The 88368-nt window shown below is 38.2% G+C and carries 79 protein-coding genes, 1 rRNA gene and 2 pseudogenes (1 of these 82 cut by a window edge); 48 read left to right on the top strand and 34 right to left on the bottom strand.

All coding sequences use genetic code 11. The annotated features are described in order from the left end of the window. Positions 1-105: 105 nt before the first annotated feature. Positions 106-220 (top strand): 5S ribosomal RNA (rrf, locus tag ND2E_RS04800). A gap of 1205 nt (positions 221-1425) precedes the next feature. Here rrf and dusA read toward each other — a convergent pair. Next, positions 1426-2433, bottom strand: a complete 1008-nt coding sequence (gene dusA / locus ND2E_RS04805) for a tRNA dihydrouridine(20/20a) synthase DusA (RefSeq protein WP_052056848.1) — start codon at positions 2431-2433, stop codon at positions 1426-1428. Between the two features lie 584 nt (positions 2434-3017). Between dusA and ND2E_RS04810 the strand changes: the two genes are divergently transcribed. Together ND2E_RS04810 and ND2E_RS22740 are read left to right on the top strand one after the other, a co-directional pair. Then, positions 3018-3236: a hypothetical protein gene (locus tag ND2E_RS04810; RefSeq protein WP_033095084.1), complete on the top strand. Its 219-nt coding sequence runs from the start codon at positions 3018-3020 to the stop codon at positions 3234-3236. A 48-nt stretch (positions 3237-3284) separates the two neighbouring features. Then, positions 3285-3443: pseudogene (locus tag ND2E_RS22740) on the top strand (S24 family peptidase); the annotation flags it as partial. Between the two features lie 148 nt (positions 3444-3591). Here the strand turns inward: ND2E_RS22740 and ND2E_RS04815 are convergent. From ND2E_RS04815 to ND2E_RS04830, 4 genes are all read right to left on the bottom strand, one after another. After that, positions 3592-4416, bottom strand: coding sequence for a toll/interleukin-1 receptor domain-containing protein (locus ND2E_RS04815; protein WP_150113785.1), 825 nt, complete (start codon positions 4414-4416; stop codon positions 3592-3594). Positions 4417-4495: 79 nt separating this feature from the next. Further along, positions 4496-4975 carry a hypothetical protein gene (locus ND2E_RS04820; RefSeq protein ID WP_033095082.1) on the bottom strand — a complete coding sequence of 160 codons (480 nt, stop codon included), beginning with the start codon at positions 4973-4975 and terminating at the stop codon, positions 4496-4498. Positions 4976-4977: 2 nt separating this feature from the next. Then, positions 4978-5520: a TIR domain-containing protein gene (locus tag ND2E_RS04825; protein ID WP_033095081.1), complete on the bottom strand. Its 543-nt coding sequence runs from the start codon at positions 5518-5520 to the stop codon at positions 4978-4980. 124 nt (positions 5521-5644) lie between these two features. Beyond that, entirely contained in the window at positions 5645-6448 is an 804-nt protein-coding gene (locus tag ND2E_RS04830; RefSeq protein WP_033095080.1) for a toll/interleukin-1 receptor domain-containing protein, read from the bottom strand. A gap of 649 nt (positions 6449-7097) precedes the next feature. Here ND2E_RS04830 and speB point away from each other — a divergent pair. Beyond that, entirely contained in the window at positions 7098-8054 is a 957-nt protein-coding gene (gene speB, locus ND2E_RS04835; protein ID WP_033095079.1) for an agmatinase, read from the top strand. A gap of 224 nt (positions 8055-8278) precedes the next feature. On the opposite strand, the gene ND2E_RS04840 is transcribed toward speB, so the two are convergent. Further along, complete coding sequence (locus ND2E_RS04840) at positions 8279-8467, bottom strand: hypothetical protein (protein WP_033095078.1); 189 nt, start codon at positions 8465-8467, stop codon at positions 8279-8281. 512 nt (positions 8468-8979) lie between these two features. Between ND2E_RS04840 and ND2E_RS04845 the strand changes: the two genes are divergently transcribed. The 6 genes from ND2E_RS04845 (at position 8980) to ND2E_RS04870 (ending at position 17315) form a co-directional block, all read left to right on the top strand. Then, on the top strand, positions 8980-10353 hold the full coding sequence (locus ND2E_RS04845; RefSeq protein ID WP_052056846.1) for a DUF3422 family protein: 1374 nt from the start codon (positions 8980-8982) through the stop codon (positions 10351-10353). 425 nt (positions 10354-10778) lie between these two features. Then, a complete protein-coding gene (locus ND2E_RS04850; RefSeq protein ID WP_033095077.1) occupies positions 10779-12200 on the top strand; it encodes an aldehyde dehydrogenase family protein in 1422 nt (473 codons plus the stop codon). An 8-nt stretch (positions 12201-12208) separates the two neighbouring features. Beyond that, positions 12209-13612, top strand: a complete 1404-nt coding sequence (locus tag ND2E_RS04855; RefSeq protein ID WP_033095076.1) for an APC family permease — start codon at positions 12209-12211, stop codon at positions 13610-13612. 146 nt (positions 13613-13758) lie between these two features. Then, positions 13759-14583 carry a helix-turn-helix transcriptional regulator gene (locus ND2E_RS04860; RefSeq protein ID WP_033095075.1) on the top strand — a complete coding sequence of 275 codons (825 nt, stop codon included), beginning with the start codon at positions 13759-13761 and terminating at the stop codon, positions 14581-14583. A gap of 210 nt (positions 14584-14793) precedes the next feature. Beyond that, on the top strand, positions 14794-16191 hold the full coding sequence (locus ND2E_RS04865) for an NAD(P)/FAD-dependent oxidoreductase (protein ID WP_033095074.1): 1398 nt from the start codon (positions 14794-14796) through the stop codon (positions 16189-16191). A 200-nt stretch (positions 16192-16391) separates the two neighbouring features. Further along, the gene (locus ND2E_RS04870) at positions 16392-17315 is read left to right on the top strand and encodes a manganese-dependent inorganic pyrophosphatase (protein WP_033095073.1); all 924 of its coding nucleotides are present in this window, start codon (positions 16392-16394) and stop codon (positions 17313-17315) included. A gap of 92 nt (positions 17316-17407) precedes the next feature. Here ND2E_RS04870 and fadA read toward each other — a convergent pair whose 3' ends face one another. From fadA to ND2E_RS04885, 3 genes are all read right to left on the bottom strand, one after another. After that, positions 17408-18568, bottom strand: a complete 1161-nt coding sequence (gene fadA / locus ND2E_RS04875) for an acetyl-CoA C-acyltransferase FadA (protein ID WP_033095072.1) — start codon at positions 18566-18568, stop codon at positions 17408-17410. A gap of 15 nt (positions 18569-18583) precedes the next feature. Next, entirely contained in the window at positions 18584-20752 is a 2169-nt protein-coding gene (fadB, locus tag ND2E_RS04880) for a fatty acid oxidation complex subunit alpha FadB (protein ID WP_033095071.1), read from the bottom strand. Between the two features lie 323 nt (positions 20753-21075). After that, the gene (locus tag ND2E_RS04885; RefSeq protein WP_033095070.1) at positions 21076-23298 is read right to left on the bottom strand and encodes a bifunctional diguanylate cyclase/phosphodiesterase; all 2223 of its coding nucleotides are present in this window, start codon (positions 23296-23298) and stop codon (positions 21076-21078) included. A 281-nt stretch (positions 23299-23579) separates the two neighbouring features. On the opposite strand from ND2E_RS04885, the gene ND2E_RS04890 reads away from it, so the two are divergent. Next, a complete protein-coding gene (locus ND2E_RS04890; RefSeq protein WP_052056844.1) occupies positions 23580-24479 on the top strand; it encodes a TIGR03899 family protein in 900 nt (299 codons plus the stop codon). A 168-nt stretch (positions 24480-24647) separates the two neighbouring features. Beyond that, the gene (locus ND2E_RS04895) at positions 24648-25028 is read left to right on the top strand and encodes a MerC domain-containing protein (RefSeq protein ID WP_033095069.1); all 381 of its coding nucleotides are present in this window, start codon (positions 24648-24650) and stop codon (positions 25026-25028) included. Positions 25029-25103: 75 nt separating this feature from the next. On the opposite strand, the gene glnG is transcribed toward ND2E_RS04895, so the two are convergent. From glnG to glnA, 4 genes are all read right to left on the bottom strand, one after another. Beyond that, positions 25104-26504 (bottom strand): nitrogen regulation protein NR(I), encoded by a 1401-nt coding sequence (glnG, locus tag ND2E_RS04900; protein WP_033095068.1) that lies wholly within the window; start codon positions 26502-26504, stop codon positions 25104-25106. Further along, positions 26501-27616 carry a nitrogen regulation protein NR(II) gene (glnL, locus tag ND2E_RS04905; RefSeq protein ID WP_033095067.1) on the bottom strand — a complete coding sequence of 372 codons (1116 nt, stop codon included), beginning with the start codon at positions 27614-27616 and terminating at the stop codon, positions 26501-26503. Before glnL ends, glnG begins: the two co-directional genes overlap by 4 nt. 158 nt (positions 27617-27774) lie before the next feature. Beyond that, the gene (locus ND2E_RS04910) at positions 27775-28293 is read right to left on the bottom strand and encodes a DUF4124 domain-containing protein (protein WP_033095066.1); all 519 of its coding nucleotides are present in this window, start codon (positions 28291-28293) and stop codon (positions 27775-27777) included. Positions 28294-28539: 246 nt separating this feature from the next. After that, positions 28540-29946, bottom strand: coding sequence for a glutamate--ammonia ligase (gene glnA / locus ND2E_RS04915; RefSeq protein WP_033095065.1), 1407 nt, complete (start codon positions 29944-29946; stop codon positions 28540-28542). 420 nt (positions 29947-30366) lie between these two features. Between glnA and ND2E_RS04920 the strand changes: the two genes are divergently transcribed. Together ND2E_RS04920 and ND2E_RS04925 are read left to right on the top strand one after the other, a co-directional pair. Further along, positions 30367-31491 carry a DUF481 domain-containing protein gene (locus ND2E_RS04920; protein WP_033095064.1) on the top strand — a complete coding sequence of 375 codons (1125 nt, stop codon included), beginning with the start codon at positions 30367-30369 and terminating at the stop codon, positions 31489-31491. A gap of 94 nt (positions 31492-31585) precedes the next feature. Beyond that, a complete protein-coding gene (locus ND2E_RS04925; protein WP_223303667.1) occupies positions 31586-32680 on the top strand; it encodes a DUF481 domain-containing protein in 1095 nt (364 codons plus the stop codon). Positions 32681-32708: 28 nt separating this feature from the next. Here ND2E_RS04925 and ND2E_RS04930 read toward each other — a convergent pair whose 3' ends face one another. Continuing rightward, positions 32709-33833 (bottom strand): 2Fe-2S iron-sulfur cluster-binding protein, encoded by a 1125-nt coding sequence (locus ND2E_RS04930; protein WP_033095062.1) that lies wholly within the window; start codon positions 33831-33833, stop codon positions 32709-32711. 110 nt (positions 33834-33943) lie between these two features. Here ND2E_RS04930 and mpl point away from each other — a divergent pair, with 110 nt between their 5' ends. The 3 genes from mpl to ND2E_RS04945 all read left to right on the top strand — a co-directional run bounded on the left by mpl (position 33944) and on the right by ND2E_RS04945 (position 36605). After that, on the top strand, positions 33944-35356 hold the full coding sequence (mpl, locus tag ND2E_RS04935; RefSeq protein ID WP_081962087.1) for a UDP-N-acetylmuramate:L-alanyl-gamma-D-glutamyl-meso-diaminopimelate ligase: 1413 nt from the start codon (positions 33944-33946) through the stop codon (positions 35354-35356). 71 nt (positions 35357-35427) lie between these two features. Continuing rightward, positions 35428-35928, top strand: a complete 501-nt coding sequence (gene def, locus ND2E_RS04940) for a peptide deformylase (RefSeq protein ID WP_033095060.1) — start codon at positions 35428-35430, stop codon at positions 35926-35928. Between the two features lie 53 nt (positions 35929-35981). Then, positions 35982-36605, top strand: a complete 624-nt coding sequence (locus ND2E_RS04945; protein ID WP_033095059.1) for a flavin prenyltransferase UbiX — start codon at positions 35982-35984, stop codon at positions 36603-36605. A 98-nt stretch (positions 36606-36703) separates the two neighbouring features. Here ND2E_RS04945 and ND2E_RS04950 read toward each other — a convergent pair whose 3' ends face one another. The 4 genes and pseudogenes from ND2E_RS04950 to ND2E_RS04960 all read right to left on the bottom strand — a co-directional run bounded on the left by ND2E_RS04950 (position 36704) and on the right by ND2E_RS04960 (position 40831). Beyond that, complete coding sequence (locus ND2E_RS04950; protein WP_033095058.1) at positions 36704-37168, bottom strand: chemotaxis protein CheX; 465 nt, start codon at positions 37166-37168, stop codon at positions 36704-36706. A gap of 124 nt (positions 37169-37292) precedes the next feature. Beyond that, on the bottom strand, positions 37293-37817 hold the full coding sequence (locus ND2E_RS04955; protein WP_033095057.1) for a DUF6702 family protein: 525 nt from the start codon (positions 37815-37817) through the stop codon (positions 37293-37295). Next, positions 37810-40163: pseudogene (locus ND2E_RS22215) on the bottom strand (M1 family metallopeptidase). Before ND2E_RS22215 ends, ND2E_RS04955 begins: the two are co-directional and overlap by 8 nt. Before the next feature lie 227 nt (positions 40164-40390). Next, positions 40391-40831 carry a transcriptional repressor gene (locus ND2E_RS04960; RefSeq protein ID WP_033095056.1) on the bottom strand — a complete coding sequence of 147 codons (441 nt, stop codon included), beginning with the start codon at positions 40829-40831 and terminating at the stop codon, positions 40391-40393. Between the two features lie 315 nt (positions 40832-41146). On the opposite strand from ND2E_RS04960, the gene ND2E_RS04965 reads away from it, so the two are divergent. The 6 genes from ND2E_RS04965 (at position 41147) to rplI (ending at position 45417) form a co-directional block, all read left to right on the top strand. Beyond that, positions 41147-42223, top strand: coding sequence for an acyltransferase family protein (locus ND2E_RS04965; RefSeq protein ID WP_033095055.1), 1077 nt, complete (start codon positions 41147-41149; stop codon positions 42221-42223). Positions 42224-42364: 141 nt separating this feature from the next. Next, positions 42365-43720, top strand: a complete 1356-nt coding sequence (locus ND2E_RS04970; RefSeq protein ID WP_033095054.1) for a hypothetical protein — start codon at positions 42365-42367, stop codon at positions 43718-43720. 192 nt (positions 43721-43912) lie between these two features. Then, positions 43913-44344, top strand: a complete 432-nt coding sequence (rpsF, locus tag ND2E_RS04975) for a 30S ribosomal protein S6 (RefSeq protein WP_033095053.1) — start codon at positions 43913-43915, stop codon at positions 44342-44344. A 34-nt stretch (positions 44345-44378) separates the two neighbouring features. Beyond that, a complete protein-coding gene (gene priB, locus ND2E_RS04980) occupies positions 44379-44666 on the top strand; it encodes a primosomal replication protein N (protein ID WP_263281887.1) in 288 nt (95 codons plus the stop codon). Between the two features lie 53 nt (positions 44667-44719). Then, entirely contained in the window at positions 44720-44947 is a 228-nt protein-coding gene (gene rpsR / locus ND2E_RS04985; RefSeq protein ID WP_011041278.1) for a 30S ribosomal protein S18, read from the top strand. A 17-nt stretch (positions 44948-44964) separates the two neighbouring features. Continuing rightward, the gene (gene rplI, locus ND2E_RS04990; RefSeq protein WP_033095051.1) at positions 44965-45417 is read left to right on the top strand and encodes a 50S ribosomal protein L9; all 453 of its coding nucleotides are present in this window, start codon (positions 44965-44967) and stop codon (positions 45415-45417) included. A 309-nt stretch (positions 45418-45726) separates the two neighbouring features. Here the strand turns inward: rplI and ND2E_RS04995 are convergent, their stop codons facing one another. From ND2E_RS04995 to yrfG, 4 genes are all read right to left on the bottom strand, one after another. After that, positions 45727-46914, bottom strand: a complete 1188-nt coding sequence (locus ND2E_RS04995) for a BamA/TamA family outer membrane protein (RefSeq protein ID WP_033095050.1) — start codon at positions 46912-46914, stop codon at positions 45727-45729. A gap of 92 nt (positions 46915-47006) precedes the next feature. After that, on the bottom strand, positions 47007-47951 hold the full coding sequence (locus ND2E_RS05000) for a LysR family transcriptional regulator (RefSeq protein WP_033095049.1): 945 nt from the start codon (positions 47949-47951) through the stop codon (positions 47007-47009). A gap of 148 nt (positions 47952-48099) precedes the next feature. Beyond that, entirely contained in the window at positions 48100-48618 is a 519-nt protein-coding gene (locus ND2E_RS05005; RefSeq protein ID WP_033095048.1) for a hypothetical protein, read from the bottom strand. 472 nt (positions 48619-49090) lie between these two features. Beyond that, positions 49091-49762: a GMP/IMP nucleotidase gene (gene yrfG / locus ND2E_RS05010; RefSeq protein WP_033095047.1), complete on the bottom strand. Its 672-nt coding sequence runs from the start codon at positions 49760-49762 to the stop codon at positions 49091-49093. Between the two features lie 126 nt (positions 49763-49888). Here yrfG and nudE point away from each other — a divergent pair, with 126 nt between their 5' ends. The 3 genes from nudE to ND2E_RS05025 all read left to right on the top strand — a co-directional run bounded on the left by nudE (position 49889) and on the right by ND2E_RS05025 (position 52591). Then, positions 49889-50440 (top strand): ADP compounds hydrolase NudE, encoded by a 552-nt coding sequence (gene nudE, locus ND2E_RS05015; RefSeq protein WP_033095046.1) that lies wholly within the window; start codon positions 49889-49891, stop codon positions 50438-50440. Positions 50441-50496: 56 nt separating this feature from the next. Beyond that, the gene (gene cysQ / locus ND2E_RS05020; RefSeq protein WP_033095045.1) at positions 50497-51318 is read left to right on the top strand and encodes a 3'(2'),5'-bisphosphate nucleotidase CysQ; all 822 of its coding nucleotides are present in this window, start codon (positions 50497-50499) and stop codon (positions 51316-51318) included. 475 nt (positions 51319-51793) lie between these two features. Continuing rightward, on the top strand, positions 51794-52591 hold the full coding sequence (locus ND2E_RS05025) for a DUF1338 domain-containing protein (RefSeq protein ID WP_033095044.1): 798 nt from the start codon (positions 51794-51796) through the stop codon (positions 52589-52591). A 166-nt stretch (positions 52592-52757) separates the two neighbouring features. On the opposite strand, the gene ND2E_RS05030 is transcribed toward ND2E_RS05025, so the two are convergent. The 4 genes from ND2E_RS05030 to ND2E_RS05040 form a co-directional block, all read right to left on the bottom strand. Beyond that, the gene (locus tag ND2E_RS05030; RefSeq protein WP_033095043.1) at positions 52758-52994 is read right to left on the bottom strand and encodes a YheU family protein; all 237 of its coding nucleotides are present in this window, start codon (positions 52992-52994) and stop codon (positions 52758-52760) included. Positions 52995-53337: 343 nt separating this feature from the next. Further along, positions 53338-53475 (bottom strand): DUF3149 domain-containing protein, encoded by a 138-nt coding sequence (locus ND2E_RS22975; protein ID WP_150113784.1) that lies wholly within the window; start codon positions 53473-53475, stop codon positions 53338-53340. Positions 53476-53553: 78 nt separating this feature from the next. Continuing rightward, positions 53554-54294, bottom strand: coding sequence for a tetratricopeptide repeat protein (locus ND2E_RS05035; protein WP_033095042.1), 741 nt, complete (start codon positions 54292-54294; stop codon positions 53554-53556). A gap of 58 nt (positions 54295-54352) precedes the next feature. Continuing rightward, the gene (locus ND2E_RS05040) at positions 54353-56278 is read right to left on the bottom strand and encodes an ATP-binding cassette domain-containing protein (RefSeq protein WP_033095041.1); all 1926 of its coding nucleotides are present in this window, start codon (positions 56276-56278) and stop codon (positions 54353-54355) included. 525 nt (positions 56279-56803) lie between these two features. On the opposite strand from ND2E_RS05040, the gene ND2E_RS05045 reads away from it, so the two are divergent. Continuing rightward, positions 56804-57007: a YheV family putative zinc ribbon protein gene (locus ND2E_RS05045; protein WP_033095040.1), complete on the top strand. Its 204-nt coding sequence runs from the start codon at positions 56804-56806 to the stop codon at positions 57005-57007. Between the two features lie 275 nt (positions 57008-57282). On the opposite strand, the gene ND2E_RS05050 is transcribed toward ND2E_RS05045, so the two are convergent. After that, positions 57283-57546: a SlyX family protein gene (locus tag ND2E_RS05050; RefSeq protein WP_033095039.1), complete on the bottom strand. Its 264-nt coding sequence runs from the start codon at positions 57544-57546 to the stop codon at positions 57283-57285. Then, positions 57528-58448, bottom strand: a complete 921-nt coding sequence (locus ND2E_RS05055) for a WD40 repeat domain-containing protein (RefSeq protein ID WP_317628135.1) — start codon at positions 58446-58448, stop codon at positions 57528-57530. The genes ND2E_RS05050 and ND2E_RS05055 overlap by 19 nt, the downstream gene beginning before the upstream one ends. Positions 58449-58694: 246 nt before the next feature. On the opposite strand from ND2E_RS05055, the gene ND2E_RS05060 reads away from it, so the two are divergent. Both ND2E_RS05060 and ND2E_RS05065 read left to right on the top strand, forming a co-directional pair. Continuing rightward, positions 58695-59462 (top strand): FKBP-type peptidyl-prolyl cis-trans isomerase, encoded by a 768-nt coding sequence (locus ND2E_RS05060; protein WP_033095038.1) that lies wholly within the window; start codon positions 58695-58697, stop codon positions 59460-59462. Positions 59463-59768: 306 nt separating this feature from the next. After that, positions 59769-61028, top strand: a complete 1260-nt coding sequence (locus tag ND2E_RS05065) for a glycosyltransferase (RefSeq protein ID WP_033095037.1) — start codon at positions 59769-59771, stop codon at positions 61026-61028. 257 nt (positions 61029-61285) lie between these two features. On the opposite strand, the gene ND2E_RS05070 is transcribed toward ND2E_RS05065, so the two are convergent. Continuing rightward, positions 61286-61762, bottom strand: coding sequence for an acyl-CoA thioesterase (locus ND2E_RS05070; protein ID WP_033095036.1), 477 nt, complete (start codon positions 61760-61762; stop codon positions 61286-61288). Positions 61763-62144: 382 nt separating this feature from the next. On the opposite strand from ND2E_RS05070, the gene ND2E_RS05075 reads away from it, so the two are divergent. Genes ND2E_RS05075 through sodX form a run of 4 tightly spaced genes read left to right on the top strand, consistent with a single transcriptional unit; the run spans position 62145 to position 63626 of the window. After that, positions 62145-62573 carry a hypothetical protein gene (locus tag ND2E_RS05075; protein ID WP_052056840.1) on the top strand — a complete coding sequence of 143 codons (429 nt, stop codon included), beginning with the start codon at positions 62145-62147 and terminating at the stop codon, positions 62571-62573. Between the two features lie 23 nt (positions 62574-62596). Next, entirely contained in the window at positions 62597-62779 is a 183-nt protein-coding gene (locus tag ND2E_RS05080) for a hypothetical protein (RefSeq protein WP_033095035.1), read from the top strand. 26 nt (positions 62780-62805) lie between these two features. Further along, the gene (gene sodN, locus ND2E_RS05085; protein ID WP_033095034.1) at positions 62806-63309 is read left to right on the top strand and encodes a superoxide dismutase, Ni; all 504 of its coding nucleotides are present in this window, start codon (positions 62806-62808) and stop codon (positions 63307-63309) included. 20 nt (positions 63310-63329) lie between these two features. Further along, positions 63330-63626: a nickel-type superoxide dismutase maturation protease gene (gene sodX, locus ND2E_RS05090; protein ID WP_033095033.1), complete on the top strand. Its 297-nt coding sequence runs from the start codon at positions 63330-63332 to the stop codon at positions 63624-63626. 67 nt (positions 63627-63693) lie between these two features. Here sodX and ND2E_RS05095 read toward each other — a convergent pair whose 3' ends face one another. Continuing rightward, positions 63694-64239 (bottom strand): DUF2780 domain-containing protein, encoded by a 546-nt coding sequence (locus tag ND2E_RS05095; RefSeq protein ID WP_081962083.1) that lies wholly within the window; start codon positions 64237-64239, stop codon positions 63694-63696. Between the two features lie 682 nt (positions 64240-64921). Between ND2E_RS05095 and hemE the strand changes: the two genes are divergently transcribed. The 4 genes from hemE to ND2E_RS05115 all read left to right on the top strand — a co-directional run bounded on the left by hemE (position 64922) and on the right by ND2E_RS05115 (position 68578). Next, positions 64922-65989, top strand: a complete 1068-nt coding sequence (gene hemE, locus ND2E_RS05100) for a uroporphyrinogen decarboxylase (RefSeq protein WP_033095031.1) — start codon at positions 64922-64924, stop codon at positions 65987-65989. A gap of 452 nt (positions 65990-66441) precedes the next feature. Next, the gene (locus ND2E_RS05105; RefSeq protein ID WP_033095030.1) at positions 66442-66819 is read left to right on the top strand and encodes a GntR family transcriptional regulator; all 378 of its coding nucleotides are present in this window, start codon (positions 66442-66444) and stop codon (positions 66817-66819) included. Then, on the top strand, positions 66816-67673 hold the full coding sequence (locus ND2E_RS05110; RefSeq protein WP_033095029.1) for an ABC transporter ATP-binding protein: 858 nt from the start codon (positions 66816-66818) through the stop codon (positions 67671-67673). The genes ND2E_RS05105 and ND2E_RS05110 overlap by 4 nt, the downstream gene beginning before the upstream one ends. Then, a complete protein-coding gene (locus ND2E_RS05115) occupies positions 67673-68578 on the top strand; it encodes a hypothetical protein (protein ID WP_033095028.1) in 906 nt (301 codons plus the stop codon). Before ND2E_RS05110 ends, ND2E_RS05115 begins: the two co-directional genes overlap by 1 nt. Before the next feature lie 43 nt (positions 68579-68621). Here ND2E_RS05115 and ND2E_RS23160 read toward each other — a convergent pair whose 3' ends face one another. Then, the gene (locus tag ND2E_RS23160) at positions 68622-68795 is read right to left on the bottom strand and encodes a hypothetical protein (RefSeq protein ID WP_190277855.1); all 174 of its coding nucleotides are present in this window, start codon (positions 68793-68795) and stop codon (positions 68622-68624) included. A gap of 118 nt (positions 68796-68913) precedes the next feature. Continuing rightward, on the bottom strand, positions 68914-69243 hold the full coding sequence (gene metJ, locus ND2E_RS05120) for a met regulon transcriptional regulator MetJ (protein ID WP_011041315.1): 330 nt from the start codon (positions 69241-69243) through the stop codon (positions 68914-68916). Positions 69244-69629: 386 nt separating this feature from the next. Here metJ and metB point away from each other — a divergent pair, with 386 nt between their 5' ends. The 4 genes from metB to ND2E_RS05140 all read left to right on the top strand — a co-directional run bounded on the left by metB (position 69630) and on the right by ND2E_RS05140 (position 76129). After that, entirely contained in the window at positions 69630-70796 is a 1167-nt protein-coding gene (metB, locus tag ND2E_RS05125; protein ID WP_033095027.1) for a cystathionine gamma-synthase, read from the top strand. Between the two features lie 35 nt (positions 70797-70831). Next, positions 70832-73378 (top strand): bifunctional aspartate kinase/homoserine dehydrogenase II, encoded by a 2547-nt coding sequence (locus ND2E_RS05130; protein ID WP_033095026.1) that lies wholly within the window; start codon positions 70832-70834, stop codon positions 73376-73378. A 204-nt stretch (positions 73379-73582) separates the two neighbouring features. Next, positions 73583-74962, top strand: coding sequence for a hypothetical protein (locus ND2E_RS05135; protein ID WP_033095025.1), 1380 nt, complete (start codon positions 73583-73585; stop codon positions 74960-74962). 39 nt (positions 74963-75001) lie between these two features. Next, on the top strand, positions 75002-76129 hold the full coding sequence (locus ND2E_RS05140) for a DUF1624 domain-containing protein (RefSeq protein ID WP_033095024.1): 1128 nt from the start codon (positions 75002-75004) through the stop codon (positions 76127-76129). 4 nt (positions 76130-76133) lie between these two features. Here ND2E_RS05140 and argE read toward each other — a convergent pair whose 3' ends face one another. Continuing rightward, positions 76134-77282: an acetylornithine deacetylase gene (gene argE / locus ND2E_RS05145; protein ID WP_033095099.1), complete on the bottom strand. Its 1149-nt coding sequence runs from the start codon at positions 77280-77282 to the stop codon at positions 76134-76136. A 121-nt stretch (positions 77283-77403) separates the two neighbouring features. Between argE and argC the strand changes: the two genes are divergently transcribed. The 6 genes from argC (at position 77404) to argA (ending at position 85012) form a co-directional block, all read left to right on the top strand. Beyond that, positions 77404-78459, top strand: a complete 1056-nt coding sequence (gene argC, locus ND2E_RS05150; RefSeq protein WP_052056838.1) for an N-acetyl-gamma-glutamyl-phosphate reductase — start codon at positions 77404-77406, stop codon at positions 78457-78459. A 45-nt stretch (positions 78460-78504) separates the two neighbouring features. Continuing rightward, entirely contained in the window at positions 78505-79287 is a 783-nt protein-coding gene (gene argB / locus ND2E_RS05155) for an acetylglutamate kinase (protein ID WP_033095023.1), read from the top strand. A gap of 77 nt (positions 79288-79364) precedes the next feature. Beyond that, positions 79365-80279: an ornithine carbamoyltransferase gene (locus ND2E_RS05160; RefSeq protein WP_033095097.1), complete on the top strand. Its 915-nt coding sequence runs from the start codon at positions 79365-79367 to the stop codon at positions 80277-80279. Between the two features lie 195 nt (positions 80280-80474). Next, complete coding sequence (locus ND2E_RS05165) at positions 80475-81719, top strand: argininosuccinate synthase (RefSeq protein WP_033095022.1); 1245 nt, start codon at positions 80475-80477, stop codon at positions 81717-81719. Between the two features lie 2 nt (positions 81720-81721). Further along, positions 81722-83659 (top strand): argininosuccinate lyase, encoded by a 1938-nt coding sequence (gene argH, locus ND2E_RS05170; RefSeq protein ID WP_033095021.1) that lies wholly within the window; start codon positions 81722-81724, stop codon positions 83657-83659. Between the two features lie 42 nt (positions 83660-83701). Continuing rightward, positions 83702-85012, top strand: coding sequence for an amino-acid N-acetyltransferase (gene argA, locus ND2E_RS05175; protein WP_033095020.1), 1311 nt, complete (start codon positions 83702-83704; stop codon positions 85010-85012). 107 nt (positions 85013-85119) lie between these two features. Here the strand turns inward: argA and ND2E_RS05180 are convergent, their stop codons facing one another. After that, the gene (locus ND2E_RS05180; protein ID WP_033095019.1) at positions 85120-87708 is read right to left on the bottom strand and encodes a penicillin-binding protein 1A; all 2589 of its coding nucleotides are present in this window, start codon (positions 87706-87708) and stop codon (positions 85120-85122) included. A gap of 127 nt (positions 87709-87835) precedes the next feature. Here ND2E_RS05180 and ND2E_RS05185 point away from each other — a divergent pair, with 127 nt between their 5' ends. Next, on the top strand, positions 87836-88368 hold the start of the coding sequence (locus ND2E_RS05185) for a pilus assembly protein PilM (protein WP_033095018.1). It continues 547 nt past the right edge of the window; 533 of the gene's 1080 nt are visible here — the first part of the coding sequence; it begins with the start codon at positions 87836-87838; the stop codon falls past the right edge of the window.

Below are 88368 nucleotides of genomic sequence, written 5' to 3'. Positions count from 1 at the left end.
TGACAAATTACAACAATGTAAAATCACGTACTTAACGTGTTACTTGAAATACTTTACGTAGATTGAATACTATTTATATCGATTTTCTAGATTGTACCCTTTTTGTTTAGCGACAATAGCGCTGTGGCCCCACCTGATCCCTTTCCGAACTCAGAAGTGAAACGCAGTTGCGCCGATGGTAGTGTGGGAGTTCCCATGTGAGAGTAGGACATTGCTAAACTTCTATTTAAAGAAACCCGTAGCTAACGCTACGGGTTTTTTGCTTTCTGACTTTCTAAAACCTTGTGAGTGAATCGCAGATGCGCGAAGGGTCATGTTAGTTAAGCCCATGTGAGCGTATGACATTGTTAAACTTCACTCTCTACTAAATAATGAGAAGCCCGATTCGAAAGAGTCGGGCTTTTTGCTTTCTGGCATTTGAAACAATGACGAATAAGCGCGAATAAATTCCCGCCTACTGTGGGCGGGATTTCAATCGTAAGCGTGGTTGTAATTGTAGACGGGATTTCAATCGCGCAAGATAATAAGCGTGTGGGTGTTTTTCTCTTTCTGTGAGTGTAAGACACTGCCATAAAGCTATAAGAGAAGCCCAGTTCGAAAGTGATCGGCTTTTTGCTGTCTGGGATTTACAACCATGCGGGTGGGAAGTGTTACTCGTATAGGATATGGCCATAACGGAGCATAGAGCGATCTGTAAATGAATTGGATAGATTGATTGCTTTATCTTTCTATAATGCTAATTGTCACGTTAGAGTCCTTCTAAGATAAAGGGTCTAAGCGAAGAGATTAATGCTACTTTGAATCATATGATATCTGTTTGTTTGGGCTAGTGATCAGTATTACCGTTACAATATCTGTTGCTAAACCCTAGCTATGATCGCTTTACACTTAACAGTGATATGGGATTACTGCGTTATTTAGTCAGTTGTAAATAGCTATATAAGTAACAGATGTTCTTTACTGAAATGTGAGTTTGCTATTTAACGCTAAAAAGCTAGACAGTTATCTAGCTTAGTTTTCTAAAACACCCACTACCATTGAAATAAGAAATAATGCTGAAGCTGGGATCATAGTTAATATGAATAAAGTATTTAAATCTAACATGGTCTTTCCTTGTCTCTTTCGTATTTAAAATAAAGCTAATAACTAATGCGAAATGTGTGTATTTATTACTAAGTTGCAATAAGTATTACAAAGGTTGTGCCAATGTTAGGATTAATTGTTAACATACTGATAAATAAGTGTATTTAATTTTAGTCATTCTTTGATTATATGAAGGGTGTTGAATTCTGATTCGGTTGGTGGTTATAAAGACCATTTTATGGTTAAAAATACCTATAAATCATTGCACAAAGTAAATTGCTAATATTTTAAGATCTCAATATCGGGACAGTCATTCCCAATATTGAGATAAGAACCGAGTTATTAAGGCAAAGTAACCTTATTGAATGCATCAAGTAATACTTGTCCACTGGCGCCATTTTTACCAGCACACTCACTCAAGTGTTGTCTGAACTTACGTGCTCCAGATAAACCATTACAAAGTCCTAACATATGACGTAGTACATGCCACGCTCGGCCGCCATTTGCTATTGTCTCGTCGATATAGGGAACCATCAAATCAATCACTTCAGATCGTGATAATTTTGTAGTGTTTGCTTGGTATATTTCATTATCTGCATCAGCGAGCATATATGGGCTGTTATAGACTTCACGGCCAATCATTACGCCATCAATATGCTGGAGGTGTTCATTCGCTTCTGAGAAGGTTTTAATACCACCATTGATAGATATTTCTAACGCTTTAAAATCATTTTTTATTTGATAGACACGATCATAATCTAATGGCGGAACATCACGATTCTGTTTAGGGCTTAATCCAGTCAACCAAGCTTTTCTCGCATGGATAATGAAATGGTTACAATCAGCCTTTGATACTTCTTCAATAAAAGTATGTAAAAACTCGTAAGAATCTAAATCATCGATTCCGATCCGAGATTTTACGGTAACCGGAATATTCGTCGCTGCTTGCATTTGATTAACACACTCAGCAACCAAAGCAGGCTCAGCCATTAAACATGCGCCAAATCGACCGTTTTGAACTCTATCTGACGGACAACCAACATTAATGTTTACTTCATCATAACCATATTGCTCGGCAATTTTGGCACATTCCGTCATGGCTTTCACATCACTACCGCCAAGCTGTAATACTAATGGGTGTTCTGCATCGTTATAAGATAAGTAATCTCCCTTGCCACGTAAAATTGCACCGGTAGTGACCATCTCAGTGTAAAGCACCGTGTGTTGAGTCATCAATCGATAGAAATAACGAGAATGTTTATCGGTCCAATCGAGCATGGGCGCAACACTAAGCTTGTGATTGACTGTTGGCCTTGCAATATTTGGCTTGGTGCCGGTAATTATGGTCATGTAGTTAAGCTCCAAATCAGCTTAGATCGCCTGTACTTTTATTGATTGTCCGTTTGAGTGCTCCGTAAGTGTCCCATTGCGAGTAGGACGACTAAGGAGAGTATTTATGGCATCAGTAATAATTGATAGACGCCAAATGGCAAACGGAAATCCCAGTTTTCGGTGTACAGTTTGAGTAAAAAAGAATGGTGCAATTATACCTAGGGAATTTAGAAGATTCAGTAAAAAATAATCAGGGAAAAAGTAAGAAAGTCATGAGATACGGTTGATGAGGGAGCTAAAGTGATAGCGTAGGGCGTAACTACATCAAGTAGCTCTAAAATATGTATTTTTATGTTAGCAAAAAGGAATAAATTAAAGACGGCTGACTTTTTAGATTTACTAACTGAAAAAGGCTATCTATCATTTATAAATGAAGCACATGCATTAATTTGCACTGGTATTGAAAGAGGTAGATAAGCTTAAAAAGAAACGCTTTGATGAGTACTTTAAGTGGTCAAATAGTTTGATGTTCAGAAGGGGATAAATTTTGGTCATTCACAAGGCTTTGGACTAAAGCAGTAATACAATAGAGGTAATAATTTATGAGTCAATCAATGGAAAATTTTGCGGCTACTTTGGAATTGCTTGAAGCAGAAATTGGACTTGAAGATTTAAGCCAGTTATTAGCGGATATGCTGCTTGTTTGTTCTACAAGAATTGTAGGTGATGTTCCTAATAATTGGACTGTCAAAACCGAGATTGTTAATGGTGAGGTGACAGCTATTACTGATGCTGCCTTGTCTAAAGTTAATGTTTTATAACATTGCCCTTATTATCAATAACCAAGCTGGTAAAAGCGTCACGAACAAAACTTACTAGTGAAAAGATTACAAATGTTGCCCAACGGAATTATCAAAGTGAAATCAGATAATAGCCTCTATGAGCCTTGGGAAATAAATAAAGAAAACCTAGATGGTACAGACATAGAAATTATTGGACGAGTAGTTTGGTCAGGGCAACGAATGTAACAAATTTTAAATGACTTTAAAGGATAAATAACTCTAAAATATTAAAGCTTTTAAAGTTAGAAAAGGGAAATTAATGGCACAAATATGCCATTAATTTAACGCTTACGGAATAGGCGCGGTCTTGCGAGCGTTATAATTGACGTGCTTTCTAAATTCTTCTCTGGTGATGATTAATGGCCTTTTTTATATCTACCATAAACCCATCATCAGAAGCATCTATGTACCGGTAATCTTGCATAAGCGGAGGGATCTCATTATGGGGTAAATCAATATTAACTATCACGAATTTTTTTGATGCATCCCTCATTCTTTGCTGCATGAAAAAGTTTGCTTCCGCAATTGTCCATCCAGACTGTCCATTTAAGAAACTCTTTGAAAGAAAGATAAGTCCAAAATTACTCTTTTGCAATCCATTGTTTATATTATCAGTAACGCTCTCGCCAGCTATTATCTCTTCTTTATCATACCACGCTTTTATTTCAGACTTTTGCAGCTCATTAAAGACTTCATCCACAAACTCTTTATCTTTACTAGAGTGTGACAAAAACACAGTAAAATTATCCAAAGTTACTGGTTTTCCCCACATTTCGAAGAAAAGTTCTCTATCAGAAAATGTAAAATAATCATTTGTTTTCGATGTCATATATACATCAACATCTTCTGGTGTGCTAACAGAAATTAAGTTGTATGACTTATTATCCATTGAGGCCATTAAATCGGTTACAAACCTGTTATAGGCTCTTTTTGTGGTTGGATATTTACTGGCAAGATATCTATCAACGTCTTCAAAGTCTTTTTCAAAATTAAGAAACCAAAGAAGTTCAAAGTGGTATGGATTGTTATTAACGAACAATATCGAACCAACTAATGTGTTTTTGTCATAGCGAGATAGAATATCCTTTACAAAATCACGCTCTCCTTTTCTATTTCCATAATCTAATTCAATTAAATATGATCTTTGGTCTTCTTTCAATGGTATATCCTTATTTATATTTAATGCTATAACACAAGAAACTTGGCCGTTGAGAGTAAAATTTTGAATATTAGTCTCATTAAACTTCGTCACTCTCAAAATCGGTCAAGTCTTCAACTCCTGCCATGTCAGCCAGCATTCTTGTATATATTTTCAATACTCTTTGAAGTTCAGCTAACTCAACTCTAAATTCGTTACATTTAGCTGAATCATCAAAAGCGTCACTTACAGATAATCTATGCCACTTAGCAGTAAAGGGTCTGACTACTTGATTAAGCACGACAATAGCAATTTTTGTGAACTCAATACAATGACGGCCATTATTTTTCATTACATCACGAGTAATTGAGAAAAGTGAAAAAACACTATTCAATGCTGTTTTCTCATCGCCATGATTATCATCCAGTTTCTGGGTGGTAACTCTAGTTAAAAGTTCAACGTAAAGCTCCCAAGCCGCTGCTTTATCTTCGTCCTTTGGACACCAGTCCATCTCAAGAAAAGGAGTTTTAATTTTAAGGGATGTCATATCCCAGTTTTCTAACCATTTTCCCCATTTCATAATCAGCTCCAAGTTGATGTTGAACGATTTTTACCAAACATTTCACGAGAGTTGTCAGGATTAATTTTCTTCCTACGGTTAAATGCCTCATGAATCCATTGTTGTACTTTTAATGGGTCATCTGACCAATTATAGATCTTAGCGAACTTACAATCTATGTTGTCTTTTAACCTTGGGGGGATGGTATTACCACTGTACTTACTCGTATCGGAACGAGGGTAAGTTGGTAGAATTATGCCAATTAATCCAGTTCTTGAGTTTTGCTGAGTGTCACGAATACTCGATGATATTTCCCAATCTACATGTTTTCTCTTCCATGTTTCGGAGCCTATCAAAACAACAGTGACACTTGCGGAACGAATAAAATGATCTCTAATTTTCTGTCGGATAGTTTCTGTTTGAATATAAGGATCAATATCTCCATCACTAACTGCTCTAGTTTCTAATATGTCATACACGTCTGAAAATAGTCTTTCAAACTCGACTTTATATGCTTCATCATTTTTATGATGATAGCTAATGAAAACATTATGGTGATTATTCATGAAATATCCTTTTAATTATCAATAATACCGAAATATATGGATTCATATGTCGGCTAAGCAGTACGAAAAATTAGGTAAAAAGTAAGGTCAGCTTTTTTGTACATATAAGCAATTTGTATGTGCTCTAGTTACTGTTATTTAAAATGTACCACTTAAAAAAATCACGACCTTTTTGTGTTAAGTTTACGGTTTCATATGAACCTATTGTGACTAAGCCAAATGCCACTGCCTCAGAGATATTGGCGACAGAATTCGAACTATTCCCAGATCCAGCTAACAATTCTTTTTGAGCATTAATAAAACCATCAACTTTACCTGAACGAAAGAACAGCAAAAACTCATCTTCAATTTTATTAACTGAATTATTGCTTTTTAGCTCTGAAATGGTTTTTTTGAGTGCTTCTATATCTTTAGTTTGTTGAAAAATTTCTTTTTCTTTAGTTAATAACTGTCTCTGAGTTTCAACATCACCGCCTTGCAAACTTAAGTATTTAGACCAAATAGCTGAGATTAACTGCCCTATTTGAATTCTATTATAATTTTCAGGCATCAAATGAAGTAAATCATCAGTAAGTTCAGGGTAGCGAACGGCTATTTGGTTATATGTTTCTTCACAATCAAAAATAGAAATAATTTTATTTAGATCAAAATCATTACCTTTTTTACTTTCTTCACGTAAAACATGCTTAATTTCACGATCAACCCAAGACGATTTTAATGATTTTTCTGTAAAAAAGATAAGAGCCACATCGGCCTTATCTAAACCATCCCTAAAAATAGATTTTCTTAAATTATCGCCAGGTAAAATTTTTCTTTTATCTAACCAAACGTTTATATAGCAATCTTCAAGATCTTGAACCAAAGGCTCAATAAGTCCTTCCTTATCGTCTGATGAGTGACTTACAAAAACTAATACCGATTGTCCCATTTATACCTCCATGCTAAGTGTTATTTGTCCGTCTGAACGCCTAGGTAATAGGCAGAATTATGTAGCAAATCAAAAGCGGCATAAGCCATGTTGAGGTTGAATTCAATTAAGTATCGCTTTGAAATAGAAAGAGATAATATCTAAATAAAGAATATAAGCCATTACACGTTATTACACAAAAAAGATAAGAGGTCTTTAACGTCCGTTTAATGGGCAATATAAAGAGAGGGACTCAACAAATAACAATCAAAATTAGCGATGAAATGGGAGTTTACTTTGGTGCCCTTTTTATATTTATTTTTATTCAGGGCTCCTATTAGTGCTCCATAAATGCCTTTAGAGAAGTAAAAATAACTGTTTATGTCCGATCCAACATCAACGAAATACTGTCCTGATTATTTGTTAGTAGATACATTTCTGTTGAAACCCTTTAAATAATTCAATAAAAACACTTTTTCACCCTCTTTTGGGTATAACCAACAGACAGTTAAGTTGCTACATTCATTGTAGGTATTAGAGCGTGCTCAAAAATAAATTAAATCGAGCAAAGCTAAATTTACGATATTAGGTGTATACCCGTTCCACTTGAAGATGCAGGATTCAAGTGGAACGGGTATATCAGCAAAAGTTACACTTATGAGGGTTAGGTATGACAGATAATAATTTCAATCAGCCATTAGGCGGTAATCAAATGCCACGGTTTGGTGGTCCAGGTACTATGTTTCGTTTACCAAGCAGTGACATAAGCAACGACTTAGATATAGGTATTTTAGGTGTGCCACTGGATATTGGTGCGAGTAACCGAAGTGGCACACGTTTTGGTCCTCGTTCAGTGCGCAATGAATCAGTCTTGGTACGCCCTTATGGTATGTATACCAAAGCTGCGCCATTTGATAGCTTTCAAATTGCAGACATTGGTGATGCGCCAATCAATACCTTCAACCTTGCTGATTCTATTCGCATTATTGAAGAACATTACGATACGGTGATGGCGAGCAACATTAAGCCAGTGACTGTTGGTGGCGATCACACTATTAGTTTGCCAATCTTGCGAGCTTTGCATAAAAAGCACGGCATGATGGCATTAGTTCATGTTGATGCTCATGCCGATATTAATGATTCTATGTTTGGTGAAAAAGAGTGTCACGGTACTATTTTCAGACGTGCTATTGAAGAAGGCTTAGTTGACCCGAAAAAAATGATCCAAATTGGTCAACGCGCAACGGGTTACAGTGCAGGTGATTTTCAATGGGCGGTAGATCGCGGCGTAAGAGTTGTTCAGGCTGAAGAGTGTTGGTTGAAATCGTTAGCACCACTGATGGAAGAAGTTCGAGAAATTATTGGTGGCGATACACCAACCTATTTAACCTTTGATATAGATGGTATTGATCCTGCCTTTGCGCCAGGCACTGGTACACCAGAGCCAGCAGGATTAACTTCACCACAAGCTTTAGAGATTATTCGTGGTATGTGGGGTACTAACCTTATAGGTGCTGACTTAGTGGAAGTATCACCACCGTACGATACTTCAGGGAATACGTCTTTATTAGCAGCCAATCTCATTTTTGAAATGCTGTGTAGCTTTCCTGGTTGTATTCGCAGATAAAAAACCGATAGTGACATAACGACAGAAAAGGGCGTATACCTCAGGGTATACGCCCTTTTTTTATTGTTTCTTATCCCTTATTTGTAAAGCTTAGACGAAAGCACTGTTTAATCTGTATGTAGAGTCTGCTGGCTGGGATCTAATGAATAACATACTGTTCAGTGCCGTGTATAGCACTGACCCAGTAATGTGAATAAATGGACAGGGGTTGTCTTTAATGGTGATTAATTGTAGCCGAGCACGTAACAGTTATTCGCTTCTTGCTCTACAACTAAGCTTTTTTTATGTAAGTTAGCAGCAAAGTTATGGCTAAATTCAACATCAGCGTTATCAATATATTGATTAGATAAGCGCTCTTCATTACTTGTTGTGTTTGACACCTGAGAGGTTTTTGCTTTGATATGGTCATTCATAATCACTCACCTATTGTTGTCATGTGTTGCATTAGCTTATTACTATTTCAGAAGTGACTCGATTAAGAAATACCCAAACGGGGGGAATACTCCGATTAGTCATGAAGTGCCACTTTAATAAAGCCATCGCGGTTAGCTATTGAAATAATAGTACTCTTTAAAGGTAATTCCCAATTATGAAGAGTTTTTGCTTTGACTGATGGCGCGTGAATAAATCTATTAAGTTTGGTGGCTGTAAAACTTAACGTTCATTGTTTTGTATTTAACATGGGCTGAAATTGTTATTCAATAGATAAAACAGGTTACAGCACAGATTGTAATCATTCATCCTGCCAATGGAGTAATGCAGGCATTGCGAACGCTAGACTTACTGATAAAACGGTAATAAAAGCAATAACAATGTGGTCAACTAAAACGGTTAATGAGCGCGTCCGCTTATTAAGTAATTGGTTTAACTTAATGATAGATACTCAAACTAGTTAAGCTAAGTGACGAAAATAAGAGGAAGTAGATTGAAACTTTTTACTGCGGATGTGAGTCCGGAAAAACAGGCAATAGACAAGGCTAATGCTTTGATTCAACCGAATCATAAAGCGTATGGTCAGCTAAATAAACACGCCTATTTTAGTCAAAGTTATGCCGATTTACATGCTAGACCTTTTCCCGTGTCGAATATACCGCTGCGCGTTTCACAAGTGTGTTTTCTTCATCAAGAGGGAGATAGCCAAGCGATTGAATTAGCACACCTTCATGAATTATGTCATCGATATAGCGTCAATCCCCCTTTAGCCAATGCGTCGTGTTTTTACCAAAAAATGGGTGAATATGAAATTAGGTGGGAACGTCATACTGAATTTAGTAGTTATACCTTTTTAGTACATGACAGCGGATTAAAACCCTTTGACTGCCCACCGGTAGCGCTAGTACCGATTGATTGGCTTGAAGGGATATCGGGCGAGTTAATTGCTGCCGTGCATATTGATGCGTTAAGTGAAGATAGCGTGACCTTAGAAAGAGATCATTTACGTCAATATTTTGAGGGACAACGGTTAATGGGCTCTGAGTTACATAATGGTGAGGCCATTATACTCAGCGCATTACGCTTGCATGAAGATAACTTTAACCGAATATTGTTGGTGAATTCGAGTTTAAATGAATGTCAAAGTGGTCGCGTGCTTAGGGCATTGCTAGAGATTGAGGCATATCGAAATATGACCTTGTTGGCCTTTCCGTTAGCGCAACAAGTGAGCGTTAAAGTCAGCAAAATGGAATCGCAATTGGCGATGTTGCTCAAGAAGCAAAAAGATATTAGGTCGTCGAATGATGAGCAGCAGCAATTGGCTGAGTTGTCATCAATGTCAGCCAATATTGCAGAAATTATTGCTAGTTCGCGTTATCGCTTTGATGCGGGCAGTGCTTATTATGAAATGGTGCGAAGTCGACTGGCTGAATTAGAAGAGAAAGACATTAATGAGTTACAAACCTTTAGTGCCTTTATCGACCGACGGTTATCTCCGGCTTATCGAACCGTACTTGCCGCAAAACGCAGGCTTGATGATTTATCTAGTCGAGTCGATCGCGCGAGTGACTTTTTACGCACAAGAATTGATATGGCAATTGAAGCACAAAATCAGGCTTTGCTGACTTCAATGGATAAAAGAGCACAGATGCAATTCAACTTGCAGCAAACGGTTGAAGGGCTTTCGGTCATTGTTATGAGCTATTACGTACTGGCACTGTGTAAGTATTTATTGGATGCCAGCAGTAGCCTTGGTTTTACCTTTAATAGGGAAGTGGCGTTGACCTTGTTGATGCCAGTTGTACTGATTAGCGTCTGGATGTTCAGTCGTCGTATAAAAAAATCAATAAAGAAAATTGTGCCCTGATTGTAAGAAGTTACTAGGGTCTGTTGATCTTTCAGTTTGTAATTCTGTTGCACTTGAAAAAGATGATAGTCGAAGCGCTTCATTCAATATTTGGTTGTTCCAAATGCGAATGAAGCAACAAAGAGTGACGCTTTTTCAAGGCAACCCGAAGGGCTATGGCTAATTTTCAACCTAACATCGTTGAAAATTATTAAAGTAGAATGACTACATAGCACTCTCTTCGCCTTGTTAACTTAAAAATTAGCCTATAGCAGAGACTAAAATGAAAGGTCAATAGACCCTTGTTAACAATGAAGTAAGTTTTTTATTTGTACAATTATGAACAGAGTTTTAAAGGGATTGGTTGGTGTACTCCCCTAAAGGGGGTACTTAACTTGATAGGGCTAGCATAGTCTAAGTTATTATTTTTATAGCGGGATCAAAAAATGTATACATATAACAAGCTCTATATTAATGGTGACTGGCAATCGTCGAACACTGAAGAAACCATTGATGTGATCAATCCGGCTAACTCAGAACTGTGTGCTAAAACACCCAGTGCCGCAATTGCAGATGTTGATAAGGCAATAGCAGCAGCGAAACAGGCGTTTTCGCAATGGTCTGCAACAACACCAGCTGAGCGAAGTCAGTTGATTATTGCTATTGCTGATGAAATGCAAAATAGACTTGATGATTTAGTGACTGCTATTTCGACTTCTATGGGTTGTCCTAAACATCTTTCAGTTGATATTCAAGTGCAAGGCGCTATTGATGCCTTTAGAGGTTATGCAGACATGACCTCTTATGTTGATGAATCATCAACAGAGCACGGTGTAATGCAATGCCATTCTGCTGTCGGGGTTTGTGTTTTAATCAATCCGTGGAATTACCCATTATCTCAACTCGTTGGCAAGCTAGGTCCAGCAATGGCTACCGGTTGTACTGTTGTGGCTAAACCTGCAGAGCAAACACCTTTGCAAGACCTTATTTTGGCTGAAATCTTTGACAAGGTTGGCGTACCTGCTGGCGTATTTAATGTTATTACCGGTTATGGATACAAAATTGGTGAGCATTTATGTTCACATCCTGACGTTGATATGGTGTCGTTTACTGGATCTACAGGAGCAGGTATTAAAGTTGCTCAAGCGGCGTCAACAACCGTTAAACGTGTTTGTCAGGAGCTGGGTGGTAAATCTCCGTTTATTATTACTGAAGATGCCGATTTAGCTGCGGCAGTTCGTTATGGCGTTGAAGATGTCATGATTAACTCGGGTCAAACATGCTGTGCTTTGACTCGTATGTTAGTTCCTGAATCGCTTTATCAGCAAGCGATTGTGATTGCCAAAGCGGTAGCAGAAGAAAATGTGGTTGGTGACCCACAAGACGATAACGTTACCATGGGGCCTTTGAGCTCGTCCTTACAACAAAAAAGAGTTTTAGACTATATCAATATCGGTATTAAAGAAGGTGCTGAGCTTGTAACTGGTGGACCAGAAATTCCCACTCGATTACAACAAGGCGCTTATGTAATGCCAACTATTTTTACCAATGTCACCAATGACATGACCATAGCACAAGAAGAAATCTTCGGACCTGTGTTATGTATGATCCCTTATTCAGACGAACAAGAAGCAATTAAAATTGCCAATGATACTGTCTTTGGGTTGTCATCTGGTGTTTTTGCAAAAGATGCAAATGCTGCAACACAAATAGCTCGAAAAATCCGTGCTGGACAAAGTTATATTCAAGGCACTTATTTCAACTCTCATGCGCCCTTTGGTGGCTTTAAGCAGTCAGGAAATGGCCGTGAATGGGGTGTTGAAGGATTACGCGAGTTTATTGAAGTGCAGTCTTTAATTATAACTTAGGGGAAAGTATGAGTGAACAACATTTACATGAGAAAACGCTTGGAAAAAGGGATATCTTTTTATTCTGTATTTCCGCGGTATTATTACTAGATACCTTAGCTGCCGGGGCCGTAATGGGTCCAACAGTTATCTTTTGGTGGGTATTACTGACTATTTTTTTCTTGGTGCCTTTCGGTGCAATCAGTACCGAGCTTGGTTCAGCTTATCCTGAGCAAGGTGGTATTTATGCTTGGGTAAAAAGGGCATACGGCCAAAAGATGGCATCACGCATTAGCTGGTATTACTGGTCTAATGTTGCGGTTTGGGTACCAGCCATCTTCATACTTTTTGCCGGTGTATTTTCGCAAATCTTTATGCCTGATATGTCGTTAACGGCACAAATCACTATGGGTGTGATACTTATCTGGGTAGTAGTGTTTGTTAACATTGTTGCTTTAAATGTCGGAAAGTGGATCCCAAATATTGGCGCAGCGATCAAGTTAGTTATTTTTGCCTTATTAATCATCGGTGGCATCTTGTATGGCATGGAACATGGTATTGCTAATGAATTTACCTTAGCAACCATGATCCCAAGTACAGAAAATGGCGGTTTGAGTTTGCAATACTTACCTGCTGTTGTTTACGGTATGCTGGGCTTTGAATTAGCCAGTGCAAGTAGCGCTGAAATGAAGGACCCTCGTAAAGATTTACCTAAAGCTGTGTTCTCATCAATTGCTGTCGTTGTAGGGGCATACATTTTAGCGACTACTGCGATATTAATTGCACAACCTGCTGATAAAGTAGATGTAGTTGATGGTTTGATGGATACATTAGGTCAATTCTTCGGCGGTACCCCTTTAGGTGATGCTTTCGTTGTCATTCTTGGCGTTGGTGCGCTTTATACCTTCTTTTCAAATGGTGCAACGTGGGCAATGGGTGCTAACCGTGCAGCAGCAGAGGCGGCTATTGATAATGAATTACCCGCATTGTTTGCGGTTGAGTCTAAACATGGTACACCAGTAGGTGCGTCAATATTGCTGGGTATTTCAGCTTCTGTATTATTGATTTTATATGGTGTAATGGCGGGTAATAATGAAGATTTATTCTGGTCTTTATTTGCCTTTAGTGGTGTTATTTTCATGTTGCCTTACGTGGCTGTATGTACCGCCTTTGTCAAAATTCGTCAGCAGCATATTGGTGTTAATGGTAAAATAGCAGAAGATGGCACGTTTAGATTTCCAGGTAACCCTAATTTTGTTAAAGCTTGTGCTTACCTTTGTGCCACCATATTAGCGGTAACAATAACGTTATTTATCTATATACCAGGCGAGGGCATTGCTTGGGAGGTATTATGGGGTGCGTTAAGTGTTATCTTCCTCGGCGAAGTCGTTACTTATCGCGGTATGAAAAAAATGAAAGCGTCTACAGTGTAACCAATGCATTAACACGATTGGTTTAAGTGTTGTAATCATTTGAAACAGCGACTCTTTTGAGTCGCTGTTTTGTTTGTATTTCAAAGTTTACTATTATTAAATAGAACTCTTGTTAGATAGGAACTTTTGATAAGTGCGGTCATTTTATGAAATTAGATAAATACAGTTTAGCGCTAATTGAGCTAACTCAGCATGTTGGAACAGAGCACTTTTATTCTAGATTAAAAGACTTTTTTAAAGTCACTTTTGATTTTGATGAAATACTAGTTTTGCAATTTCATAAGTCTGCTGATACACAATTACATTATCGTTATGGCAATGTTGGCAAAAAAAATAGGTTGTATGGTGAGGAGTCTTGGCGCTATTTAACCCGTTTATATGTATTAGATCCTTTTTACCGACTATTTGCTGATAAAGGCAAGGAGGGCTTTTATTCTCTCGATGAAATTGCTCCAGATGAGTTTTCAAGCAGTTACAGCTCTTACTTTAATTTTTTATCACTGACCGATGAAGTTGGTTATCTATTCCCGATAGATGATGATAATTGTTTACACCTTGATATCTCTCGCTTTGGCAATACTGATAAATTCTCATCAACAGATAAAACAAAATTTAAACAGCTAGTTACCCCCATTCAAAACCTATGTAATAGTCATTTAGCTTTAATGGGTGAAAACAGCGAGATTAGTCATTCAAATGTTGAAAATGCCTTGCTTAATTTCGGCAAAGATATCCTAACAAAAAAAGAGTATCAGGTTTGTCAATTGTTACTCCAAGGTCACTCAACTAAAGCAATAGGCACTATTATGTCTATAGGCTACGAAACGGTAAAAATGCATAAAAAAAATATCTATGGCAAAACATTTTTATCCAGCCAGTCTGAACTATTAGCACTGTTTATCGATATATTGCAGTCGGACTCACTCGAAAAAGATGTCGATCATTTATCTATTCATGTTGAAGAGCAATAACTCCCACCAAATAAATTCAGTAGCTACCTTTTAGGGGGTATCTAAAAACTCTCATCAGGTTAACTTAGTACTATATACCCAAGCATTTTCAAGTGCCTTGGGTATAGAACTAGAGGTGGTGTGTACGAGGAATATTTATAAAAGTAAGACTTTTATAAATAGCTTACTTTGTAGCAGGCACCTATACACTATTAGAGAGGAGTTAGTACTGTGCAAGACCAAGCGAAACTAGCATTAGCAAACACGAAATTCAGCCCATTTTGGTTAGACAATCCAGCTCGTCCAGCTGCAGAAGCTAAGCTCACAACTACAATTACTACTGATTTATTGATTGTTGGTAGTGGATTTACCGGCTTGTGGGCGGCTGTTCAAGCCAAAGAACAAAACCCTGACCGAAACATTGTGGTTATAGAAGCTAATACTGCTGCCATTGGTGCTTCAGGTCGTCCAGGCGCCATTTTATCTACTTCATTAATGCATGGTATGGAAAACTCTAACCGCTTATTTGAAAAAGATATGGAAGAGTTAGAGCGTCTCGGTAAAGAGAACATGGATCAATTCCGTGACACCATTGAAAAATACAATATTGATTGTGATATAGAATGGACAGGTGAATTAACGGTTGCGGTAGGGAAGCATGGTATAGACGATATTGAAGGCGAGCATGAGCTATATGTTAAATTTGGTCACGATGCTCACTTGTTAGATAAAAAGCAAATTCAAGCAGAGATTAATTCTCCACTGTTTGATGGTGGTCTTTGGTCAAAGAAACGCTCAGGTACGATTAACCCAGCTAAAATGGCGTGGGGTCTAAAGCGCGTAGCAAAAGAACTCGGCGTTGTGTTTTATGAAAACACACCTATGCTAACAAGTAAAACCCAAGGGCAACAGGTTGTTGTTAATACACCTGAAGGCAGTGTTACAGCGAATAAAGTTATTTTAGCGACTAACGCATTCACTAAACATAAAAAGAAAATCAGTACCCGTGTCGCCGCTATTCGTGATCGTATTGTCATGACTGAACCACTTACTGAAGCGCAGATTGCTGAGCTAGGTTGGAAGAATAGACAGGGCATTTACGATACGCGAACTCAGCTAAACTACATGCGGTTAACCAAAGATAACCGTGTTTTATTTGGTGGTCGTTTAGGTTATTTTTATGATAACAATACCGATCCTGAGCATGACAAAACCCCTGAGCCATTTATTAAATTGGTGGGCATGTTATACAAAACGCTACCGGCACTAAAAGATATTAAAATATCGCACGCTTGGAGTGGACCTATCGCTTTGACCACAAGAATGGCGGTGCATTATCAGTATTATCATGGTGGAAAAATGATTTATGCTGGCGGTTATTCTGGTTTTGGTGTTACTGCAAGTCGCTTTGCTTCGCGTGTTGCTCTAGCGATTGTTGATGATGTGGATATTCCTGAGCGTAATTTAGAGTTCTCTAAAACCGTTCCTGCTTGGATCCCACCTGAGCCATTTCGCTGGATTGGGGCCAAGATCACTATGTATGCATTAGATACTTGTGATGCAAAAGGGGGTTGGAGAATTCCTTGGTTAAACCTTGTGGATAAAATGGGTTTCCCATTAAAACCATAAGCTATTTATCTCTTTTTACCTTAAATTCCTGCAAGCCTAATTTCTAAGCATTACCAATATGGCAGTTACGTTAAAGCGTTATTGTGATATTGGTTCAGGTGCTTGATAATGGGTATAAGATATGAGTAAGCAGTGTGTGATGAGCATACACAATCCTTAGTTATTTTGATAGAATGAAATAATTTAAGGAGAGCACTTTTATGCCAAATTACGTTGTAGGACACAAAATACCTGATTCAGATTCTATCTGTTCAGCTATTGCTTTATCATATTTAAAAACCACTTTAGGCGAGGAAACTGTTCCTGCTCGTCTAGGTGAGCTTACCCCTGAAACAATGTTTATCTTAGACAAGTTTGGTTTTGAACAACCAGAGCTAAAAACTAGCTATGCTGGCGATGGGGTTTATATTGTTGATCACAGCGATATTGAACTTGCTCCCGATGATATTGATGAAGCGACTATCTTAGGTATTATTGATCATCACAAACTTGGTGATTTAACCACTTCTACACCGCTCGAAATATGGGTTCGCCCGGTAGGTTGTACCAATACAATCATCAAAATGATGTATGACTTTTACAATGTTGAGATCCCAAAAAATATAGCAGGTGCAATGTTATGTGCCATTTTAAGTGATACCGTTATTTTTAAATCGCCAACTTGTACTACAGCGGATATTAAATGTGTAGAAGCACTAGCTGATATTGCCGGTATTGAAGACTTTAAAGAGCTTGGCATGGACATGTTTAGAGTAAAATCTGCTGTAGACGGCACGCCAATTAGAGATCTAGTAAAACGAGATTTTAAAGATTTCAACATGAATGGTCAAAAAGTGGGTATTGGTCAGCTTGAAGTTATTGATCTAGCCGTTTTTGATGACATTAAAGATGAGTTGTACGCTGATATTGCTGAACTTAAAGCTGAAGGTGGACGTCACAGTGTTTTCTTATTGTTGACCGATATCATGAAAGAAGGCTCAGAGTTGTTGGTGGCGAGTGATAGCGATACCTTAGCCGAGCAAGCCTTTGGTATAGCACCACAAAATGGTAAAGCATGGTTAGACGGCGTGCTTAGCCGTAAAAAACAAGTTGTACCACCACTACAAGAAGTCTTTCTTAAGTAGTAAGTATTGAAGAAAAATTTAATAAAAAACCCAGCAGCTGCTGGGTTTTTTATGGCGTTAATTAACTATTAAATTAACTAGTTAATTAGCTGTTACACACGTTCAAATACTGTTGCGATACCTTGTCCTAACCCGATACACATAGTTGCTAGGCCTAAGTTTGCATCTTGACCTTCCATCAAGTTAATTAACGTGCCAGAGATACGTGAACCTGAACAACCTAAAGGATGACCCAGTGCGATAGCACCACCATTTAAGTTGATTTGATCCATTCTATCTTCTACTTCTAAGGCACGAACGCAAGATAATGCTTGAGCAGCAAACGCTTCGTTAAACTCAAATAAGTCGATATCTGCAATAGATAATCCAGCACGTTTTAATGCTTTCTTAGTCGCAGGTACTGGGCCAAAACCCATTGTTGCAGGATCACAACCTGCAACGCCCATACCACGAATTTTCACGCGTGGAGTTAACCCTAATGCTTTCGCTTTTTCAGCAGACATAACTAACATTGCTGAAGCGCCATCTGATAAGGCAGATGAAGTACCAGCCGTTACGGTACCATTTGCAGGGTCAAACACTGGACGTAAAGCTGATAGGCTTTCTGCTGTTGTTTCAGGACGAATTACTTCATCGTGCTCTACTAATGTTAGTGCACCCGTAGCATCGTGGCCTTGAGTCGCAACAATTTCATTATCCCAACGACCGGCTAATTGTGCTTCATGCGCTTTTTGATGCGAACGAGCACCAAAAGCATCTTGCATTTCACGGGTAATACCGTGTTGCTTACCTAACAATTCTGCCGTTAAGCCCATATTACCAGAGGCTAAGGCTATATTTTTATTTAGTGCTGGATCAAAATCCACGTCATACATCATAGGTACGTGACCCATATGTTCTACACCACCAATAAGGAATACATCGCCTTGTCCTGACATGATACTAGTACTTGCTTGATGTAACGCTTCCATAGAAGAACCACATAAACGGTTTACCGTCACACCACCAATAGACTTTGGTAAGCCAGCAAGTAATGAAGCATTACGTGCAATATTGAAACCTTGTTCTTTAGTTTGTTTTACACAGCCCCAGATAACATCTTCAATGTCTTCAGGGTTTAGTGAAGGATTACGCACTAAAATTTGTTTCATTAAGTGTGCTGACAATGCTTCAGCACGTACATTACGAAAAACACCGGCCTTAGAGCGACCCATTGGAGTTCGGATGCAGTCTACAATTACAACTTCGTTCATTTTATTCTCCTCGGCTTAAGCTAATTTAACATCAGTAGTGAAATATGATTTACCTGATTTTGCCATTTCACGTAGGCCATCAGTTACATGATAAATTTCGCCTAAATCAGCATATTTATCAGCCATTGCGATGAAGTTATCTAAACCTAAAGTTTCTAAGTAACGAATTGCACCGCCTCTAAATGGAGGGAAGCCAACGCCATAGATTAAGCCCATATCTGCTTCAGCTGCGGTATCAACCACGCCTTCTTCTAAACAGCGAACCACTTCATTAACCATAGGGATCATCATTCGAGCTATGATCTCTTCGCTGCTAAAGTCTTTTTTATCAGCACAATGTTGACCCAGTAATTCGTAAGCAACAGGAGCTGGAACTTTCATTGGACGGCCACGTTTATCTTTGACGTGATCGTAAAAGCCTTTACCGTTCTTTTGACCTAAACGTTCATTAGCATAAAGAGTGCTAACAGGGTCATTGTCAATTTTCTTCATACGGGTTGGGAAGCCAGAAGACATAACACTTGTACAGTGATCAGCAGTATCGACGCCAACAACATCAAGTAAATAGGCAGGACCCATTGGCCAACCAAATTGTTTTTCCATCACTTTATCGATAGTAGTAAAGTCAGCACCTTCAAGTACTAATTGGCTAAAGCCAGCAAAGTATGGGAATAAAACACGATTAACATAGAAACCCGGACAATCATTGACAACAATTGGAGATTTACCCATTTTAGCGGCATACGCCACTACGGCAGCAACAGTTTCATCTGACGTATCTTTACCGCGAATAACTTCTACTAGTGGCATTTTATTTACAGGGTTAAAAAAGTGCATGCCACAAAAGTTTGCTGGTCGTTTTACGCTTTGCGCCAATAAATCGATTGAGATGGTAGAAGTATTTGACGTTAAAATAGCATCTTCACTGATAACACCTTCAACTTCAGCTAACACCAAACCCTTAATTTTAGGGTTTTCAACAACAGCCTCAACAACAATATCTACGTCTTTAACGCTGTCATAGCTTAATGAAGGAGTGATGTTGTTTAATACACCAGCCATTTTTTTAGCATTCATACGACCACGTTCAACTTGTTTAGTTAAAATGCCCGCAGCAGTTGTTAAACCTAAATCAAGTGCTTGATCATTAATATCTTTCATAATGATTGGCGTGCCTTTATAAGCGGATTGATAGGCAATACCACCGCCCATAATACCAGCACCTAAGACAGCCGCTTTATTGACTGATTTTTTAGCAAGTTTACTCGCTTTTTTCGCTTTGCCTTTGATCACTTGGTCTGCCATAAACAAACCAATTTGTGCTGTTGCAGCATCTGTTTTTGCAAGTTTTGCAAAACCGGAATTTTCGGCAGCCATTGCACCAGTGCGATCTAAGTTAGCACTAGCAATCAAGGTATTTATCATCACCATTGGTGCAGGGTAATGCTTACCCGCTTTTGCGGCAATCATACCTTTACAGGTAGTTGATGACATGATTAGTTCTGTCGGTGATAAATTTAAAGGCTCTAGCTTCGGCTGGCGTTTTGCGCGCCAGTCTAGTTTGCCGTCAATTGCTAATTTAAGCATGTTAATCGCAGCAGCGTGTAAATTTTCTGGCTCTACAACGGCATCAATAGCACCTTGTGCTAGTGCGGCTGCAGGCTTGAATGCTTTACCTGTTGACATCCAAGTGGCGGCATTATCAAAACCAATAAGTCTTGGTAGTCTAACTGTTCCACCAAAGCCAGGCATCAATCCTAGTTTAACTTCTGGTAAACCGATACTGGCATTAGTCGATGCTACACGGTAGTCACATGCTAGCGTCATTTCACAACCACCGCCTAAAGCGATACCATTAATAGCAGCTATCGTTGGTAATTGAATATCTTCAAATGAGTCAAAGACATCTGATGCACCTTTTGCCCAAGATGTTAGGGTGTCTTCTGGCTGGCTAAATGAAACTAAAAATTCTGTAATGTCAGCACCAACAATAAACGTTGATTTGCCTGAGGTAACAATTACCCCTTTAGCTTCACTGCAATCATTTATTGCTGCAACTACAGCGATGTACTCTGCAAAGGTTGCTTGATCGAATTTATTTACTGAGCCTTGGGCATCGAACTTAAGTTCGACGATACCATCCTCAAGTAGCTGAGCACTAAGGCTTTTGCCTTGATATATCATACTATGTCTCCTTCACCTAATAAGTGGTGTTGATGTATTGATGAATATTTATGTATAGACCAAACCGATAAAAGTACCCATTTGGCAATTAATATGTTCTGTTTTTAGCTTTGCCTGAAATTAATAGACAACTGAGTGTGCCCTTAAAGAAAGTAAAATGCAATGATTTTAAAACAGTTGTTTTAATTGTGTGTTTGTTTTGGCTATTGATTAATTAAAGTACAAAGAAAAAGACCAATAAAAAGCACTCTATCCGTCAGGGTAAGAGTGCTTTAATAAGTATTTGAAAATAATAAGTGAGGCTAAAGTTTGTTTTTGTCGAGTTAACTTTGTTGCTGTAAAAAATTGATAAATTCATCAGCCGGCATTGGTTTAGCGTAATAGAAGCCTTGCACCTCATCACAGCCTAATTCCAGTAAACGTTCTTGCTGCTCAATTTCTTCTATGCCTTCAGCAATGACTTTAAGCTGCATCTTTTTACCTAAGTTAATAATCGTTTCGGCGATAACTGATTGACCTTCTTGATGAATATCAGTAACAAAAGCGCGATCAACTTTAAGGCGATCAAGAGGAAGTTTTTGTAAGTAACTTAATGAAGAAAAACCTGTACCAAAATCATCAAGTGCAATGCTGATACCTTGGGCCTTTAATTTGGTTAGCGCATCAATAATGATTTGCGGTTCATCCATTAAAATATTTTCAGTAATTTCTAATTCAAGCTTATGTGGTTTAATTTTATGTTGCGTCATGGTGTTGATTATATTATCAACAAAATTATCTTGTCTAAATTGTGGAATAGATACATTGACTGAAATGCTAAGCTCAGAAAAATTTTGTTCTAATATTTTTAATTGCTTGCATGCTTGGCTAATTACCCAATCTCCGATTTCAATAATTAACCCCGAATATTCTGCTAGAGGAATAAAAACAGCAGGAGAAACAAATTTACCATCAGTAGTACGCCAGCGGAGTAAAGCTTCAGCACCAATGACCTTACCTGTAGTTAACGATAATTGCGGTTGGTACCAAAGTTCAAGACAGTCATTAGCAAAATCGTTACGCAGCTGGCGAATCATGTTTAGGCGCCATTGCATTTGATCTTCAATATCTGAGTGATAATAAGCAAAATGCTCTAAACGGTTCTTTTTGGCAATATTCAGTGCAATATTAATTTGATTCAACACTTGCACACCACTACTTTGCGCATGTTCTTTAGTACATAAACCAAAGCAAGAATTGATCGGAAGGTGTTGTTCGCCAGCGGAAAATGGCTGGTGAAATAAAGCGATTAAGTTTTCAGGGGTTAAGCAATCAGCTGGACCAATAATGCCAAATACATCTGCACCTACCCGAGCAAGTTGACAGTCACAACCTATGGTTTGTATTCGTTGTCCTACGGCAGTAAGAAGCTGATTACCAATATCTTGTCCTAAGGCATCATTGATATCACTAAAATGGTTGATATCAATTAAAGCGGCAACGGTATTATCACATTCATTTTGAGCGAAGTTATCGAGTAAGCGTACAAATTCAAGACGGTTTGGTAAATTAGTTAACCAATCTCTATAAGCAGCGTTTGTCAGTTTTTGAAACAAATGTACATTTTCATACCCTACAGCTACGCCTGTTATAAAAACATTCAATAATTGCGTTTGAATCTCGCTTAAAGGACTAGAAATTCTGACATGAATGACTGCTCTATAATCACCTTTAGCAACATAAAGGTTAAGGCTGTCATCTAGATATTGATGCTTTTGTTGCAAGTAACAAGCTTTCACTTGTTTACTTGCATGATGGTCTTGTAACGTATCAATTTTTTTATTTATTAAGTTATTATCAAAGCCTTCTTGTGCTAAAACATAAAAGCTTAAGTCATCAATATTATCAATAATTCCTTGGCCTCTAGCGCAAAAAACGGCTGATATATCATCACTTATGAGGAATTTTAATTGCGTTAAAACACTTTGGCTATAGGTAGAAAGAGAATGCTGGGATGATAATTCGGTAGCGCCAGAGACTATTTTTTCAAGACCTTGACGGTTCTCATTAACAGTCGCAATTTGTTGAAAAGAGCGAATAGCGGCAAAAACAGTAGTGACTAACTTGCGACGAGTTAACTCCGTTTTAGTCTTATAATCATTTATATCATACTCTTTTATTACACTTTCTTCTGGAGCATAGCCAGGCTGGCCTGTACGTAAAACAATACGAATATCTTTTCGTTGTAATGTTTCTCTTATATATTTGACAACATTTAGACCAGCATCATCAGTTTCCATAACCACATCGAGCAGTACGAGAACAATGTCGTCATTTTGTTCAATTAGATGGCAGGCATCTTTACCTGAATAAGCATGTAAGTACTCAAGGCGACGTCCTAATACGACAAGATCTGATAAGGCTAATTGAGTCACTGAATGTATTTCTGGATCATCATCAACAATTAAAACTTGCCAAGTTTCATTACTGCCAAACGCTAAGATCTCGTCTTCATCGCTATCATCGATGAATAAAAAGTCATCATGTGAATTTTCTGATGCTTGCATACTGGCCTCATAACTAAGCATATTGTCTGGAAATATAAATAGTTAAAATTGAAATTTATTTTACGGAACTTAACTATAACTCAATACTACTTTTTTACACCATTGGGCGAGATAATGAAACCTGTTTGCTAATATTTTATTTGTTTTATTTTACTAGGTTATAATAAATTGAATTTAATCATGTATCGTTAGCCTAGCTTTTGACATAGTGTGTATAAACGTTAAGCAACGAGCGAAATATTTCTGCTTATTTTAAGGATATTGAAAAAGGAGGTAATAAAGTGACTAAAGACAAATTAGATGTTGTAGTACTTGAAAAAGACGTTATAAAAAAGGGGGATGATACCGAAATAATAAAGAGTAATAAATCCACTCAAAGCTCAGCAGAAGCCGGCGTTTCACAACAGTTTTTAAAGCTTGCTAAACGATTTGTTATTGATGGAGCATTATTACCAGAAGATAAACAAATGCTCATTGAAGATAGAACGGTGAAGCGTGCTAGGTTGAATCAATTACGTAAGCAGCAAAATATTGAAAACATTATGCAGAAAACGCTTAGTTACTGCTCCAGTGTTGAGTTTGGGCAAAGAACTGATCATGACTGGTTCAGCCGGTATATTGCGTTATCTGAAGATGTCAGTAACCCGACTATGCAAGATTTATGGGCAAAAATATTAGCTGGCGAGCTGACTAAACCAGGATCTTTTTCCTTTAAAGCGTTACAAATTTTTCGAGATATGAGTATTTATGATGCTAAATTATTAGCGAAAGCATGTTCATTAGCGGTAAAAGATCCAAATAAAAAAAATATTCGTCTAGTAACGGGCGCTTATCAACAACCTGGTTTACTTAATTTTTTCTCTAAGCAGCGACAACAGTATTGTAATTTAAGTCAATATGGTTTGAATTATGCGGATTTGTTAGCTTTGTCAGAAAGTCACCTTATCTATTTGCAAGAGAGTGAGTCGAGCTTAATCACTAAAGATGAAGTGCTACAATTTACCTATAATGGCTTAGCGTTAAAGTTAACGGCAAAAAAATCGAATGTTTGTCTGCAATTTTATAAATTTACTCCCTTGGGTACTGAACTTGCTCACCTTATTAGTGATAAGGGCAATGATGAGTTTTTTGTACATCTAAAAAAGATGTTAACTCATTATTTTGCTGTGAAAAGTGATTAGTAGTGATATGGCTTTGCTATTCGGTAATTCATTGAAAGAGGGAATCTTAAGCTTGCATACTTAGTTGTAATTTACTAATGTTATATTATATCAATTGTGATACTATCTCACTTTGAAGGCCTTAACAGGTCTGTTTACAGTAAATTAATTTAGATTCTCGGAACGACTATGTTAGATAGAATAGGCATTACAGCAACTTCCTTATGTGCACTGCATTGCATATTACTACCTATTATACTGCCAATGTTACCTTTGCTTGGTTTAAGCTTTTTAGCGGATCATGCATGGGAACATGTTTTTCTTCTTATGACTGCTGCTCTTGGTACCATAGCACTATTTTCTGGTTTTAAACGTTATCATAGACGTTTGTATCCCTTTTACTTACTGTATTTAGGTGTGACTTTATACTGGATTAAACACGATTTTTCTCAAACATTAGAGCCGTTTTTTATTATTGGTGGGGCAAGCCTTATTATTGCGGCACACTTCATTAATATTAAATTGTGTAATAGCTGCAAACAATGTGATGATGAAGCTTGCAGTAGCTAACTTTCTATCAAAAGATCACTACTACTTTTCATTTCGTCTTATCCCTGTCGGATTAATCAATTAATCTAATGGGTATTATTTATCAAATTCTTTTAGTTTTCTTGTTAAAGTATTTCTTCCCCACCCTAATTTTTTGGCCGCATCTTGTTTGTGTCCTTGGGTAAAGATTAGTGCTCGCTCAAGCATTATTTTTTCAAACTCAATCTGTGCGTAATCCAATATGGCATCTTTTCCTTGTGCTAATTCTTGGTCCATCCAATGACTAAGTAAGTCTTGCCAAGCAGTGGAATCACTCTTTGAAGGAGTTGATTTATCAACTAGTTCATTGGGTAAATCTTCAATAAGGATTTCTTGACCACTGGCCATTACCGTTAAAAATCGACAAATATTCTCTAACTGCCTAACGTTTCCAGGCCAATGGCAGTTATTCAGGAAATTACTGGCCTTTTTACTCAAGGTTTTAACCTCAACACTTAACTCATTTGCTGCCTGTGTTAAAAAGTGCTGGCTCAGTTGTGGAATATCTTCCTTGCGTTCTCTTAGGCTAGGTAAATGAATGCGAATAACATTGAGACGATGAAATAAATCTTCCCTAAACTCACCTTTTTTCACACGGTCTTCAAGGTTTTGATGAGTTGCTGCGATAATACGAACATCGACTTGAACGGGTAAGTGTCCACCAACACGATATACTTGACCATCTGAAAGTACACGTAATAGGCGTGTTTGAATATCTAATGGCATATCACCAATTTCGTCTAAAAATAAAGTCCCACCATGTGCTTGTTCAAAGCGACCTTGTCGGACTGAATTTGCACCAGTAAAGGCACCTTTTTCATGACCAAATAATTCAGATTCAATTAAGTCTTTCGGAATAGCGGCCATATTTAACGGAATAAAGGGCTCATTTACTCGAGGACTATGGGAATGCAGTGCTTGTGCAACTAATTCTTTACCTGTGCCTGACTCGCCATTAATGAGGACACTGATACTTGAACGAGATAAGCGACCTATTGCCCGAAACACTTCTTGCATAGCAGGCGCTTCACCAATCAAGCCAACAGCTGCGGGTATATCTTTTTGATTTTTATTCTTCTCATTTTGCTCTCTGGCATGGGTGAGGGCACGTTTACTTAGATTGATGGCTTCATCTATATCAAAGGGTTTAGGCAAATATTCAAATGCACCGCCTTGGTATGCATTAACAGCACTGTCTAAATCTGAGTGAGCAGTCATAATTATCACTGGGATATGGGAGTGCTGTTTGTTTAATCTCTTTAATAACTCCATTCCATCGATGTTTGGCATGCGTATATCAGAAATAATGATTTCCGGCTGACCATGATCTAATGCAACCAGTAAGTTTTCTGCACTTTCAAAAGCGGCACAAGTAATATTTTCATTCGCAAAAGCTTTCTCAAGTACCCACCTAATAGAGCTATCGTCATCAACTATCCAGACTTGTTCGGTGATCATATTGTACTCTCTTGTGATAAAGGTTCTTGACTTAAGGGTTGTTGTTTTAAAGGCAGTAGAATTGTAAATTCGGTATGACCTGGGCGGCTATGACAGGATAACTTACCTTGATGTTGGTTTATTAATGTTTGTGAGATAGATAAACCTAATCCTGTACCATTGGAACGACCAGAGACCATAGGATAAAAAAGTGTGTCTTGAATTTCACTGGGAATGCCAGGTCCGTTATCAATAATGCTAATTTCAATCGCTAATTTTATTCGTTTACCGTGAATAGTTTTATTACTGGCAATTCGGGTTCTTAGCGTAATGTTGTGTGTTTCATCAATAGCTTGAATAGCATTGTTAACAATATTAAGTACCGCTTGTTGCAGTTTTTCTTGATCACATTCAATAGCGGGCAATGAAGGATCATAGTCCCGCGATAAATCAATTTTTTGAGCGTTTGAGTAACTCACTAACTGGCATACTTTCTCAAGTATTCCATGAACATTGTGTTCTTGCATCTGGGGTAATTGATTTGGCCCGAGTAGACGATCAACTAAGTTAGTTAAGCGATCGGCTTGTTCGATAATCATGCTGGTGTATTCTTGTTGTTCGCTACTCACTTCTTTACTGAGTAACTGTGCTGCACCCCTCAGCCCTCCTAGCGGGTTTTTAATTTCGTGCGCCAGACCTTTTATAAGATCACGCGCAGCAAGCCATTGCTGATGCTGAAATACTTCTAAGCTAATTTGTTTTTGCTGATCTATCTGTTTGAACTCAAGTAATACATGTGGCGCTCTTTCAAATTCAACTGAAGAAGCGGTTACTTCAGCGGTAAAGCGATGACTTTCATTTAGCTCAACAACAATGTCACAGTCAGTAAATTCCTGACCAGTGGCGAGCAGTTGCATTAAACGTTTGTGATTAATGCTTGTATTCGCAAAAATCATTTCAGATTCTGTATTGTATAAACGGTATAGGCTTTTATTTAACAGCGCCTCTGCTGCAGGGTTGACATAAACGATGGCGAGTTTTTCATTAAGAATAATCACAGCAGTCACCAATTGATTGGCAAGTGATTGCTGATAAGATAACTTGTGATCTTGTATATAACTACGACTATTCATAAAAACCCTTAGGAAGATAATTCCATGCACCTTTTTGGTGCGTGCAATTTTAGTTTACTAAAGAAAGGTTTTATTTGCAGTGTTAATTTTGCTTGGCAACAAGGTGTTAATTCTTCTATAGCTCTTTGCTGATAAGGGCAAAAGTAATGGGTACTAACTTAGTTTGTTGAAGCTCTATGCATATAAAACGTTACTGATGCTGATGATGCAATAACCTTGCCTTTTTCATCTAGTAGTAACATTTTAATTTTGTGCTCGCCTCTATCAATATCTCTTAGTGAGAACATAGAGTGCTTTTGCGGTTTTTGATGGGGTTTTCCGTCAAGTACTAATTGTACTTCTAATCCAGGCTTAAATCTTGGCTTGATACCTCCACCAATATATATTGAGCCAGTATTATCACGGATTGTGGCATTGTTTTTAGGTGTATCTATAACTATTTCATATTCTTCTATTACTTCTTGGGGAGTAATATCGAGTACTTTGGTATCAAGAGAAGTGCTTGATTGAATAATATTGCCGGGCTTAGTTTTTACTTCTTCTGCTCCCGGCATAGGCGAGTCAGAAAAAACCAATACACCTTTTTCATTACGCCATACGTAAATTTTGGCTGTTTTTGGGTGAACAGGAGCAGATAAGGTGATGCTTAATAGTATAAATAATAATAACTTGATCATAGTTCCTTATATTTCCCTGTGCTTTGGGTGGTCAATATTCACATCATTCCTTAATGTACGTTAATTTAAGTATATATCTATACTTTATACAAAAAAATGTTTTTTAATATTTTTCTATCAATAAGTTATTTTTGTGATCATGACATAATTTAACTGTGGTTTTATTGATGTTTCAAGCATAAAAAAAGCCCACCTAAGTGGACTTTTCATTTACCGATAAGAACTTCAATGAGAAGCTATGCGATATTAAACGCTGTAGTAAAGATCAAATTCTACAGGGTGTGTCGTCATGTTTACAAGTTGAGACTCTTCACGCTTAATAGTGATGTATGCATCAATCATGTCTTTATCCATAACACCACCGGCAGTTAAGAATTCATAATCGCTTTCTAAGCTTTGAAGTGCATCTTCAAGTGATGTAGCTACTTGAGGGATTGATGCTGCTTCTTCAGCAGGTAAGTCATATAAATCTTTATCCATTGCATCACCAGGGTGAATTTTGTTTTTAATACCGTCAAGACCAGCCATCAATAATGCAGAGAAAGCCAAGTAAGGGTTACAAGCAGGATCAGGGAAACGTGCTTCAATACGTGTTGCTTTTGGCGTTGGTACAATTGGGATACGAATTGATGCAGAGCGGTTACGTGCAGAGTATGCAAGCATAACAGGTGCTTCAAAATGTGGAACCAAACGTTTGTATGAGTTTGTCGCTGGGTTAGTAAATGCGTTCAATGCTTTAGCATGCTTAATAACACCACCGATGTAATAAAGTGCAGTTTCAGATAAACCACCGTACTTATCACCAGCGAATAAGTTAGTACCGTCTTTAGCAAGTGACATATGTACGTGCATACCAGTACCGTTATCACCAACAAGTGGCTTAGGCATAAAGGTAGCTGTTTTACCGTATGCGTGAGCTACGTTATGAACAACATATTTATAAATTTGAACTTCATCTGCTTTTTTAACTAGTGTGTTAAAACGACAAGCAATTTCGTTCTGGCCACACGTAGCTACTTCATGGTGATGCGCTTCAACTACTAAGCCCATATCTTCCATTACTAAACACATGGCTGAACGTAAATCTTGTGATGAATCAACAGGTGCTGTTGGGAAGTAACCGCCTTTAACACCAGGACGATGGCCCATATTGCCTTCTTCGTATTCAGTACCTGAATTCCAAACAGCTTCTTTATCATCAATCTTATAAAAAGAACCACTCATGTCGGTATGGAAACGTACATCGTCAAATACGAAAAACTCTGGCTCTGGACCGACTAATACAGTATCAGCAATGCCTGTACTACGTAGGTATTCTTCAGCGCGGTTAGCTACAGAGCGAGGATCGCGGCTGTAACCTTGCATTGTGCTAGGCTCTAAAATATCACAACGGATATTTAAAGTAACAGCTTCAGAAAAAGGGTCTAGCACAGCTGTAGATGCATCAGGCATCATAACCATGTCAGATTCGTCAATGCCTTTCCAACCTTCAATAGATGAACCATCAAACATTTTTCCATCTTCGAAAAAATCTTCATCTACTTGGTGATGAGGAATTGAAATGTGTTGTTCTTTACCCTTCGAATCGGTAAAACGAAGGTCAACAAATTTGACATCGTTTTCTTTAATTAAGTCGAATACTGCTTGTGACATTGTGTCTCTCCACTGAGGTTAATTTTATAAAATTCTGCAAATGTTTATGTAAGTCATAAAATGGATGAAGTTATAAAGATTGGTTATGATCATTATTCATCTATTGTTATTCGTTTAATAGCTAAAATCGTGCCAAGAGGAAGGTCGTTGATTAATAAGCTTTTTTATAACGCTCGCAATCTCTGTTGCACCTGTATAGTGCTTTCGATGCATCATTATGGTGCACCTGTGTTGTTGTTAGAATCCTACTATAGAATATATTTTGCTGATTGCCCTTAATAATTTATATTTTTTTTCTCTTGTTGTGTTTAATATAAACAGTTGAGCACACTCGATATTGCGCCATTGTGTTTTCATCATCGCTATATTTATAATTTATTGTCTTTAATCTGAGAAATGCCCTAACAGGTATGAGGTTTTATGAATAACACCATAGCAACCCTGACAACGGTAATTTTGGCTTTGTTTCTTTCGTTAACACAATCGACATTCAGTTATGCTGAGGACGGTAGGACTGAGTGGCAGAAACCGACTCCAGTTTTTAAACAAGATTTTGATTGGATAAAGCTGGCATCAGATGAATGGCTTAAGGGCGATATCATTTCAATGTATGACGAGAAACTAGAGTTTGATAGTGATGAGCTTGATATGCAAACTATTGACTTAGAGGATATTGCCGAATTACGTAGTAAGGAATGGCAAAGTATTCGAATGTTTGATGGAACCATTGATGAAGGGTATTTGGTGATAAAAGATGGAAAACTATCCTTAGTAAAAAATGGCGTGACGACCCATTATGAGTTTAGCAACCTTTTATCTATTGCATCCTCAGGAAAAAATGAAAGAGATTTATGGGATGGTTATGTCAATTTAGGCATAAATCTACGTGAAGGTAATACTGTGCAATTTGACTATACTTTCTCTGCTGGAATACAGCGACGAAGTTCGAGCAGTCGCTTTAAAACAGATTATACTGCTGATTATAGTCGCTATGAAGACAATAAGACTGAAGAAACAACCGTTACTGCTGATAGTGAACGATTAACGTCATCTTATGACTGGTTCTTTAACCCCAAGATTTATTTCCGAGCCGCTGATTTTGAATATATGGCTGATGACTTTTTAAACCTTGATTATCGAATACACTATGGTATTGCATTGGGTTATCATATTGTTGATACGAGTCGTACAAGTTGGGATGTTAATCTTGGTCCAAGTTATCAAAAAAGTAAATTTCTTGATGTTAAAGAGGATGAGAGTGACAGTGAAGACTCTTTTGGTCTTACTCTTGGCACTGATTTTACCTTTGAAATTTCTAGCGATATTGACTACGAAGCATCATATAATGTCCAGGTAATTGATGAAGCCTCTGGTGGTAATATTCATCACTTTCAAACAGGCCTAGAAATTGACCTCACTAACGATTTTGACCTTGATTTAACTTTTTATGCCGATCGAACAGAAAATCCGAAAGAGGACAGTGAGGGACAGGTACCAGAAAAAAATGATTTCCGTTTAGTCGTTGGTTTAGGTTACGACTTTTAGCAAAGCAACTCCGTTTGTATCTAAGGCTTGTATCTCAATTAGTACAGGCCTTTTTTAATGTAATTCAGTAGTGAGAGTAACCATACATACTATTGTGAATAAGTATTTATTATTAGTGATAGCCTTAATTACCTTTACCAGTAATGGGCAAGAAAAGTCTGAACATCTCGAGGTATGGAATCCGCCAACGCCCGTTTTTTCTCAACAATTTGATTGGCTTAAACTGCGATCAGGGGAGTGGCTTAAAGGCGATATTATTTCTATGTATGACGATGAGTTGGAGTTTGAAAGTGATGAGTTTGATACCATCACTTTTGATTGGGATAAAGTAACAGAACTTCGTAGTCGATTCGATCAACAGATACGTTTCGCTAATGGGGAAGTAAAACAAGGCTTCCTTATCGTTAAGGATCAACACCTTGTGCTCATTAGTGATGGTAGTGAGCAACATTATCCTTTATCTGAACTCTTATCGATCACGTCTTCTTCTGATGTAAGAAAAGAGTTGTGGGATGGGAAGGTTAGTTTAGGTATTGATGTTAATAAAGGTAATGTTAGTCAGCTTGATTACATGGTAAATGCGAGAGTACAACGAAGAACACCCTTTACCCGTTTTAAAATTGATTTTACCTATAATTATAGTAAATCTACTGCGGATGAAAGCACAACAGTTATCACTGATACAAGTCGTCTAACTTCAAACCTGGATTGGTTTTATAGTCGTAAGATCTTCTTTCGCGTGTTTGATTATGAACATTTTACAGATTTACAACAAAATATTAAGTCTAGAAATACAATAGGGCTTAGTTTAGGTTACCACATCTTTCAAAATAAGCGTTTGCAATGGGATATTACACTTGGTCCGAGTTATCAACAAACCAAGTATTACGACGTTTCTGATGAAAGTGACCAAAAAAGTGGCGTAATAGCTTTAGGCACTTTATTTGATTACAGTATTTCAAGCCGATTAGATTATTTATTTGATTACCAATTACAATTTGTCGAAGAAAAGTCAGGTAAGCGAAATTCACATTTGAAAACTGGTTTTGAGTTTGATCTTCAAAATGATTTTGAGTTAGATGTCATGATTTACTTAGACCGCGTTGCTGAACCAGTTGCTACTGTGGATGCTGCTATTCCTCAGTCAAATGATTACAGGTTAGTAGTAAGTTTAGGTTATGACTTCTAGCATTAGATATTACCACATGGAACAAATACTACTCATGGCTTATCTCAACATCAGTTAAGGCATGGCAACTGCAAAGTAATATATAACCTTGACGTTGCTCTCTTTCTGATAATCCGTCAGTTGAATGCTGTTCGACTTGGCCACTGATTAACTTTGCTTTACAGCTACCACAACTACCCCCACGACATGAATGAGGTAGAATTAACCCAGCAGCTTCGCCTTGATCTAACAAAGAATCTTGTTGATTACCTTGATAGCGCTTTTTCCATCGGCTAAAGTAAATTGATACTTTCTTATTACTGTTTTGAGGTATCAAACTTTGCTGGTTAATCTCTTGGTGTTCTGCTTCTGTCTTTAATACAGAGATGCTTTCTTTAATATCATTGCTGTCACCTGTTGAATACTCATTTTTACCAAAACTCTCCTCATGAAAGTTACTTGGCTCTGCCCCTAGCTTAAGTAAAAGAGCTTGAGTGTTGTTGCGAAATAATTTAGGTCCACAAACAAAAGCTTCATAATGATTAATTTGCTTAATATTACTTAACATTTGTTCATTCAGCCGTCCTTGAAATCCATGCCATTGTGAATTGGCCCCTTGCGTAAGGGTGTAAATTATTTGGCAATTGCCATGTCGCTTCGCTAAATCATTTAACTCAGCTTGAGCAATTAAGTCGATTTCCTGCTTTGCACTATGGATAAAGATAATTTGGTTTTTACACTGTATTTCTGTCATAAAACGCAGCATTGAGAGCATAGGTGTTATGCCACTTCCAGCGCTGATTAATAATATTTTTGGCGGAATAGAGTCACGTATGCAAAAGTTACCCGCGATTTCTTTAACATGAATCGACCGGCCTACTTTAAAATGATCATGAAAGTAATTAGATACCTTACCTTGAGGAATTCGTTTGATAGTAATGCTGACATAAGCAGAATTAGTTGGTGTGGAGGAAAGCGTATAACAACACGCTTGCATAGTTCCGGCCATATTAACGGTGAAATTTAAGTACTGGCCAGCATAGTAGTTAAAGCCTATCGTTTTTTCACGCTTAGGTTGAGTGAATAGGTAAGTCTTTACATCATGCGTTTCTTGTTGGATTTTTTGACAGACTAATGTAAACGTATCTTTGGTGGTAGCGCTTGATAGAGTCATTTATTACTTTACTCAGCTAAGTTTATAGGCTGTATATACAGATAAAGCTTAGTTATTAAGGTATGATATCGTCAATTATAACGCTTCTTTATGTTTTGATTATTATATTTATGACTAATAAAACTCAACACCTTCATATCTTGGGTATTTGTGGCACTTTCATGGGTGGGATTGCTGCTATAGCTAAGCAACTCGGCTTCAAAGTTAGTGGCTCTGATGCCAATGTTTATCCACCAATGAGTACTCAGTTAGAGCAGCTAGGCATTGAATTAATATCGGGTTACCAAACTGAAAATTTTTCTGATGATATTGATCTTGTGATTGTTGGTAATGCCATGTCGCGTGGAAACCCCATGGTGGAACATATGCTCGATCGTAATATTCCTTATACCTCTGGTCCACAATGGTTACTTGAAAATGTCTTGAAGGATCGTTGGGTTCTTGCTGTGTCGGGTACACATGGGAAAACAACGACCAGTAGTATGCTGGCGTGGATTTTAGAATATGCTCATATGTCGCCAGGTTTCCTCATTGGTGGTGTGCCACAAAATTTTTCTAGCTCTGCTCGTTTAGGTGAGACACCTTTTTTTGTCATTGAGGCTGACGAATACGACAGCGCTTTTTTTGATAAACGCTCCAAATTTGTCCATTACCGTCCACGTACCTTGGTGATTAACAACTTAGAGTTTGATCATGGCGATATTTTCAATGATCTAAGTGATATTCAAAAACAATTTCATCACCTTATCCGAATGGTGCCTAGTAACGGTTTGATTTTATCTCCCGCGAACGAAGTCGCTATTGGTGAAACATTAGCCATGGGTTGTTGGACACCTACTGAATTTTCTATACGAGAGCCTAGACAAGATAAAATGCTTGATATGGGCTGGCAAGTTGAAAAGTTAACGGCACAAGGCAGTGAGTTTATTGTTAAGTTTAATGGTCAAAAACAAGGTGTAGTGAAATGGGATCTTATTGGCGATTTTAATATTGATAACGCCGTAATGGCGATAGCAGCAGCACGTCATGCAGGCGTACCAAGCGGTGTTTCTATTGAAGCACTCGCAGAATTTGTTAATACGAAGCGCCGTTTTGAACTTCGCGGTACGGTCAATAATATTAGTGTTTATGATGATTTTGCTCACCACCCAACGGCTATAGCAAAAACATTAGCTGGTGTCCGTGCTAAACTTTCACAACAAGAGCAGGTTGGACGCATCATTGCTGTATTAGAGCCAAGGTCGAATACCATGAGATCAGGAGTTCATAAAGATTCGTTACCTAAGTCGTTGGTAGATGCAGATCAGGTCTTTATCTATCAAGATGAACAGGTAACTTGGTCTGTGAGTGATTTAATCAATCAATGTAAGCCAATATGCCAAATTGAAGATAATATTGACAGCTTAGTGGAGGCGATTAGCCAACAAGCTCAAGCTGGGGATATAATTGTTGTTATGAGTAACGGGGGCTTTGCTGATATCCATAATAAACTATTAAACCGTTTAGCGACGGCAATCGTATAAGTAAATAGCATGATAATTAAGACAGCCTAACCAATTTAGTTTAATCAAAATAGTAAAGAGAATGTAGCACAATGACAGTATTAACTATACTTACCGCACCTAATGATAAACTTATAGAGCAAGCAAAACCTGTAGCTGATGTGAGTAAAATTCAAGGGTTAATCGATGACTTACTTGAAACTATGTACGATACAGATGATGGTATCGGTTTAGCTGCAACTCAAGTGGGCAGTAGTGAAGCCGTTGTGGTTATTGATATTTCTGAAAACCGTGATGAACCACTTGTGCTAATTAACCCAGTGATCACTCACGGAGAAGCAACAGCTAAGGGGCAGGAAGGCTGTTTATCTGTGCCTGGCTACTATGCGGACGTGGAACGTTTTACTAATGTTACTGTTGAAGCATTAGATCGCAATGGCCAAGCAATTACTATTACCAGTGATGAATTTCTTGCGATTGTGATGCAGCATGAAATCGATCACTTAAACGGTACATTATTCATTGACTATTTATCACCGCTGAAAAAGCAAATGGCATTAAAGAAAGTCAAGAAAACAATTAAAAATGGTTAGGGGTAACCATAAACTACACCGTGAGTTTGTAGCTAATGATAAGAGAACTGAGTATGGCGAGTAATGATTTTAACGGCAAAATAACACTTGCTATCACAGGTGCTTCAGGTTCAGCTTATGCTCTACGCCTAATTGAATGTCTAATTGCAGCAAACTACCAACTCTATATTCTGTGTTCAAGTGCGGGACGTATTGTATTAGATACTGAAGTCGGGGTAAAAATTCCGAGCTCCCCTGATGCAGCCAGTAAGTTTTTTACTGAAAAATATCAGGCTAAAGAAAATCAAATAACGGTATTTGGTAAAGAGCAATGGTTCTCTCCTGTTGCTTCAGGCTCTTCAGCGCCGAAAAGAATGATTGTGTGTCCTTGCTCTACCGGAACAATGGCTGCTATTAGTCATGGTATGAGCGATAACTTAATAGAGCGTGCTGCAGATGTGGTGATAAAAGAGCGTGGGCAGTTAATTTTAATGGTGAGGGAAACGCCTTTTTCAACGTTACACTTGCAGAATATGCTCAGTTTATCACAGCAAGGAGTAACCATTATGCCTGCATCTCCAGGATTTTATCATAACGCAGAAACCATTGAAGACCTGATAGATTTTATGGTGGGGAGGGTGCTAGATCACCTTGGCATTAAACAAGATATTATGCCGCGCTGGGGCTACAACATATAATTGATAACTCGGTGTTAATACTCCGGCTACAAAAAAAGCGACTGATGTCGCTTTTTTTACGTGTAAAGAATAATTTTAAACGTACCGTTACTTATTTTTTACTCATCAAAACTAAATTCAATGTAAGCTCTGCCTATCTCACTTTTTAGTGGGATAATAACAATAGGACCTTTAGCTTTATGATGAATGGAGTGATTTGGCCCAGAAACAACTATTGGGGTTGCCATATCAAATTCAATGCCTTTTTCACTCAGCATACGTTTTGCACCACCAGTTACCATATTGGTTATTTCACCCACCAAGTCGATAATCTCTTCATTGACTTCGTCAGGTGCTTCTCCAACCATTTTTTTCATCGTGGCTAATGCTAAGCTTCCTTCAAAAGTAATTGATAATGAACCCTTTGCTTGCTCACTCACCATGCCAATTAAACCTGAAACATCACCTAAGGCGACTTCATTTTTTTTAAGGCGAGGCTTTTCTGGAGTTAACTCCATTTGAGCCATCGTTGACATGACATTAAGCATTGAAGATAAAAATGGATTGATAAACTCTACATTCATGGAGATTCCGAATCTTAACTGTTGAGATAAAGTGCATTATTTGATTCTGCATGCTTATTTTACAAATGTAAATCAAATAGCGTAATAGTTTTATAATTTATGGTGTTAAGCGCTGTTGGTTCGGTTATTGACTAATATTTTGAGTAATAATTGCTTCTGTGACTCTGTGGTCGAAAGATAAGCTGCCAAAAAGAGCGCCACCATTTAAATCGATACCTTGAAAATTAACGGTATTTATTTGTCTTGGGTAAGTATCAATGAGTATTGCATTTTTTACCATTATTTGCGGTAAAAGATTTGCTCCTTTACTTTCTTGATAGGCAATAATTTTTCCCGATGTTAATTCAAAGCCTAACCAAGTTAATGGAATTTCAACTTGGCTTTTCTCGAGTGAAAATTGTTGCTCAAAATATTGTTGAATATATAAATCATAATCTTTATGTTCAGCCGAAAAGTGTATCTGTTTACTTTCAGCTATGGCATTTTCTATATCATGGGCGGTAAATTGATGCACTATTTCAAGGTGTTGAGTATTAGGGTTAGCATAAATATCACTGACCCCAAAAAAATAGGTATGACTTGTAGCTGAAGCTACAAGTCCGATATAAAAGCTGATAGCAAAAATATATTTTTTAAATACTTTACTCATCATTGCTCTTATCAACTGAGATGTCTTTAAGTTCTTCATTGTAATCACGCATCATGTCTTTTTTCTTTTCTTTGTAGAGATCAAAACGCGATTTAATTGGGCGTGCTGGCCAATAATTATTATTAATGTTCACATCAGCAGTTTGCCAGTTAGCATCTAGCGCAATTTTAGTAATTTCTTTGTCACGAATTAATAGTTTAGATACCTTTTTACTGTTTTTACGCCAAATTTCAGCAGGAATGTAAATATGTTCAGTTGTGCTATCGGCATAAGTAATGTCGAGTAAAATAGGCATCACTAAGCCGCCGTGATTAGAAAAATCGATGACATAAAAGTTACTATCATTAATCAACAGTTCCTGCTCCCAAGGCTCTAGCTCTTGGTGCTCTTGATTATATTTATTACGATCAGCATTTGTGGCGGTAAATTCATCATGCTCGTTGTAAAAATCTAATAGCTCAGTTTTGTCTTGAGTGCGAACCCATTGACCTTTATTACGTAAATCACTGATAAATTGAGGTTGCTCATTCTCTAGTGCACGCTCCCAAGCTTCTTCAATATCTGGATTTTGACTGTTTGGACGATATAAATAGACATTATCGATAGCTAAATCTACATGGTCAGTGGTGTAAAACCAACCACGCCAGAACCAATCTAAATCAACTGCAGATGCATCTTCCATAGTGCGGAAAAAGTCAGCTGGCGTAGGGCGTTTAAACTTCCAGCGTTGGGCATATTCTTTAAAAGCAAAGTCGAATAACTCACGGCCCATAATGGTTTCGCGTAAAATATTTAACGCTGTCGCAGGTTTCCCATAAGCATTATTACCAAACTGCAAAATAGACTCTGAGTTGGTCATAATAGGTACTTGATTATCACTTTTCATATAACTGGTAATCTTAGCAGCGTGGCCACGGCGAGATGGATAACCTTCTTCCCAAGATTGCTCTGCCAAGAACTGTAAGAAGGTGTTTAATCCTTCATCCATCCAAGTCCACTGACGTTCATCAGAGTTAACAATCATAGGGAAGTAATTGTGACCTACTTCATGAATAATGACACCAACCAAACCGTATTTTGTCCGGCGAGAATAAGTCTTTTTTCCCGTTTTTTTATCAAGTGTTGGTCGAGGACCATTGAAGGTAATCATAGGGTATTCCATACCGCCAACTGGACCGTTAACTGAAATAGAAACAGGGTAAGGGTACTCAAAAGTATACTTACTATATTGTTCCATGGTATGGATTATGGCTTCGGTTGAATACTTTTCCCAAAGCGGGTTACCTTCGTTAGGGTAAAATGACATGGCCATGGTATGACTATTACTTTGCTGATAACCCTGAGCATCCCAGATGAATTTTCGACTTGAGGCAAAGGCAAAATCACGCACATTTTGGGCTTTGAAATGCCACGTTTTTGTTTTAGTGCTGCGTGACTTTTCATTTGCTAATGCTTCTTCAGGGGTAATGATCAATACCGGTTTTTTAGCTTTTTTGGCTTGCTTTAAGCGTTTTCGTTGTTGGTTAGTGAGTACATTTTTCTCATTTTGTAAAACCCCTGTGGCCGCTACAATGTGATCGGCAGGTACGGTAATTTTTACATCATAGTCACCAAACTCTAGGGTGAACTCGCCATTTCCTAAAAACTGTTTATTTTGCCAGCCCATTGCATCGTAGTAAGCGGCGGCTCTTGGGAACCAACTAGCAATTTCGTAGAGATAGTTCTTATCTTCTTTAAAATATTCATAACCTGAACGACCCCCAAGCACTTTTGCTCATGTAGTTGGTAGTGCCAATTGATATTTATTTCAACACTGGCACCCGATTTTAACGGCTTAGGTAAATCGACACGCATCATGGTGCCATTGATAACATAGTGTAATGGTTTACCATTACTAGCCGTTACTTTTGTTATGCCGTAACCACCATCGAAAGCGGGTGATTCAACCAAACTGCGAAAGCTCTTGTATGTGACTTTTTTCTCGCTTGGTGCTGTGCTTGTCATCTTATAAGCTGAGTCACGCTTCATGCGGTTTTGGTCTAGTTGTATCCATAAATAGCGTAAAGTATCTGGAGAATTATTTTGATAATCCATGATTTGCTCACCAGTTAATTGTTGAGTGTCGTCATCAAGCGCTATAGAAATATCGTAATCAACTTGTTGTTGCCAATACTTATGTCCAGGCGTACCTGAAGCAGCACGATAAATATTGGGTGTAGGTAAAACCTCACCTAATTGACGAAATTTATCGTCGAACGCAACTTTACTTGCCTGACTGTCTACTGACAGAAAAACAGAAAAAGCCATTGTTAGAGCAATTAAGGCGGTAGAGGTTGAGTATTTCATAATTTTCCAAGGTAGCGGGAGTACACGCTGTTAACGTTTTATGGTACGTGTGCAATCAAACGGCTAAATAATACTGAAACGAGCACTTGAATGACAACAGGTATATACAACATTGAGTGTTGATCTGGAATTTATACCACAATCAAAACACCTTGTTATTTTCAAGGTGAAGATTTGCGGTAGAAAGTAATAATTATAAGATTAACGGTGAGCTAACTGCAGGAGAGTTATACGTTATTACAGTTTTTACAGCGGCCGTGTGCTTCAACTATTTGATGTGTGATAGTAAAACCATTCGCATCAGCCATAGTACGTAATGCTAAATCAAAGTTATTGGACTGAATTTCTTCAACATGACCACATTCATCGCAAATTAATAGCTGTACAGGGTGATCACATTCACCAAAATGGTGGCACATAATAAAAGCATTGATAGATTCTATTTTATGTACAAAACCCTGCTTAGATAAAAAATCTAAAGCGCGATAAATCGTTGCAGGTTTGGCTGCGGCATCTAGTTCTTTTAATTCGGAGAGTAAATCGTAAGCGCCAACCGCTCCTTGACGGTTAGCTAATAGTAAAAAAACTTGTTCTCTTACTTTAGTAAAACGTGCGCCTTTTTTTTGGCAAACGAATTGTGCTTGTTGTAATAAAGATTCTGCCTTCATGGTGCTATTCGGTTCTGTTTTGTCTAAGAATGGATAGGATTTCCAGTGTATCATAGCTACTTATCAGCGCGTAAGTATTTTTAGTTCGTCCAATAATCTCTAATTAATCCAATAACTCATATAAACTGTCCATATCTGTTTTCTTTCAATAAGGGGTATGGCTGTTAAAAGAGGCTTTTTGATTGCTATTAACTTTACATGGTTGGTGATGTGAAATTTGAGCGTTTCCTGTCCCTAGATTTAAATTTGCTTTTTCTTGTAAAAGACAGCGCTGTCTTTTACAATGAGTAATACAAATTTTGTTAGGAAATAATCATGACTCGTTATCTTGCGCTCGATGCTTTTAGAGGGATTACTATAGCTTTAATGATTTTAGTGAATACCCCAGGTACTTGGTCACATGTATACGCCCCTCTACTGCACGCCGATTGGAATGGTGCAACACCAACAGACTTAGTTTTCCCGTTTTTCTTATTTATTATTGGCTCTGCAATGTTTTTCTCTTTTAAGAAGAGTCATTTTGCGGCTAGCCCTGAACAATTTAGAAAAATAATAAAACGTGGTTTCATCATGTTTTTTATTGGCTTTATGTTAAATATCATTCCATTCACTGCTAATGTTGAAGATTGGCGGATTATGGGGATTTTACAACGAATTGGCATCGCCTACACAGTCGCAGCTTGTTTAGTTCTTACACTCAATCGAACGGGTATTTTTATTGCGTCAGCTGTAATTTTATTAGCCTATTGGGTATTACTTCTTAGTGTGGGAGAAAGCGCTTTAACCATTGATGGTAATATTATTCGCCAGCTTGATTTAGCGGTATTGGGTGCTAATCATATGTATAATATGCGTGGTGTTGCATTTGAACCTGAGGGGTTGTTGAGTACTATTCCTGCAGTAGTGAATATGTTACTTGGCTTTGAATTAACACGTTATTTAACCCGTATTGAAGATAAGAAGAACAGTGTTGTTAGGTTAACGCTAATTGGTGGATTAGCCATAGGACTGGGCGTGCTATGGAATTTAGTTTTGCCTATTAATAAGTCGCTATGGACCCCGTCTTATGTCATTTATAGCACAGGTTTTGCTTGTTTATTACTGGCAGCTTTTATCTGGTTAATTGACATAATGAAACAAGTGAAACTGGCAGAGCCTTTACTTGTTTATGGTACTAACCCATTATTTGTCTATGTATTGTCATTTTTAGTAGTAACCCTGTATCTAAACATTAATATTGGTGATACATCCATGTATGCTTGGTTATATATGCAGCTAAACGGTGTATTTTCTCCTAAACTCGCTTCCTTTATTTTTGCATTTTCACATGTGGTATTTTTCTGGTTTGTCTCATTAAAATTGTATCAACGAAAAATATTTATCAAAATATAATGTGACTCTTTCAGCCCTTAACTCTCTAAATAATATATAGGGTAAGGGCTGAAAAACCTGTCAGAAAATCCTTGTTTTTGCTATGCTTATCTAATGGTTAAAAATTATTAACCTTCTTAGAATAAGGAGTCCTTTTTACGAGTGAATAATACTAAACTCAGCCAAGATGAAAACTTGTCCTTTAAAGTTAGCCATCAGTTATTACCGCAAGATTATCAACGTATTGATTTGTACTTCTCACTGCCGGTTGAAATGGGTATTAACCCCAGTACCCTGAATGAAGAAGAGTTTTTCTATTCTAATATTAAAAACCATAGTGCTTATTATGCAGACCAACTGCATCTGCCTTTAGTACGTAGTCGTTTTGTCAGCCAAAAAAAAGGTGAACAAAGTGATTATCGGTTAAACCTTAATTTGTACTCCTATCAAGTTAAAAAAGCGCTAGATGCCGATATTAAACAAACACTAAAGCTTAAAGAGGCTGAGGAGTTTTATCCTGCAGCAGTTGAATTGGCAGAGCAAACGCTTTCTTTGACTAAAAAGTTAAGACGCTATACACCTCCTGATAAGAAGTTTAATTCCTTTTTTGAAAATGCAGATAACTATTTAAGTTGGCATATAGAGCAATCTTTCTTAAAGCTACTCTCAAGGGGTCCTAAAAGCTCAGAATTCACCGTTGAACGAGAGCTACTGTTAAGTTTATGTCGAAGTGAAAATGATTATCGCATTGAAAATAAATATAACTCACAAGTGACTCTTGATGATGCAAATCGCATTACTAACAAAATGCGTTTGTTACAGCGATTAATAGAATATGGCGTAGTCTTTCAGCGGAAAACTCGGTATTTAAATGTCAACTTAAAACGTTTTGTCCGTGGTGTTGTTACTGCTGTTATTATGGCATTTGTAATGTTGTTAGTGCTCAATGCTCGAACTAACTTTACCGAAGTAACCCTTGCTTTAGTGGCTTTTTTGGGGCTTGTATACGGCTTACGAGAAACCTTTAAGGAAGACTTAACCAGCCTTATTTGGCGAAAAATTCAAAAAGGTCGGCCCAAATGGCAAAACTTGTTTACTCATAGTGTTACTAAAAAGCGAATTTTGAGTCAGATTTTGTGGTTAGAATACATAAGGACTAAAGATTTACCAAAGTCTGTCAATGCATTGTTCCAACAGCGTAGGCAACAAAACAAGCAAGCTGCTCAGTTATTGCATTTTCGCTGCGATAATAAGGTTATTGCAAAAGAATTCTTGCCTGGCTACGATGAAATTCAACAACAGACATTTTTTAATTTAACACCTTTTGTACGGTTCTTGAAAAAAGGGGCTGGTCGATTATATAGCTTAGATGGGCAAAAAATTTCAAGCCAAGGTGTTGAGCAGCGTTATCAAATTAATCTTATTTTACGGCATTTTTGTAAGGGTGAGGAATCCTTACAGCGCTTTAAAATCACCTTAAATCGTTCTGAAATAGTGAATATTGAATCGATAAAATAATGGTCTTTTTTTTATAAAAAGATAAGTGCAGCCTGCTGTTTTTTTATAAATAAGTATCGCTTCGTTATTGCTTGCTTTTGCTGGTTGTTTTCCCTACAATACGCCTCCTTAATTCAGCCTAAACTTTTGTTCCTTGTCTCAACTGGTGTTGGCTGTGCCAGATAATGAGACTACAACCGTAAGGAGCTCGTAATGCGTCATTACGAAATCGTATTTATGGTTCACCCTGATCAGAGTGAACAAGTGTCTGGTATGATCCAGCGCTACACAGACTTGATCAATGCTGCTGAAGGCAAAATCCACCGTCTTGAAGACTGGGGCCGTCGTCAATTAGCATACCCAATCAATAAACTACATAAAGCACACTATGTTCTTATGAACATTGAAGCGCCACAATCAGTTATTGATGAACTTGAAACAGCTTTCCGTTATAACGATGTTGTTATTCGTAACATGATTATGCGTACTAAAGACGCGGTAACTGAAGCATCGCCAATGGCTGCTGCTAAAGAAGAGCGTCGTGACGATCGCCGCGAAGTTAAGAAAGATGTTGCTGCTGCGCCAGTTGAAGCTAAAGAAGTCTCTACTGAAGAGAAATCTGAAGAAGCTGCTAGCGAAGAATAAGTAATCTGTGATTTTCTCGCAAGAGAATTGCCTAGTGTTGATAGGTGAGGTGGTAAGAGCCCCAAAGCATTCAACCAGCCCTGCCGGTATTAGTCATAGTCAGTTTTCAATAGACCACAAGTCTATACAAAATGAAGCTGGTATGAATCGACAAGCATTTGTCCGAATACAAGTAGTTGCTACAGGTGATTTATCACACTTAACTCGTGAATTAATTGCAGGGAATGTAATAAAAGTGACTGGTTTTATTAATCGTCACGAATCTAGAAACGGTAATCCGCTTTTAGCATTACATGCTCAGCAAATTGAAATGATTAATTAGGCTTTATTTACTGACAAAATTGTTAGTTAAATAAAACCATATTGGAGAACTCCATGTCTCGTTTTTTTAGACGTCGTAAGTTTTGCCGCTTTACAGCGGAAGGCGCAACATCTATCGATTATAAAGATATTGCAACTTTAAAAAATTATATCACTGAAAGTGGTAAAATTGTTCCTAGCCGTATCACTGGTACTGCTGCTAAATATCAACGTCAATTAACTCGTGCTATTAAACGCGCTCGTTACTTGTCATTGTTACCATACACCGACTTACATAAGTAAGCTAATAGGGGTTTAAAATGGAAGTAATTCTTCTAGATAAAATCGCCAAATTAGGCGGCCTTGGTGACAAGGTATCTGTTAAATCAGGTTATGCTCGTAACTACTTATTACCACAAGGTAAGGCAGTATTTGCATCTGAAGCTAATGTTGAGCACTTTGAAGCTCGTCGTGCTGAAATCGAAGCTAAATTAGCTGACGTATTAGCAGTAGCTGAAGCTCGTGCAGCTAAAGTTGTTGAGCTTGCTGAAGTTACAATCGCATCAAAAGCTGGTGACGAAGGTAAATTATTCGGTTCTATTGGTACTCGTGATATCGCTGATGCGATCACTGAAGCTGGCGTTGAAGTTGTTAAAGCTGAAGTACGTTTACCATTAGGTGCTATCCGCGAAACAGGTGAATTCGAAATCGCTATTCACTTACATCACGATGTTGATACTAGCATCAAAGTTGTCGTTATCGCTGAAGCATAATTTGTAGGCGTGACTTTAGTCGCGCGAGGCGAGCATTAGCTTTGCTTCAACTACAAAAATAAAAGCACCGCACTCTCTTTGAGGTTGCGGTGTTTTTTTATGTGTTTTGGCGCGAATAAATTTTCAAAAATGCGAGAATAAATTCCCGCCTACAGTAGACTGGATTTCAATCGCGCTTTGTAATAGTGAGGTATCTTGATGGCAGAGGAATTACGCAGGGATAATTAACAATAGCAAGGCGCTTGATTGACTAATAGTGTGCTATTAGGAATGAGAGCAACGCAGCTATTATTAATTATAACCAGTAATTTACCAGGCAGAGCCTGCTTGGATGTAAAAAACGGTATCCTCAGGACCTCTCGCTATATCTATTCCCATATTAAAATCATACCGTCTAGCAATTAGGTAGCGAAATCCTGCCCCTTTGCTGACACGACTATCACTATCAGAAAAGTCAGAAAAACTATCACTAGCTTTACCTATACCGGCAAAGGCACTCAGCTCCCAGCGTAAATTGATTCGATAGGCTACTTCAAGTTCAGATAAGGCAACTGATTGCCCTTGATATCGAGCGGCCGGTATACCACGCATTGAAATATACGGTGTCGCATAAGGAGGTAATATTTGTTCAGAGTCGACATAGTTAGCTTCAACTCTAAACGCCGTTCGCCAATGATCTGTGATCTTGAAATAATTGAGGGCTGTTAGTTCAGTTAAGGTGTAGTCAACATCTGAGCCGATAACATCGTTGAACCAAAGGTAATTCAGCTCGTATTTTAGTCCGTCAGTGGGTGAATAAAAATTATCTCTTGAGTCGTACTCTATCGTCAGACCTGCACCAGAAGTGGTGATGTTAGTCGACAAAGCAGGGAGTAAATTATTAGTGGTTTTATTAAAAACATCACTTGAGTTGACGATACTAACTTGCGCATCAATATAGCGATGCATGGGGCCAAAATAAAAAGCACTATCACCTAGTTTAAACTTTAACGTTTGCATTATTGCAGTCGCTTGGGTATTAATTTCTAGGGGAATAGGTAGGGTTATATCACCGAAACCATAGAAGTTTATATTTACATCGCCATAACCGCCACCACCCATATAACGTATGTTTCCTTTATTGAAAAAACCAAGGTGACCACCACCGATAAAATAAGAGTCATTGCCGGTATATGCACCAAAGGCGGCAGAAATGCTGGGCGGCATTAAACTGCGGGATGCTTTTTCATTACTCTCATCTTGCATTTTTTTTAGTCGAACTGCTTGCTCTTCTTCAGTCTCATGAAAAAACAAACCCATCATGCCTAAGCCACCATCTACAGCAGGGTCAGTAATGATAATTGGCACAGGTAAAAAACCATAAGCATTTTCTGAAAGGTAACGTGAAGCATCAAAATTACCATCAAGTTTATCGGTAAAAATGTCAGAAGCAGCCAACGTACTAGACGATAATAGGGCTATGGAAATCGGTACGGTAATTTTGTTTAGAAGGCTCATAATCTACTCAGTGACAACAATAGCGATATGCTCAAGATGAAAACAGAAATACTTGTTTATTAATACAACAATATTCCACTAGAAATTAATGATTAGCAAGTGATGAATTGTAAAGTTTGCTGCAATACTTTATCTCTTAGCCATTGATGTGCCGCACTATTTACTGTGCGCTGATGCTGAAGTAGAAAGAGCTCAACCATATTGCTTTCTGTTTGCTCAAATTGATAAATACTGACTAGTTTTTCTTTATGAGTAGTAGGGGGTATAAAAAAACTGGGTGCGATCAGTAAGGTATCTGATGAATTTAATAATTCTATTAAGATACTTAATTGGCTAGTTTTTAACTGTATATCACGTTTAAACCCCTGTTTTAGTAATATGCTATCAATAGGATTCGTAAAAATAGCGCCAGTATCTTCATTTACATTTAATTCAATAAATCGATAGGATAAGCAGTCCGCTAATTCAACTTCATTTTGTGCTGTAAGTGGGTGAGTTTTTCTGGCAAAGATTGATAGTGATAGTTTTCCTAAAGAAGTCGCTATAAAAGCATTATCAGTTGGCTTTTCAACATGAATAGCGAAATCTAAAAAACCTGATTCGAGTGATTTTTTAGAACTCATCTTTGCCGAGTATTCTGACAATTTCACCGCGGGTGCCTCAATATTCACAGCCTGTACTAACGGCAAAAATATCGCGAGGCTGGTTAAGGAGGGGAGGGATATTGAGAAATGTTTATCACAAGTCACAGGTGAAAAGTCGTCATCATGTAATATGGATTCGAGTTTCTGCAGTATATCTGGTAATAAAGCTTCAATACGTTGTGCTTTTTCTGTCGGGACTATGCCTGATGCCGTGCGATAGAAAAGAGGATCATCAAAAAGATCCCTCAAGCGTTGTAAGGTCCTACTCATAGCCGATTGTGATAAAAAAAGACGTTCGGCTGCCCGAGTAACATTCTTTTCTTTCAATAAGACGCTGAGTGAAACCAGTAAATTTAGGTCCATTCGTGCTAATTTTTGCTCTAATAAAACCATATTTATCTGCTAATTACTCCGTAATGCATGGAGTAAACATGACTTCATAAGTCATATTTACTTGGTTTGTAGTACTGACGCTAACCGTTATCGCAGCTAACGTCAGTCTCTAGTCTAAATAGTTAAAAAAACTTATCCATCAGCTTTGTTATTTTATAGGTACCATAATGTGTGCGTAAGGAGTATCCCCCCACATAACATAAGGTCCTCCAGAGTTAGGGTCTCGGCTGATCCCCTTTAACATTTCTTTTGGCACAATAATCATTAAATGCGGACCAGTTTCTGTATAATCTTCGGCACTTTTATGGTCAGGGTGATAGGGCGTGGCATTACTGACACCTGAACCAATATCACCTTTTAACATGTAAGAAATGCCTATTTCCGTCGTTGTAAAGTCAGCTTTAGTTGCTACTGCACTCATCATTTTCATCCAAAGCGCATCATTACACATGGGGGCTTTATCTCCGGGCATAGTGTCAGGCATGCAAATCCAGTCATTATTTCCTTTTCGTAACATTTCACCATTTGAGTCAACTATGGTGGCGTGTTGGCTTATCGATTGAGGTGCAGCGGCCATTGCTCTTTGTATCTTTGTATCGCTTGATTCTGCTATTACTGCAAGATGAACAGAAAACAAAGATAATAGTATAAGTGTCTTGTATTTCATTTCATTATCCTCCGTTTTAGTTATCAACCTTATAACTCGACAATCTTGTTACAAGAGTTCAAGTATAGTTGAACTTCAGAGATAGGCAGTTAATAGCGGTACCGAAAGGTTTATCCGTCGAGTGATAAATAACAATGAAAATGATGATTTTCAGGGAAGGACTTTATGTTTGAAAAGCTACTGTGCAATTGCCTCAGGCAATTAGAAGGTGAAGTTGCTAGATTAGAGGTAAGGCTAAAATTAACTGTTTCAATGGTTATCCTCGTCAGTCATTTCAGTGGGCAAAACGCATACGCTTGCTGATTATAAACATAGGGATGTGAGTGAATTAAGTACAATGACTTGTTCGCACTTCAGTTATGCGTTTAAAACAAAAATTGAGTGTTTTATGAACTTAGCAGGAACGGAGCGCCATTCACAGGACTTTATAACAATGAATCAGTTTTGCAAATACTTAACAGCATCACTTGATTTATTCATTGCTCAACTGAGCCGTTAATAGATCAAAGTCGGTAATAGCAGGGAAATCGGTAATGATGTTTGCTGCTTTTTTACTATCGGGGTTAGCCACAGCGAGTAAGTGCTTAATACCGTATTGTTGTGCAGATTGGAGTATCTCAATACTGTCATCAATAAAGAGTGTTGAGTCACAATCAAAACCATGCTTTTCTTGTAAACGTTGCCATAATAACTGTGATTCTTTGGTAACGCCAAAGTCATGGGTTGAGTACAGTACATCAAAATACTGGTCTAATTGAGTACGTTCAATTTTCAACGATAATGACTCTGGGTGGGCATTGGTCACTAATACGATATTTTTTTTATTGGCTCTTAACGCTAATAGAAAATTTCTCGCATCAGCACGTAATTGGATCAGGTGTTGTATTTCTCGTTTGAGCTCTGTAATTGGCATTTGTGTTTGTTCAGCCCAATAATCGAGGCAATACCATTTAATCGTGCCCACGACAGATAAGTAATCAGCCTTGAGCTTTTCTTTTGCTGCATCGAGTGAAATTGACCTTTTTTCACTGTATCGAGCAGGTAGGTGTTCTAACCAAAAGTGATTATCAAAGTGTAAATCTAAAATGGTACCGTCCATATCGATTAAAACAGTAGATATTTCTGACCAATTAATACTCGTCATTTTAGCCAATCCTTAAAAAAACATTCAGTGTCATAAATATTACCATTTTGCTATTCCAAAAGTATTGTTTATCGTGTCATTATAGTGATATCTAAGGGAAAGCAATCAACCAATGTGGCTCTAATTATGGCAGATGAAAACCAATTACCTATTATTACTCATCGCCAACAAGTGGCTAAAAGTGCACTATTTGGCATTGAACAAATCGATCTTACCTTCAGTAACGGTGAACAAAGGCAATATGAGCGAATGATGGGCTCTGGTCGTGGTGCTGTCATGATAGTGCCAATGATTGATGAAAATACTTTATTATTGGTACGTGAATACTGTGCAGGCACCCACAGTTACTTATTAGGTTTTCCCAAAGGACTTATTGATGAAGGTGAGCTTGCAGAGCAAGCCGCCAATCGAGAACTACAAGAAGAGATTGGTTATGGTAGCGAGCAGTTACTTCAGATAACAGAAATGATGATGGCCCCCGCTTTTTTTGATGCAAAAATGACAATATTCTTAGCAAAAAACCTTTACAGTGCTGAACTGGAAGGAGATGAGCCTGAGCCATTACAAGTTGTGCCTTGGCCAATTAAAGACTATAAAGAACTATTACAGCAAACAGATTTTACTGAAGCACGCAGTATTGCTGCATTAATGTTAGTACGTGATCTTCTTGACGTTTAATGTTCAATGAATTGAATAGTGACAGAGTACTCAAGCACGAAGAAAGAGGTATAACGATGAGCCAAGATAGATTACTAAACATTGCTTTAGAAAGTGCGAAAAAAGCTGGCGTAGAAGTCATGAAGTATTATCGTCAGGGAAACTATACTGCAGAGACTAAAGCTGATGAAAGCCCGGTAACCAGTGCGGATTTAGCAGCAAATGATGTCTTGATGGATCAGCTACAAACACTCACACCGGACATTCCTATTATTTCAGAAGAAGTTGGGACAGTGCAGTTACATGAGAGAAAAGATTGGTCTCGTTACTGGTTACTTGATCCTATTGATGGCACGGGCGAATTTATCATTGGTAGTGGCGACTTTGCTGTAAATATTGCGTTAGTGGAAAATGGCTGGCCAACACTGGGTGTTATTCACGCGCCGGACCACTGTTTAACGTATTATGGCCAAAAAAACCTTGGTGCTTTCAAAGATAATTGCCAAGCCAGTCATGCAATTCGTGTGGCAGAATATCAAGAAAATCGTCGTATTAAAGTTGCTATTAGCCGTCGTCAGCAACTTGAACTTATGGGGCAATATCTAAATAGTGATTATGATTATGACTATGTTGCTTTAGGCAGCTGTTCCTTAAAAAACTGCCTAATTGCTGAAGGTGGAGCCGACTGTTATTTACGTGTGGGCGTCACTGGTGAATGGGATACTGGGGCTAGTCAATGTATTTTAGAGCAAGCTGGCGGCGATATTATTGACAGTGAGTTTAATCCTTTAACTTATAATAAACGAGAAAGCCTTTTAAACCCTGACTTTGTCAGTCTAGGGGCGAGAGACTTCCCATGGCAAAAAATAATTAAACCACATAGAAAAATTTATGAATAACAAAGAGCTAAGTATAACTTTCTCTCGGGAATGCTCACTATAACATCAACTATCATTGTTGTTATGATGAATAGGTTCGTTTTGTTTACGTTTTGTGCTAAATTAGCGTTATTCAACGAAGTGAGCCAACAGGCAACTTCCGGTACTCTCATGAATAGGTCATTTTGTTTTAACTATGTTATCAAGCGTATTAAAAAAACATATATCTCACCATCAAGCAGGACGTCGTCCTTGCTTCTTTAAAAGTATCGATCAAATCTAAACTTTTGGTAGATGGCCGATGCTGTCAACCAAAATAACATTTTGCTATTTTCCCGACCATTTTGCTATCTGCTATTATTTCAGCTATTAATTTTATCTGTATTAATACTTTTGTCTGTAAAGTTAATTGTCTGAGTTATAACCACTAATATTTACTTATTATTCTTAAATACATATTTCAATAAATACCACTCAATAATTAAGAGGAAAAACTATGGCAGCGCAAGTAACCGCACTTTTTAATGATATCTGGGAACAATATCTCAGCGTGACCCCGTCAGCAAAAAAGATTCACCAATTACTTGGTAATGGAAATGATGTCATTAATGATCATGTAGCATACCGCACTTTTAACCACCCGAAAGTGAATTTAGCACAATTAGCTAAAGGATTACTTGCCTTGGGTTACACTGAATGTGGTCAATATGATTTTTCGGCTAAAAAACTGGATGCTAAACATTTTGAGCACACAGATAGTACTATGCCTAAAGTCTTTATCAGTGAATTACGTGTTGAAGAATTCTCAAGTGAAGTACAAGAGATTATTGCGGATTTAATCGAACAGCTACCAGCAGATGTTAGCAATAGACCTGACTTCTTATATTCAGGTCGTCTATGGGAAATTAGTTCGAAAGATTATGAAACCTTGTTAAATGTAAGTGAGTATGCCGCTTGGTTGGCTGCATGGGGTTATCGTGCAAACCACTTTACTGTGAGCATTAATCACTTAGCTAATTACGAAGATATAGAGGTGGTAAATGCGACACTTAAGGATGCTGGTTATCTACTCAATACTAATGGCGGCGAAGTAAAAGGCGATGAAGCTGTGAAATTAGAGCAATCATCTACCCTCGCGGATAAAGCACCGGTAGACTTTTCTGATAAAACAATGGAAATCCCAAGCTGTTTCTATGAGTTTGCTAAACGTTATCCCCTTGCTAATGGTGAACTTTATACCGGTTTTGTTGCAGCATCCGCTGATAAGATTTTTGATAGTACCAATGCTAAATAGCGTCATCCTTCACTAAGCTTTTGGTAATGTGAATAAGGCATTATATTTGTAAGCCAGTGCTAAGTCGCTGGCTTTTTTAATAGCCCTACTTCTTGAGGTAACTTTGTCGAGAGATATTATGCTCGAATAGCTTTTGAGGAGTAGTTCTGGCAATGACAGTAAATAATTACAATTCTTCTTCCATTCCCGCGGTAAACTGGTCGCTGGGTAGTATGTTGATGCTTTCATGAAGCTCAGAATAAACTAATACTGCACTACCTTGTTCCAGTTGTTTTTTCACTTGAGCAATTTTAGCTTCTTTACTCACATCTTCTGCGCCATATTCAGTCCCTTCACGTAATATGAAGCCTTCAATAATAGCGGTTAAGGTATCATGCGGTAGTTGATCTAAAGGGATAATCATAAAGGTACTCAAACAATAATTAATGAAAAAAACATTGTACCGCTGAATTGCTTTATACCAAATGGATTATTTCATCACAGCTTCTTGAATTTAAATTCCGTAAGCATTGAGTCATATTCGCTTTGATTGGTAATGGATAAATTTTACAGAGAGGTGTGAGCTTAAGTCTCCGTTTACGACGTGCGGAGTCTATGTAGTTTTCAACAAGGTCATAGAGATATCTTTGCTTGTTGGCAATATAACGGCACTCGATCAGGCTAAGCTATAATGTTTCTACTTGGAAGTAGGGATAACAGAAATTTACTTAGCCTGTGCAAGGAGAGAACTTGGTCTGATCTTGACCTTAATGGTTTTTACTATCGTCTACAATGTGCTTAAGGAAGTAATAGACATAATATGCACAAATACCTAATAAAATAGCCATGCCGCCAAAAGAAAACATTACGACTGGGTCATTGGTTAACATTGATAATAAATTCATATTGAGCTCCATAATTTTCTAAGTCATCTTTGATATACCTAGTGTAATTAAGTCGCTCAATGAATAAGCTGATTTAGATCAATAGAAACGCTGCTTTTCGGCCATTTTTGCTTTATTTTCCTGCTGTTCTCTAATCTTTTGATAGATTTTATTCGCATTATCGATGCTATTTTCAATTTTTTGTTTGGATAAGTCTCTTTCATCCATTAAACGACTTTTTTCGGCATTAGGATAACCATTCCATGATGCAATGGTATTCCATACATAAGACAATTCAGTGCTCTTTTCTACACCTTTTCCTTCGCTATACAATAGAGCTAAATTATATTGAGCAAGTGCATAGTTTTGATTTGCAGCTCTTTTGTACCAACGTGACGCTTTAAAGTCGTCCTGAGCAACACCCGTGCCGTTAGCATACATAACGCCTAAATTAAATTGAGCACTCGATAACCCTTTTTGAGCAGCTTTATTGGTTAACTCAAAAGATTTTCTTAAGTCTTGTTTTACCAGCTTACCTTCAGAGTAAATTAACGCCAATTCAAATTGCGCATCAGGGTAGTTTTGTGCCGCAGCCAGCCTAAACAATTCCAGTGCTTTCATACCATCTTTAGGTAGGGAGTAACCATGTTGGTAAACCAAGGCCATTTGGTATTGGGCTGGTGCATAACCTTCATTCACCAATGGACGAAACTGCTCAATTGCGGCTTTAAACTCTCCTCGGTTTAACTCATATATTCCCTGCTCTAGGTCATTTCCGTGGCTCAATACTGAGAAGCTGCTTAGCAGTGTGAAAGCAAGCAGTAATATTTTAGTACGCATAATATATCCTCTTCTAGCGGTAACTGTCGGTTAGTTGACTTAAGTGTAGATGAAAAAATCAATCGGTGACTGACATCATCTCTTCAATCTGCTCAGCGAGATCAAGCCAAAGCATTTCATTTTCTTCAATATCATTTTTCAAGTTAGCTTGTTTTTTAAGTAAATCTGTTAGTTCAGACTTCCGCTCTGCTTGATAAATGTCACTATCACTTAATAAGGCTTCAACCTTAGCTAGCTCTTCTTGCCACTGGTGCACCTTTTTTTCTAATTTGTCCGCCTCTTTACGTAAGGGAGCAGATTTTTTTCTTAATTCAGCTTGTTGCTGGCGTAATTGTTTCTTATCTAATCCCTTGTCACTGCCTTGTTGCTCGGTTTTAATTGATTTTATTGCTTGTTTTTTATCATCATTTAACCATTGCTGGTAATCATCAATATCGCCGCTAAAATCACTGACTCGGCCATTGGCTACAAGGTAAAACTCATCAACACATGATTCTAATAAAAATCTATCATGGGCAATTAAAATAATAGCACCACCAAAGTCTTGAAGTGCCATGACCAACGCTTGACGCATCTCTAAGTCTAAGTGGTTTGTTGGTTCATCGAGAAGTAATAATTGCGGTTTTTCTAGTACAATCAAGGCAAGGACTAAGCGTGCTTTTTCACCACCTGACATGGTTGCAACTTGCGATAATGCTTGATCACCGCTGAAGCCAAACTTTCCTAAAAAAGTACGAGCTTGTGGTTCACCTAATGTAGGTTTTGCACGCAAAATATGGTCCACAGGGCTAGATGGTGCATGTAACTGTTCTAATTGATGTTGAGAAAAATAACCCACTTTTAAATCTTGTGCGCAGTAACGTTTGCCAGCAAGTAAGGACAGTTCACCAGCAAGAGATTTAATTAACGTTGATTTACCTGCGCCATTTCTCCCTAATAAACCAATACGACTTCCTGGTATTAAGGTTAACCCTACTCCCTCTAAAATAATTACTGGCCCATCATGGTCAGATTTAGGGTAACCACACTGACTTTCTTCAAGTGATAATAGCGGATAGGGTAGGCTTTCTGGCTCTTCAAAACTAAAGGTAAACTGACTATCAACATGTGCAGGGGCTAGATCTGGCAGCTTTTCTAAGCGTTTCAATCGGCTTTGAGCCTGCTTTGCTTTACTGGCTTTAGCGCGAAAACGATCAACAAAAGCGGTTAAGTGTGCTGCTTCTTTTTGTTGCTTTTGGTATTGGGCATCTTGTTGTGCTAAATGTTCACGGCGTTGACGTTCAAAAGCAGTATAATTACCGCTGTATAATTTGGCGCGTTGGTGTTCAATATGCAATATTTGACCAATGACAGTATCAAGGAAGTCTCTGTCGTGTGAAATAAGTACTAAAGTGCCGGTAAAGCGTTTTAACCATCGCTGTAACCAAATAACGGCATCTAAGTCTAAATGGTTGGTCGGTTCATCGAGTAAGAGTAAGTCAGCTCTAGATATCAGTGCTTGGGCCAAGTTTAAACGCATTCGCCAACCACCTGAAAAATCTTTCACTGGATTTTCAAGTTGTGATTGTAAAAAACCTAAGCCATGTAATAATTCACCAGCACGAGCGGGTAAACTATAGCCATTAATGGTATCTATTTTATTGATAAGAATGGCTTCAAGGTTACCATTATCAGTAATGCGAGCCTGTTCAAGCTCTTGCTCTAACTGGCGAAATTCCTTATCGCCATCCATTACATAGTCAAGAGCACTTTGCTCTAACGAGGGGGTTTCTTGTTTTACTGTGGCAATATCCCAAGCTGCGGGTAATGATAAATCACCGGAATCAGGAGATAAATTACCTAACAGAGCGGCAAAAAGAGAAGATTTTCCACAGCCATTGCTGCCGACTAAGCCGACCTTATGGTTCGGGTGAATTGTAAAGCTAGATGATTTTATTAGGTTTTTAGCCCCTCTATCTAAACTTAGGTCTGTGGCGATAATCAATGGTAATTCCTCGATAAAATGGCATAGTGCGGTATTAATAGCAATTGGGTTAATTTATTATTCAAATTAGAACTACATTAGCGAGCTTAGAACAAGCAAATTTATTTAAATATAGTTATTCTATATTTCATTAACTATGCGATGTTATAAGTTTGCTAATGAGTTCCCGAAGGGCGAGTACCTAATAAAAGGTAAAGGCTTACATGCGGCGTTATTGATTTTAACAAGGACGCTGCATGGATGCAGCTTATTAGAGAATGTAGGAGCATATTCTCCTGAATAACCATTCTCTTCAATCAATGCCTTGCCTCTAAACCTTTTAACTCTCGCTAATTGAGTAATTATTAATCCATTTGGTATTATAATACCCACTAATAAAATGCTGATGCATTGTCGCTTTTCCTATGCCCACAATTCAAGGTAAAATAGCGAAAATTCTGGATTTAATGTCGAGCCTGTTACACTTTCATTCTGAATAAACACTCAGCGAAAAAAACAGTGCCTAATAAAAAGTAGTAAATAATCATGAGCAAAGCCCTGAAAAAAAGATTTATCGCTGGTGCGGTTTGTCCTAAATGTAAAGCAATGGACACGATGGCGCTTACCAAAGAAAACGGCGTTGAAAAAGTAACCTGTGTGAGCTGCGGTGAACAGATGGTGCAAACAGAAGCACAAGTAGATAAGGTTGTTCGAGAACACGAGCAGGTGATTGGTGTATTTAAACCTTGATAAGATGGAACTTTTTTGCGGTATTGCGCAAAGCATTGTGATTAAACAATAGTTAGCGCATCATAAGATAAGCACTCAAAAATTATTCAGGAAATAATTTGAACATCCAAAGGATGTCCTGAGGGGCGAAGTACAGGATGTACCAAGTAATGATAGTCATCAACTCAGTGCTTTGTTATCTCAAGTTAACAGCTTCTAATTAAAAGTTTTTAATTTAACCATACTGCTTCAAATACCATTGTTAGTTATTTTGGGTTAATAGTATTGCTAACTGTTTAGTAATGCGGTGGAGGTGGTTCTATCTCTTCTTTATCGCCTGATAAGCTACCAGCATCTTTTAATCGATTAGCAACTAATTGAATTTGATGTTTCAGATCTGAAATTTCATGTTGATGGGCTGCTAGCTCGCCACTTAATTGATCAATAACATCATCCTGAAAGACATTGCGTGATTCTAAGGCATCAACACGTTCTTCTAATTGCTGAATGTAGTTGGCGTTTGTGCTGTGCGCACTTAAAGTTATTTCGTGATTGGCCATGATTCAACATATCCTGATGAGCTTATCGTTAATAGATCGTTATTATCGCCAAATGCGATGCTATACACAACCGCTCCGGTTGGTCTTTTTGCCTCTTTAGGGGTAACAAACCAGTGGCTAAGACGTTTACCGCTAGCAATATCCCAAACACTGACCTTTCTGGTTGCTGCGCCGGTAACTAATGTTTTACCGTCAGAAGAGAAACGTACTGAGCTAAAGACTTCATGGCGTTTTGTACCCTGTAAACTACTAATGCGTTTACCTGTTTTTAAATCCCAGATATAAGCACCTTTCATACTGTCTGCTGAAAAAGCATAGCGGCCCTTAGCATCTAATGCCACTTTAGAAACTCGCGAGCTATGGTTAAATTGATAAACTACTTGGCCAGACTGGGTATCCCAAACGTAGGCGGTAAAATCATTACCACCCGAAATTGCGACACGACCATTAGGCAGCATATCGACTGAATTCACCTTCTCTTTGTGTCCTAAGAACTCTAATCGTCTCCCTGTATCGACAGTAACATGAACTACGGTACCGTTACTTTTACCAATCAGTAAGTAGTCACCACCATTACTAATTGCTATATCTCTAATATGAGATTCTCTCACCTGCCAGTAGCCCTCAGATTTACCTGATTGTAAGTTCCATAGAGCAAAATTCTTTCTATTGGCAGTCAGTACATGGCTAGCACTATCACTAATATCAATGGAAAGTACTAAGTTGTCACTGGTGTTTTGCTCTTGTGCCCAGTTATATAGTCGTTGGTTTTTAGTTAAATCCCATACACTCAAACCGTGATGAATAGAGGAGACTACTGAAAACTTAGCATCACTAGAAATGTGACCAGCATAAGCACCCTCAACAGACTGTTGCCAGCGTTGCAGTGGTTCTTGTGTCACAGGCTTACAAGCTGTAAGTATCGCCAATAAAGCGAGCGGAAAAATCCAATTACAATTTAACAATATATTAATACTTTTTTATTTGCGCATTTATCGTTAGTATAAGTTCTTTTTTGAAATTGTTTAGTGTTATCTGTAGTTAAATGTAAAGTTTATCTTAAAGTTGAGTTTTACAAGGTAACGTTATAATTTTTAGGTTTTTAATTGGGGGAATTCTCCAATTGTATTGTATAAATGGAGATATGAATGAAATTGTTTAAGCCTACTTTAGTAGCCCTTGCGTTATTTGCCGTTGTTGGTTGTAACGAGAAAGCTGTTGAAGAAGTAAAAGCGCCAGTATTAGATACTGAAGTGCAAAAACAAGCCTATGGCTTAGGTGCCTCAATTGGTATGTACATGCAACGTAACTTAGAAGAGCATGACAAACTAGGCTTAACGTTAGATAAAGAGCTGATTGTACGCGGCTTTGTAGACAGCATTGACGGTAAATCTGTTATCGAAAAAGAAGAAATTCAAGCCTTATTGATGAACCTTGATACTAGCATGAAAGAAAAACAGCAAGCAGCTGCGATTGCCGCTTCTGAAGCTAGCCTAGCTGACGGTGCTAAATTTTTAGCTGAGAATGCTAAAAAAGAAGGTGTAAAAGTCACTGAATCAGGTATTCAATACGTAGTATTAAGCGCTGGTGAAGGTGATAAGCCGGTAGCAACGGATACGGTTAAAGTGCATTACAAAGGAACTTTCTTAAACGGTGAAACGTTTGATAGTTCATACGATCGTGGCGAACCAGCAGTATTCCCACTTAATCGTGTGATCAAAGGTTGGACTGAGGGCGTACAATTAATGCCTTTAGGCGCTAAGTACAAATTCACTATTCCTTCAGATTTAGCGTATGGTCCAAACGGTAACCCACCACGCATTCCGGGTAACTCAGTACTAGAATTTGAAATTGAATTATTAGAAATTCAAAAAGCAGAAGAAGCTCCAAAGGCTGATGAACACGCTGCTCACTAGTTAGTTATATTAGATAAGACTTTTCACTTATCTATAATCAATACTAGATAACAATATAAAGCCACCCGTAATCATTTACTGGTGGCTTTTTTGTTACTGCATTTGAATAATTATATTTAGCATTGGCCTTTATTATTTGCTTTATTAAATGTCAATTCAATTAGCTATGAGTATTGACTCAATGCGAGTAAATGTTCAAGAACAAGGCGCTTGATTGAGCAATAGTGTACTATTGTGATTGAAAGCAACGAAGTTATTGTCTATTTATGCCATTGAAAGTGAGTGTAATTGGTATAAAATACTTAAATGAAAAAACTTCTTATTATTGGCTATGTATGGCCTGAGCCTAATTCTTCAGCGGCAGGTAGCCGTATGATGCAGTTAATCCACTTTTTCCAAGCACAAAACTATCACATTACCTTTGCAAGCCCTGCACAACAAACCGAGCACATGGTTGACTTACCCGCTATAAATATTGATGTTAAAAATATCAGCCTCAATTGCACTAGTTTTGATGACTTCATTAAAGACCTACAACCTCATACAGTGATGTTTGATCGTTTTATGATGGAAGAGCAATTTGGTTGGCGTGTGAGTGAACAATGCCCACAAGCACTCCGGTTATTAGATACAGAAGATTTATTTTGTCTTCGTAATGCTCGCCACCAAGCTTATAAACTAAAGCGTGATATTACCGATGAGGACTTACTTACCAGTGACATGGCTAAGCGTGAAGTTGCTGCTATATTTCGATCTGACATCAGCTTAATGATTTCAAGTATCGAAGTGGAATTACTACAACGCTTGTTTAACGTTGATGCGAGCTTAATTCACTATTGTCCATTTATGTTAAGTCAAACTCAGTTAACACAAGAAAATCCGAGTTATCAACAGCGCGAAGATTTCATGGCGATTGGAAACTTTCGCCATGCGCCTAATTGGGACGCAGTATTGTGGCTAAAACAGCAAGTATGGCCACTTATTCGTAAACAATTGCCTAATACTAAACTCAATATTTATGGCGCGTACCCACCACCTAAAGCCACTGACTTGCATGATGAAAAATCAGGATTCTTGGTGAAAGGCTGGGTTGATGATGCTGAGCTTGTTATGAAAAGCGCAAAAGTGTGTTTAGCACCACTGCGCTTTGGCGCGGGTATTAAGGGCAAGCTGGCCGAAGCTATGTATTGCGCTACGCCATCAGTGACAACCGATATTGGTGCAGAAAGTATGCAAACTGGTTTACCTTGGGCTGGCGAAATAGCTAATGATCCACATGCCATTGCAAATGCTGCGGTTAAACTGTATCAAGATGAACAAGCTTGGCAAGTTAGCAGCGACTTAGGGCAACAAAATGCCAGGTTAATGTTTCAGCAAGATAATATCTTAAACGAATTAGCTGATTGTTTATCAAAGCTAGCAGCTAATCTTGAGCAACATAGACAAGCGAATTTTATTGGCAGTATGTTGAATCATCATCACCATAAAAGCACCCAATATATGTCACAGTGGATTGATGTGAAAACACAACTTAAAGTCGCTACTGCCCAGAGGGGCGAAGAATAACTCGCGTTTGAAGGCTAGGCAAAATGCTCGAGCCCCTTTAAAAGTTGTCCTTTTTCGGGCGAAAAATGATGTCTGAAATAAAGGGAGTTAGCAGGCTGGGTTAAAGCACCGTGCTGCTTTGCTAACGGGGATGTTCACAAGCCAGCGCTAAACAATATAACCGAACTTTGTTAGCGCAAAGCTCGGTTAGCTCAAGAATATATAGCCATCGATTAGTAATAAGTATTATGTTTTTTTTAAATAAAAGACTGCAGAAGCTAATCGACAAAGATTTGCATTTCTTCACCAATCTGTTTGCGCATTTCCATCAGTTTTATTGCTGAAGCATGTTGTTTCTTATCTGCTTCTGTTTGAGGATCCCATTGCGGTACACTCTCAGATTGACCATTTTGATCTACAGCGACCATGATAACAATACAGTGAGTAGTTAAACGACGGTTCAACGATTTAGGATCACAGGCGTTTACTTCTAATGCTATGTGTATTGATGAGTTGCCGGTGTAAATAACTTTGGCTTCTACTTCTACTAAACTACCGACATGGATCGGTGCTACAAAGCGAATACCACCTGCATAGGCGGTAACGCAGTAACGACCACTCCAACCTGCAGCACAAGCATATGCAGCTAAATCTATCCATTTCATTACAGCGCCACCATGCACTTTACCACCAAAATTTACATCTTGTGGTTCGGCTAAAAATCTTAAAGTTACGTCGCGTTGTGGTGCATTCATGAATGTGCTCTTTATCGTTAATGTGTTTAATTATGGGCTTCTTAAGAAGATTGTTCAAAATATATTGTTAGTTGTTAATTAGCAAATAATATCTGTCGGTAAATTTAACAATATGAGTATATGCGGGATAAAAAAATTATAATTTACTGATAATAATAGATATTCAATATCATAACTTATTTGTACATAAGTACAGACCAGTGCGACTTTATTTATTTTTAACTTATTACGCTTTTGGGCGCTAAATCAATTTAGCGAGGTTACCAAATATTTCGTTGATGAATCTTTATCTCAAGTCTATTACTTTTTTTACAAATGGCTACTTTACATAATAAGACAAGTTTAATAGAATGAGAATTATTATCATTTGTATTGGTGAGTTATGAAAGTTTGGCAATTACTACTAGTAAAGGGTAACGATAGCTTTAATAAGCAAGAACTGCCCCTGGCTGAGGATTACTACCACCAAGCCATTGAGTGTTTAGAACAGGAATGGCATGCCGACATTGAAAATAGCAACTTGCTTTTGGCATGGATTAGCGCTTTTCATAATTTAGCTGTTTTATATGAGGAACAAGGCCAACCCAAAATGGCATTTCGATATTTACAAATCCCCCACCAACGAATGACAGAGCTTTCGCAGCAGTCCCAATACAGTGATGATCTAAAATTTGTTGCATTACGTACCTTAAAAATGACGTTAATGCCTTTGATGGCGTTTAGTAAAAAGTACCCCGCGTGTGATGGCTGTTTGACATCGCTAAAGAAAATGGAAATGGATGTCAATGCAAGCCAACCGGTGATGCATTAAGTTCTTACTATGAGGATATTACGATGAAAAAAACTGTTGTTATTTTAGCTGGTTTGTCATGGTCACTGAGTAACCCATTGTTTGCACACCCAGGACATGATCATAGTGCTTCTGATTCTGGCTTAGTACACCTACTTTGGTTAGTGCCTGTTATTGTTGCCGCTGCTGTTGTGGTATTTAAAGAGATCACTGCTCCTAAAAGGTGAGTAGCGAATATAGGAAGGAGAAAATGATGCTTTACAATATTATTGCCAAATTGGATAAGAAACTCCACTTTCCAGTAGTTATGGCGCACTGCGACATTCCATGCAAAATTTATGATCCAATCAGTGCACAAATATCTGCACTGACCATTATTCGTATGGTTGATTTACTCAATGAATTAAAAGCCAAGCCGTCGCTCACCTTAGATGAGCAGGCACAGTTTTTAAGATTAGTTAATCAAAAAGAAAGCCATGGCATAAAAGTGAAAGAAGAAATAGCAGTGATATGGGGAGATTACATTAAAACGCCGCAACTATCGCAATACCCTGAACTACATAAATTAGTGCACAATATTATGTTAGCAAGTTCACAAGCCAAACAGCATATCAGTAGGGAATCTGCACAAGCGCTGTTAAAGCAAGTGAATCGTTTTGCAGAAATATTCTGGGCAACTAAGCAAGTCACAACATTCACAGCGACTTGTCCTTATCCACCAGCTGAGTCTGTTATCTATCCAAGCTTACAGGCTTAGTTATTTAAATGAGGAAAATTATGTTTGGTTTTCATTTTTGTAAAGTGACTGGGGTGAGCATGTCACCGCGAATACCTGAAAATAGTTATGTTTTTGTTGTACCTTGGCTGAAAATATTTAACTTAAAAGAAGGTAGTTTACTTAAGGTGTTTCATCCTCGATATGGTTTTATTGTTAAGTCATTAGCGCAAGTGGACAGAAATGGCTTGTTCTGGCTAAAAGGGCACCATAAAACGAGTGTGCCTATTGAGAAGCTAGGGCCTGTGGGGAAATCACAAATACAGGGTAAAGTGTTGTGGGTATTTCCACCCAAATAAATGAGCGTTTCAGTAAAGCGTTTATAGACAACAATTTTTGATTGTGGCAATAAACGCTATAGCATTATTATAAGAAGCTTAAACCTTTTTTTAAAGCTGATGCTGCTCCTTCATAGCCACTCTTGTCTAAATAGCTACTGAAGCTATTAACTAGGCTGGGTATTTGTTCAGTAGAAACGCCTAACTTATCAAAGGCTGATTTTAAGTAATCTAAGCTCTCAGCTTTTTTACCTGCTTCGCCAGCACTTGAAAATAAAGAGCTCATTGAAGACTTTGTTACTTTAGGCGCTTTATCTAGATAACTTTGTACATCAGGTACTGCTTTACTGATTAAAGAAAAGTTTTCAGAAGATAAGTTATCTTGCGCAACTTTAAGCAGTGAGCCAAAGCTCGCTGATACAGTCTCTTCAGATAAATTTAGCTGTTTCGCGGCATAACTGATCATTGCATTAGCTTGTATTGGTGCAGCTACATTTTTAGCTGCAGTTTTCAGCTGCTCGGATGAAGATTTAGTAATAGCGCCGAAGTCGATAGCAGTGGCTGAGTATGAGGTTAAGCCGGCTAAACTAGTTAGGGCAACTGAGGCTGATAGGCATATAATTGATAATTTCACGATTAACTCCATGTTAAAATTTTGTAATAAATTACTTTAACATGTTTTCTGAAGTTGTTTTGCGAAAGTATTTAGTGCTGCACAAATAAAAAGGCCTTTCTCAAAGAGAAAGGCCTGAAATGCTCGCATATTGGTCTTGTTACCAAGCTTCTTATTATTAATTTATTAGCTACTATTTTTTATTATTTTTAGTTTGAGCTATTTTTTGTTTTCTTTCTGTTTTTGTTTTTATTTTTTGTTTTTATTATTGTTTTTCTGTAGCGCAGGCATTTTATACCAAAGCCTTTTTACCATCGCAACAACTTTAGTAGAGCATAAACTCGACGATACCTTTCGTAGTAGGGGTGTTCAACAGACAAAAACGGCTAACCTATTGATTCAAAATTCATTGATGAAAATCAAGTATAAATTAACGTGTCAAAAAAAAAGTTATATAAATTGAACTTTTATATTTTGGTGGGGAGTTATTATTGATTCAGTGGCCGTTTATTTTTCAGGAGTCTTGATTTAGCGCATAGATCAAAAGGCTGGTCGATGCTAAACTGCGCAGCATAAAACGATTAACGAGACGCTTTGAAAATAGCGGTCGTTAAATCACTAAATTAAATGAGTTATGGTGACGTGATTACGAATATGTAATTTGTCTGAGTGACTATAAAGCAAAAGATAAGAGGAACTATTGGTGACAGAATTAAAAAATGATACCTATTTACGTGCGCTATTAAAGCAACCAGTAGATTACACGCCGGTATGGATGATGCGTCAAGCAGGCCGTTATTTACCTGAGTATCGTGAAGTACGTAAAAATGCCGGTGATTTCATGTCGGTATGTAAAAATGCCGAACTGGCTTGTGAAGTAACTATCCAACCATTACGCCGTTTTCCATTAGATGCTGCTATTTTATTTAGTGATATTTTGACTATTCCTGATGCAATGGGTTTAGGGTTATATTTCGAAACAGGTGAGGGGCCCAAATTTGAGCGTCCTATTACCTGTAAAGCCGATGTTGATAAAATTGCGGTACCTGATCCAGAAGATGAGTTAGGTTATGTAATGAATGCTGTGCGAACTATTCGCAAAGAACTGAAAGGCGAAGTTCCGCTTATTGGCTTTTCAGGTAGTCCTTGGACACTTGCAACCTACATGATTGAAGGCGGTAGCTCTAAAGGTTTTACAAAAATCAAAAAAATGATGTTTGCTGAGCCACAAACCTTACATTTATTACTTGATAAGTTAGCTGACTCAGTTATTAGCTATTTAAATGCACAAATTGCAGCAGGCGCACAATCTGTGATGGTATTTGATACTTGGGGTGGCGTGTTATCTCCGCGTGACTATAACGAGTTCTCATTACAATATATGGCGAAAATCGTTGATGGTTTAACGCGTCATAATGAAGGCCGCCAAGTGCCTGTGACTTTATTCACTAAAAATGGTGGTATGTGGTTAGAATCTATTGCGGCAACGGGCTGTGATGCGGTTGGTCTTGATTGGACTATCGATATTGAAAATGCCAAAGCACGTGTTGGTGATAAAGTTGCACTTCAAGGCAATATGGACCCGTCAATGTTATATGCGCCATTGCCACGTATCGAACAAGAAGTTACTAAAATATTAGCTGGCTTTGGTGAAGGCGGTACCGGTCATGTATTTAATTTAGGCCATGGTATACATCCAGATGTGAACCCTGAGCATGCAGGTCATTTCATTGAGTCTGTGCATCGTTTAAGTAAGCCTTATCATAAGTAATCTTTAACTGACTTGTTTAGTTATTGCGGGAACAGATTACCCCAGGTTATATTATAAAATCGAAACCGTGGTTAATTTACTTAGAGTAAGTTGACCACGGTTTTTTTACTTATATTCATTGTAAAAATGAATATCTTTTTGTAAATCACTTTTCTATTACTCCATATTATCGAATTTTCTTGCTCAAAAGGGTGTGTTGCCCATATTTATTATAGCCGAGCTACTCAAAAGCTTTTGATTCACTTTAGCAGACATACTTTGTTACATTGATATTCCTTCAATATTAAAATTTTATTAAGTATTATATATCAATGATTTATGTGTTTTTTTTCTCTATTAATGCTCTGCAATGTGAAAGATAATGAAACATTAAAAACCAACTGTCCTTGTGTTTTGGTGTGCTGGTGATGTATAACACTATTATCTTTTTGGTATACTTCAAGGAATAGGGCATGACACCTCAATGGGATCCTGAAAAACCGATATATCTCCAGCTGTATCAGCAAGTCGTTACACGAATTTTAGATGGCTATATCAAGGAAGGAGAAGCTTTACCCTCGGTAAGGAAAGTAGCAGCTGAATATCAGCTTAATCCAATGACTATTTCAAAGGCGTATCAAATGTTACAGGACGAACAGATCGTAGAAAAACACCGTGGTAAAGGTTTATTCGTAATGCCAGGAGCGCAAGAGCTAATGCTCGATAGAGAGCGTGAGAGCTTTTTGTCACATCAGTGGCCAGCAATTTTATCGCAAATTTCACGGTTAAAGCTGTCAGCAGAGCAGTTACTGTCAGAGAGGACTAACCGTTCAATGGAGGGCGAAGTATGAGTGCACTCATTTCAATTACTGATTTAAATAAATCTTATGGCAGTAAAAAAGTATTATCTGGAGTTAATTTATCGTTAAAAGCTGGACAAATTGTTGGTTTAGTTGGGCCAAATGGTGCAGGTAAAACAACCTGTTTACAAGCGGTATTAGGCTTAACGGATTATGAAGGAGATATCAGTGTTTTAGGGCATCACCCAAGAAAAGATCGAGTGGTCATGCTTAAGGATGTTGCTTATATCGCTGATGTTGCAATTTTGCCTAAATGGTTAAAAGTTTCACAAGCATTAAGTTATATGAATGATATTCATGAAAACTTTGATCTTGAAAAAGCACAAGCTTTTCTTGCTAAAACGAACATAGCTAATAACGATAAAGTTAAAGCGTTATCTAAAGGCATGGTGGCGCAATTACATTTAGCACTAATACTGGCCATTGATGCAAAAGTGTTAATTTTAGATGAGCCTACTTTAGGATTGGATATATTAACTCGCCGTCAGTTTTACACTCACTTATTAGAAGACTTTTACACTGAAGATAAGTGTATCGTTGTGACGACTCATCAAATTGAAGAGATAGAACATATCTTAACGGATGTTGCCTTTATTCAGCAGGGTAAAATCGTGCTAGCGCAAAGTACGGATGATATAAAAGAGCGCTTTAAACTGGTTTCGGTAACTAACGAACAAGTGCCGCAAGCCGATAAGTTACAGCCGTTGTTTAAAAATAGCATGATGGGCTTAACGACCATGTTATTTGATAGTCAGGATAAAGAAACATTACAAGGCTTAGGAAAAGTTACTGTGCCTAGCTTGGCTGATGTTTTTGTTGGTGTGATGAATAAGGAGACTTGTTAATGAATACAACAATAATGAAGGCCTCAATTAAAAAAGAGTTGTGGGAATTTAATGGCATGTTGAAATGGGTGCCTATTAGCTTAGCTGGTGTGTTTATTTTTATTCCGTTGCTTAGCTTATTGCTTAATGGCGTTGAATTCTCAGCGTGGTTAGCAGGGTTAAAGCACTTGAGTGAATCACAAGATTTTGCAGGCTTAGCCAAGGTGTTTTTTGTGGCTACATCAGCATTATTCATCCCGTTTGTTTTAGTGGGCTTTTTGGTGCAATTACATTACTTTGTCAATTGTTTGTATGACGAAAGACGAGATTTGTCTGTTATGTTCTGGCGCTCGCTGCCAGTGTCAGATGAAGTGACCATTACCAGTAAGTTATTAACTGGCGCTATCATCATTCCAGCTATCTTTTACTCGGCTGCGACTCTGTTGTTTGTTATTGGATTGGTATTGGCCTTTATCTGCTCGGTGATATTATCGATTGGCTTCGATATTTCCCTGTGGGCGATATGGTCCAGTGCACAAATAATGAGTGCTTTAGGCTCTATTTGGCTCACACTAATACCGGTAGCAATATGGCTGTTGCCTTTGTATGCTTGGCTAATGTTAACGTCTATTTATGCGAAGAAAGCGCCTTTTTTATGGGCAATATTACCGATTGTTGCTTTAGTTATTATTGAGGCTATTGTGGTACATTATTTACAGCTATCCCAGCCTTTCTTTGGCCACTTTATTAGTGATTACTTTTCGTTGGCACCAGAGAAGCTAGTCTCTAGTCCAACAGAGATAAGCTCGTCACGATGGGCGCTATTAAAGGCTGTCATTGCACAAATAGATTATCGAACGGTGTTAGTATCAGCGGGACTCTTATTTGCTACCTATTGGATTCGAGTAAATAAACAAGAGTCTTAAATTTAATTGCCATAAAAAGCCATGTAATAAGCAATGCCAATATTTATATATTGGCATTTTTATTGGTAAATAACTTTATTTCGACCGGAGTTCTTAGCTTGATATAATGCTTTGTCTGCTCGAGAAAAAATTCATCAAGGGTCTTGTCATTGGCAATGAGGATTGAAATGTCTATGCTCACAGAAAGCTTTATCTCTCCCTGATAATCACCCGTCATTTGTAACTTACTTTGTTCTTCTTTTATACGTTCGGTAAAGGCCTTTATTTAATACAACAGGCAATAAAAAAGGCACTTAAATAAGTACCTTTTGTCATGTTTAGTTCACAATCTAACGTTATTCATCTTCAACTTCGTAAGCACTAAAGTCAGTTATTCCCTTCGCTTCAAGCAAGCGCCTAACACTAGCAGGCAGCTTTTCATTGTTATCTTTTGCTAAATCTTCATCATCAGGCAATGGCTGTCCAGTAAATGCATGTAAGAATGCTTCACATAACAATTCACTGTTTGTAGCATGGCGAAGGTTATTTACTTGGCGTCTAGTACGTTCATCAGTCAACACTTTTAAGACGCGCAAAGGAATAGAAACGGTAATTTTCTTTACTTGCTCGCTCTTTTTACCGTGTTCGGCATAGGGATTAATATACTCTTCATTCCACTGAGCCATGGATCTTCCTCTGTCTTGTTATAATACCAAACGGCAAGTTTAAAAGCTTTATAAGTGGCGTTATTGCTTTTGACAAGGGAATACCATTCTCTTTAATCATTGCCTTGCCTCTAAGCCTTTTAATCATTGCTAAAATTGCAATAAACTAGTCCGGTTGGTATAGCGTATTCTAAAATGTAATAGTATAGATTTTACCTGTTGCAAAAAAGCAGTCAAGTAGAAGTTTAGAAGTCTAAAATTACTTGACCCTATTAATGAAAGTGTTTAGAGTTATAGACGTCCAAACATCTAAACGCTGATGTTGTTATATATCGGCGCTATAACTGATAAACATACCAATTAAACCCTGCGTATGAGCACTTAGCTTAATTAATGGAGAGAACTAAATGTCGATTACTAAAAAAGGTAATATTACCACTTCGGCAGTGAGAGCCGGTATTAATACCGACCAGCAGCATGGTGCTGTGGTTGCTCCAATTTACTTATCCAGTACCTATTCATTAAAAGGTTTTAATAAGAAACGCCAATTTGATTATTCACGTACAGGTAATCCATCGCGTGCCACTTTTGCTGGAACAATTGCTGAGTTAGAGCAAGGCAGTGTAGGTATTGTTACCAGTACTGGTATGGCAGCAGTGCATTTAATCTGTCAGCTATTGTCCACTGAAGATACCGTTGTCATTCCACATGATTGTTATGGCGGTAGTTTCAGACTATTTACCCATTTAGCTAAGCGTGGTCAATTTAAGCTTATTGTTGTCGATCAAAATGATCAACAAGCGCTAGATAATGCGTTACTACATAAGCCAAAATTAGTGTTGCTTGAGAGCCCAAGCAATCCTTTATTACGTTTGGTTGATATTGAAGAAGTAACAAAAGCTTGTCACGCCGTGGGTGCGTTAGTTGCGGTAGATAACACCTTTTTATCTCCAGCACTGCAACAACCTTTAACTTTAGGCGCAGATATCGTTTTTCACTCAACGACAAAGTACATTAATGGTCATAGTGATGTGGTTGGTGGTGTTGTTGTTGCTAAAACTGAGGAGCTAGGCGAACAATTAGCCTGGTGGGCGAATTGTATTGGCATTACAGGTAGTGCCTTTGATAGTTTCTTAGCATTACGAGGTTTAAAAACCTTGCCGGTGAGAATGAAGCAACATCAGGAAAATGCAATACAGGTAGCTGAATTTCTAAAAAATCATGATGCGATTAGTGCTGTTTATTTTCCTGGTTTTCCTGAGCATGCTGGTCATCACATTGCCAAGAAGCAACAATATGGCTACGGTGCTATGTTAAGCTTTGAAATTAAAGGTGGCGTTGAAGCTGTAGAGAAATTATTTGAAAACCTTGCGTTGTTTACTTTGGCACAATCGTTAGGTGGAGTTGAAAGCCTTATTAGCCACCCATCAACCATGACACATGCGGGGATGACAATACCAGATCAGCTAGAGGCGGGGATCACCCAATCTTTAATACGTATTTCGGTCGGTATTGAAGATATCGATGATATTTTAGCTGATTTAGCACATGGTTTAACGCAAAGCCAACGGTAATAAGAAGATTAATAGAGTCATTAGCAGGCAAAGAAATGAAACAAGAGAATACTACCTTAAAAAATGCCAACGAAAATAAAGCATCGTTCAGTAACGAAAATGTGGAACATGATCTTGTGACTGAATTTGCTACAGAAAATAAATTGGCTAAACATGCCATCCAAGTTCATAAATTTGGTGGTAGTTCATTAGCAACACCTAAATGCATTAACCGCGCACTTGAGATTATCCGAGAAAATTGTCAACTAAATGATATTGTGGTGGTTTCGGCTAATGGCAAAACAACAGACCGTTTATTTGCTCTGTACTCCCTAGTCGAAGAGACAATGGTAGAGCAGGCCATACAACACAGTGATGAATTAACGCAGGCAATTGACGATTTAGCGCAAGAGCAAGCTACACTTATTACTGAATTATTAAATGCAAATAATACCAAACAATTATTACTTAGGTTGAATAAGGACATTGCGCAACTTACGACTTGGTTATCTGGTGATATAGTTCAACATCATAATGATATTTTGGCCTTAGGTGAGGTGTGGTCAGCAAGATTACTGTCAGCTTTACTTAATGAGCAAGTTTGCCCAAGTAATAGTATAGATTCTCGTGATTTTCTTGTTATCGACAATGAACAAAGCTGTGTTGTCGATACTGCGCTAAGCACTGTGCAATTAAGAGAAAGGCGTCAGTTTGGAAAGTTAGCAGTTATTACCGGTTATATTAGTAAAGATTCTCGTGGTAAAAGTTGTACCTTAGGCCGCAACGGTAGCGATTATTCTGCGACTATTATCGCCTCTTTAGTTGCCGCCGGAAATGTGACCTTATGGACAGATGTTGACGGCATATACAGTGCCGATCCTCGCGTTGTGCCAAGCGCGAGAAAATTGCATCGTTTACCTAATGGCGTTGCGAAAGAGTTAGGCCGATTAGGAAACCCTGTTCTGCATGCTAAAACTTTGTTGCCATTGATTAACCCATTAAGTGAACATCATACTCATTTACATGTAGCGAGTAGTTTTGATGCACAAGTTATTGGTACTGAAATTGGTAAATTTGGTCAAATTGCCAAGCAAGAGCTATCTGTAACCTACCTGAATGATTTATTGCTTGCGCAATCGGTGAGTTTTATAGGTGAAGCTGCAGCTAGAGCGAAAGCTGAATTTTCCCCTATCTGTATAGATGACCAAAAAGGTTTTATGGTTATCACTCAGGGACAACAAAAAGCATTAAGTGATTGGCTAGCGAGTCATGATGTTGAGATTAGTTTTAAACCGGTCGCTATCATTGCAACCGTTGGCCATCGCGTGGCAGAACGTGGCGACATCAGAGCTCGATTTAAACGATCGTTAAAAGCCGCTAAACCATTAAATTTAGTGGGTAGTGATAATAACCATAGTGTAATTGCTATTTTACCTGACCCTTGCTCTATCGAACTGCTAAACACAGTTCATCATGAGATGACTAAAGATGCTCGTCATATTGGTTTAGTTGTTGCTGGTATGGGTAATATCGGCGAACGATTTTTAGAATTATTACCTGCACAGCTGAATAAGGTATATGCGTTAGAGAATTTACATTTAGTTGGCTTACTTTCCTCGAAAAAAGCCTTGATAAACAATGATGGTATTGATGTAAACCAAGCGACATCATTGTTTGCTCAAGAAGCCCAGAGCTATGATCACGAACAGCTTCTTTCGTGGTTGACACAAAACCCATACGATGAATTAATTGTGGTTGATATCACGCCCAGTGAAGACTTTAGTTTATTGTATGAACAGATTTTTTCTTTAGGTGTGCATGTCATCGGTGCAAATAAGTGGGCGGCTTCAAGTAGTACCGCTCATTATAATAACTTGGTCAACACAGCAGACAGTCATAATAGTTTATGGTTAGGCAATACTACGGTCGGTGCTGGTTTACCAATCAACTATGCTATTGATGATCTTCTTCAAAGTGGTGATAGCATCAGCGAACTATCAGGTATTTTTTCAGGTACGCTATCTTGGTTATTTGAAACATATGATGGTAGCTCAAAATTTTCAGAGCTTTTATTAAATGCTCTGGCCCAAGGTATTACCGAGCCCGATCCGCGAGAAGATTTATCAGGAAGAGATGTACAGCGTAAATTGCTCATATTAGCGCGTAAAGCGGGCTTTGAATTAGCTCTAGAAGATATTGATTGTCAAAATTTAGTGCCAGAGGCGTTGCAAAAGTTATCAACGAATGACTTCTTAGCTAGAGCTAATGAGCTAGATGAGTATTTTGCTACCGCACTTACTGAAGCGAACAGTAAGGATGCTTGCATTCGTTATGTCGCTCGTTTTCAGCATAATGAAAAAACAGGTATTAGTGCGAAAGTCAGTTTAGAAGTTTTGCCACAAGGTGATGCATTTGCCAACCTAACACCCTGTGACAATATTTTCCAAATCAGCAGTCAGTGGTATCAAGATAACCCACTGATTATTCGTGGCCCAGGGGCTGGTCGTGACGTAACGGCAGGCGGCTTACATTCGGACCTTGTTAAGATTTGTCAGCAACTTGCCCATAAACAGAGCCAAGTGAAAATAAAGGGTATTAATTAAGCAATTATAAGTGGCAACAGCGTTGAAAAGTACAATGTTGTATACCATTCATTCAGTGTTTATCCTCAAAAATAAACTGTTATTACCTTGATTCATAATGTTAATCAAATCATTGTGAATCAAGGTGATAGTCCCCTCGCTAACGGTTGCTTTTAGTAATCATTCCTAGCATGATAGATATTATTTTTTTACTCTAGCGGTGCAATGGCTAAAGATACCCCCCATCAAACACATTACACACGACAAATTCATCATTTGTTAGCTCAAGTTTACGGACGAAGTACGGTTAAGGATTCTTTATTAGATCGCGCTATCGGATACTTTGAACAAGAAGAGTTTACCCCTTCTGAAGAGAAAACCTCCTCGGAAGAGTCTCAGTTAAAGTTAATGGAACGTACTGAACGCCATGCAAATTTACTGGCTATTGCACTTACCATTATTGAACTGGCAGAGGGAGATATTTATACAGAAAATAATCGGAAATCAGCGCAATTTCTTGGAACCATTCAGTTATTAAGCCCGACTGAAGGCAAGCGTGTTGCTAAAAGTAATGAACAGAGTAAGTCTATTTATAAAGCATTATTATGCTTACGATTGCTGGATCGCTTGATTATTGATGGTCAGGTGCGCGAACCATATATTAATAAGTTTCTAACTGATATATCTACCGAACAATTTATAATTTTTGCTAAACATGATGCAGATAAATACCAACGTTTCGTTGAGCAGGTAAAAGTGCCATTGGTTATGGCGGCGTTATTACAAGATATTGGTAACTACCACCCAAAAGCGCAAACAATTTTGTTAGGTGAGGAAGGGGAGTTAGACCCTTTTCGTACCTTAGAAATTAAGCAGAGAAAAGAACTACTGCAAATCAATTATCGCGAAACTATTAAGTATCTAACTGAAGGTATTGGCATTCCTACTTTTGTTGGCAATACGAAAAAAGAACGGGAACAGTTTTTCGTCGATGAAAAAGATAAATTATCATTTATTAAACAATTACTGAAAAGTAGCGTTAATCCGAAAAATACCATTGGTAATATACTCAAAGTACCACAGATATATACCTCAATAATTTTATCAACCAAATCAAGTTATAACTACAAGCTATTACCAAAGGTTTTTCAAGTGTTAAATAAAAATGCTGAAATTGGCGCTTGTGCACAAAACGTTGTTGATGCCTTGTATAAAATTACCGGTATGTTCCCACAAGGTTTTGGTATTGTTTACATGCCGTTAGGAGAGCTCTGGGGGCAAGGGGACTGTTATGAATACGCCATTGTAAATAGGCTATACCCCAAAAATCCTGAGCAGCCTAATTGCCGCATGGCAACGAGACAATTAACGTACATTGGTTATGGTCAAAATTGTGTAGTTAAAAATTCGAGTAATTTATATTTCACTCAAACAGCGAAGAAGCTGGCAACCTTGAGTAAAGAACGCTTGAATGAAATATTAGAGTTACTTAGTTCAAACTCTCAAGAGAGGCAAAAGTTAGACTTATTACCTCGTTGTTGGCATGCTAATGAATACTTCTCGATCAAGGCCAATCAAAATCTGTGGAATAACATTGAGACATAGTACTTTGACTTAACGTGATTTACATAAGGATATGAAAGAATGACAAATAAAGTAAAAAGTAAGCGTATTGCGGCAATTGATTGGATGCGCGGTTTTGTCATGATTATTATGGTACTTGATCATGTATCGATGGCTTATAACAAAGAGCATTTATCGACTGACTCTGCCGCCAGTTATATCGTAGGTTCACCGCTCCCTGCATTCGAATTCTTTACCCGCTGGATAAGTCATATTTGCGCACCGGTATTTGTCTTTCTTGCTGGCACCGCTTTAGCTATCAGTGTTGAACGAAAACTCTCCCGAGGTTTCGATAGCAAAGCTATTGATAGAGATATTTTGCTTCGTGGTGCTTTTATAGCGTTACTCGATCCTACAATTACATCATTCTTCTCAGGGAAGCTTATTTTTCAAGTACTTTATGCAATAGGTCTTGCCATGATGTGTATGGCTTTCTTTCGACGTTTATCGAGTACACAGCTGCTAATTATTGCCATGGCATGGATTTTAGGTGGTGAATTAGTCACTGCCCAATTCTGGTTTGCTGGTGGGCAAGAGCAATCAATCATTGTTGCTTTGTTGATCGGTAAGTATTCTTCAGCAGATTTAAGTATTTCTTACGCATTAATACCTTGGTTGTCTGTGATGATTTTGGGGTGGGTTTTTGGCCGCTATATTCTAGAGTATGGTGACGGGAAAGTTACCATGAGCCCTGCCAAATTACTTTTTAGTTTAGGCTTTACCGCCTTGACGGCTTTTGTTGCTATACGCTATTTGAATGATTACGGTAATATGTTCTTATTCAAAGAAGATAATAGTTGGCAACAATGGTTGCATGTTAGCAAGTACCCACCATCGGCGAGCTTTATCATGCTTGAGTTAGGACTCATGGCAGTCATTTTAGCGTTAATGATTAAAATAGAGCAGAGAATAGGTGTTCGCCCTAATGGTATTTTCCTTGTTTTTGGCCAAACCTCGATGATGTTTTACCTGGTGCATCGTATCTTCTTAACGGGAACTGCCACCTATGGAGGGTTGAGCGATTTTACTAACCTGACAAATACCTATATTATTACCGGTGTATTATTGCTGATGCTCTACCCATTTTGCCTGTGGTATCGAAGCTTTAAAGGAAAGCACCCAGACTCTATTTGGTTGAAGTATTTATAAAGTACTACAAACAATAATGCTGGATCATCTTAGTTAACAGTCGCTCAGTTTTATCAATTTCACTATGTGCTAAAAATTCATTAGGTTGGTGGGCTTGATCTATTGAACCCGGGCCTAACACTATGGTTTGACAGCCAAGTTGCTGAATGTAGGGAGCTTCTGTGGCGTAATTAACAGCACAACAACTATGCCCACTAATCTCTTGAGCAATGTCGATCAATGTACTGGGTTTCTTTTGCTCAAAGCTTGGTGAGCTTGGGTGCATCTCTTTAAAACTGATTCTTCCAGGATAAAGCTCTGCTAGTGGTTTAAGTGCCTCACTTAACCAATTGAGCAATTCATCATCACTCATGCCCGGTAGTGAGCGTAAATCGATATCTAAATGACAATGACCACAAATTCTATTAGCGTTATCTCCACCTGAAATGGCGCCGAAGTTCAACGTTGGTGCTGGTACATCAAATGCTTGGTTTTCATAATTCAGTTGAAACTTTTCTTTGAGTTCTATTAACTGGCCAATTACCTTATGCATTATCTCTATGGCATTTATACCTAAATTTGGTTTACTTGAGTGACCAGATTTACCCTCGACACTAATTCGGTGCGACATGTGACCTTTATGCATAACTACAGGCACTAAGTTAGTTGGTTCACCAATAATAGCTACATCAGGTTTTATTGTTTGGCTTTTAGCAAAAAAACGTGCCCCTGCCATAGTGGTTTCTTCGTCAGCAGTAGCAAGAATATATAAAGGTTTTTTCAGTTGCTTTGCCGTTATGTTTTTACAAACTTGTAAAATAAAAGCGAAAAAACCTTTCATATCACAAGTACCTAAACCAAAGAATTTATCGTCTTGACTTACGACCGTATGAGGGTTTGATTGCCAGCGGTTCTCATCAAAGGGAACAGTGTCACTATGGCCTGCTAGTAATAAACCACCTTTACCACTCCCTAATTTGGCCAGTAAATTAAATTTATTACTGGTATCAGGTACTGCTTGAATTTCAATATTAAAACCGAGCTGCTCAAACCAAGTTGCTAAGAGTTGAATCACCTCTTTATTACCCTGATCCCAACTTGCTTGTGTAGAGCTGATCGATGGACAGGCGATTAACTGGCTTAAACTTTGACTGAAATTAGGCAGTTGTGACATATAGAACCTATTAATTGAATATTTACTTAAATAGTTATGCTGAATAGTTGCATAACTACCCATGCAGTGTTACTTTATATTACTAGTGTAAATAACATGCTTTCATAAGGCTACTTCAAAAATGACAAAGGCTATATTAGATTCGAATAACAGTGTGCAAAAAGTTGCAATTATAGGTGCAAGTGGCTATGCCGGCGCGGAGCTTGTAGGCTTATTATGCAAGCATGAACAAGCACAAATTAGTCATTTAGTTGTTTCTGAAAACAGTAGTTCAGAAGGTAAACTATTTAGTGAATTGCATGGCCGATATCAAGGGGTTTGTGATCTACCTTTAGAAGCCTTTTCAGCCACTTGGTTTGATGAATATGCGGCAGATTTAGATGTTGTATTTTTTGCCACACCGCATGAATTCAGTGCTGATTGGGCACAAGCATTCGTTGAGGCAGGGGTTAAAGTATTCGACCTTTCGGGTGGATTTAGACTAAAAGATGCTGATGATTACCCTAAGTACTATGGTTTTGAGCATGCTAATATCGATGCTTTAGCTTCGGCTAAATATGGTTTAGCTGAATGGCAACAAGATGATATTACTAGTACAAATTTGGTTGCTGTTCCTGGTTGTTATCCGACGGCAAGTTTACTTTGTCTAAAGCCGCTGACCTATAACAATTTAGTGGTAGAAAATTCATTGGTTGTGGTTAATGGTATCAGTGGAGTAAGCGGCGCAGGACGAAATGCCTCACTCGCGACCAACTTCAATGAAGTGAGTTTAAAAGCCTATAACGTATTACAACACAGACATCAGCCAGAAATATCACAAGAGGCTGCGATAAATGTTATTTTTAATCCACATTTAGCGCCATATAAAAGAGGGCTTTTAGCAACGGTTACGTTGCAACTCAATGCTGGAGTAACAAACGCGCAAGTTGAGCAGGTTTTTCAACAGGCATATGCTGATAAACCTTTAGTTAGGTTAGTGGCAAGTTGGCCAGAAATTGGCAATGTTGCTCATACACCTTTTGCTGATGTGCACTGGCAGTTTGATGAAGAGAAGCAAGTGGTAGTGGTGAGTTGTGCGATAGATAACTTACTAAAAGGTGCTGCTTCACAAGCGGTGCAATGTTTTAATATCTCACTTGGTTTGGCCAGTGAGTATTCATTAATCAGTGCTTGTTAAGCAAAAGATAGATAAGTAACTAAGAAACCAAGTTAAGGAACAGTTATGAATAGTCCAGTATTAAAACCATTAGTTATTAAAATTGGCGGCGCTATTCTTGAAAAAGAATCAGCGCTTAATGCCTTACTAAAAGTAATTTCACAATTAGAAAATAAACAGGTGGTTTTAGTGCATGGCGGTGGCTGTGTCGTTGATGAAATGCTGTATCAGGCTGGCTATACTACCGAGAAAAAACATGGCTTGCGTGTAACACCAATAGAACAAATAGGCTTAATCAGCGGTGCTCTTGCTGGCACTGTGAATAAATCAATTGTTGCTACCGCTAACAGCATGGAGTTAGCTGCTGTTGGTTTATCGTTAAATGATGGCGGCATGATCAGTTGTACACTATCTACTCAAGATCTTGGTCAAGTTGGCATCCCACAATCTAATAATAGTAAATTATTAGATTGTTTATTAAAAACCGACTTTTTACCGATAATTTCTTCCATTGGTGCGCTTGAAAATGGTGATTTGGTCAATGTTAATGCTGATGACGCTGCTGTGGCTATTTGTCAGTTGCTCAATGCTGAACTCTTATTATTAACCGATGTGAATGGCGTTAAAGGTGCAGATGGTGAATATTTATCTTCACTTAATGCTGAACAAGCAGATAGCCTAATTCAGCAAGGCATTATTGCAGGCGGTATGACAGCGAAAGTAAATGCTGCCTTGCACGCAGCACAACAATTACGACGAAGTATCGCGGTTGCCAGTTGGCAATCGCCGGAGCAAATAACCCAATTACTTGATGGTCATGGGGTTGGCACACAAATCCAACCGAACTAGTTAAACCATACTATCAAAGCGTTTTAAAGGAATATTGAGAGAATATACTTATGTCGACAAATGTAGCGTTACAACAATTGAATAATTTTTTGGCTGATGATCAACTAAATAAAAGCGAATTATTAGCATTAATCGAATTAGCGATTAACATTAAGCAAAACCCTGCTGATTATAGTCAAGTATTGGCGGGTAAATCAGTGGCGATGATCTTTGAAAAGCCGTCTTTAAGAACTCATGTCAGTTTTGACATGGGCATCAGTAAACTAGGCGGTCATGCACTATACTTAGGGCAGCAAAATGGCAAGTTAGGTGAACGTGAACGTGTTAGTGATTATGCAAAAAATTTATCTTGTTTTGCTGATGCTATTGTTGCTCGCGTATTCAGTCATGATTCAATTCAAGGCTTAGCTGCGCATGCCAGCGTACCAGTCATTAATGCTTTATGCGATGTTTATCATCCCTGTCAGGCGCTTGCTGATTTTGTTACTTTATCAGAGACTTATCCTGATTTAAGTCAAGTCAAATTAGCGTATGTAGGAGATGGTAATAATGTTTCTAATTCACTAATGATTATGGCGGCCATTTTAGGAGTAGATTTCACTTTAATTAGCCCTAAAGGCCATGAAGCAAAAGCTGATATTGTTGAAAAAACAAAGCAACTTGCAAAGGAATCAGGATGCCAATTAGTTCTTACTAATGATATTGATGCTATTGGTAAACAAGATGTCATTTATACCGATACTTGGGTTTCTATGGGTGATGAAGATAGCAGTAAGAAAGCTGAAATATTAGCTAAATTTGCACCTTATCAAGTAAATCATGATTTGATGGAAAAAGCGCAAGCGACCATGGTGTTACATTGTCAGCCAGCACATTTGGAAGAAGAAATAACCACTGAGTTATTTGATAGTGATTTATCAAAAGTATTCCAGCAAGCTGAGAATAGAATGTGGGCGCAAAATGCAGTATTAGTAGCTCTATTTAGCAAGTAACCGTTATCTTTTTTGCTATATGGTCAGTTTAATCGTCAAAAGTACTTATTGACTAACATCAACTCGGTGCTTTTTCTTGAATTTGAACCAATAGCTTCAAGCTAAACGGCTACAATCACTAATTAGCAAACAAACAAACAAACAAACAAACAGACAAACAGACAAACAAATTTAAGATATTTAAGAGAGAAGAACATGGCTTTAACAAAGAAAAAAATTAAAAAAGTAGTATTAGCATACTCAGGCGGATTAGATACTTCAGCGATCATTCCATGGTTAAAAGAAAATTATGATGGCTGTGAAGTTGTCGCATTTTGTGCTGATGTAGGCCAGGGCGATGAAGAGCTTGAAGGCGTGAAAGAAAAAGCTATCGCTTCGGGTGCATCAGAATGTTACGTAGTTGATCTTAAAGAAGAGTATGTTAAAGACTATATCTACCCAATTTTAAAAACAGGGTCAGTGTACGAAGGTCAGTATTTATTAGGTACGTCAATGGCACGTCCTATTATTGCTAAAGCACATGTAGAAGTAGCACTAAAAGTGGGTGCTGACGCTGTGTGTCATGGTTGTACTGGTAAGGGGAATGACCAAGTGCGTTTTGAATCGTGTTTTGCTGCCTTAGCACCAGAGCTTACTGTTATTGCTCCATGGCGTGAGTGGGACATGGTTTCTCGCGAAGATTTACTTGATTATTTAGCGGAACGTAATATTCCTTGTGCTGCTTCATTAACTAAAATTTATAGTCGTGATGCGAATGCTTGGCATATCTCCCACGAAGGTGGTGAATTAGAAGACCCATGGTGTGAGCCTTCCAAAGAAGTGTGGACCATGACGGTTGATCCAATGGATGCGCCAGACGTGCCTGAAAAAGTGCAATTAAGCTTTGTAGAAGGTGAGTTGGTTGCTGTTGATGGCAAAGATTTCTCTCAACACGGTGCAGGCGCATATGAAGCATTAATGTACCTAAATGAAAAAGGTGCGGCTCATGGCGTGGGTAGAATTGATATTGTTGAAAACCGCTTAGTAGGTATGAAATCTCGTGGTTGTTATGAAACACCTGGCGGCACGATTTTAATGGCGGCTTATAAAGGTTTAGAATCGCTTATCTTAGACAAAGAGTCACTTAAATACCGTGAGTCAGTAGGACTTGAGTTCTCTCATGTTATTTATGATGGTCGTTGGTTTACACCACTTGCAAAGGCTCAGTTAGCTTCGGCGGCATCATTTGCTGAAAAATTAACAGGGGATGTTGTCGTAAAACTTTATAAAGGTATGGCGCAAGTGATTCAACGTCGTTCACCAAATAGCTTGTACTCTGAAGAATTTGCTACCTTTGGTGCTGATGATGTTTATGACCAAAAACATGCAGAAGGTTTCATTCGTTTATTCAGTTTATCAAGCAGAATTACCGCGTTAAGCCAGAAAGATCAGGAGAAGTAGTCATGGCTTTATGGGGCGGACGATTTAAAGAAAAAGCGAGTTTACAATTTAAGAAATTTAATGACTCGCTACCGGTAGATTACCGTATGGCAGTACAAGATATTGTTGGTTCAATTGCTTGGGCACATGCGATTCATGAAGTGGGCGTATTAAACGATGACGAACTGATTCGTTTAACTGCTGCGCTGCAAGAATTAAAAGCATCTGTTGAAGATAACCCTAAACAAATCTTATTATCTGATGCCGAAGATATTCATAGCTGGGTGGAAATTCAGCTTATTGAAAAAACCGGTGATTTAGGTAAAAAGCTCCATACTGGCCGTAGCCGAAATGACCAAGTAGCGACTGACCTAAAGCTTTGGTGTAAAGAGACTGGCGGCGATTTACTCTTCGCGTTAGTCAACTTACAGCAAGCTATGATGAATTTAGCTGAACGTGAAAAAGATACTGTGTTACCGGGTTATACCCACTTACAAAGAGCACAGCCAGTTACTTTCGGGCATTGGTGTTTAGCCTATGTAGAAATGTTTAACCGTGATATTGGTCGTCTTAAGGATGCTCTTTATCGTTTAGATGTGTCACCTTTGGGCTCTGGTGCACTAGCGGGAACTGCATATCCAATTGATAGGAACTCACTGGCGAATCGTTTAGGTTTTAGAACCGCAACCATGAACAGCCTTGATGCGGTTTCTGATAGAGATCATGTTATTGAGTTATTGGCTTCTGCCAGTATTTCAATGATGCATTTGTCACGTTTTGCCGAGGATTTAATTTTCTACAATTCAGGTGAAGCTGGCTTTGTAGAAATGAGTGACTTAGTGAGTTCTGGTTCATCATTAATGCCGCAAAAGAAAAACCCAGATGCATGTGAATTAATACGTGGTAAAGCAGGACGTGTTTTTGGTTCGTTAACGGGCATGTTAACTACCATGAAAGCGTTGGCACTTGCGTATAATAAAGATATGCAAGAAGACAAAGAAGGTTTATTTGATGCACTTGATACGTGGCAAGAGTGCATGGAAATGGCCGTGCTTGTTGCTGACGGTTTAAAAGTGAATCGTTCACGTACACTGGCTGCGGCACAACAAGGTTATGCTAATGCGACAGAGCTTGCAGACTATTTAGTAGGTAAAGATATTCCGTTCCGTGAAGCACATCACATTGTTGGCGAAGTAGTGTTAGCTGCCATAGCTAAAGGGTTGCCTTTAGAAGATTTAACCATAACTCAATTGCAAGAGTTCAGTGATAAAATTGAGCAAGATGTGTATCAACACCTTTCAATTGAATCAACGCTGAATAAGCGTGAAGCACTTGGTGGTACTTCGCGTTCACAAGTTGAAAAAGCGCTGGCAACTACGCAGTCTGGCAATGAAGCCATTTTAAATGAACAAGTGGTTGGTGCGCCAGGCAAGCAAAGAATAGAAGGGGCGCTTAAACAAGTAAAACAACGTTTAAATGCGCAACGAGCTGCGGCCATGTCTGTTCGACGTGCCAGAATGTCTGATGTTGATAGCATTCACCAATTGACTAACTATTGGGCAGATAAGGGCGAGATTTTACCACGCACTCGTGACAATATAATTCACGACATCCAGAACTTTGTGGTCGCTGAGCTTGATGGTAACGTTGTCGGTACAGCGTCACTCTATATCTATCAAACAGGATTAGCGGAAATACGTTCAGTTGTTGTGCAAGACGATGCTCAAAAGCAAGGGCAGGGTGAAGCACTTGTTCAATATTTGCTCGAGTTTGCAAATCAAATGGAATTAGAGCAAATCATTGTTTTAACTTATATTCCACAGTACTTTGAACAACTTGGTTTTAACCTAATTGATAAAAATTCGCTAGCGGATAATATTATTGAAGATAGTGAACCAAGCCCGCATAAAGATCCTGCGGATGAAGTTGCGATGGAATACATTGTCGGTCAAAGTAAGTAATTCTTACTGGAAATAGCTAAGTTATATTAAAGAATGGAAAAGATGAATAATAGCGAGCAAAATTACGTTAAATGGTTTAGAAATGCAGCCCCCTATATTAATGCTCATCGTGGAAAAACGGTGGTACTTATGTTTGGTGGTGAAGCCGTTACACACCCCAATTTTGCCAATATTATTCATGATATTTCATTATTACGTAGTTTAGGTGTGAAGTTAGTGGTGGTTCACGGTGCAAGACCACAAATCGTAGATCGTATGCAACAACGAGGTCTTGAGGAGAATGTTGTAAGTAATGTTCGCGTCACTGATGCACAAACACTAGTGGCTGTGAAGGATGCTACCGGCTCTTTACGACTCCATATAGAGGCATTACTTTCTACCGGGGTGGTTAATTCACCTATGCACGGCTCACAAATTCGTGTCAGTACAGGTAACTTTGTCATTGCAAAACCTATGGGAGTTCGCAACGGTGTTGATTATAAATACACAGGTGCGGTGAGAAGAATTGATTCAGATGGCATCAATATGCAATTGGACTATGGCTCAATTGTTTTACTTTCCCCTATTGGTTATTCACCAACAGGTGAAGTATTTAATTTAGCTTTAGAAGATGTTGCTACGCAAACAGCTATCTCACTCAAAGCAGACAAGCTAATTGCATTTACTGAAGAGGATGGGCTTATTGATAAATCTGGCGAATTAATTAGAAGTTGTAGTGTTCGAACAGTAAAAACCTTGCTTGATGAAAACGACTGTCATGTTCGTCAGTTATTACTTCGTTCAATTATTCAAAGTGGTGAAAATGGCGTAGAGCGTTGCCATTGCGTGAGTTATCAAAGTGATACCGCACTATTGCAAGAATTATTTACCCGTGATGGTGCGGGGACTTTGATTGCTAAAGATCATAAGGAATTAATTGCAACAGCAACTATTGATGATGTTGCCGGAATTTTAGAGCTGATTCAGCCGCTTGAAGAGGAAGGGGTGCTAGTGAAGCGTTCTCGAGAATTACTCGAGATGGAAATAGAATACTTCACTGTGCTGAAAAAAGAAGAGGTTATCATTGCTTGTGCGGCATTATATCCCTACCCTGAAGCGAAAATGGCTGAAGTTGCCTGTGTCGTTATTGATCCTGATTACCGTAAAGGTAATCGAGGTGAAAGAATCATCAGTGCATTAGAGTTGAGTGCTAAAAAGAAAGGTTTAACATCGCTGTTTTTATTAACTACCGTCAGTGGTCATTGGTTCCTAGAACAAGGCTTTATTGAAGCACCACTTGAAAGATTGCCTGAAGGGAAAAAACAACTATATAATTTTCAACGTAATTCGAAAGTCTTTATCAAAGATATCTAATCTATAGCAAACTTGTTTTGAGGTTAGTAAAAAGCAGCCAGTGTATCACTAGCTGCTTTTTTATTTTTGCTAATAAGAAAAGTAGGCTCTGCGTTATTAAGCTGACCTTAAAATAACTCTTCTTCTTGTTGCTGTTGATCACCAGATAATATTTCACTGCTGTTATCTTCCGACACATATTCGGTGGGTACTTTATCTAGACGAAAGTATTCAAATTGACTGGTTTTATCAGTCTTGGTAGTGAGTTTTCCTGTTGCCTTATCGATTCGTACGGACACAATATCCACGGGCGGTTGAAAAGCGGTCGGCTCGGCTTCTGCAAGAGCAATACGCATAAAATCAATCCAAGCGGGTTGCGCTGATTTGGCACCAAACTCCTTGCCTGTCGTTTGGTTTTTACCTAAATTATTATTATATACAGATTGTCCTAGAATATGGCGAGGATCATCAAAACCTATCCATGAGGTCGTGACTATATTTCGGCTAAAGCCAGAAAACCATGCATCTTTTGCTTCGTTTGTGGTACCTGTTTTGCCCGCAATATCACGGCGTTTTAGTGTTCTCGCTCGCCAACCAGTACCTTGCCAACCATGTTTAGCAGACCAATCTGCTCCCCATATTGCGCTATTAAGTGCTTGTGTGATTAAAAAAGCATTTTGTGGGCTGATAATACGGTTTGCTTGTTTGATCTCAATGGGTTGCTCTTCTATGGAAGGAGCCGTTTTCTGCTCACCTTCAATGGTTGTAGGATGATTTGAATTATCATCGCTCATTAAGTCAAGTGCTTGGACATTGTCCGCTGCTAAATCATTTTGAATGCACGGATCACAAGCGATGGCTGGATCAGCCTGATAAATAATTTCTCCTTCACTATTCTCAATACGCTCAATTAAGTATGGTTCAACTAAAAAACCCCCATTAGCGAATGCAGCAAAGCCTGTTGCGACTTCCAACGGTGTTAATGAAGCAGAGCCAAGCGCTAATGTTTCGTTGCGTGGTAAATCGCTGGCATCAAATCCAAAACTAGTTAAATGTTTTATGGTATTACGAACACCAATACTTTTTAATAATCGCACTGCAATGACATTTTTTGATTGTGCTAAAGCTAATCTTACCCTTAACAGCCCGACATATGTTTCTGGAGAATTTCTAGGGCGCCAAACAACCCCAGAGCTTTTATCCCACTGATTGATAGGAGCATCATTCACTAGTGAAGCTAGCGTAAAGCCATGCTCTAGCGCTGCAGAGTAAATAAAGGGTTTGATGTTTGAACCAACTTGACGTTTCGCTTGAGTAACTCGATTAAATTGACTCTGTTTGAAACTAAAGCCGCCAACAGCGGCTTTTATTGCACCATCATTTGGTGATAAAGATACGATGGCAGCACTTGCAGTTGGAAGTTGTCCAAGGCGGTAATTATTATCTGCCATTTTACTGACTAAGATTACATCGCCATATTTAAGGATATCTTTTGCAGCTTTCGGTGGTGGACCTTGTTTTTGGTCGTTGATATAGGGACGTGCCCAAGCTAAACCTTGCCACTCAATTGTTGCCGTCTCTTGGTTACGTAACTGTATGCTGACTGACTTGTCTTCAACCGCAATAACGATAGCAGGAACAAGCATTTGATAATACGTAGCATCTGAAAAGGCTTTTGTTAACTCTTCTGTTGATAATGGCACTATCGCCCTGTCAGAAGTGCTTGTTGTCGAGCTTACATCTGCCCTAAGCGAAGCGATGGGGCCGCGATAACCGTGACGTTGATCGTAGTTTAATAAATTATTGATCAGCGCTTGTTCCGCTGCAGTTTGCAGTTTTGCTGTTACTGTGGTGAATACTTTGTATCCTGCTGTATAAGCTTTATCTTTTCCATAACGTTTAAGTACTTCATTATGAGCCATTTCAGCAACGTATGGCGCATTTAACTCAATTTCTGCACCATGTTTTTTGCCTGTGATTGGTGCATTTTTCGCTGTCTGGTACTCTAAGTCTGAGATGTAACCACTTACTAACATACGTTGAAGAACAACAGAACGACGCGCTTTAGCGCGTTTAGGAGAGCGAATAGGATTTAATGTTGAAGGAGCTTTAGGTAGACCAGCTAGCACGGCAATTTGGGCAAGGTTAAGTTCGTGAATCTCTTTACCATAATAAACTTGCGCAGCAGCGCCAAAGCCAAAAGCTCTGTGGCCTAATTCAATTTTATTAATGTAAAGCATTAATATTTCATCTTTAGTCAGCAAGTTTTCAATGTGAAATGATAGAAATATTTCGCGGATTTTTCGCGTGTAAGTAACTTCACGAGTTAAGAAGAAATTACGTGCGACTTGCATCGTAATGGTACTAGCACCGCCTTTGTCCTGACCCATTAGCTTACCAAGTACTGCCCGCCCCATGCCAATTGGATCAACACCAAAATGCAAATAAAAGCGATCATCTTCCGTTGCTAATAAAGCATCGATAAGTTGTTTTGGTACCTGTTCTAATGTTAATGGAGTACGTTTCTTTTCACCAAATTGTGAGATTAATAAACTATCTTGGCTATAAATTTGTAGTGGTGTTTGCCAATGCAAGTCCTTTAGTGATTCAACACTAGGTAATTCTGAGCGCATTGAAAGATATAAACCATAAACAGCAATCGAGACTAAAATTAACAGTATCAGGCTGACTTTTAATAAATTTTTGATTGACAACACAGCAAAAGACCAATTGGTGGATAAAAATGTAAGATAGTACTAGTATATCGTGTAAAAGCATGTAATAAATGTATTTATGCGTATTTTGCGTCTAAAATAATTACAAAAATAAAAATTGTAGGTCGTTATGCTAGACAAACTATGGAAAAAGAAAAATTCTATGATGGTGGGGATTGATATTGGTTCTCATTCTGCAAAAGCTGTATTGTTAGGTCAAGGAAATGACGGCTTTATAATTGAAGATTTCGCAATTGAGCCAATGCCTAGGGGTTCAGTTGTTGACCGTGAGATTCAAGATATCGAGGCTGTTGGTATTGTAATAGCTAAACTTAGAAAAAAAATCTCTGCGAAAGCTACTGATGCCGCAGCCGCTGTGTCAGGACAAACTGTTATCACAAAATTGATTTACATGGATGTTGCTTTGACAGAGGATGAACTCGCAAGCCAAATCGAAATTGAAGCCGATAGCCTGATTCCATTCCCGCTTGATGAAGTCAGTTTAGACTTTGAAACCCTTGATGTTAACGAGTCAGATCCTAGTAAAGTCAATGTTTTACTCAGCGCAGCTCGTACCGAGTCAATTGAAGCGCGTGTTGCAGCACTCGATGCTGGGGACTTCCATGCCAAAGTTATTGATGTTGAGTCTTATGCCGTCGGCCG

Source organism: Colwellia psychrerythraea (assembly GCF_000764225.1).
GTDB classification, from domain to species: domain Bacteria; phylum Pseudomonadota; class Gammaproteobacteria; order Enterobacterales; family Alteromonadaceae; genus Colwellia; species Colwellia psychrerythraea_D.
Note: the sequence above shows the minus strand (reverse complement) of the source record. Positions and strands in the feature narration are given on the sequence as shown.

Coding starts and splice junctions, on each gene's coding strand:
- dusA (WP_052056848.1), bottom strand. CDS start 2,433: ATGACCATAATTACCGGCACCAAGCCAAATATTGCAAGGCCAACAGTC.
- ND2E_RS04810 (WP_033095084.1), top strand. CDS start 3,018: ATGAGTCAATCAATGGAAAATTTTGCGGCTACTTTGGAATTGCTTGAA.
- ND2E_RS04820 (WP_033095082.1), bottom strand. CDS start 4,975: ATGAAATGGGGAAAATGGTTAGAAAACTGGGATATGACATCCCTTAAA.
- ND2E_RS04825 (WP_033095081.1), bottom strand. CDS start 5,520: ATGAATAATCACCATAATGTTTTCATTAGCTATCATCATAAAAATGAT.
- ND2E_RS04830 (WP_033095080.1), bottom strand. CDS start 6,448: ATGGGACAATCGGTATTAGTTTTTGTAAGTCACTCATCAGACGATAAG.
- speB (WP_033095079.1), top strand. CDS start 7,098: ATGACAGATAATAATTTCAATCAGCCATTAGGCGGTAATCAAATGCCA.
- ND2E_RS04840 (WP_033095078.1), bottom strand. CDS start 8,467: ATGAATGACCATATCAAAGCAAAAACCTCTCAGGTGTCAAACACAACA.
- ND2E_RS04850 (WP_033095077.1), top strand. CDS start 10,779: ATGTATACATATAACAAGCTCTATATTAATGGTGACTGGCAATCGTCG.
- ND2E_RS04855 (WP_033095076.1), top strand. CDS start 12,209: ATGAGTGAACAACATTTACATGAGAAAACGCTTGGAAAAAGGGATATC.
- ND2E_RS04860 (WP_033095075.1), top strand. CDS start 13,759: ATGAAATTAGATAAATACAGTTTAGCGCTAATTGAGCTAACTCAGCAT.
- ND2E_RS04870 (WP_033095073.1), top strand. CDS start 16,392: ATGCCAAATTACGTTGTAGGACACAAAATACCTGATTCAGATTCTATC.
- fadA (WP_033095072.1), bottom strand. CDS start 18,568: ATGAACGAAGTTGTAATTGTAGACTGCATCCGAACTCCAATGGGTCGC.
- fadB (WP_033095071.1), bottom strand. CDS start 20,752: ATGATATATCAAGGCAAAAGCCTTAGTGCTCAGCTACTTGAGGATGGT.
- ND2E_RS04885 (WP_033095070.1), bottom strand. CDS start 23,298: ATGCAAGCATCAGAAAATTCACATGATGACTTTTTATTCATCGATGAT.
- ND2E_RS04895 (WP_033095069.1), top strand. CDS start 24,648: ATGTTAGATAGAATAGGCATTACAGCAACTTCCTTATGTGCACTGCAT.
- glnG (WP_033095068.1), bottom strand. CDS start 26,504: ATGATCACCGAACAAGTCTGGATAGTTGATGACGATAGCTCTATTAGG.
- glnL (WP_033095067.1), bottom strand. CDS start 27,616: ATGAATAGTCGTAGTTATATACAAGATCACAAGTTATCTTATCAGCAA.
- ND2E_RS04910 (WP_033095066.1), bottom strand. CDS start 28,293: ATGATCAAGTTATTATTATTTATACTATTAAGCATCACCTTATCTGCT.
- glnA (WP_033095065.1), bottom strand. CDS start 29,946: ATGTCACAAGCAGTATTCGACTTAATTAAAGAAAACGATGTCAAATTT.
- ND2E_RS04920 (WP_033095064.1), top strand. CDS start 30,367: ATGAATAACACCATAGCAACCCTGACAACGGTAATTTTGGCTTTGTTT.
- ND2E_RS04930 (WP_033095062.1), bottom strand. CDS start 33,833: ATGACTCTATCAAGCGCTACCACCAAAGATACGTTTACATTAGTCTGT.
- mpl (WP_081962087.1), top strand. CDS start 33,944: ATGACTAATAAAACTCAACACCTTCATATCTTGGGTATTTGTGGCACT.
- def (WP_033095060.1), top strand. CDS start 35,428: ATGACAGTATTAACTATACTTACCGCACCTAATGATAAACTTATAGAG.
- ND2E_RS04945 (WP_033095059.1), top strand. CDS start 35,982: ATGGCGAGTAATGATTTTAACGGCAAAATAACACTTGCTATCACAGGT.
- ND2E_RS04950 (WP_033095058.1), bottom strand. CDS start 37,168: ATGAATGTAGAGTTTATCAATCCATTTTTATCTTCAATGCTTAATGTC.
- ND2E_RS04955 (WP_033095057.1), bottom strand. CDS start 37,817: ATGAGTAAAGTATTTAAAAAATATATTTTTGCTATCAGCTTTTATATC.
- ND2E_RS04960 (WP_033095056.1), bottom strand. CDS start 40,831: ATGAAGGCAGAATCTTTATTACAACAAGCACAATTCGTTTGCCAAAAA.
- ND2E_RS04965 (WP_033095055.1), top strand. CDS start 41,147: ATGACTCGTTATCTTGCGCTCGATGCTTTTAGAGGGATTACTATAGCT.
- rpsF (WP_033095053.1), top strand. CDS start 43,913: ATGCGTCATTACGAAATCGTATTTATGGTTCACCCTGATCAGAGTGAA.
- rpsR (WP_011041278.1), top strand. CDS start 44,720: ATGTCTCGTTTTTTTAGACGTCGTAAGTTTTGCCGCTTTACAGCGGAA.
- rplI (WP_033095051.1), top strand. CDS start 44,965: ATGGAAGTAATTCTTCTAGATAAAATCGCCAAATTAGGCGGCCTTGGT.
- ND2E_RS04995 (WP_033095050.1), bottom strand. CDS start 46,914: ATGAGCCTTCTAAACAAAATTACCGTACCGATTTCCATAGCCCTATTA.
- ND2E_RS05000 (WP_033095049.1), bottom strand. CDS start 47,951: ATGGTTTTATTAGAGCAAAAATTAGCACGAATGGACCTAAATTTACTG.
- ND2E_RS05005 (WP_033095048.1), bottom strand. CDS start 48,618: ATGAAATACAAGACACTTATACTATTATCTTTGTTTTCTGTTCATCTT.
- yrfG (WP_033095047.1), bottom strand. CDS start 49,762: ATGACGAGTATTAATTGGTCAGAAATATCTACTGTTTTAATCGATATG.
- nudE (WP_033095046.1), top strand. CDS start 49,889: ATGGCAGATGAAAACCAATTACCTATTATTACTCATCGCCAACAAGTG.
- cysQ (WP_033095045.1), top strand. CDS start 50,497: ATGAGCCAAGATAGATTACTAAACATTGCTTTAGAAAGTGCGAAAAAA.
- ND2E_RS05025 (WP_033095044.1), top strand. CDS start 51,794: ATGGCAGCGCAAGTAACCGCACTTTTTAATGATATCTGGGAACAATAT.
- ND2E_RS05030 (WP_033095043.1), bottom strand. CDS start 52,994: ATGATTATCCCTTTAGATCAACTACCGCATGATACCTTAACCGCTATT.
- ND2E_RS22975 (WP_150113784.1), bottom strand. CDS start 53,475: ATGAATTTATTATCAATGTTAACCAATGACCCAGTCGTAATGTTTTCT.
- ND2E_RS05035 (WP_033095042.1), bottom strand. CDS start 54,294: ATGCGTACTAAAATATTACTGCTTGCTTTCACACTGCTAAGCAGCTTC.
- ND2E_RS05045 (WP_033095040.1), top strand. CDS start 56,804: ATGAGCAAAGCCCTGAAAAAAAGATTTATCGCTGGTGCGGTTTGTCCT.
- ND2E_RS05050 (WP_033095039.1), bottom strand. CDS start 57,546: ATGGCCAATCACGAAATAACTTTAAGTGCGCACAGCACAAACGCCAAC.
- ND2E_RS05060 (WP_033095038.1), top strand. CDS start 58,695: ATGAAATTGTTTAAGCCTACTTTAGTAGCCCTTGCGTTATTTGCCGTT.
- ND2E_RS05065 (WP_033095037.1), top strand. CDS start 59,769: ATGAAAAAACTTCTTATTATTGGCTATGTATGGCCTGAGCCTAATTCT.
- ND2E_RS05070 (WP_033095036.1), bottom strand. CDS start 61,762: ATGAATGCACCACAACGCGACGTAACTTTAAGATTTTTAGCCGAACCA.
- ND2E_RS05075 (WP_052056840.1), top strand. CDS start 62,145: ATGAAAGTTTGGCAATTACTACTAGTAAAGGGTAACGATAGCTTTAAT.
- ND2E_RS05080 (WP_033095035.1), top strand. CDS start 62,597: ATGAAAAAAACTGTTGTTATTTTAGCTGGTTTGTCATGGTCACTGAGT.
- sodN (WP_033095034.1), top strand. CDS start 62,806: ATGCTTTACAATATTATTGCCAAATTGGATAAGAAACTCCACTTTCCA.
- sodX (WP_033095033.1), top strand. CDS start 63,330: ATGTTTGGTTTTCATTTTTGTAAAGTGACTGGGGTGAGCATGTCACCG.
- ND2E_RS05105 (WP_033095030.1), top strand. CDS start 66,442: ATGACACCTCAATGGGATCCTGAAAAACCGATATATCTCCAGCTGTAT.
- ND2E_RS05110 (WP_033095029.1), top strand. CDS start 66,816: ATGAGTGCACTCATTTCAATTACTGATTTAAATAAATCTTATGGCAGT.
- ND2E_RS05115 (WP_033095028.1), top strand. CDS start 67,673: ATGAATACAACAATAATGAAGGCCTCAATTAAAAAAGAGTTGTGGGAA.
- ND2E_RS23160 (WP_190277855.1), bottom strand. CDS start 68,795: ATGACGGGTGATTATCAGGGAGAGATAAAGCTTTCTGTGAGCATAGAC.
- metJ (WP_011041315.1), bottom strand. CDS start 69,243: ATGGCTCAGTGGAATGAAGAGTATATTAATCCCTATGCCGAACACGGT.
- metB (WP_033095027.1), top strand. CDS start 69,630: ATGTCGATTACTAAAAAAGGTAATATTACCACTTCGGCAGTGAGAGCC.
- ND2E_RS05130 (WP_033095026.1), top strand. CDS start 70,832: ATGAAACAAGAGAATACTACCTTAAAAAATGCCAACGAAAATAAAGCA.
- ND2E_RS05135 (WP_033095025.1), top strand. CDS start 73,583: ATGGCTAAAGATACCCCCCATCAAACACATTACACACGACAAATTCAT.
- ND2E_RS05140 (WP_033095024.1), top strand. CDS start 75,002: ATGACAAATAAAGTAAAAAGTAAGCGTATTGCGGCAATTGATTGGATG.
- argE (WP_033095099.1), bottom strand. CDS start 77,282: ATGTCACAACTGCCTAATTTCAGTCAAAGTTTAAGCCAGTTAATCGCC.
- argC (WP_052056838.1), top strand. CDS start 77,404: ATGACAAAGGCTATATTAGATTCGAATAACAGTGTGCAAAAAGTTGCA.
- argB (WP_033095023.1), top strand. CDS start 78,505: ATGAATAGTCCAGTATTAAAACCATTAGTTATTAAAATTGGCGGCGCT.
- ND2E_RS05165 (WP_033095022.1), top strand. CDS start 80,475: ATGGCTTTAACAAAGAAAAAAATTAAAAAAGTAGTATTAGCATACTCA.
- argH (WP_033095021.1), top strand. CDS start 81,722: ATGGCTTTATGGGGCGGACGATTTAAAGAAAAAGCGAGTTTACAATTT.
- argA (WP_033095020.1), top strand. CDS start 83,702: ATGAATAATAGCGAGCAAAATTACGTTAAATGGTTTAGAAATGCAGCC.